The sequence below is a fragment of the Janthinobacterium sp. 75 genome, assembly GCF_004365495.1.
In the GTDB taxonomy this organism is placed as follows: Bacteria; Pseudomonadota; Gammaproteobacteria; order Burkholderiales; family Burkholderiaceae_D; genus Janthinobacterium.
Genome location: NZ_SORD01000001.1, coordinates 2,453,341 through 2,568,683, shown reverse-complemented (window position 1 = coordinate 2,568,683; position 115,343 = coordinate 2,453,341). Strand labels below are relative to the sequence as shown.

General features: G+C 61.9%; 99 protein-coding genes and 1 tRNA gene (1 of these 100 running past the window's edge). 35 read left to right on the top strand and 65 right to left on the bottom strand.

Annotated features, from left to right (window positions below):
• The first annotated feature begins 527 nt into the window (after nucleotides 1-527).
• The 3 genes from C8C89_RS11635 (at nucleotide 528) to C8C89_RS11625 (ending at nucleotide 2,224) form a co-directional block, all read left to right on the top strand.
• Nucleotides 528-1,061: a tail fiber protein gene (locus C8C89_RS11635; RefSeq protein WP_133990004.1), complete on the top strand. Its 534-nt coding sequence runs from the start codon at nucleotides 528-530 to the stop codon at nucleotides 1,059-1,061.
• Between the two features lie 26 nt (nucleotides 1,062-1,087).
• The gene (locus C8C89_RS11630; protein ID WP_133990001.1) at nucleotides 1,088-1,621 is read left to right on the top strand and encodes a tail fiber protein; all 534 of its coding nucleotides are present in this window, start codon (nucleotides 1,088-1,090) and stop codon (nucleotides 1,619-1,621) included.
• A gap of 69 nt (nucleotides 1,622-1,690) precedes the next feature.
• Nucleotides 1,691-2,224 (top strand): tail fiber protein, encoded by a 534-nt coding sequence (locus C8C89_RS11625; RefSeq protein WP_133989999.1) that lies wholly within the window; start codon nucleotides 1,691-1,693, stop codon nucleotides 2,222-2,224.
• A 57-nt stretch (nucleotides 2,225-2,281) separates the two neighbouring features.
• On the opposite strand, the gene C8C89_RS11620 is transcribed toward C8C89_RS11625, so the two are convergent.
• From C8C89_RS11620 to C8C89_RS11610, 3 genes are all read right to left on the bottom strand, one after another.
• On the bottom strand, nucleotides 2,282-2,575 hold the full coding sequence (locus tag C8C89_RS11620) for a hypothetical protein (protein ID WP_243857979.1): 294 nt from the start codon (nucleotides 2,573-2,575) through the stop codon (nucleotides 2,282-2,284).
• 180 nt (nucleotides 2,576-2,755) lie between these two features.
• Entirely contained in the window at nucleotides 2,756-3,481 is a 726-nt protein-coding gene (locus C8C89_RS11615; protein WP_243857978.1) for a prolyl oligopeptidase family serine peptidase, read from the bottom strand.
• 393 nt (nucleotides 3,482-3,874) lie between these two features.
• Nucleotides 3,875-5,101, bottom strand: a complete 1,227-nt coding sequence (locus C8C89_RS11610) for an FAD-dependent monooxygenase (RefSeq protein ID WP_133989997.1) — start codon at nucleotides 5,099-5,101, stop codon at nucleotides 3,875-3,877.
• Nucleotides 5,102-5,238: 137 nt separating this feature from the next.
• On the opposite strand from C8C89_RS11610, the gene C8C89_RS11605 reads away from it, so the two are divergent.
• Nucleotides 5,239-6,180 carry a LysR family transcriptional regulator gene (locus tag C8C89_RS11605; RefSeq protein WP_099419983.1) on the top strand — a complete coding sequence of 314 codons (942 nt, stop codon included), beginning with the start codon at nucleotides 5,239-5,241 and terminating at the stop codon, nucleotides 6,178-6,180.
• Nucleotides 6,181-6,494: 314 nt separating this feature from the next.
• Nucleotides 6,495-7,082: a phospholipase D family protein gene (locus tag C8C89_RS11600; RefSeq protein WP_101482219.1), complete on the top strand. Its 588-nt coding sequence runs from the start codon at nucleotides 6,495-6,497 to the stop codon at nucleotides 7,080-7,082.
• 356 nt (nucleotides 7,083-7,438) lie between these two features.
• Here C8C89_RS11600 and C8C89_RS11595 read toward each other — a convergent pair.
• From C8C89_RS11595 to C8C89_RS11570, 6 genes are all read right to left on the bottom strand, one after another.
• A tRNA-Pro gene (locus tag C8C89_RS11595) sits at nucleotides 7,439-7,515 on the bottom strand.
• 102 nt (nucleotides 7,516-7,617) lie between these two features.
• Nucleotides 7,618-8,232: a TetR/AcrR family transcriptional regulator gene (locus tag C8C89_RS11590; RefSeq protein ID WP_101482220.1), complete on the bottom strand. Its 615-nt coding sequence runs from the start codon at nucleotides 8,230-8,232 to the stop codon at nucleotides 7,618-7,620.
• A gap of 62 nt (nucleotides 8,233-8,294) precedes the next feature.
• The gene (adeC, locus tag C8C89_RS11585; protein WP_101482221.1) at nucleotides 8,295-9,743 is read right to left on the bottom strand and encodes an AdeC/AdeK/OprM family multidrug efflux complex outer membrane factor; all 1,449 of its coding nucleotides are present in this window, start codon (nucleotides 9,741-9,743) and stop codon (nucleotides 8,295-8,297) included.
• A 1-nt stretch (nucleotide 9,744) separates the two neighbouring features.
• The gene (locus C8C89_RS11580; RefSeq protein ID WP_101482222.1) at nucleotides 9,745-12,909 is read right to left on the bottom strand and encodes an efflux RND transporter permease subunit; all 3,165 of its coding nucleotides are present in this window, start codon (nucleotides 12,907-12,909) and stop codon (nucleotides 9,745-9,747) included.
• A 15-nt stretch (nucleotides 12,910-12,924) separates the two neighbouring features.
• Complete coding sequence (locus tag C8C89_RS11575) at nucleotides 12,925-14,133, bottom strand: efflux RND transporter periplasmic adaptor subunit (RefSeq protein WP_133989995.1); 1,209 nt, start codon at nucleotides 14,131-14,133, stop codon at nucleotides 12,925-12,927.
• A gap of 731 nt (nucleotides 14,134-14,864) precedes the next feature.
• Nucleotides 14,865-16,751 (bottom strand): MFS transporter, encoded by a 1,887-nt coding sequence (locus tag C8C89_RS11570; RefSeq protein ID WP_101482224.1) that lies wholly within the window; start codon nucleotides 16,749-16,751, stop codon nucleotides 14,865-14,867.
• A gap of 252 nt (nucleotides 16,752-17,003) precedes the next feature.
• Between C8C89_RS11570 and C8C89_RS11565 the strand changes: the two genes are divergently transcribed.
• Together C8C89_RS11565 and C8C89_RS11560 are read left to right on the top strand one after the other, a co-directional pair.
• Nucleotides 17,004-20,192: a DUF2339 domain-containing protein gene (locus C8C89_RS11565; RefSeq protein WP_243857977.1), complete on the top strand. Its 3,189-nt coding sequence runs from the start codon at nucleotides 17,004-17,006 to the stop codon at nucleotides 20,190-20,192.
• Entirely contained in the window at nucleotides 20,189-21,634 is a 1,446-nt protein-coding gene (locus C8C89_RS11560) for a DUF3999 family protein (protein WP_133989991.1), read from the top strand. Before C8C89_RS11565 ends, C8C89_RS11560 begins: the two co-directional genes overlap by 4 nt.
• 4 nt (nucleotides 21,635-21,638) lie before the next feature.
• On the opposite strand, the gene C8C89_RS11555 is transcribed toward C8C89_RS11560, so the two are convergent.
• Nucleotides 21,639-22,382 (bottom strand): helix-turn-helix domain-containing protein, encoded by a 744-nt coding sequence (locus C8C89_RS11555; RefSeq protein ID WP_243857976.1) that lies wholly within the window; start codon nucleotides 22,380-22,382, stop codon nucleotides 21,639-21,641.
• Nucleotides 22,383-22,542: 160 nt separating this feature from the next.
• On the opposite strand from C8C89_RS11555, the gene C8C89_RS11550 reads away from it, so the two are divergent.
• From C8C89_RS11550 to C8C89_RS11540, 3 genes are read left to right on the top strand one after another with little or no spacing between them, the layout of a single operon-like run.
• Nucleotides 22,543-22,965 carry a hypothetical protein gene (locus C8C89_RS11550; RefSeq protein ID WP_133989989.1) on the top strand — a complete coding sequence of 141 codons (423 nt, stop codon included), beginning with the start codon at nucleotides 22,543-22,545 and terminating at the stop codon, nucleotides 22,963-22,965.
• A 28-nt stretch (nucleotides 22,966-22,993) separates the two neighbouring features.
• Nucleotides 22,994-23,404, top strand: a complete 411-nt coding sequence (locus C8C89_RS11545; protein WP_133989987.1) for a hypothetical protein — start codon at nucleotides 22,994-22,996, stop codon at nucleotides 23,402-23,404.
• A 4-nt stretch (nucleotides 23,405-23,408) separates the two neighbouring features.
• The gene (locus C8C89_RS11540; RefSeq protein ID WP_133989985.1) at nucleotides 23,409-24,194 is read left to right on the top strand and encodes a DUF2145 domain-containing protein; all 786 of its coding nucleotides are present in this window, start codon (nucleotides 23,409-23,411) and stop codon (nucleotides 24,192-24,194) included.
• On the opposite strand, the gene C8C89_RS11535 is transcribed toward C8C89_RS11540, so the two are convergent.
• The 6 genes from C8C89_RS11535 to C8C89_RS11510 form a co-directional block, all read right to left on the bottom strand.
• On the bottom strand, nucleotides 24,191-25,237 hold the full coding sequence (locus C8C89_RS11535; RefSeq protein WP_133989983.1) for an AbrB family transcriptional regulator: 1,047 nt from the start codon (nucleotides 25,235-25,237) through the stop codon (nucleotides 24,191-24,193). The two genes, C8C89_RS11540 and C8C89_RS11535, sit on opposite strands and share 4 nt — an antisense overlap.
• Before the next feature lie 2 nt (nucleotides 25,238-25,239).
• Nucleotides 25,240-26,313, bottom strand: a complete 1,074-nt coding sequence (locus C8C89_RS11530; RefSeq protein WP_133989981.1) for an ABC transporter ATP-binding protein — start codon at nucleotides 26,311-26,313, stop codon at nucleotides 25,240-25,242.
• 22 nt (nucleotides 26,314-26,335) lie between these two features.
• Nucleotides 26,336-28,126 carry an iron ABC transporter permease gene (locus tag C8C89_RS11525; RefSeq protein WP_101482233.1) on the bottom strand — a complete coding sequence of 597 codons (1,791 nt, stop codon included), beginning with the start codon at nucleotides 28,124-28,126 and terminating at the stop codon, nucleotides 26,336-26,338.
• An 81-nt stretch (nucleotides 28,127-28,207) separates the two neighbouring features.
• On the bottom strand, nucleotides 28,208-29,305 hold the full coding sequence (locus C8C89_RS11520) for an ABC transporter substrate-binding protein (protein WP_101482234.1): 1,098 nt from the start codon (nucleotides 29,303-29,305) through the stop codon (nucleotides 28,208-28,210).
• Between the two features lie 44 nt (nucleotides 29,306-29,349).
• Nucleotides 29,350-30,330, bottom strand: coding sequence for a tripartite tricarboxylate transporter substrate-binding protein (locus C8C89_RS11515; protein ID WP_180338511.1), 981 nt, complete (start codon nucleotides 30,328-30,330; stop codon nucleotides 29,350-29,352).
• 3 nt (nucleotides 30,331-30,333) lie between these two features.
• Complete coding sequence (locus C8C89_RS11510) at nucleotides 30,334-31,395, bottom strand: porin (protein WP_101482235.1); 1,062 nt, start codon at nucleotides 31,393-31,395, stop codon at nucleotides 30,334-30,336.
• A gap of 202 nt (nucleotides 31,396-31,597) precedes the next feature.
• Between C8C89_RS11510 and C8C89_RS11505 the strand changes: the two genes are divergently transcribed.
• From C8C89_RS11505 to C8C89_RS11495, 3 genes are read left to right on the top strand one after another with little or no spacing between them, the layout of a single operon-like run.
• On the top strand, nucleotides 31,598-32,320 hold the full coding sequence (locus tag C8C89_RS11505; protein WP_101484663.1) for a response regulator: 723 nt from the start codon (nucleotides 31,598-31,600) through the stop codon (nucleotides 32,318-32,320).
• Nucleotides 32,317-33,837 carry a sensor histidine kinase gene (locus C8C89_RS11500; protein ID WP_243857975.1) on the top strand — a complete coding sequence of 507 codons (1,521 nt, stop codon included), beginning with the start codon at nucleotides 32,317-32,319 and terminating at the stop codon, nucleotides 33,835-33,837. The genes C8C89_RS11505 and C8C89_RS11500 overlap by 4 nt, the downstream gene beginning before the upstream one ends.
• Nucleotides 33,838-33,860: 23 nt before the next feature.
• On the top strand, nucleotides 33,861-34,214 hold the full coding sequence (locus C8C89_RS11495; protein WP_101482236.1) for a ribonuclease E inhibitor RraB: 354 nt from the start codon (nucleotides 33,861-33,863) through the stop codon (nucleotides 34,212-34,214).
• 110 nt (nucleotides 34,215-34,324) lie between these two features.
• On the opposite strand, the gene C8C89_RS11490 is transcribed toward C8C89_RS11495, so the two are convergent.
• Complete coding sequence (locus C8C89_RS11490) at nucleotides 34,325-35,647, bottom strand: homoserine dehydrogenase (RefSeq protein ID WP_101482237.1); 1,323 nt, start codon at nucleotides 35,645-35,647, stop codon at nucleotides 34,325-34,327.
• An 87-nt stretch (nucleotides 35,648-35,734) separates the two neighbouring features.
• Nucleotides 35,735-36,964: a pyridoxal phosphate-dependent aminotransferase gene (locus C8C89_RS11485; RefSeq protein ID WP_071076139.1), complete on the bottom strand. Its 1,230-nt coding sequence runs from the start codon at nucleotides 36,962-36,964 to the stop codon at nucleotides 35,735-35,737.
• Between the two features lie 422 nt (nucleotides 36,965-37,386).
• Between C8C89_RS11485 and C8C89_RS11480 the strand changes: the two genes are divergently transcribed.
• From C8C89_RS11480 to C8C89_RS11435, 10 genes are all read left to right on the top strand, one after another.
• Complete coding sequence (locus C8C89_RS11480) at nucleotides 37,387-37,779, top strand: Mth938-like domain-containing protein (protein WP_101482238.1); 393 nt, start codon at nucleotides 37,387-37,389, stop codon at nucleotides 37,777-37,779.
• Nucleotides 37,776-39,449 (top strand): glycosyltransferase family 39 protein, encoded by a 1,674-nt coding sequence (locus C8C89_RS11475; RefSeq protein WP_133989979.1) that lies wholly within the window; start codon nucleotides 37,776-37,778, stop codon nucleotides 39,447-39,449. The genes C8C89_RS11480 and C8C89_RS11475 overlap by 4 nt, the downstream gene beginning before the upstream one ends.
• Before the next feature lie 203 nt (nucleotides 39,450-39,652).
• Entirely contained in the window at nucleotides 39,653-40,789 is a 1,137-nt protein-coding gene (locus C8C89_RS11470; protein ID WP_133989977.1) for a DegT/DnrJ/EryC1/StrS aminotransferase family protein, read from the top strand.
• An 11-nt stretch (nucleotides 40,790-40,800) separates the two neighbouring features.
• Nucleotides 40,801-41,796, top strand: coding sequence for a glycosyltransferase (locus C8C89_RS11465; RefSeq protein WP_101484665.1), 996 nt, complete (start codon nucleotides 40,801-40,803; stop codon nucleotides 41,794-41,796).
• Nucleotides 41,796-42,713: a formyltransferase gene (locus C8C89_RS11460; protein WP_133989975.1), complete on the top strand. Its 918-nt coding sequence runs from the start codon at nucleotides 41,796-41,798 to the stop codon at nucleotides 42,711-42,713. Before C8C89_RS11465 ends, C8C89_RS11460 begins: the two co-directional genes overlap by 1 nt.
• Nucleotides 42,714-42,734: 21 nt before the next feature.
• Nucleotides 42,735-43,787: a bifunctional UDP-4-keto-pentose/UDP-xylose synthase gene (locus C8C89_RS11455; protein ID WP_101482242.1), complete on the top strand. Its 1,053-nt coding sequence runs from the start codon at nucleotides 42,735-42,737 to the stop codon at nucleotides 43,785-43,787.
• Nucleotides 43,787-44,746, top strand: a complete 960-nt coding sequence (locus C8C89_RS11450) for a polysaccharide deacetylase family protein (protein ID WP_133989973.1) — start codon at nucleotides 43,787-43,789, stop codon at nucleotides 44,744-44,746. Before C8C89_RS11455 ends, C8C89_RS11450 begins: the two co-directional genes overlap by 1 nt.
• A 75-nt stretch (nucleotides 44,747-44,821) precedes the next feature.
• Nucleotides 44,822-45,292 (top strand): peroxiredoxin, encoded by a 471-nt coding sequence (locus C8C89_RS11445; protein ID WP_101482244.1) that lies wholly within the window; start codon nucleotides 44,822-44,824, stop codon nucleotides 45,290-45,292.
• Nucleotides 45,293-45,593: 301 nt separating this feature from the next.
• Nucleotides 45,594-47,405 (top strand): PhoH family protein, encoded by a 1,812-nt coding sequence (locus C8C89_RS11440; RefSeq protein WP_101482245.1) that lies wholly within the window; start codon nucleotides 45,594-45,596, stop codon nucleotides 47,403-47,405.
• A 139-nt stretch (nucleotides 47,406-47,544) separates the two neighbouring features.
• Complete coding sequence (locus C8C89_RS11435; protein WP_133989971.1) at nucleotides 47,545-48,219, top strand: site-2 protease family protein; 675 nt, start codon at nucleotides 47,545-47,547, stop codon at nucleotides 48,217-48,219.
• Nucleotides 48,220-48,286: 67 nt separating this feature from the next.
• Here C8C89_RS11435 and C8C89_RS11430 read toward each other — a convergent pair whose 3' ends face one another.
• Nucleotides 48,287-49,969, bottom strand: coding sequence for a serine hydrolase (locus C8C89_RS11430; RefSeq protein ID WP_133989969.1), 1,683 nt, complete (start codon nucleotides 49,967-49,969; stop codon nucleotides 48,287-48,289).
• A 758-nt stretch (nucleotides 49,970-50,727) separates the two neighbouring features.
• On the opposite strand from C8C89_RS11430, the gene C8C89_RS11425 reads away from it, so the two are divergent.
• Together C8C89_RS11425 and C8C89_RS11420 are read left to right on the top strand one after the other, a co-directional pair.
• Nucleotides 50,728-51,669: a bestrophin family protein gene (locus C8C89_RS11425; protein ID WP_133989967.1), complete on the top strand. Its 942-nt coding sequence runs from the start codon at nucleotides 50,728-50,730 to the stop codon at nucleotides 51,667-51,669.
• Nucleotides 51,670-51,752: 83 nt separating this feature from the next.
• Nucleotides 51,753-51,953, top strand: a complete 201-nt coding sequence (locus C8C89_RS11420) for a heavy-metal-associated domain-containing protein (protein WP_101482250.1) — start codon at nucleotides 51,753-51,755, stop codon at nucleotides 51,951-51,953.
• A gap of 48 nt (nucleotides 51,954-52,001) precedes the next feature.
• Here C8C89_RS11420 and C8C89_RS11415 read toward each other — a convergent pair whose 3' ends face one another.
• The 8 genes from C8C89_RS11415 to C8C89_RS11380 all read right to left on the bottom strand — a co-directional run bounded on the left by C8C89_RS11415 (nucleotide 52,002) and on the right by C8C89_RS11380 (nucleotide 68,311).
• On the bottom strand, nucleotides 52,002-52,730 hold the full coding sequence (locus C8C89_RS11415) for a glutathione S-transferase (protein ID WP_208327693.1): 729 nt from the start codon (nucleotides 52,728-52,730) through the stop codon (nucleotides 52,002-52,004).
• A gap of 21 nt (nucleotides 52,731-52,751) precedes the next feature.
• Nucleotides 52,752-53,171 carry a Cu(I)-responsive transcriptional regulator gene (cueR, locus tag C8C89_RS11410; RefSeq protein WP_101482252.1) on the bottom strand — a complete coding sequence of 140 codons (420 nt, stop codon included), beginning with the start codon at nucleotides 53,169-53,171 and terminating at the stop codon, nucleotides 52,752-52,754.
• A 2-nt stretch (nucleotides 53,172-53,173) separates the two neighbouring features.
• Entirely contained in the window at nucleotides 53,174-55,618 is a 2,445-nt protein-coding gene (locus C8C89_RS11405; protein WP_101482253.1) for a heavy metal translocating P-type ATPase, read from the bottom strand.
• Nucleotides 55,619-55,709: 91 nt separating this feature from the next.
• Nucleotides 55,710-56,465, bottom strand: a complete 756-nt coding sequence (locus C8C89_RS11400; protein WP_243857974.1) for a FecR family protein — start codon at nucleotides 56,463-56,465, stop codon at nucleotides 55,710-55,712.
• Nucleotides 56,434-62,580: a YDG domain-containing protein gene (locus C8C89_RS11395; RefSeq protein WP_166674713.1), complete on the bottom strand. Its 6,147-nt coding sequence runs from the start codon at nucleotides 62,578-62,580 to the stop codon at nucleotides 56,434-56,436. The genes C8C89_RS11400 and C8C89_RS11395 overlap by 32 nt, the downstream gene beginning before the upstream one ends.
• Before the next feature lie 16 nt (nucleotides 62,581-62,596).
• On the bottom strand, nucleotides 62,597-64,207 hold the full coding sequence (locus C8C89_RS11390) for a ShlB/FhaC/HecB family hemolysin secretion/activation protein (protein WP_133989963.1): 1,611 nt from the start codon (nucleotides 64,205-64,207) through the stop codon (nucleotides 62,597-62,599).
• Nucleotides 64,208-64,418: 211 nt separating this feature from the next.
• On the bottom strand, nucleotides 64,419-66,629 hold the full coding sequence (locus C8C89_RS11385; RefSeq protein WP_133993305.1) for an adenylate/guanylate cyclase domain-containing protein: 2,211 nt from the start codon (nucleotides 66,627-66,629) through the stop codon (nucleotides 64,419-64,421).
• 59 nt (nucleotides 66,630-66,688) lie between these two features.
• Nucleotides 66,689-68,311, bottom strand: a complete 1,623-nt coding sequence (locus C8C89_RS11380) for an HD family phosphohydrolase (protein WP_133989961.1) — start codon at nucleotides 68,309-68,311, stop codon at nucleotides 66,689-66,691.
• Between the two features lie 187 nt (nucleotides 68,312-68,498).
• Here C8C89_RS11380 and C8C89_RS11375 point away from each other — a divergent pair, with 187 nt between their 5' ends.
• Complete coding sequence (locus tag C8C89_RS11375) at nucleotides 68,499-69,395, top strand: MBL fold metallo-hydrolase (protein WP_133989959.1); 897 nt, start codon at nucleotides 68,499-68,501, stop codon at nucleotides 69,393-69,395.
• 46 nt (nucleotides 69,396-69,441) lie between these two features.
• Here the strand turns inward: C8C89_RS11375 and C8C89_RS11370 are convergent, their stop codons facing one another.
• From C8C89_RS11370 to rpsF, 7 genes are all read right to left on the bottom strand, one after another.
• Nucleotides 69,442-70,452, bottom strand: coding sequence for an inorganic phosphate transporter (locus C8C89_RS11370; protein ID WP_101482256.1), 1,011 nt, complete (start codon nucleotides 70,450-70,452; stop codon nucleotides 69,442-69,444).
• Nucleotides 70,453-70,494: 42 nt separating this feature from the next.
• On the bottom strand, nucleotides 70,495-71,121 hold the full coding sequence (locus tag C8C89_RS11365) for a DUF47 domain-containing protein (protein ID WP_010400015.1): 627 nt from the start codon (nucleotides 71,119-71,121) through the stop codon (nucleotides 70,495-70,497).
• A 94-nt stretch (nucleotides 71,122-71,215) separates the two neighbouring features.
• A complete protein-coding gene (locus C8C89_RS11360) occupies nucleotides 71,216-72,601 on the bottom strand; it encodes a replicative DNA helicase (protein WP_034750488.1) in 1,386 nt (461 codons plus the stop codon).
• Between the two features lie 135 nt (nucleotides 72,602-72,736).
• Entirely contained in the window at nucleotides 72,737-73,192 is a 456-nt protein-coding gene (rplI, locus tag C8C89_RS11355; RefSeq protein WP_034783456.1) for a 50S ribosomal protein L9, read from the bottom strand.
• 27 nt (nucleotides 73,193-73,219) lie between these two features.
• A complete protein-coding gene (gene rpsR, locus C8C89_RS11350; protein WP_010400024.1) occupies nucleotides 73,220-73,510 on the bottom strand; it encodes a 30S ribosomal protein S18 in 291 nt (96 codons plus the stop codon).
• 15 nt (nucleotides 73,511-73,525) lie between these two features.
• Nucleotides 73,526-73,834 (bottom strand): primosomal replication protein N, encoded by a 309-nt coding sequence (gene priB, locus C8C89_RS11345; RefSeq protein ID WP_071322552.1) that lies wholly within the window; start codon nucleotides 73,832-73,834, stop codon nucleotides 73,526-73,528.
• 20 nt (nucleotides 73,835-73,854) lie between these two features.
• Entirely contained in the window at nucleotides 73,855-74,244 is a 390-nt protein-coding gene (gene rpsF, locus C8C89_RS11340; protein WP_034750499.1) for a 30S ribosomal protein S6, read from the bottom strand.
• Between the two features lie 275 nt (nucleotides 74,245-74,519).
• On the opposite strand from rpsF, the gene lexA reads away from it, so the two are divergent.
• Nucleotides 74,520-75,167, top strand: coding sequence for a transcriptional repressor LexA (gene lexA / locus C8C89_RS11335; protein WP_101482257.1), 648 nt, complete (start codon nucleotides 74,520-74,522; stop codon nucleotides 75,165-75,167).
• A gap of 89 nt (nucleotides 75,168-75,256) precedes the next feature.
• Here the strand turns inward: lexA and C8C89_RS11330 are convergent, their stop codons facing one another.
• From C8C89_RS11330 to C8C89_RS11245, 18 genes are all read right to left on the bottom strand, one after another.
• A complete protein-coding gene (locus C8C89_RS11330; RefSeq protein WP_133989957.1) occupies nucleotides 75,257-76,498 on the bottom strand; it encodes a cystathionine gamma-synthase family protein in 1,242 nt (413 codons plus the stop codon).
• A 69-nt stretch (nucleotides 76,499-76,567) separates the two neighbouring features.
• Entirely contained in the window at nucleotides 76,568-78,091 is a 1,524-nt protein-coding gene (purF, locus tag C8C89_RS11325; protein ID WP_099762856.1) for an amidophosphoribosyltransferase, read from the bottom strand.
• A gap of 38 nt (nucleotides 78,092-78,129) precedes the next feature.
• On the bottom strand, nucleotides 78,130-78,618 hold the full coding sequence (locus C8C89_RS11320; protein ID WP_101482258.1) for a CvpA family protein: 489 nt from the start codon (nucleotides 78,616-78,618) through the stop codon (nucleotides 78,130-78,132).
• A 20-nt stretch (nucleotides 78,619-78,638) separates the two neighbouring features.
• Nucleotides 78,639-79,637: an SPOR domain-containing protein gene (locus C8C89_RS11315; protein ID WP_133989955.1), complete on the bottom strand. Its 999-nt coding sequence runs from the start codon at nucleotides 79,635-79,637 to the stop codon at nucleotides 78,639-78,641.
• Between the two features lie 24 nt (nucleotides 79,638-79,661).
• Nucleotides 79,662-80,960, bottom strand: coding sequence for a bifunctional tetrahydrofolate synthase/dihydrofolate synthase (folC, locus tag C8C89_RS11310; RefSeq protein ID WP_133989953.1), 1,299 nt, complete (start codon nucleotides 80,958-80,960; stop codon nucleotides 79,662-79,664).
• 103 nt (nucleotides 80,961-81,063) lie between these two features.
• On the bottom strand, nucleotides 81,064-81,936 hold the full coding sequence (gene accD / locus C8C89_RS11305) for an acetyl-CoA carboxylase, carboxyltransferase subunit beta (protein WP_010400390.1): 873 nt from the start codon (nucleotides 81,934-81,936) through the stop codon (nucleotides 81,064-81,066).
• Between the two features lie 198 nt (nucleotides 81,937-82,134).
• Complete coding sequence (gene trpA, locus C8C89_RS11300; protein WP_101482261.1) at nucleotides 82,135-82,932, bottom strand: tryptophan synthase subunit alpha; 798 nt, start codon at nucleotides 82,930-82,932, stop codon at nucleotides 82,135-82,137.
• 85 nt (nucleotides 82,933-83,017) lie between these two features.
• A complete protein-coding gene (trpB, locus tag C8C89_RS11295) occupies nucleotides 83,018-84,268 on the bottom strand; it encodes a tryptophan synthase subunit beta (protein ID WP_133989951.1) in 1,251 nt (416 codons plus the stop codon).
• Entirely contained in the window at nucleotides 84,261-84,962 is a 702-nt protein-coding gene (locus tag C8C89_RS11290; RefSeq protein WP_279587410.1) for a phosphoribosylanthranilate isomerase, read from the bottom strand. The genes trpB and C8C89_RS11290 overlap by 8 nt, the downstream gene beginning before the upstream one ends.
• Nucleotides 84,963-84,978: 16 nt before the next feature.
• Complete coding sequence (truA, locus tag C8C89_RS11285; protein ID WP_092606456.1) at nucleotides 84,979-85,782, bottom strand: tRNA pseudouridine(38-40) synthase TruA; 804 nt, start codon at nucleotides 85,780-85,782, stop codon at nucleotides 84,979-84,981.
• 279 nt (nucleotides 85,783-86,061) lie between these two features.
• Entirely contained in the window at nucleotides 86,062-88,620 is a 2,559-nt protein-coding gene (locus C8C89_RS11280; RefSeq protein WP_133989947.1) for a FimV/HubP family polar landmark protein, read from the bottom strand.
• A 172-nt stretch (nucleotides 88,621-88,792) separates the two neighbouring features.
• Nucleotides 88,793-89,920, bottom strand: a complete 1,128-nt coding sequence (gene asd / locus C8C89_RS11275; RefSeq protein ID WP_133989945.1) for an aspartate-semialdehyde dehydrogenase — start codon at nucleotides 89,918-89,920, stop codon at nucleotides 88,793-88,795.
• A 45-nt stretch (nucleotides 89,921-89,965) separates the two neighbouring features.
• A complete protein-coding gene (leuB, locus tag C8C89_RS11270; RefSeq protein ID WP_133989943.1) occupies nucleotides 89,966-91,036 on the bottom strand; it encodes a 3-isopropylmalate dehydrogenase in 1,071 nt (356 codons plus the stop codon).
• Nucleotides 91,037-91,046: 10 nt separating this feature from the next.
• Nucleotides 91,047-91,694, bottom strand: coding sequence for a 3-isopropylmalate dehydratase small subunit (gene leuD / locus C8C89_RS11265; protein WP_101482266.1), 648 nt, complete (start codon nucleotides 91,692-91,694; stop codon nucleotides 91,047-91,049).
• Between the two features lie 51 nt (nucleotides 91,695-91,745).
• Nucleotides 91,746-91,868, bottom strand: coding sequence for an entericidin A/B family lipoprotein (locus C8C89_RS11260; RefSeq protein WP_010400408.1), 123 nt, complete (start codon nucleotides 91,866-91,868; stop codon nucleotides 91,746-91,748).
• A 68-nt stretch (nucleotides 91,869-91,936) separates the two neighbouring features.
• Nucleotides 91,937-93,340 (bottom strand): 3-isopropylmalate dehydratase large subunit, encoded by a 1,404-nt coding sequence (leuC, locus tag C8C89_RS11255; RefSeq protein ID WP_101482267.1) that lies wholly within the window; start codon nucleotides 93,338-93,340, stop codon nucleotides 91,937-91,939.
• A gap of 277 nt (nucleotides 93,341-93,617) precedes the next feature.
• A complete protein-coding gene (locus tag C8C89_RS11250) occupies nucleotides 93,618-95,501 on the bottom strand; it encodes a chemotaxis protein CheA (RefSeq protein ID WP_133989941.1) in 1,884 nt (627 codons plus the stop codon).
• Entirely contained in the window at nucleotides 95,501-96,358 is an 858-nt protein-coding gene (locus tag C8C89_RS11245; protein ID WP_101482269.1) for a protein phosphatase CheZ, read from the bottom strand. Before C8C89_RS11245 ends, C8C89_RS11250 begins: the two co-directional genes overlap by 1 nt.
• A 467-nt stretch (nucleotides 96,359-96,825) precedes the next feature.
• On the opposite strand from C8C89_RS11245, the gene C8C89_RS11240 reads away from it, so the two are divergent.
• The 6 genes from C8C89_RS11240 (at nucleotide 96,826) to C8C89_RS11215 (ending at nucleotide 101,359) form a co-directional block, all read left to right on the top strand.
• Nucleotides 96,826-97,293, top strand: coding sequence for a universal stress protein (locus tag C8C89_RS11240; RefSeq protein WP_101482270.1), 468 nt, complete (start codon nucleotides 96,826-96,828; stop codon nucleotides 97,291-97,293).
• A 159-nt stretch (nucleotides 97,294-97,452) separates the two neighbouring features.
• The gene (locus C8C89_RS11235; RefSeq protein WP_034750556.1) at nucleotides 97,453-98,097 is read left to right on the top strand and encodes a response regulator transcription factor; all 645 of its coding nucleotides are present in this window, start codon (nucleotides 97,453-97,455) and stop codon (nucleotides 98,095-98,097) included.
• Nucleotides 98,098-98,427: 330 nt separating this feature from the next.
• On the top strand, nucleotides 98,428-99,234 hold the full coding sequence (locus C8C89_RS11230) for a helix-turn-helix domain-containing protein (protein ID WP_133993303.1): 807 nt from the start codon (nucleotides 98,428-98,430) through the stop codon (nucleotides 99,232-99,234).
• A gap of 250 nt (nucleotides 99,235-99,484) precedes the next feature.
• The gene (locus C8C89_RS11225; protein ID WP_133989939.1) at nucleotides 99,485-99,682 is read left to right on the top strand and encodes a hemin uptake protein HemP; all 198 of its coding nucleotides are present in this window, start codon (nucleotides 99,485-99,487) and stop codon (nucleotides 99,680-99,682) included.
• An 85-nt stretch (nucleotides 99,683-99,767) separates the two neighbouring features.
• Complete coding sequence (locus C8C89_RS11220; protein ID WP_133989937.1) at nucleotides 99,768-100,094, top strand: hypothetical protein; 327 nt, start codon at nucleotides 99,768-99,770, stop codon at nucleotides 100,092-100,094.
• Between the two features lie 38 nt (nucleotides 100,095-100,132).
• Nucleotides 100,133-101,359, top strand: coding sequence for a DUF2325 domain-containing protein (locus tag C8C89_RS11215; protein ID WP_133989935.1), 1,227 nt, complete (start codon nucleotides 100,133-100,135; stop codon nucleotides 101,357-101,359).
• A 32-nt stretch (nucleotides 101,360-101,391) separates the two neighbouring features.
• Here C8C89_RS11215 and C8C89_RS11210 read toward each other — a convergent pair whose 3' ends face one another.
• The 6 genes from C8C89_RS11210 to C8C89_RS11185 form a co-directional block, all read right to left on the bottom strand.
• Entirely contained in the window at nucleotides 101,392-101,943 is a 552-nt protein-coding gene (locus C8C89_RS11210) for a glutathione peroxidase (RefSeq protein WP_133989932.1), read from the bottom strand.
• A gap of 73 nt (nucleotides 101,944-102,016) precedes the next feature.
• Nucleotides 102,017-103,381, bottom strand: a complete 1,365-nt coding sequence (locus tag C8C89_RS11205) for a sulfite reductase subunit alpha (RefSeq protein ID WP_133989930.1) — start codon at nucleotides 103,379-103,381, stop codon at nucleotides 102,017-102,019.
• A gap of 12 nt (nucleotides 103,382-103,393) precedes the next feature.
• Nucleotides 103,394-104,434, bottom strand: coding sequence for an FAD:protein FMN transferase (locus tag C8C89_RS11200; RefSeq protein ID WP_133989929.1), 1,041 nt, complete (start codon nucleotides 104,432-104,434; stop codon nucleotides 103,394-103,396).
• Between the two features lie 29 nt (nucleotides 104,435-104,463).
• Nucleotides 104,464-105,288: a DUF4198 domain-containing protein gene (locus C8C89_RS11195; protein WP_101482278.1), complete on the bottom strand. Its 825-nt coding sequence runs from the start codon at nucleotides 105,286-105,288 to the stop codon at nucleotides 104,464-104,466.
• A 12-nt stretch (nucleotides 105,289-105,300) separates the two neighbouring features.
• Nucleotides 105,301-105,816, bottom strand: a complete 516-nt coding sequence (locus C8C89_RS11190; RefSeq protein ID WP_133989927.1) for a DUF2271 domain-containing protein — start codon at nucleotides 105,814-105,816, stop codon at nucleotides 105,301-105,303.
• Between the two features lie 31 nt (nucleotides 105,817-105,847).
• The gene (locus C8C89_RS11185; RefSeq protein ID WP_133989925.1) at nucleotides 105,848-106,501 is read right to left on the bottom strand and encodes a PepSY-associated TM helix domain-containing protein; all 654 of its coding nucleotides are present in this window, start codon (nucleotides 106,499-106,501) and stop codon (nucleotides 105,848-105,850) included.
• 263 nt (nucleotides 106,502-106,764) lie between these two features.
• Between C8C89_RS11185 and C8C89_RS11180 the strand changes: the two genes are divergently transcribed.
• Together C8C89_RS11180 and C8C89_RS11175 are read left to right on the top strand one after the other, a co-directional pair.
• Nucleotides 106,765-107,262 (top strand): pyridoxamine 5'-phosphate oxidase family protein, encoded by a 498-nt coding sequence (locus C8C89_RS11180; protein ID WP_133989923.1) that lies wholly within the window; start codon nucleotides 106,765-106,767, stop codon nucleotides 107,260-107,262.
• 87 nt (nucleotides 107,263-107,349) lie between these two features.
• Nucleotides 107,350-107,952: a DUF2239 family protein gene (locus C8C89_RS11175; protein ID WP_133989921.1), complete on the top strand. Its 603-nt coding sequence runs from the start codon at nucleotides 107,350-107,352 to the stop codon at nucleotides 107,950-107,952.
• 9 nt (nucleotides 107,953-107,961) lie between these two features.
• Here C8C89_RS11175 and C8C89_RS11170 read toward each other — a convergent pair whose 3' ends face one another.
• From C8C89_RS11170 to C8C89_RS11140, 7 genes are all read right to left on the bottom strand, one after another.
• Complete coding sequence (locus tag C8C89_RS11170; protein WP_133989919.1) at nucleotides 107,962-108,312, bottom strand: hypothetical protein; 351 nt, start codon at nucleotides 108,310-108,312, stop codon at nucleotides 107,962-107,964.
• 106 nt (nucleotides 108,313-108,418) lie between these two features.
• Complete coding sequence (locus tag C8C89_RS11165) at nucleotides 108,419-108,790, bottom strand: KGG domain-containing protein (protein WP_133989917.1); 372 nt, start codon at nucleotides 108,788-108,790, stop codon at nucleotides 108,419-108,421.
• A 194-nt stretch (nucleotides 108,791-108,984) separates the two neighbouring features.
• Nucleotides 108,985-109,659 (bottom strand): ligase-associated DNA damage response endonuclease PdeM, encoded by a 675-nt coding sequence (gene pdeM / locus C8C89_RS11160; RefSeq protein ID WP_133989915.1) that lies wholly within the window; start codon nucleotides 109,657-109,659, stop codon nucleotides 108,985-108,987.
• Complete coding sequence (locus C8C89_RS11155) at nucleotides 109,656-112,121, bottom strand: ligase-associated DNA damage response DEXH box helicase (RefSeq protein ID WP_133989913.1); 2,466 nt, start codon at nucleotides 112,119-112,121, stop codon at nucleotides 109,656-109,658. Before C8C89_RS11155 ends, pdeM begins: the two co-directional genes overlap by 4 nt.
• Before the next feature lie 7 nt (nucleotides 112,122-112,128).
• Nucleotides 112,129-113,760, bottom strand: coding sequence for an ATP-dependent DNA ligase (locus tag C8C89_RS11150; RefSeq protein WP_133989911.1), 1,632 nt, complete (start codon nucleotides 113,758-113,760; stop codon nucleotides 112,129-112,131).
• Nucleotides 113,753-114,793, bottom strand: a complete 1,041-nt coding sequence (locus C8C89_RS11145; protein ID WP_101482288.1) for a ligase-associated DNA damage response exonuclease — start codon at nucleotides 114,791-114,793, stop codon at nucleotides 113,753-113,755. The genes C8C89_RS11150 and C8C89_RS11145 overlap by 8 nt, the downstream gene beginning before the upstream one ends.
• 92 nt (nucleotides 114,794-114,885) lie before the next feature.
• A protein-coding gene (locus tag C8C89_RS11140) for an ATP-dependent DNA helicase RecQ (protein ID WP_243857973.1) crosses the window boundary here: on the bottom strand, nucleotides 114,886-115,343 show its final stretch. Its footprint extends 1,231 nt past the window's final position; 458 of the gene's 1,689 nt are visible here — the last part of the coding sequence; its start codon lies off the right edge, out of view; its stop codon occupies nucleotides 114,886-114,888.

The following is a 115,343-nucleotide window of genomic DNA, read 5'->3' as shown; positions in this document are numbered from 1 at the left end:
CATCCTGACAGGTCTATCGTGTGGACTGCGCCTGAAGCCACCGTGAAGCTTTGGTTGGGAGGGCACTCTATACTGGGCCCTGCCGCCTGCGCTGGGCTGTTGCTCAAGGCCAACATCAGCAGGCATAGCCAGGCTAACAGTTTTATCGAACTGGACTCTAATCTGGACATCAAGCTGGCGCCGCCTGCCCCAGTGCCAATTATTTGCTGTCGATGATCTGCGGGAAGAAAATGAGAAAAGAGGCGAAGCAAACGATGAAATATGCCGTTGCAAAGAAATAACATTATTTCTCCCGCGCAGAATTTTTTTGAACCAGAATTGGATAGGAATCTGAATCACAAATGATGCTAAAAAACACATTCCACCGGGACAACAAATATTTACACTTGTCTTATGTCAACGTATGCTACCTTGCGTAGCTAATAAAGCAACTGGAAAAAGGAGCAAACTAAAAAACAACAATAGTGCCAAATTTGAAATATAAGCAATCACACCGGAACCCCCCACTTGACACCTGGAGAACAAGAATGGCTGATGTTTATGTTGGACAAATAATGATGAGCGGATTCGCATTTGCACCGCGCGGTTTTGCGCTCTGTAACGGGCAAATTCTGCCTATTCAGCAAAATCAAGCCCTGTTTTCACTGCTGGGGACTACCTACGGCGGCAATGGCACAACGACATTTGGATTGCCTAATTTGCAAGGAACTGTACCCATCCATGCGGGTCCATCGGTCGATGCAACATGGCAACCCAGCAACTATCCGTTAGGTACTCGCGCCGGCGTAGAAACTGTCAACTTGACAGTGACTCAGATTCCCGCGCATTTACATACCGCCACTGCCTTGAGCACGGCAGCGACCTTGAAGAATCCCAGCAACGCGCTATTTGGCGATAGTGGCACGGCAGCCATTTATGGCAGTGCATCGGGCGCCAGGGTGACGCTGGCCAGCCAGACTCTGGGCACGACGGGCGGCAACCTGCCGCATCCGAACATGCAGCCATTCCGTGTCATCAATTTCTCCATCGCCTTGAACGGCATCTACCCTAGCCGCAATTAATCCAGCCACCATTCCCGGAGATAGCCATGAGCACACCTTATATAGGCGAGATCCGCCTGTTTGCCTTTCCCCGTATTCCCAATGGCTGGCTGGCCTGCGATGGCAGCTCGGTATCGATTGCCGACAATGAAACCTTGTTCACCTTGCTGGGGACCACCTTTGGCGGCGATGGCGTCAGCACTTTCGGCGTGCCTGACCTGCGCGGCCAGGTTCCTGTGCACCAGGGCACGGGACCACAATTGACGACACGGGTACTGGGCCAGAATGGCGGTACCGAGCAAGTGACTCTGCTGGCGACCCAATTGCCGCAGCATACGCATGAATTCAATGTGAGTAGTGCACTGGCCACTGCCTCTACACCGGCAAGTAGCCTGCTGCTGGCAGCTCCGGCCAATAACGACAAGATGTACACCAGCAGCCTGGCTGGCCTCACCTCGTATCCACTATCGCAGGCCGCAATCACTTATACGGGCGGCAATCAGCCGCACGACAATACGATGCCAACCCTGACCGCATCATTTTGTATCGCTGCGTTCGGCATTTATCCATCCCAGCAGTAACAGCTTCCGTGCAGACAAGGCACCACCACAGGTGCGCATTGCCAACCAAACTGACCAGGAGAACCTATCGTGACATCACCATTCCTCGGCGAGATACAAGTCTTTGGCTTCAATTATGCCCCGGCTGGCTGGGCCAGCTGTAATGGCGCCACCCTGCAGATACGTCAATACACCGCCCTGTTCTCATTGATCGGCACGCAATATGGTGGAGATGGAGTAACAACCTTCCAATTGCCCAACTTCACGGGACGCGCGCCCTGCGGCCAGGGTCAGGGGCCAGCCCTGACAGCACGCACCATAGGCGACACATTCGGCAGCGAAAGCGTGCAACTCGATGTGACGCAAATTCCCGGCCACACCCATCAGCTCACTGTTGCGCGTCAACCGAATACGAGCTTGCAACACAATGTTCCATTGACTAATGACGGTTTGATTACCATCGGTAGCGTGAATACTTTCTTGCCGGCGGCAGCCCCTTCCACCACGTTTGCTGCCGAGGCGATCTCTCCCGCGGGAGGCAACCAGGCACACGAAAATCGTCAGCCGCTGCTGGCATTGAACTTCTGTATCTCCTTGCAAGGTGAATTTCCTGCATTTGGCTAATTACATCTATACAGGGACAGGCAATGCCATCGCGGCAATGCCTGGCCTGCCCCTTCTTTAGTTGAACACCGCCTGATACAGGAAACCTTGACCATCACGCGCCACCGGCACCAGGAAGATGCCAACCTCGCCCAACGCATCATGCTGCAGCATAAAGATCTTTTGGTTGAAGAGGATGGGGGAACTATGATGGAACAACAAGCTGAACGGCGCGCGCAGCATGCCCTCGATCGTGGCGGACTGCAAGGGACACACCTCCTTCAAGATGAAAGCGGCATTCCCGTCGTTGGCAGAGATAAAGGTATCGTTGACGCGCGTGGCGAAGTGTTCCAGAGTCAATACATTCATCATTGCATGTATTCCATTCCATGAACGCTGTGATTGAAGCAACGATTTATTCTACTGGAAGCATTGCCGCTTTGGCACAACTTTTAACATGCAATTATCCCCATCTGCGCTCGGCAGCAATGCGGCCGCCCGGGCCATCAAGCCCGGCCGCCGGCACCGCAACTACCATGCAGCTTAGGCCACCTAGCGCATCGCTTCCAGCAAACCCGGCGCAAATTTGGCGCCGTGCCTGACCTGCGCGGTGGATGCCTTCACGGTGGCGCCGATCGGTTCCGCGCGGCCAGCCAGGCATAGGCCCAGGAAGTTTTCCGTCACCGCATTGAAAGCGATGTTGTTCACGGGCCGGGCAAAGCCGTGGCCTTCATAGGGGAACAGCACATACGCGACGGGGATATTCTTCGCCGCCATGGCTGCCACGATCTGCTCCGATTCGGCCACGTTGACGCGAGGGTCGTTCGCCCCCAGGCCGATCAGCAGCGGCCGCTGGATATTCTGCGCAAAGTTCAACGGCGAGCGCTCCTTCAGCAGCGCCTTGCCTTCTTCCGTGGTCGGGTGGCCTATGTGCTTGTAAAACTGCTGCTTGCCCGCTTCCCAGTAAGGCGGGATGGTTTGCAGCAGGGTAAACAGGTTCGACGGGCCGACGATGTCGACGCCGCAGGCATAGGTCGTCGGCGTGAATGCCATGCCGGCCAGGGTGGCGTAGCCGCCATGCGAGCCACCCATGATGGCAGCCTTGTCGGCCGAGGTCACGCCGCTCGTCGCGGTCCATTGCACCGCGTCAAGCAGGTCGTCATGCATCGTGCGGCCCCTCTGCAGGTCGCCGGCCGAGATGAATTGCGTGCCGAAGCCCGTCGCCCCCCGGTAATTCACCGGCAGCACAGCGTAGCCGCGCTGCTGGGCAGTTCGCAACTTTTAAAAGGCTCGATGCCACATGCCTGCGTGGAGTTCAAAGAAAATAAGCTGAGTAACTACGGCAAGGACACGCAAGTGATTGCGGATGTTTCCGAGATTCCGATGGCGTTACCCTGGTTTGAATAAAGCCCGACTTTTGCAAATAGCCGCCATCCTCTGTCAGCGCTGAATGGCTGCTTTCGCCCCATAGCCGCCGTTCGAGTTTCGATGGCCACGGTCTGCTATGTAACGCTTACCGGCTGATGCCCACATGCAAGCTGACCGGATGCGTGGGAAGAGGCGCTTGCATAAAACCTGAAAAATCGCATCCAGCTCCTGTCAAGCTCAGCCGGCCGCTCGGCTTTCGTCACTGGGGACATGACTTTCTATCCGCGTGGAATCCCGTACACATCATTCAATGCGGTACAGGCTGTCAAAGCCGCCTACCTCCACTGACGTGCTGTCTGCGCCACCAAGCAGCGGTAGACCCTGGCTCCATCCGGCTGCCAAGACCTGCACGTCACGCACAGGATCGGACGCCTTGGCCCTCTCGTTGCGGATGCGACAGGTTTCGGTATCTGTGGCGAACAACCCACGTGCGAAGACCCGGCCCTGTTCCGCCAGCCTTGCGGTTTTGGGAGCGCGAATTCTCGCAAACGCCTGGAAGATGTCTTCCAAGCCTCCACTTGCACCATCCAAACACCGGGCCAAATGCCACGCATCCTCAAGCGCCTGGCAGGCTCCTTGCCCCGACGTCGGCAACGGCGCGTGCGCCGCATCTCCCACGAGCAGCACATTTGCCCGGCTCCACGTGTGCAGCGGCTCCAAGTCGTGCACGGCAATCAGTCGGATGGCATCCGCCGGTGTCGCCTGGATGAGACGTGTGACAGGCTCAGGCCATTCCGCGAACAGGTCCTCAATTTCCTTACGCATATCCGCTGCAGGCGCCGCCATCGGCAATGGCCGTGCCTGCGCCGCCGCCCAGTAGACCAGATCCGGCCGGACCGGCACGCAACCGAAGCGCTTGCCCACCCCCCAGAAGTCTTGAATCGAAACATCGTTCACCAGCGCATGCGGCCCCTGCGCTACGCCAATCCAGTTCACAAAGCCTTGATAGATTGGTGTGTTGTCACCCGCGACAAACCTGCGCGCCACTGATTCCATGCGGCCGTCGGCCCCAATGAGCAGATCCGGGCGGACGCTCGCGCCATTTTCGAAATGGGCCACGGCTCTGCTATGAGTATCAAGCTCAATAGCCACCGCCCGGTGCCCGAACTCCACCGGAATCCCTGCCCGTGCCGCATGATCCAGCAACACCTCCTGCAGGTGCCTGCGCAGCACCGTGTAGGTCGGGTATCCCATCGTCCGGTCCAGCAAACCAATATCGAGGCCCCCCAGTGCATTTCCCGCAGCATCCTGGCGACGCATTGTCAGCGGTCTACCGCCAATGGCCTCAATGTCTTGCAGCAGTCCCAGTTCTTCCAGCACAAAGCTGGCATTGGGCCAGAGCGTCACGCCAGCCCCCATGGTTGCCGGCCCCGCCCGGCGCTCATATACGCGGGGACTGTACCCCCGCTTGCTCAAGGCAAGCGCCACGCTCAACCCTGCAATGCCGCCGCCAAGTATTCCGATTTCCATGCTAAAGCTCTCCTATTCAATCCGTCCCGACGTGCCGCCGACGGCGATTCATCGGACGAGATGGCATATTAAATTCCGCCACTGTGGAGTACTAGTATGTGAAAATGGATAGCTTTCATACCTTAATCGGGATAATAATGCGCAATGCCCTCGACCTGAATACAGTCCGTGTCTACGTGGCGGTCGTCGATGAACAAAGCTTTGCCGGCGCAGCACGCCTGCTGACCCTGCCATCTTCTAACGTTAGCCGCCACGTCGCCTCGCTGGAACGCATGCTGGGCGTCCGCCTGCTGGAACGCAGCACCCGCCACCTGCGCATGACGGAAGCTGGCAGGCTACTCTACGAACGCGCAAAACCCTTGCTCGACGCCTTGCTCTCCACCGAGGAAGAGCTTGGCGCAGTACAGCGTGAGCTGCGTGGCCCCCTAAGGATGTGCATGCCAGGCGAAGCGCCAAGGCTGCTAGCTCCTATCCTGGCCGAATTCTGTAGCCTCCATCCAGGCATCGAGCTTGAATGCGATACCCGGATGACCGGACTTGAGGTACTTCGTGAGGACGTCGATCTTTCAATCGTCTTCCACCGTGGCCATCAGGAGGACAGTACTTTCATCACCCGCGAACTCGCCACCCTGCCCAGCATCGTGGTTGCCGCCCCCACCTTGCTAGCCAAGACCGGCATGCCACACTATGTGCGCGAACTGAAGTCTCTACCGTGCATCACCACCCTCAGTGCGCTGAAAGGTCAGCCCTGGCAGTTTCAGAACGCTGCGGGAGAAATCGTCAAGGTGCCGGTCCGCAGCCGTTACCGCGTCAACAGCGGAGAACTGGCAGTGGCAGGCGCACGGCAAGGCATCGGCTTCGCGATTGTGGCGGCCTATCCCTGCCAGGAAGATCTTGCTACGGGCCGATTGCAGGAGGTACCACTGGACCTGTGTCCCGCGCCCCTGAAATTACTGGGGGCATACAGCCATCGCCATTCCGTGACCGCGCGTGTGCGGGCGCTGCTGGATTTGATACAAGTGCGGTTGGCTGGGTCGGTTAACCCTCCCGTGGACCCCATAACTTGTGGAACGGTCTAGGATCTAAGTAGTGCACTGGACTCAAAGTGGAGTTCTTCGGAGCAGAAGCAGTCGCTCGGTATGACTTTCTCAATGTCAGCTTCTGGCCGAACCCGGCCGTTCGGGCAGCATAGCAGGTTGTCAGGGTGAAAATCTAGCGGCTGCATCGTCAGGCTGGATTCGCCCCAAAACGGCCGGTCGTAACCAGCAGATAATGCTTACTTCAGGATCATACTGAGAAGGGTGATAGCCGCGATCCGAAGTCATTAGAGGTATCATTAATGCTCGGAAGCAACCCGTTTTTCCACCTGGTTATTTAACATTGATTGCAACTAATGAAGAAAATCGCGATTATGGCAATTATTGCCACTATGTTAGCCCCCATCGCTGAAGGCTCCTCTCTCACCATCGACGGAGTGGTGGTTGGGTCGCCGTCGGGTCAAACCAGAGCGACCACTGTAACATTTGAGAATGCTTTTTCCCCAGATGATGGGGCTGAGGCTTTAGTTCTTAAGGTCATCAATACATCCGTTTCGACAATCAGGCTTGCAGCGTACTCCTTCAATTCACTGAAGATAGTAGAAGCTTTGCTTAACGCGAAGAAACGAGGTGTCGATGTTAAAGTCATAGTTGATGACCGACGAAACCAACGAAAGAACAGCATTAAGGCACTCAATCTGTTAGTTAACGATGGTATCCAAACCAAGACTATTTCAGTTTATGCTATGCATCATGACAAATACATAGTTGCTGATGATTTAACTGTGCAGAATGGAAGCTTCAACTACAGTAAAGATGCCGCCACATCAAATAGTGAAAATGTGGTTGTAGTATGGAACAGTCCAGAATTAGCGAAATCGTTCATGCTCCACTGGCAAAACCGATGGTCTAAGGGTGTCGACTACCGATATTCACAAGAATAAATAGCCACAACTACACTGGACTCAGCTGAATCTCTTACAGCTCATTGCAGTTAATCCACTCCAATGGCTCATCAACGACCGCTCCTGGCCGCTGGACGAAATGTTTGAGCGGACACACCCACCTAATGAACTCACCCGATATATGTTAAAACGGCAAAGCCAGCGCAGAAGTGGCGTGGACGTGAGCCATCTACCTCCCGCTCAGCGGCTGCTTTTTGGCCGATAGCGGACATCGGCATGCTGTAACGAAAATCATACGTCATGTAAACGGAAAAACCCAGCACCGATATTATACAAACGTATAATATACGGTACTGGGTTTCTATACAGCTTGCGCTGTATCTCCTTGAATCTAATGGTCGGGGCGAGAAGATTCGAACTTCCGACCCCATGCACCCCATGCATGTACGCTACCAGGCTGCGCTACGCCCCGACGAGGTGGGAATTATAGCAGAGGCTTTTAGGTTTTTGCCATGCTTTGCGCATGATTCATATCGAACTGCGCAAAGTTTTTTCAGCCTGGCGGCAAAGCGTTCTACTCGCCCAGCAGCAATGCCGTCAGGACGATGCGAAAACCGGCGATCAAGGGTTCGACCTTCATATCCGGATTGTGCACCGCCCGCACGGGCAAGCCCTGGTACATGGCGATCATGGCATTCAGGCGCCCTTCCAGCATCTCTTCGTCGGCCGGCAGGCTGCGCTTGATGCGCGCATCGCGGATGATCGAAAGAAACAGCTTGCGCGAACGGATATCCGCACAGTGCAACATTTCCGCGATGGCGGGATTGCGCGAAGCCTCTGCAAAAATTTCCAGCGGCATCACCCAGGTTTTCGGGTCCAGACTTTCCAGCACATGCTCGCCAGCATTGTCGACCACGGCCTGCAGCGGGTCCTCGCGCTGCGCCAGGTCCTGCATCAGGTTGGTGACCCGCTCCATGTTCTTCATGACGAAGGCGGCGATGATCGCATCCTTGCTGTCAAAATAATTATAGATGTGGCCCGCGCTCATGCCGGCCGCCTTGGATATCTCGGCCATGCTGGCACCGTGGAAGCCGCGGCGGCTGAAACAGCTTTCGGCCGCATCGAGCACCTGCTTGCGCCGCGTGTTGGCGCGCTCGGGGTCTGGATGCTTCTTTTCAACTTGATTCATGATTTTCCAGTAGCGCGCCGGCCCTGCCCTTGCGGGCAAGGCCGGCGTCGGCGTCCCCGCGATTATTGGACGCTGCCAGCCGCCGCAACGGCTGTCTGCTCAGGCTGCCAACCGCCGCCCAGTACCTTGTACAAGGTCACCAGGTTGGTCGATTTGGCCAGGCGCGCCGTGATCAGGCTTTGCTGCGCCGTGTACAGCGCGCGCTGCGCCACCAGGGCGCTCAGGTAGGACTCGGCGCCCTGCTTGTAGCGCGCGTCATGGATAGTGTAGCTCTTCGTCGACGCCTCGACCAGCGAGACCTGCGACTGCAGGCGCTCGTCGATGGTGCCGCGCTGGGCCAGCGCATCGGACACTTCACGGAAGGCGACCTGGATCGCCTTTTCGTATTGCGCCACAGAAATTTCACGCTGCACCTTGGCGATATCGAGGTTGGCGCGGTTCACGCCGCCATCGAAGATCGGCAAGCTGATCTGCGGAATGAAACTCCACGTGCCGCTGCCCGCCTTGAACAGGCCCGACAGGTTGTCGCTCAGCGAACCGGCCGTGGCCGTCAGCGAAATGCGCGGGAAGAAGGCCGCGCGCGCCGCGCCGATGTTGGCGTTGGCAGCGCGCAAGGTGCGCTCGGCCGCCAGCACGTCGGGGCGGCGTTGCAGCACGTCCGACGGCAAGCCGGACGGAATGTCCGCCAGCGCCGTCACGTCGCCGAACTCGCCTTGCGGCAGCAGGTCGGCCGGCACGGGGCCGCCCACCAGCAAGACCAGCGCGTTCTGATCCAGCGCCACCTGGCTCGTGAACACAGCCACGTCGGAACGGGCCGACTCGACACTGGTCTGGGCATCGTACTTGTCCAGGCCCGAGGTGGCGCCGGCACTGAAGCGGCGCACGGCCAGGTCATACGACGACTGCTGGCTTGTCAACGTGTCCTGCGCCACGCGCAGGCGCTGCTGGTCGGCCACCAGGTTCAGATAGGTGCTGGCCACTTCGGCCACCAGGCTGATCTGCTGCGCACGGCGTGCTTCTTCCGTGCCCAGGTATTGCTCCAGCGCGCTGTCGGACAGGCTGCGCACGCGGCCAAAGAAGTCCAGCTCGTACGCCGATACGCCCAGGTTCGCCGTGTATTGGCGATTGATGGACGCTTCGCCGTTGGCACTGGCGTTCTTTGGCACGCGTGTGGCCGACTGGCCGCCGGAAGCCGACAGGGTCGGGATCAGGGCGGCGCGTTCGATGCCGTAGGTGGCACGCGCCTTCTCGATGTTCAGGATCGAGACGCGCAGGTCGCGGTTGTTGGCCAGCGCCAGTTCCAGTACCTGGCGCAGGCGCGCATCGGCAAAGAACTCGCGCCAGGCGACGTCCGCCACCGGCTTGGCGTCGGCGGCGGCCGTGTCGGCCTTGTAAGAAGGGCCCGTCGGCCACGCCGTGGGCGCCGGCGCTGCCGGACGCTCATACGTGGGAGCCAGGCTGCAACCGGCCAGCAAGGCCAGTGCCGCCATGGAGAGTAGCGTTTTTTTCATATTAATGCGCATCCTTAGAAAGCGTGACGGCTGGCGAGCCAGGCGTCGCCGGCGTGGTTGGCGCGTCCGGCTTCGAGAAGAAGCCGCGCACCAGCACGAAGAACACCGGCACGAAGAAGATACCGAGGAACGTGGCCGTCAACATACCGCCCAGCACGCCGATACCGATGGCGTTCTGGCTACCGGAACCGGCGCCGCTGGAGATGGCCAGTGGCAACACACCGAGGCCGAAGGCAATCGAGGTCATCAGAATAGGACGCAGACGCAGACGCACCGCATGCAAAGTCGCGTCGAGCAGCGACATGCCCGATTCCTGCATTTCCTTGGCAAATTCCACGATCAGAATCGCGTTCTTCGCCGACAGGCCCACCACCGTGAGCAAGCCCACCTGGAAGTATACGTCGTTCGACAGGCCGAACATCCACGTACCGAGCACGGCACCGATCACACCCAGCGGCACGACCAGCAGCACGGAGAACGGAATCGACCAGCTCTCATACAGCGCAGCCAGGCACAGGAAGACGATCAGCAGCGACAGCGCATACAGCTGCGGCGTCTGCGAACCGGATTCACGCTCTTCCAGCGACACGCCGGTCCAGCTGAAGCCTATGCCAGGCGGCAACTGCGCCACCATCGCTTCCATGGCGTTCATGGCGGCGCCCGTGCTCTGGCCCGGTGCCGGCGTACCCAGGATCTCTACTGACGGCAAGCCGTTGTAGCGTTCCAGGCGTGGCGATGCGTAAATCCACTTGCCGGTGGCAAAGGCGGAGAACGGCACCATCTGGCCAGCAGTATTGCGCACGAACCACTTGTTCAAGTCTTCCGGCAGCATGCGCGATTCGGCATTGCCTTGCATGAACACTTTCTTCACGCGGCCACGATCAAGGAAGTCGTTCACATACGAACTACCCCAGCCCACGCTCAGCACGCGGTTGATTTCCGAGATCTGCAAGCCCAGCGCGGTAGCTTTCTGCTGGTCAATGTCGATCTTGTACTGCGGCGTATCTTCCTGGCCGTTCGGGCGCACGCCCACCATGGCCGGGTTTTGCGACGCCATGCCCAGCAACTGGTTACGCGCTGCCATCAGGGCGTCATGGCCGACACCGCCGATATCCTGCAGTTGCATGTCGAAACCCGTGGCGTTACCCAGTTCCAGCACGGCAGGCGGTGCGAACGTAAACACCATCGCATCCTTGATCTGCAACAACTTGCCCATGGCGCGACCGGCCACGGCCGGCGCTTTCTGCGCCACGTCCTTGCGCAGAGACCAGTCTTTCAGGCGCACGAAGGCGATACCCGTATTCTGGCCGTTACCGCCGAAGCTGAAACCGGCGACGGCAAACACGGAAGCGACGTTGTCTTTCTCGCTGTTCATGAAGTGGTCTTCGACCTGCTCGATCACTTTCAGGGTGCGCTCTTGCGTGGCGCCCGTCGGCAATTGAATCTGCGTAAACAGGATGCCCTGGTCTTCTTCCGGCAGGAAGGAGGTCGGCAGGCGCATGAAGACGAATACCAGGCCGGCCAGCAAGATGACATACAACAGCATCGAACGGCCGCGGTGACGGATCATGCTGCCGACCAGGCCCTGGTACTTGTTGCTGCTGCTGTCGAAGCTGCGGTTGAACCAGCCAAAGAAACCCTTGTTGGTGGCGTGATGGCCCTTTTCGACCGGCTTGAGCAGGGTGGCGCACAAGGCTGGCGTGAATACCAGCGCGACGACCACGGAGAGCACCATCGACGACACGATCGTGATCGAGAACTGGCGGTAAATCACGCCCGTCGAACCGCCGAAGAAGGCCATCGGCACGAACACTGCCGACAGCACCATGGCGATACCGACCAGCGCGCCCGTGATCTGCGTCATGGACTTGCGCGTCGCTTCCAGCGGCGACAAGCCCTCTTCGCTCATCACGCGTTCGACGTTTTCCACCACCACGATGGCATCATCGACCAGCAGACCAATGGCCAGCACCATGGCGAACATGGTCAGCGTGTTGATCGAATAGCCAAACGCGTTCAGGATGCCGAACGTACCCAGCAGCACGACCGGCACGGCCATGGTCGGAATCAGGGTAGCGCGGAAGTTTTGCAGGAACAGATACATCACCAGGAACACCAGGATGACCGCTTCCACCAGCGTCTTGACCACTTCTTCGATCGACAGTTTCACGAACGGGGTGGTGTCGAACGCTACCTGGTAGCTCATGCCTTCAGGGAATTGCTTGCTCAGGTTGCCCAGCATGGCTTTCGCCGCATTGGCCGTATCGAGTGCATTCGCGCCGGTCGCCAGCTTGATCGCCACGCCGGTGGCCGCATGGCCGTTGTAGCGGGCCACGGTGTTGTAGTTCTCGCGGCCCAGCTCCATGCTGGCCACGTCCTTCAGGTACACCATGGCACCGTTGGTGGTCGTTTTCAGCAAGATGGCGCCGAACTGCTCCGCCGTTTGCAATCGGCTCTGCGCCGACACGGTGGCGTTCAGCTGCTGGCCCTTGACGGACGGCGTGCCGCCCAGTTCACCGGCCGACACTTCCGCATTCTGCGCCTGCACGGCCGTGATCACGTCCGCAGGGGTCAGGTTGAAGCTTTGCAGCTTGGCCGGATCGAGCCAGATACGCATGGCGTACTGCGAACCGAACAGTGTCACATCGCCCACGCCGGCAACACGGCTCAGCGGATCGACGACGTTGGCGGCCACATAGTCGCTCAAGTCGGTCTGGTCCATCTTGCCGTTTTCGGAAATGAAGCCGAACACCATCAGGAAGTTCTTCGTGGCTTTCGACACGACCAGGCCTTGCTGCGTGACAGCCGTCGGCAGCAGTGGCGTCGCCAGCTGCAGCTTGTTCTGTACTTGCACCTGGGCGATGTCGGGATTGGTGCCGCTGGTAAACGTCAGCGTGATGCTGATGCCGCCAGTCGCATCGCTCGACGAGGCCATATAGCGCAAGCCGTCGATACCCTTCATCTTTTGTTCGATGACCTGGGTGACAGCATCTTCCACGGTCTTGGCGGAAGCGCCAGGGTAGGAGCCGCTGATCGAAATCGACGGCGGAGCGATGCTCGGGTACTGCGCGATCGGCAGGCTGAGGATCGAAATCACGCCGGCAAGCATGATGACGATCGCGATCACCCACGCAAAAATCGGGCGATCAATGAAAAAACGGGCCATTGATATTCTCCTGAATTAGTGGGCGCTGGCAGCCGGTGCGGCGGCAGAAGCGGCAGCGGCAGGTGCGGCAGCGGCCTTGGCCGGTACGGCGACAGCTGGGGCACCTGGCTTGACTTTTTGCAAGCCTTCCACGATCACGCGGTCGCCAGCGGCCAGACCGGACGTCACCAGCCAGTCGTTGCCGACCGTGCCGCTGGTGGTCAGCACGCGCTGCTCGACCTTGTTTTCCTTGTTCAGGATCAAGGCGGTGGCCTGGCCCTTCTGGTTACGCGTCACGCCCACTTGCGGCACGGTAATGGCTTTTTCATCCACGCCCGTTTCCAGCTGCGCACGTACGTACATGCCTGGCAGCAATTCGCCTTTCGGGTTCGGGAACAGTGCGCGCAAGATCACGTTGCCGGTGGTCGGATCGACCGTCACGCCGGAGAACTGCAGCTTGCCCGCTTCGCTGTACTTGCTGCCGTCCGGCAGGATCAGGTCGACCTTGGCTTGGCCTTCGCCCACTTTCTTCAGCGAGCCGTCGGCCATCTGGCGTTTCAGGCGCAACAGGTCGGTGCTCGACTGGGTCACGTCGACATACATCGGGTCAAGTTGCTGCACGGTCGTCAGCGCTTCGGCCTGGCCCGCCGTGACCAGCGCGCCGGCCGTCACGGTCGAGCGGCTGGTGCGGCCGTTGATCGGCGCCGTCACGGTGCTGTATTTCAAGTTGATGTTCGCCGTTTCCAGCGCTGCGGTGGCCGACTCGACGTCAGCCTTGGCTTGCTCGAACGCGGCGACGGCATCATCGTATTCCTGGCGGCTCACGCCTTCGATGGCGACCAGTTCCTTGTAGCGGGACGCTTTCGGACCAGCCGTCAGCAGGTTGGCCTTGGCTTTCGACAGCGCGGCCTTGGCCGAGTTGTATGCCGCCTGGTAGGTGGCCGGATCGATCTGATACAGGGCCGTGCCCGCTTTCACATCGCTACCCTCGACAAACAGGCGCTTCTGGATCAAGCCACCGACTTGCGGACGCACATCGGCGACCTGGTAGGCATTCGTGCGGCCGGGCAATTCGGCGCTCATCGGCAACGCGGCCGGATTAACAGTAAACACGACCACCTGTGGCGCTTGCTGCGCGTGAGGTGCTTCCTGTTTTTTACTGCAGCCGGCCATGATTACAGTGGCGCACAGAACGGCAATAGCGCCGCTCGTACGCGGCGACGTCAAGGAAAAGGTTGGTTGCATCTTGGACTTTCTGAAAAAGAAGCTGGCTAGTGTCGTTAGAAATGACTAAATTTATTAACGCAGATCAAAGAATGAACGATCATTCTAAAATCGTCAAGCATCGTTACAATTGAAACATAGCAACTAACAAGCGAATTAAATTATCAATGAAGCAACAATGATAAAACAGCGACAGCGTCGTGACGTCAGCCAGGTCGAAGAGGAAGCTGGCGGGCGGCGGCAAAACGGCAATGCGGGAAAGTTGGATTGAATGAATACTGTAGCAGGGTAATGCGTTTTTTGCTGAAGCCGTGATCGCGCACGCAACACTGTCCAGGCCGCCCTCGCCCGGCCACCATGAATATTTACCAATGGTATCGAAAAGACATGCCGCGGCCGACGCGCTACTAACTTGGCCACAGCGTGGCAAAGCGGGCTGCAACGGTGACAGCACAGACGCAAGAAACGATGCAACACGATGGTCCCAACGGCCCGGACACGCTGGCGTTGCAACTCGGGCCGAGGGCGCGCGCAGCGCCAGTTACAGGTGCGCGCGCCGCAGTGGCGCAAGGCGCCCTGACGGGTTGGGTACGGCCCGCTCACGCAAGGAACAAGCTGGCTTCGCTCATCACCTGACGAAACCGGTGGATGTCGACGCCGTCGCCGCCCTGCTGGAACAGCACCAGGCGCAGTTGGCGTAGTTGGCGTAGTTGGCGGGGGCCGCTACGCGGGCAAAAGAACGTAAATAGCGTTCATTTCCACTTGCCGCGCAATTCCTGCACCTTTTGCTGCAGCAACTCCGGCGTGGCGGCCTCGGGCGCCACAGGCATGCCCACGGCCAGCGACAAACGCGAACGCAAGCCTGCCTTGAAGGCGCGCTCGAACAAATGGCCATTGCGGTGGCTCAACAGATGACCCCATAAGCCACGCAGCGCCAGCGGAATCACGGGCACCTTGCTGCGCTCGACGATCTTGGCGATGCCGCCCTTGAATTCGCTGATCTGGCCCGTGCGCGTCAGCTTGCCTTCAGGGAAAATGCACACCAGTTCCCCCTCGTGCAGCGCTTGCGCAATGTCGATGAAGGCCTTTTCCATGAGGAAGGGGTTTTCCTTGGCTGGCGCGATGGGGATGGCCTTGGCCGTGCGGAAAATCCAGCCCATCAGCGGCATCTTGAAGATGCGGTGGTCCATGACGAAACGGATGGGGCGGGGGCTGGCCGCCATGATGACGATGGCGTCCACATAGCTGACGTGGTTGCACACCAGCACGGCCGCGCCTTCCGTCGGGATGCGCTCGCCATCAACGACTTTCACACGGTGCACGGTCTGGATGAGTATCCACGCCAGGAAACGCATGAGGAATTCCGGCACCAGCGAGAAGATGTAGGCGGCCACCAGCGCATTCAGAATGGCCGTGACGAGGAACAGCTGGGGTATGGTAAAACCTCGTCCCAGCAGCACGATGGCCACGCCAGCGGCCGCCACCATGAACAGGGCGTTCAAGATATTCATGCCGGCGATCGTGCGCGAAATGTGTTTCGGGTCGCAGCGCGTCTGGATCAGGGCGAACAGGGGCACGATGAAAAAGCCGCCAAACACGCCGATCATGACGATGTCGAGCAAGATGCGCGGCACGCCCGCCTGGCTGACAAACGCCAGCGCGTCGACAACTTGTGTATTCATATACGCATTGCTGGCGAAATACAGGTCGATGCCGAACAGCGACAAGCCGATGGAGCCGAACGGCACCAGGCCGATCTCGATCTTGTGGCCGGACAGGCGTTCGCACAGCAGAGAACCGGTGCCGATGCCAACGGAAAACACCGTCAGCAGCAGCACGAAGACGCTGTGGTCGCCATGCAGGAAATCCTTCGAATACACGGGGAACTGCGCCAGGATCAGGGCGCCGTAAAACCAGAACCAGGAATTTCCCAGCATGGCCAGGAAGACGGGACGGTTCTTGCGCGAGAAATTCAGGTTGCGGAACGATTCGGCGACAAAGTTCAGGCTCACCTTCAAGTCCGGCTCGGGCGCGGGCGTGCGCGGCACGCGGTAGCTGGCGATCAGCCCGAAAATGGCCACGGCAATCGTTGCGCCGGCCACCAGTTCCACGCCCAGCGGCTTGTGCACGATCAGCACGGCGCCGAGGATTTCACCCAATAAAATGCCGACGAAGGTGCCCATCTCGATCAGGCCATTGCCGCCGACCAATTCCTCGGGCTTGAGCTGCTGCGGCAGATACGCATACTTGACGGGGCCAAACAGGGTCGAATGCACGCCCATGCCCACCACGGCGGCCACCAGCAGCCAGAGGGTATGCGTCATCCAGCCAGCGGCGGCCACGGCCATGATGGCCAATTCCATCCATTTCACGAAACGCGCCAGGCCCGCCTTTTCGAATTTGTCGGCCAGCTGGCCCGCCGTGGCCGAGAACACGACGTAGGGCAAGATGAACAGGCCGGGAATCAGGTTGGTGATGGTGGACGGGTCTAGCGTGGTCCAGCTCAGCGCGTCATAGGCGAGAATCACCATCAGGGCCGTCTTGAACAGATTGTCGTTGAAGGCGCCGAAGAACTGGGTCCAGAAGAAGGGCCCGAAACGGCGCTGCGACAATAGGGAAAACTGGCTGCTTTGACTCATGGCATGGGGTACTGGCAATTAAGGAATTGCTAAAATACAGCACTATCCTGCGCACGACAATCTGAATGTCGTCATCTTGCTCGGCATCAATAAGAAAAGCCTGCCGCAGGTCCAAACTTGTCTTGCAGCAGTACAAGGCGCGGCACTTGCCGTGATACAACAGAAATCGCTTGTTTCTTGATAATAAGGTAATGTGCGCATAGCGCTGGCGCCCCTGCCCGCCCCTCCCGGAAAGCTGCCACCATGTTTGGAATGACATCATTGACCATCCTGGCCTTGCTGGTCACCGCCTTCGTGCTGGTGCTGCAGCACCGCCGAAAGGTGGCGGATCTGGAGTTGCTGACAGCGCGCCTCCGCAAGGAAGTCGACGGCATCCAGCAGCGCCTGCGCGCACTGGAAGGACTAGCCGAATCGCCAGCGGCCACGCCCGTCGTGCCAATCGTGCCCGATAGCGTGGCGCCTATGGCAGTGCCGACACCCTTGCCGCCGCCCACCCCCGTGCCGCAAGCGGCCGCGATCAAGGTGGCCGAGGTGGCAACGGTGGCGCCGGCAGCAGCCCCCGCAACAGCCGCGCCCTTGCCGCCGAAACCAGCTGCGCAGGCTCCCTCCAGGCCCGCCCCTGCCGCCCCCAATACTCCCTCCTGGATCGCGCGCCCGGACGGCCTCGTTGCCAAGGCGAAGAACTGGTTATTTACCGGCAACCTGGTTGCCAAGCTGGGCTTGCTGATCCTCTTCCTCGGCGTCAGCTTCCTGCTCAGCTATGTGTCGGCCCAGGTCACGGTGCCCATCGAGTTGCGCCTGGCCGGCATCGCACTGGCCGATATTGCCCTACTGGCATGGGCCTGGCGCATCCGGCTCAAACGTCCCGGCATCAGCTTGCCGCTGCAGGGCACGGCGCTGGCGATATTGATGCTGGTGACGTTCGGCGCCTTCCGCCTGTACGAACTGATTCCGGCGGGCCTGGCGTTTGCCGTGCTGTTCGTGCTGACGGCGTTCACATGTTTGCTGGCCGTGCTGCAAAACGCCGTCTGGCTGGCCGTCTTCGGCATCGTCGGCGGCTTTGCCGTGCCACTGCTCGTGTCGACAGGCAGCGGCAACCATATCGGCCTGTTCAGTTATTACGCGCTGCTCAACGCGGGCGTCTTCGCCATCGCCCTGAAGCGCGCCTGGCGCGTCCTGAATGTGCTGAGCTTTGGCTTTACCTTTGTCGTCGCCACCACCTGGGGCCTGCTGCGCTACACGCCCGAGCACTACCTGTCGACACAGCTGTTCTTGATCCTGTTCGTGCTGTTCTATATCGGCATCGCGATTGCCTACTGCGCGCGCCAGGCGCCGCGCCTGAAACACTATGTGGATGGCACCCTCGTCTTCGGCACGCCACTGGCGGCCATGGGCCTGCAATACGGCCTGGTCCAGCACTTTGAATTTGGCCTGGCGTTTTCGGCGCTGCTTGCCGGCCTGTGCTACACGGGACTGGCCGTGGCGCTCTGGCGCCGCATTGGCTTCCGCCTGCTGGCCGAAGCCTTCCTGGCGCTGGGCATCGTGTTTGGCACGCTGGCCATCCCGTTCGCCCTCGACGGCCGCTGGACGTCTGCTGCCTGGGCGCTGGAAGGCGCGGGCATCGTCTGGGTCGGCTTGCGCCAGCGCCAGACCCTGGCCTGGGCCTTCGGCCTGCTGGTGCAGGCGGCCGCCTGGATTTCCTTCCTCCTTGCCATGCAGGAACTCGATACAGCAACTGCCCTGCACGCCAACATCTGGCTCGGCTGCACGCTGCTGGCCGCCGCCGCCCTGGTGATGGCCTACAATTTCCGCCGCCACGCCAGCCACCTGTACCCGGAATTCATGAGCAGCCTGTCCGTGCTGTTCCTGACGGCCGCCACGGCCTGGCTGCTGGGCGGCCTGTGGAGGGAAATCCTGCTGCGCACGGATGCAGCGACGCAACTGAACCTGCTGACCGTCAGCGCCCTGGGCGTGGCCGCCTTGCTGGCGGTGCTGGCGCGGCGCGAACAATGGCATGCGCCGCGCGCCCTGCTGCTGGCCGTGCAGGTGCTGGCCGGCATGGTCATGCTCAGCCGCGCCAGCTGGGCCTGGGACCAGCACCCGGCCAGCCTGTTCGACGGCTCCTTCCTCAGTGCCCTGCTGCTGGGCGCCGCCGCCTTTGCCAGCGCCCGTTTCCTGGCGCTGCGTGCGCGTGGCGGCGACGCGCTGCTGGCCCTGGTCGCGCGGCCCCTGCTGGTCTGGAGCGGCTTGCTGTGGTTTGCCGCCATCCTCGTGCCGCTCGTCAGCTGGCTGCTGCGCCTGATCGACGGCGACCTGACGATGCAGCCGCATGCGGGCGAACACTGGCTGGCGCTGTACCTGATCGCCGTGTGCGTCACGACGCCCGCGTTCGCCATCCTGGCGCGGCGCCTCGACTGGCCGCAGCTGCGCTGGTTCAGCGTGGCTACCTGGCTCGGTTTGGGCCTGTGGAGCGCCAACCTGCTGCTGGCGCTGTATCTGCGCGACTACCTGCCGACCGGCTTGAGCTGGCTGGCCCTGGCCAGCGCGCTGGTGGCCGGCGAGTACCTGCTGCTGGCCTGGCCGCAAGCGGGCTGGCAACTCGACGTGCGGGCGCTGCGTTTCTTGCATACGCAGCGCACGGCCGCGCCGTGGCTGATGCTGTGGCCCGTGGGAGCCATGCATGTCAACGCCTGGCTGGCGCGCCACGAAGGCGGCGTCAGCCCTGCCTGGGCCCGCTATTTGCCGGCCTGGGCCATGATGCTGGCCCTGGCCTGGCTGATCCGCCGCTGCAGAACAGGGGCCTGGCCGGTGGCGCCGATTGCCGCGTGGTACCAGCGCACCCTGATACCGCTGGGCGCGCTGTGGTCGCTGCTGCTGATCGCCGCATGGAATATTGTCGACGATGGCGCCATGGCGCCCCTGCCCTATTTGCCGTTGCTCAATCCGCTGGACTTGAGCACGGGCTTCGCCGTCTTGCTGGCCATTGCCAGCTACCGTTTGCTGCCAGCGAAACAAGTGCCGTTGCCCGCCCTGTGGCAAGCGCGTTTACCGGCCGTGGCCGCCTGCTGCGTGTATGTCTGGTTCAACCTGATGCTGCTGCGCACGGTGTCGCACTACCTGGGCGTGCCGTACACCTTTGACGCCATGCTGGCCTCGCAATTCGTGCAAGCCATGCTGTCGCTGGTGTGGAGCATCACGGCCCTGCTGCTGATGCGCCATGCGGCCCGCCACCAGCGGCGCCAGCAGTGGGGCATGGGCGCCATGCTGCTGGGGCTGGTCGTGCTGAAATTGTTCCTGATCGACCTGTCGAACGTGGGTGGCATCGAACGCATCGTATCCTTCGTGGGCGTGGGCTTGCTGATGGTCTTGATCGGCTACCTGGCGCCCTTCCCCAAGGCTGCCGCGCCAGCGCCAGCCGAACCGCAAACGGGAGCAACATGAAAACCAGACTCATGTTCGGCATCGTGTTGATGGCAGGCGCCGCGCTCGCTGCGCCTGGCCAGGACCGGCCACAGGACTACGGCTGGAGCATGCCGATCCAATCGCCGGCAGGCGCGGGCATCGTCCAGCTATCGTTGCCCAGGGAAGTCTACCTGCACGCCCGCTCTGCCAGCCTGGCCGACCTGCGCCTGTTCGATGCCGACGGCAAGCGCCTGCCCTACGCCATCGGAGCTCCGCCAGCGCAATCAGCCACGCAGAGGACAGCCATTCCAGCCCGCATTTTCCCCGTCACGGGCGCGCCAGCAACTGGCGACGGCTTGCAAGGCATCGATATCCGCACGGCCGACGATGGCCGCTTGCTGTCGGTCAGCACGCGCGCCGGCACGACAGCGGCCACAGCGGCGCTGCAAGCGCTGATCCTCGACCTGGGCAAGCAGACGCAAGACAAGCGCATCGCCGCCTTGCGCTTCACGCCACCGGCCAGCACGGACAATTACAGTGCTCAAGTGTTGCTGGAAGTGAGCGATGACCTGAAGCAATGGGACGCCATTGGCACCACCACCTTGAATTGGCTCAGCAACAGCGACACGCAAACCTTGGCCAACGACAGCATCGCCTTTGCGCCACGCGCTTTCCGCTACGCGCGCCTGAGCTGGCAGGAAGGCCAGCCGCTGGTGTTTGCATCGATTGCCGCGCAAGCCGTCAGCGAAACGGAGGCGCCGCCGCCACGCGCGAGCATCGTGCTGAGAGGTGCTCCAGGCAAACTTGCTGGCGATTGGGCGTATGCCACGCCGATCGCGATTCCCGCCGACAGCATCGCGCTGCAATTCAAGGAGAGCAACGTGGTGTTGCCCGTCACACTGGGCGTGTATCGCCAGAGTCATTATGTACCGCAGCGCCGGCTGTCCCTGCACCGGCAAACGCGACCGGCCAATGGCGCGTATTTTGACCCGCTGCTGACCACCAGCTTTTACCGCATCAGCGAGGCTGGCAAGGAACGCGTCTCCGGCGACCTGGCCATGCCGGTGGTGCAGACCACGCAATGGGTGCTGCGGCCCGAGTCGCAAAGTGCGGCGATGCCGGCCAGCGCGCCATTGTTACGCCTGGGCTGGACGCCGGAAACGCTGGTGTTCCTGGCCGGCGGCAAGGCGCCATATCACCTGGCGTTCGGAAAAGCCGACGCGCAGCCGGTGGCGCAGCCGCTGTCTCAGGTGGCGCCCGGCTATCGCGACGGCGAATTGCAGGCGCTGCCGATTGCCACAGTGGGCACGTTGGCGGCGCGCGCTGGCGCAAGCGACGCCGCACCGGCACCGGCTGACAGCAGTGCGCCATGGCGCCTGGCTGCACTGTGGGCGGTCCTGCTGCTGGGCGTGAGCGTGCTGGGCTTTTTTGCCTGGCGTTTGCTGTCGCAGATCAAGGACGAGCAGCCGCCCGCGCAGTAAGCCACTACTGCCGCAGCAAGGCCTTGAAGGTTTGCGGCATCCACGGCCGCGCGGCCAGCATGAAGCTGATGGCCAGGCGCTCCTCACCAGGCAGGCGCGCGTCTTCCTGGTGCTGCTGCGAAAACTCCACCGCCACTTGCTTCAAGCGCTCCAGCAAGGCTGCCGTGGATTTTTTCGACAGCATCACGTTCACCAGGCGCAGCAACTCTGTCTCGCCATCGAACTGCGAGTTCAAATAGTCGCCATAAGCTTCCTTTTTGAAATAGGTGTGAATCGGGCCATTCGGTATCCACGCAAACGTGCGCGCCACCAGCAGTTTGACCCGGTTATTCGGCAGCAGTTCCAGGAAACCGATCTTGTCGAGGCGCAGCAAATATTTGACGGCTTGCGCCTCGCTGATGTCATAGATGGCGACAATCTGCTCCAGCGGCAGCAAGTTCAGCGCGGACACGGCCACCACGAACAGCCGGGTGTCCTCGATGATTTCCTTTTCCTGGGCATACGTCAGCCCGGTGATCAGGGTGGGCGTAGCCTGGGCTGACTGCACGGCCAGCGCCAGTTGCTGGAAATCACTGCCGATGGCCACCAGGATCTGGTCCAGGCGCTGCAGCGTAAATTGCTTCTGCGAAAACATCCGCTTGACGCTGGCTTCGGACACGCCGATGCGCTGGGCCAGCTCGGCATACGTGACGGCGCGCGCTTTCAACAGGCGTTTCAAGGCTTCGATCAAGGCGTGGGTTTGCGGCATGCACTTCCTTTATAAAAATAGCATCGGTTCTGGCGGCAAAAAAGTAGCGCAATACGCTACCTGCGGTATGCCTGCCCGCTACGAGTAGCGTTTCCATTGACCAATTGCCCACAGTCTACAATGATGGCGTTGCCACTTGGCACACTTGAAGGAGAAACACATGAAACGCTTGCTGCCCCTCTGCCTGTCCCTGTCGCTGTTGACGCTCTCCGTGGCCGCTCCCGGCCTGGTCCACGCCGCGGCCTCAGAGAACCTGTCGAAAGGCTCGCAAAACCTCAGCGAAGGTTCCGCCGTGGTCGTCGCCGGTTCCATGTCGATGCTGGTCGCTTCCGGCCAGGTAGTCGTTGCCAGCGTGGAAACGGTGGGCGAAGGCATCGTCATCGTACTGAAAGGCGCGTCAGAAGCGGGCGGCGCTTCCATCCAGATGAGCACGCAAGCAGCCAAGGGCCTGTCGCTGGCGGCAGGCACAGTGGTCAATGTGGTGGCACTGTCCACCGGCCATATGCTGGTTCTTTCCGGCAAGGCCATCGCCTTCATCCCGAACGAACTGGGCAAGGCACTGCTGCACCACTCCAAAGTGTAATGCCCTCATCAAGAAGAACAGGATCTCCATGAAACACGTACTCGCCATTACCCTGCTGTGCGCCGCCAGCCTGACGGCCCAGGCTGCCAACTCCGACACCACCAACGCCTCCGACAACGCCAGCAGGGCGTCGGCCATCGTGCTGGTCGGATCCATGTCGGTGCTGGCCGCCGCCGGTGAAATCGTCATCGACAAGGTGGAAGACGTGGCTGACGGCAGCATCCTCGTGCTCAAAAGCGCAGCCACGAGCGCGTCCGCCGCCACCACGGCCTCCGTCAAGCTGAGCCAGAAGGCCATGCAAGGCCTGTCGCTGGCGGCCGGCACCGTCGTCAAAGTGGTGGCCGTATCGACGGGCCACATGCTGGTGCTGTCGGGCAAGGCCATCGCCTATGTGCCGAACGCGGCCGGCAATGCCATCCTCCACCATTCGAAAGCGTGAACCCATGAAACGCCTGACCGCCATTTTCATCAGCCTGGCCCTGACCGGCGCCGCCCATGCGGGGCGCTCGTGCGAGGAAAAGCAAACGGATGCCACCACGCTCGTCAAATCGATGGACCTGGCGCAAAAGACCCTGAAGGCGCTCGATGGCTCGGGCGCGCAAGTGGCACTGGTGGCGCGCGCCGGCCAGGACCTGTCGAAGTACAATTTGCGCTATTCGCACATGGCGCTGGCCTGGCGCGACCACCCCAAGGGTCGCTGGCTGGTGGTACATGAACTCAATGAGTGCGGCACGGCGCAATCGTCGCTGTACAACGAAGGCTTGGGCAATTTCTTCATGGATGATGTATTCATGTATGAAACCCTGATCTTGATTCCCGGCCAGGATACGCAGCAGCAACTGGTGCGCCTGCTGACATCGAACACCCCCAAGCGCCTGCATGAAGCGAACTACAATATGCTGGCCTACCCGTTTTCCACCAAGTACCAGAACTCGAACCAGTGGGTGCTGGAAACCCTGGCCGCTGCCAGCAACGAGCCTGGCAAGATCGAAACGCGCGCCGAAGCGCAAGGCTGGTTGCGCAGCGCCAGCTACGCGCCGCAAACGCTCAGCATACCGGCCGCCACGCGCCTGGGCGCGCGCATGTTCCGTGCCAATATCGCTTTTGACGATCACCCGTTCGAGCGCCGCATGACGCGCCAGATCGACGTCGTCACCGTCGACTCCATCGTGCGCTTCATGCGCCAGCGCGAGCCAAAGGTGCAGGAAATCGTGGTGCGGGGAAATTAAGGACGTTGCAGCAGGCGAAATAGCGGACCGATCAGCAAGACCAGCACCACCATGCGCGCCACGTGAAAGGCTGTGACGATGGGCACGCCCAGATGCAAGGTCTTGGCCGTCAGCGACATTTCCGCGATACCGCCGGGCGAGGCGGCCAGGATGGCCGTGCCGGGGTGGATGCCCATCCAGTGCGACAAGCCCAGACCGAAGGCGGCCGCCAGCAACAGCATGAGCATGGTGCACACGGCCACGCCCGCCAGGTAGCGGGGCGCCGCATGCAGGAAGGCTGGGCTGAAGCGCGTGCCCAGGGCGATACCGATGAACAGCTGGCCCGCGCGTATTATCCATTCGGGCAGGCGCGACAGATGGATGCCGCACGCCGTCAGCAGCAGCGCGGCCAGCAGCGGGCCGATGACCCAGGCGTTGGGCAGCCTGCCCCGTTTGAATGCGAGGGCCGCCAGCACCGTGATGCCGACCAGCAGTGCCAACCCGCCATAGTCGACCAGCGCGGCGCCGGGCACGAAGCTTTCATGCCCCGCCTCCAGGCCATGGCTGCCCCAGTAGCGCACGCCGAACGGGATCGTCGCCACTACCAGCATCATGCGCAGGCTGTGCGCCGCGGCGACCTTGCCCACATCGGCCCCATGGCGCTCGCTCTGTACCGCCATCTCGGACGCGCCGCCCACCGCCATGGCAAAGAAGGCGGTGGCATGGTCGACACCGGAGAGGCGCCGCAGCAGCATGGCGCCAGAAGCCCCCAGCGCCAGCGCGAACAACACGGTGCCGGCGATCCACGGCGTGTAGACAGTGAGCACGGCCAGCACGGGCGCCGTAAAATACAGGCCCAGGGCCGTGCCGATGGCCCACTGCCCCGCTTCGCGCACGCGCACGGGGCAGGCCAGTTCGCGCCCCGCCAGGCGCAGCCCGGCCGTGGCGAACAGGGGGCCTATCATCCACGGCAGCGGCGTGTGCAGCCACAGGCAGATGGCGGCGCCAGCCAGCCCGGCGGCCAGGGCAGCACCGACGGCGCGCCAGCGTGGCCACCACGGCACCGTTAAAACACCCAGAGTTTATCGGCCGGCATATGCAGCCAGTACTTGCCCGCTTCAAGCTTGTGGCGCGAATAGGCCCGCAGGCTGATATTCTCGGCGCCACCGCGCTCGAACAGGCACTCCCAGCGATCCCCCAGGTACATGCAGGTCAGCAGAGGCAGCTCGATGGCGTTGTCCACCTGCGTGGCGCTGATCTTCACTTCCTCGACGCGGATCATGGTGGTGACTTCCGTGCCCACGTTGGCGCCGCGCGCCACGCCCTGCATGGAGGCGCCATCGACCAGCAGCCGGACGGCGCTGCCATCGCGCTGCACCACCTTGCCGGGCAGGCGGTTGTTACTGCCCATGAATTCGGCCGTAAACAGGGTGTCTGGCGTTTCATACATGCTTTGCGGTGTGCCCTGCTGCTCGATCTTGCCGTTATTGAGCAGCAAAATGCGGTCGGAAATGGCCATCGCCTCGCCCTGGTCATGCGTCACCATCAGTGCCGACAGGCCCAGGCGCACGATCAGTTCGCGCAGGAAGGCGCGCGCTTCCTCGCGCAGCTTGGCGTCCAGGTTCGACAGCGGTTCGTCGAGCAGGATCACGGGCGGGTTATACACCAGTGCGCGGGCGATCGCCACGCGCTGCTGCTGGCCGCCGGACAGCTGATGCGGATACCGTTCGCCCAGGTGCCCCAGACCCAGCTGCGTCAGCACTTCCTTGATGCGCGCGGCGATCTCCGTGCTGCCCATCTTGCGCAATTTGAGGCCGTAGGCGACGTTGTCGAACACGGTCTTGTGCGGCCACAGCGCGTACGACTGGAATACCAGGCCCAGGTTGCGATGCTCGGCCGGCATCTCGAAGTGCTTCGCGCCGTCGAAGACATTGCGCTCGCCGATCTCGATGGTGCCCGCCTTCGGGCTTTCCAGCCCGGCGACGGCGCGCAGCAAGGTAGTCTTGCCGCTGCCCGAAGGCCCCAACAGGGCGACCACTTCGCCTTTTTTCAGGTGCATCGAGACACCCTTCAGGATCTGGTTGGCGGCAGCGCCGGTGCCGTAGTCCAGGTACAGCTCATTGACGGTCAATTCATTCATGATGTGGTCTCAGTCTTTGTATTTAGTTATGCAGCTTGACGCCGAAGCGCAGCGCGATGCCCAGGCCGATGGCCACCAGGGTGATATTGATGAAGGACAGCGCCGCCACCAGGTCGGTCGAGCCGCCTGCCCACAGCGACACCAGCATGGCGCCGATCACTTCCGTGCCCGGCGAAAGCAGGTACACACCCGTCGAGTATTCGCGCTCGAAGATCAGGAACACCATCAGCCAGGCGCCCAGCAAGCCGTATTTGATCAGCGGCAGCGTGACGTCGCGCGTCACCTGGCCACGGCTGGCACCAACGGCGCGCGCCGCCTCTTCCAGCTCCGGCCCCACCTGCAGCAGCGCGGTGGAAATGAGCCGCATGCCGTAAGCCATCCACACCACCGAATACGCCAGCCACAGGGCGAAAATCGTCGAGCGCACTTCGCGCAGCACGGGGATGACATGACCGCTCAGCCACAGGGCCACGCCGTTGTCCATGCCCTTGAGCATGCCGTCAAGCCAGGCCGGCACGAACAGGAACACCCACAGGAACGACAGGCCGGCCAGCAGGCCCGGCACGGCGCGCGGCACCAGCACGCTGTAGTCGAGCAGGCGCGTGATGCCGTCCTGCTTGCGGTGCATGGCCAGCGCTATGAAGCTGTAGCAGCCCACGGCCAGGGCGCCGCCGACGACGCCGATCAGTATGGTGTTGACGATACCGCGCACCAGCGATGGCTGGTCGAAAATATCGCGGAAATGCTGCAGTGTCAGCACGTCGGCCAGATGCACGCCTTCGCCCCAGTACTGCACGAATGAGCGCAGCACGATGCCCGTCAATGGCAGGATGATGGTGAAGATCAGCCAGCCGGCCAGCAAGGCAAACGCCAGCCATTTCCAGCGGCCCAGCGGCATGGCCTTGCTGCGCGCGCCCTTGCCCTTGATCGATACATACTTGTTGGCGGACTTGAGCAGCCAGCGCTGTATCATCACCAGCGGCATGGTCACCATCACCAGGCAGACGGCGACGGCGGCCATCAGGTGGTAAGACGGCGTGCCCAGTTTATTCGTCAGCTTGTACAGATAGGTTGGCAGCACCAAATGGCCTTCCGGATCACCGAGCACCAGCACCAGGCCGAACACTTCGAAGCCGAGGAAGAACACCAGCACGCCAGCATACGCCAGCGCAGGCATGATCATCGGCAGTGACACATTAAGCATCACCTGGATCGGCGAGGCGCCCGCCACGCGGGCCGCTTCCTCCACGTCCGAACCCAGGCTTTTCAGCGCCGAAGAAGCATACAGGTAGACGTGCGGCACGTGCGTCAGGCCGGCAATGATGACGATGCTGGTGAAGGAATAAATATTCCAGGGCACGAAGCCGAGCAGCTCCTTGGCCCAGATCGAGTAAAAGCCCACGGGCCCCATCGAGACGACGTAGCCAAAGCCCATCACCATCGGCGAGACAAAGATGGGCACCAGCAGCATGGGCGCCACCCAGCCGCGGCCGGGCAAGTCGGTGCGCACCATCAAGAAGGCCAGCATGCCGCCCAGCGGCACGGCGATGACGGTCAGGCCGAAGGCCAGCATCAGGCCATTCTTGAAGGCCATGGCGAAATCGGGATCATCGAAGATGAAACGGTAGGAGTCAAAGCCGAATTCGCGCACGGGCATGAAAAACGGCGCGTTCAAAAAGCTCTGATAAAAAATCAGGAACAGCGGCAAGAAGATGGCGATCAGCGTGATCGTCACGACCACGCCGCGCGACCAGTTCAGGCGCGACAAGGGAGAGCGCGACCGTGCAGGCAGCGGCAAGATGGCAGTTTGCATGATGAATCCAATGAATGAAGGGTGCGGCATCCGTCCGCAGGTATGCGCCTGCGGACGGCTAAGACGGCCTAGGAACGATTCCTACTTCTTGCCGGCTGTTTCTTTCCACTGTTTCAGGAAGGCCATGCGCTTGGCCGGTCCCAGAAATTGCAGGATGATCGGGTGCACGGGAATCGGCTTGACGTTGGCCGCACCGATTTGCTTGATCAGGTCAGCCGACGTGGTTTCGCCCGTGACGTCAGCGCGGATGGCGAACAGCTTGGCGCCGTTGGCGATGATGGTCTGGCCGCGATGCGACAAGATGTAATCGAGCCACAGTTTGCTGGCATTGACGTTCTTCGCGTTCTTGTTGATGAACTGCACGCGCGACAGGATCAGGGTGTAATCCTTGGGCAGCACCACGCCGATCGACGGATCGGTCTTGGCGCGCACCAGGGCATACGAGCCCAGCACGTTGTAGCCGATCAGGTTTTCACCCGACGAGATGCGCTCCATCATGGTGCCCGTCGACGACTGCACGCGCACCTTGGCCGTGCCAAAGGCGTTTTGCAGCGCCAGGAATTGCGGATATTCTTTCGCATCCTGCGCCATGAACATGAAGCCCACGCCCGATTTTTCGATGTCGTAGGTGGTGACCTTGTCCTTGAATTTCGGCGTGGCGATCAGCTTGACGAAGTCGTCGTGATTCTTCGGCACTTCCTTGGGATCGAGCAGGCGCTTGTTGTAGACAATGGCGGCCGGCTCGAACGTGGTGCCGTAAGCCTGATCATCCCACATGGCCCAGCCGGGGATCTTCGCCGCTTCGACCGATTTGTACTTGAGCGCATAGCCATCGGAGGCCAGGCGCATCTGCAAGTCCATCGCCGACGACCACATCACGTCGGCAGTGTTGCCGCCGGCGGCCACTTCGGAAATGAAGCGGTTATACACTTCGGTGGAATTCATGTCGTTGTATTCGACCGAAATGCCCGGATACAGGGCGCTGAAATCCTTGATCAGCGGAGCGGCAGCCTTGCTGTCGGTGGCGCTGTAAATCACCACCTTGCCTTCCTTCTTGGCCGCGTCGATGATCTTCTGGTAGTCGGCCGGATAGCCGGCCGGCACTTGCGCGAAAGCGGCGCCGGCCAGGCTGGCAAACGCGGTGGCAAAGGCGGCTTGAAGCAGGGTCTTGGTTTGCATGGGTTGTCTCCGTCTATGAATAGGTTTTTTTAATAGGATGTCGTTCAGCGCATCAGGCCAAGCTCATTCGCTTGCCTGGCATACTCATCGACCGCCTTCTTGACATATGCTGTCAGCTTCGGCCCCGTCAGGGCGAATGGGTACAAGCCGGCCTGCGCGCGCCACTCGGCGAACTGCGGCGTGGCCATGACACGGTCAAAGGTGGCCACCCAGCGCTGGTAGTCCGCCTCGGGCACCTGGGGTCCCATCCACACGCCACGGATGATGGGCCAGACCACGTCGAAGCCCTGCTCGCGCGCCGTCGGCACGCCGGCCAGCACGCCGGGCAGGCGCTTTTCCGACAGTACCGCGAGCACGCGCGCATGGTTGGCGCTGGCGTTCAGTGTGGCCTCCGACGTGTCGCCCGAGACCACCTGCACATAATCGGCCTGCATCGCCGTAAACACTTCGCCGCCGCCTTCGAGCGCAACAAAACGCAGCACTTTCGGATCGATGCCGGCATGACGCGCCAGCAGTGCCATCTTCAGCCAGTCCTGGCTGCCGATGGTGCCGGAGACGCCGATCAGCACCTTGTCAGGATGCTGGCGCAGCGCAGCGATCAGGTCGGCCAGGCTCTTGTAGGGCGAATCGCTGCGCACGGCGATCATGCCGTAGTCGGCGCCCAGCGCCGCCACCCAGCGCACGTCGCCCGCCTTCGCATTGCCAAACTTGCCCTGCGCCAGGTTGAGCAGCGAACCGCCTGAAAACGCCACCAGCGTGTTCGCTTCCGCGCGGCGTCGTTGCGATGCCATCGAGTGCCAGGCCACGGCGCCAATGCCACCGGGCAGATAACTGATGCGCATTGGGCCCGCCACGCCTGCCGCGCCCTCCTGCGCCAGGCCTTTTTTCGCCAGCTTGCACGTCAAATCCATGGCGCCGCCCGGCTTGGACGGCACCACGCACTCGGCCGGCGCGGACGCCTGTGCCCCGGCCACGGCGGGCAGCAGGCACAGCAACGACAGGAATAGGGAGCGCAGCATCGTCATGGCTTAGAAGCGGTGCTGGATGCCGGCGATCAGGCCGCGCTGCGTGTCGCCGAAACCGGCATCGTCACGCGACAGGCTGACCAGCTGGTTGTGCTTGGCCTTGGCATACGCGCCGGCCACATACAGGTCGGTGCGCTTGGACAGGGCATAGCGCACGCGCGCCACGTACATGATCGGATCTGCGTCGAGGTTGGCGGCCACGTTTTTCACGTCCTGGTAGTAGATCACGCCCGTCAGGGTGATGACCGGCGTGGTCTTGTAGCTGACGCCGCCCCAGTACAGGGTGCCGCGCACGTCGGCCTTGCCGGAGGCAGCCGGATCGAGCTTGTAGTCGCGCGCCGCCGCCTGCACTTTCCACGGGCCGTCGTCATACATGGCGCCCAGGTGGTACGCGGTGGTCTTGTCGCGCGCGCCGCCGGCGATGGCATTGCCGTTCACCTGTTCATACGTGGCCAGCAGGCTGACAGGGCCGGTCTTGTAGGTGACGGCCGTGGCCAGCTTGGCGCTGTCCGAGTTGCCCGTCGACTGTTCGCCGAAACCGTACGATGCGCCGTAGCTGAAGTCGCCCGTCTTGCCCGAATACTTGACCATGTTGTCGAAGGCCGTCGTCATGCCGTATTTGCTCGGGCCCGTCGCGTTGGCCGAAGTGGCCCACGAGTAGAACGGTGCATAGGCCATCGGATCGAACGGCAGCACGAAGTCATACACGGTGGTGAAGGAGCGGCCCAGCACGACGCGGCCAAACGCGCCTTCCAGGCCCACATTGGCCTGGCGCTTGAACAGCGCGCCATCGGCCGCGCCCGTGTCGACCAGAATGCCGCCTTCCAGATTGAAGACGGCCTTCAGGCCGCCGCCCAGGTCTTCGCTGCCCAGGATGCCCCAGCGCGAGGTGTTCATGCCGCCGGAGCTCACCTGCGTCATCGAGCTTTTGTTCGGACCGGCGTTGCTGGTGTTGCTGATGCCGGCGTCCAGGCGGCCGTACAGGGTGACGTTCGACTGGGCCTGGGCGCTGCCGGCAGCGGCGAGTACCGCCATGGCGGCCAGCGAGAATGCAGTTTTCTTCATGTAAAGTGTCTCCCTTAGATATAGTTATTGGTGATATACCTGATCAATTTCATGAATCAGGATCACACTATATGAGCGCCATCCTTTCAATTGGCTTTCAGCATGACAGGTGTCGCCGGCCAGCCACAATGGACATCAACATATTCATCGCCTGCCCTGCCGCCAGGCTTACACTGCATCATTTCAACGAATGGCGGAGACCATGCGCATATTATTAGTGGAAGACCATCTGGAGCTGTCGCACTGGCTGGCAAAGGCCCTGCGCGACGCGCACCTGACGGTGGAGACCGCCCACAACGGCGCAGATGCCGACGCCCTGCTGCATACGCAGGAATACTCGCTGGTGCTGCTCGACCTGACACTGCCGAAGATGGATGGGCTGGACGTGCTGCGCCGCCTGCGGGCGCGCGGCGGCACGCGCGGCAAGACGCCCGTCATGATACTTACGGCGCGTGGCGGCCTGGATGAGAAAGTGCAGGGCCTGAACCTGGGCGCAGACGACTACATGGCCAAGCCGTTCGAGCTGGCCGAACTGGAAGCGCGCGTGAAAGCCCTGCTGCGCCGCAGCCAGGGCAACGAAGCGCTCGTGCACACCTGCGGCGCGCTCAGTTTCGACACCGTCACGCGCATGTTCAGCTATGCAGGCGCCGCCTTCCCCCTGACGCCGCGCGAACACGCGGTGCTCGAGGCGCTGATCACGCGCTCCGGGCGCGCCGTATCGAAGGAAAAGCTGTTCGATGAAGTGTTCGCGCTGGCCGACGACGTCAACCTGGACGCCATCGAACTGTATATCCACCGCGTGCGCAAGAAACTCGAAAGCGGTGTGGAAAGCGGCTCACCCGACGGCGCCGTCATCACCACCCTGCGCGGCATCGGCTACCTGCTGCAACCGCGCAGCGCCATGGTGCCGGCCACGCCACGATGAGCGTGCGCGCCCCACACCTGCCCGTATTCGAGCGCCTGCGTCGGCGCTGGGGGCAGGGCCGCCCGCTGGGCAGCCTGCGCAGCCAGCTGCTGCGCTGGCTGCTCATCCCGCTGGTGATGCTGGTGCTGCTGGACGCCGTCTTTGTCTACCGCAACGCGCTCGACGCGGCCGACATGGCCTACGACCGCTCCCTGCTGGCATCGACGCGGGCGCTGGCCGAGCGCGTCTCCATCGTTGGCGGCAAGGTGGTGGCCGAAGTGCCTTACGTGGCGCTCGACAGCTTCGAGACCGATACCCTGGGCCGCATCTACTACAAGGTCACGGGCATCAACGGCGAACTGGTCTCGGGCTATGGCGACTTGCCGCCCGTGCCGAAAAACGTGCCTCGCTCGCAGAACTACCCCGCCCTGGTGCGCTTCTACCACGCCGATTACCACGGCAAGCCGATCCGCATCGCCGCCCTGCTGCAACCCGTGTATGACGACTCGATGCGCGGCATCGCCCTGATACAGGTGGCTGAAACGCTGGACGCGCGGCGCGGCCTGTCGAACCAGATCCTGTTCGATACCCTGAGCTGGCAGGCGGCGATGATACTGGTGATGGGCGCCCTCGTCTGGTTTGCCGTGCGCCTGGTGCTGCGGCCGCTAATGCGTTTGAAAACGGAAGTCGAGACACGCACCTTGTCTGACCTGTCCGACGTCGATCCCAAGCTGGTGCACAAGGAAATGCGCCCGCTGGTGAGCGCCATGAACGGTTCCATGTCGCGCCTGCAGCAGCTGATCGCCAGCCAGCGCCGCTTCATCGCCGACGCCTCGCACCAGCTGCGCACGCCGTTGACGGTGCTGAAGACCCAGGCCGAACTGGCCATGCGCGAATGTGACCGCCAGGCCGGCACGCCGCCGGACATGGCCGCCCTGCGCGACATTGTGCGCTCGATCGCCGCCACCACGGATTCGACCGTGCTGCTGGCCAACCGCCTGCTGACCCTGGCCCGCATCGAGCATGGCGGCGACAGCCTGGCCATGGATACCGTCTCGCTGCGCGACATGGCGCAGCAGGTGGGGCTGGAAATGGCCATGGCTGCCGTCGGCAAAAATATCGATTTATCGCTGGAAGCGCCCGATGACGCGCCCGTGCATGGCCAGGCCTTGCTGCTGCACGAACTGCTGGCCAACCTGGTCGACAATGCCCTGCGCTACACACCGCAGGGCGGCAGCGTGATCCTTCGCGTGCGCGCGGCGCAGGCAAGGAACGGGCACGGCGCCGTGCTGGAGGTGGAGGATAGCGGTGCCGGCATCCTGCCTGCGGAACGTGAACGGGTATTTACGCCGTTCTACCGGGTTGGCGCGGCACTCGAGAGCAACCCTGGCGGCGCCGGCCTGGGACTGGCCATCGTGCGCGACATCGCTGCCCTGCATGACGCGCGCCTGGAACTGGCCACGGCGGCGAATGGACATGGACTGAAAGTCGGCGTGTATTTCGCCGCAACGCCAGTCGATGCTAAGATCGCGCCCTGAGATTTTAATGAAGGCCCACTGCCATGATGACCAAAGAAGACGTAACCGAACTGTTTGCCAATATCGCAGAAAACGCGCCGTGGGATTTGTCCCAGCCGCTGCTGTGGGGCTATTACTTCACCAACCCCACGTCCGAACCACTGGAACAGGCCGCCACCCTGCTGGCGCTGCAGGGCTACCGCCCCGTGGAACTGTACCAGCCCGAACTGGACGACGCGGCCGCCGCCCCAGTGTGGGTGCTGCACGTGGAAAAAGCCGAAGTGCATGGCGTCGATAGTCTGCACGCGCGCAATGGCGAACTGATGGCGTTTGCCCAGGAAAACCAGCTGGCCAGCTATGACGGCATGGATGTGGGTCCCGTCGGTACCGCAGAGTAGGTCGGATTAGGTCCGCAGGACCGTAATCCGACAGCACCATCGGCCACGCCAACATCACGAATAAAAAACGGCGCCCTCGGCGCCGTTTTTGCGTGGATCGCTGAAAACGCTCAGCTCAGGTTTTCCAGGCGGATCTTGGTCACCGTGCCCACCACGCTGTTCAATGCTTCCATCTTTTCGATGGCGGCCGTGACGTTCTTCTCCTGCGTCTGGTGCGTCAGCATGATGATGTCCGTATGCGTCTCGCCCTCGGCCGGCTCTTTTTGCAGCATGGCGTCGATCGAGATGCTGCGTTCGGCCAGGATGCGCGTCAGGTCGGCCAGCACGCCCGGCTGGTCGGCCACGTGCATGCGCAGGTAGTAGCTGGTGGTGATTTCCGACATCGGCAAAATCGCGATATCGGTCATCGCGTTCGGCTGGAAGGCCAGGTGCGGCACGCGGTGTTCCGGGTCGGCCGTGGCCAGGCGCGTGATGTCGACCAGGTCGGCGATCACCGACGAGGCAGTCGGCTCGGCGCCCGCGCCACGGCCCGAGTACAGGCTGGCGCCGACGGCGTCGCCATGCACCAGCACCGCGTTCATGGCGCCTTCCACGTTGGCGATCAAGCGCTTGGCCGGGATCAGGGTCGGATGCACGCGCAGCTCGATGCCTTCCACGCCGTTGACGGTGGCGCGCTTGGTAATGCCCAGCAGCTTGATGCGGTAGCCCAGCTGCTCGGCATAGCGGATGTCGACGGCATTGAGGTTGCTGATGCCTTCCACGTAGGCCTTGTCGAACTGCACCGGGATACCGAAGGCGATGGCCGACATGATGGTGGCCTTGTGCGCGGCATCGACGCCCTCGATGTCGAAGGTGGGGTCGGCTTCCGCGTAGCCGAGTTCCTGCGCCTGTTTCAGCACGGTGGCGAAATCGAGGCCCTTGTCGCGCATCTCGGACAAAATGAAATTGGTGGTGCCGTTGATGATGCCGGCGATCCATTCGATGCGGTTGGCCGTCAAGCCTTCGCGCAGCGCCTTGATGATGGGGATGCCGCCGGCGACCGCCGCTTCGAAGGCCACCATGACGCCCTTGTCCTGGGCGGCGGCGAAGATTTCGTTGCCGTGCACGGCCAGCAGGGCCTTGTTGGCCGTGACCACGTGCTTGCCGTTGGCAATCGCCTGCATCACCAGGGTTTTCGACAGGTCGTAGCCGCCGATCAGTTCGACGACGATATCGATCTCGGGATCGTTGACGATCAGGTAGGGGTCACTAACGACCTTGCAGCCGCCGGCGACCAGCGCTTCGGCGCGCGCCACGTCGCGCACGGCGACGGCGACGACTTCAATGCCGCGGCCCGCGCGGCGCTTGATTTCTTCCTGGTTGCGTTTCAGGACGCTGAACGTGCCGTAACCGACATTGCCCAGGCCCAGCAGGCCGATCTTGATGGATTTCATAGTTGTGCTTGACTGCTCATAAGTGGCGCCCCCCTTTGGCGGCGCCAGGTTGATCGGTATGGTTGATCGAGATTGCTGCTGGCCGGTTCAGCCCCGGCCGTGACGTTTGCGGTAACCTTCGAGGAAGCGCGCAATGCGCCCCATGGCCTCGGTCAGGTCATCGGAGTTGGGCAGGAAGACGACGCGGAAATGGTCGGGCGCGATCCAGTTGAAGCCCGTGCCCTGCACGATCAGGACCTTGGCTTCGGCCAGTAATTCATAGGCAAACTGCTGGTCGTCGGCGATCGGATAGATCTCCGGGTCCAGGCGCGGGAACATGTACAGCGCGGCCTTCGGCTTGACACAGGTGACGCCCGGGATATCGGTCAGCAGCTTGTGCGCCAGGTCGCGCTGTTTCAACAGGCGCCCGCCGGGCCCCACCAGGTCTTGTATGCTCTGGTAGCCGCCAAGCGCCGTCTGGATGGCAAACTGCCCCGGCGCGTTGGCGCATAGCCGCATCGAGGCCAGCATGTTGAGACCCTCGATGTAATCTTTTGCGTGGCGCTTTTCGCCCGAGACCACCATCCAGCCGGAGCGGTAGCCGCAGGAGCGGTAATTCTTCGACAGGCCGTTCATGGTGATGAACAACACGTCGTCGGCCAGCGAGGCGATCGACACGTGCTCGGCTTCGTCGTACAGCACCTTGTCGTAGATCTCGTCGGCGAAAATGATCAATTGGTGCTGGCGCGCCAGGTCGACGATCTGCTGCAGCACGGAAACCGGGTACAAGGCGCCCGTGGGATTGTTCGGGTTGATGACGACGATGGCTTTGGTTTGCGGCGTGATCTTGCGGCGCATGTCCTCGATATCGGGATACCACTCGTTCTGCTCGTCGCACACATAATGCACGGGATTGCCGCCCGACAGGCTGACGGCGGCCGTCCACAGCGGATAGTCAGGCGCCGGCACCAGCACTTCGTCACCACTGTTGAGCAGGGCGTTCATCGACATGACGATCAGTTCCGAGGCGCCGTTGCCCAGGTAGATGTCATCGATGGTCACGCCGGCGATATTCTTGCCTTGCGTGTAATGCATGACGGCCTTGCGTGGCGCGAACATGCCTTTCGAATCCGTGTAGCCGGCCGCATTCTGCAGATTGAGCATCATGTCGCGCACGATTTCATCGGGCGGATCGAAGCCGAATACGGCCAGATTGCCGATATTGAGCTTGGTGATCTTGTGGCCTTCTTCTTCCATTTGCCTGGATTTTTCCAGGACCGGGCCGCGGATGTCATAGCAGACGTCCGCCAATTTATTCGATTTCTGAATCGGTCGCAAAATAAATCCCTGTCGTGATGCGGCGCGGCCGGCCTACGCTTGCAGCATGAAAGCCGCGCCAGAACTGTGAACTCGTGAGACTGCAATGCGAAAACAACCATTCTCGCCGAAAGCAGGCCATTTTATCAAATTAAACATGGCAAATTGCAGCATTTCGCGCCGTTTATGCCACGCCATCCGGCACGCGCGTGCTTTTTTCCACCGGAAGCTCTTCATCTTCTCTTAATCTTTGCCTACTACTATGGCAAGCGCCGCCTGCCATAGTTACTCCAAAGAATTACCCATAGATTGCAAATTGGAAAGGATGTTGCTTTTCAGTCGCTCTTTTCTGTCACTTATGGCATGCTTGCGCCCTTGGCGCGCAGCGCGCATCCGCACGGCGCGCACACCGATCAACCGACACGAACAGCCCCGACATCGCCATGAAACTGCATGCCAGCAGCACCCAACAATACCAAACCGTCACAGGCTACGATGAAAATGGCGTGGAGATCAATGCCCAGCCATACAACTACAGCCTGATTGTCATGCCGGAAATGCCACCACGGGCGTGGGATGTCGGCAGTTTCGAGCAGCTGAGCGAGGCACATTTCGCGCAAATCCTGGCCGATGCGCCCGACGTGGTCATCCTCGGTACGGGCGAGCGCCAGCGTTTCGTGCATCCGAAGCTGACGGCCGCGCTGACCATGCGCCGCATCGGCGTCGAGTGCATGGATAGCCAGGCAGCCTGCCGCACCTACAATATCCTGATGGGCGAAGGCCGCAAAGTCACCCTGGCCCTGATTCTGGCTCCCGGCGCAGGCAGCGCTGCATGAAAATCAATGTCAACGAACTGCACAGCTCGAGGCTGCTGATGTGGTCCCTGCTGGGCATCTTCATCGTCGTCACCCTGTATGCGTTGGGCGTGCGTACCCTGGTGCCGCCCGACGAGGGCCGCTATGCCGAGATGGCGCGCGAAATGTTCGTCACGGGCGACTGGATTACCACCCGCCTGAACGGCATCAAATACTTTGAAAAGCCGCCACTGCAAACGTGGATGAATGCGCTGACCTTCGCCGCCTTCGGCCTGGGCGAATGGCAGGCACGCCTGTGGACTGGCCTGTGCGGCATCATCGGCGTGTGCATGACGGCATTTGCGGGCAAGAAAGTGTTCGGTCCGCGCGTGGGCTTGTATGCTGGTCTGGTACTGGCGTCGAGCCTGTTCTGGCTGGCTTCCGGCCAGATCAATTCGCTCGACATGGGCCTGTCGGGCATGATGACCCTGACCCTGGCCAGCCTGCTGGTGGCCCAGCGCGACGACGCCACCGCGCGTGAGCGCCGCAACTGGATGCTGGTATGCTGGGCTGGCATGGCGCTGGCCGTGCTGGCCAAGGGCTTGATCGGCATCGTCTTGCCGGGCGCCGTGCTGGTGCTGTATTCGCTGTGCGCGCGCGACTGGCGCATCTGGACGCGTCTGCATCTGGTCAAGGGCTTGCTGGTGTTCTTTGCCATCGCCACACCGTGGTTCGTGCTGGTTGCCCTGCGCAATCCGGAGCAGCCGCATTTCTTCTTCATCCACGAGCATTTCCAGCGCTTCCTGATGAAGGGGCACAAGCGCGAAGGCGCCTGGTACTACTTCCTGGTCCTGCTCATTCCAGGCATCCTGCCATGGATAGGCGTGCTGCCGCAAAGCCTGGCCGCCGCCTTCAAGCGCCAGGAGGGTGCCTTCCAGCCCCGCTTGATGCTGCTGGTCTGGGCCGTCTTCATTTTCTTCTTCTTCAGCTATTCGACCTCGAAGCTGCCTGGCTATATCGTGCCCATCTTCCCGGCGCTGGCCCTGCTGGTGGCGCTGTACCTGGAATCGGCGTCGCGCCGCCAGCGCCTGTTCGCCGCCGGCCTGCTGTGCGTGCTGGGCGCGGCCATCCTTGTCGGCGGACCGATCGCCTTCGGCAAGGCCAGCGCGCGCGACGCGGAAGCCTTGATCGCGCTCAAGGGCTACCAGCCATGGCTGATGGCGGCCGGCTTCTTCGCCCTGGCCGGCGGCGCCCTGGCCTTGCTGCATGCGCGCCAGTTGCGCCGCGACATGACCGTGCTGACGATCGCTGGCGCCGGCTTCCTGGCCACGCACTGCATCCTGGCCGGCTCGGAACTGTATGGCCAGAACCGCGCAGGCACCGACATGCTGCCGCAGATCCAGGCCGAACTGACGGCCGATACCAAGCTCTATTCCGTCGGCATTTATGAACAGTCGCTCACGTATTACCTGCAGCGGCCAGTGATCCTCGTCGATTACTGGGATGAATTCACGTTTGGCCTGAAACAGCAGCCCGAACTGTCCATCCCGACCATCGAACCGTTCATCACGCAGTGGACGAACGATGCCAACGCCGGCGTGCACGACATGGCCATTATCAGCCTGGACCGTTACAAGAGCTTGCAACAACGTGGCGTGCCCATGCGTGTTATTGCCGAGGACGCGCGCCGCATGGTGATTGCCAACAAATAAATGTTTAAAGGAGTGCGAGCCAGTGCGGCTCGCACTCCCGGCCAGCTTGCCGCACCCCATACCAGCATGATTTTTCACCGCTGAACCGACTGTGCCGCCATACTGACGATATAAAATAGCTATGCCTGCCGGCGGACGTTGACCGCATTGGCAGCCTCGGCGACGACGCCCCTGACAAAATACAGAACCAAGAACCGCACCCCATGACCTCTACCCTGCCCTTTTTGCCTTTTTCCAAACCCACCATCGATGAAGCAACCATCGCCGCCGTCGGCGAGGTGCTGCGCTCGGGCTGGATTACCAGCGGCCCGAAAGTGCAAGCCTTCGAAGCCCAGCTGTCCGAGTATTTCGGCGGGCGCCCCGTGCGCACCTTCAATTCGGGTACCTGTACCATGGAAATCGCGCTGCGCATCGCCGGCATCGGCCCTGGCGACGAAGTCATCACGACGCCCGTGTCGTGGGTAGCGACGGCCAACGTCATCATCGAAGTGGGCGCCACGCCCGTGTTTGCCGATATCGACCCCGTCACCCGGAATATCGACCTCGACAAGCTGGAAGCGGCCATCACCCCGCGTACGAAAGCCATCATCCCCGTCTACCTGTCGGGCCTGCCTGTCGACATGGACCGCCTGTACGCGATTGCTGAAAAGTACAATTTAAGGGTCGTGGAAGATGCGGCGCAAGCGTTCGGCTCCACCTGGAAGGGCAAGCGCATCGGCGCGTTTGGCGACTTCGTCTCGTTCAGCTTCCAGGCGAACAAGAACATCACCACGGGCGAAGGCGGCTGCCTCGTCCTCAACAACCTGGAAGAAGCCAGGCTGGCCGAGAAATACCGGCTGCAAGGCGTCACGCGCAGCGGCGTCGACGGCATCGATGTCGATGTTCTGGGCGGCAAATACAATATGAGCGACATCATGGCTGCCATCGGGCTGGGCCAGTTTGCCAACATCGAGGCCATCACGGCCCACCGCCGCGCACTGGCACGCCACTACTTCGCGCAATTCGGCAGCGACTTCGAAGCGGCGAGCGGCGCCCAGCTGCCCGTGCAGGATTTCGACAACAGCAACTGGCATTTGTTCCAGATCATCCTGCCCGACAACGGCCCCGGTACGCGCGCCGCGTTCATGCAGCAAATGGCGCAGCAAAACGTGGGAACGGGCTATCATTACGCACCGATCCACTTGTTTACCATGTATCGCGAACGCGGCTTTACCGAGGGCATGTTCCCCGTCTCGGAAAAGATCGGCCGCCTGACCGTGACCTTGCCAATGTTCTACGCCATGACGACACAGGACGTGGAGCGGGCCGTCGCCACCGTCAAATCCATCCTCATCAAGTGAGCAGCGCGCCGATGAAACCTGAACTGTCCATTATCATTCCAATCTACAACGAGCAGGATGGCCTGGCCAGCCTGTTCGCCCGCCTGTATCCGGCCCTTGATGCCTTGCAGACGAGCTACGAAATCATTTTCGTCAACGATGGCAGCCGCGACAATTCGGTGGCCATCCTGGCGGAACAGTTCCGCCAGCGCCCCGACGTTACGCGCGTGATCTTGTTCAATGGCAATTATGGCCAGCACATGGCCATCCTGGCCGGTTTTGAAGCGTCGCGCGGGCAGATCATGATCACGCTCGACGCCGACCTGCAGAACCCGCCTGAAGAAATCGGCAACCTGGTGGCCAAGATGCGCGAAGGCTACGATTACGTGGGCTCGATCCGGCGCAAGCGGCAAGACTCCGCCTGGCGCACACTGGCGTCGAAAATGATGAACCGCCTGCGTGAAAAGATCACGAATATCAAAATTACCGATCAGGGCAACATGCTGCGCGCGTATGGCCGCAATGTGATCGACCTGGTCAACCAGTGTGCCGAAGTCAACACCTTCGTGCCCGCCCTGGCCTACACGTTTGCCCGCAAGCCTACGGAAATTACCGTCGAGCATGAAGAACGTGCTGCCGGCGAATCGAAATACTCGCTGTACAGCCTGATCCGCCTCAATTTCGACCTGGTCACGGGCTTTTCGCTGATACCCCTGCAAATCTTTTCCATGCTGGGCATGGCGATGTCGCTGGGCTCGGCATTGCTGGTGATCTTCCTGCTGGTCCGCCGCTTCCTGCTGGGCGCAGAGGCCGAAGGCGTGTTTACCCTGTTCGCCATCGCCTTCTTCTTCATGGGTGTGATCCTGTTCGGCATCGGCCTGGTGGGCGAATACGTGGGGCGCATCTTCCAGCAAGTGCGTGCCCGTCCCCGCTATGTGGTGCAAACCATCTTGCAGGACGGCATGACCCAGGCGGAAGCCGAGGCGCCATCGTATGTGCGCCTGGAAAAGCGCCAGGTGGGCCGCTGATGGGCGCCCCACGCGCCGTCGTCTTCGGCTACCACAATGTGGGCGTGCGCTGCATCAAGGTGCTGCTGGCCGGTGGCGTCGATATCGCCCTGGTCGTCACACATGAAGACAGCCCCACGGAAAACCTGTGGTTCGAATCGGTCGCCAGCCTGTGCCAAGCCGAAGGCATCCCCTGCATCACACCAGGCGATGCATGCGCGCCGGAACTGCTGGCGCAGGTGCAGGCCGCAAAACCGGACATGCTGTTCAGCTTTTACTACCGTCACATGTTGCCCGCCAGCATCTTGGAAGTCGCTCCCGCCTACAATATGCACGGCTCGCTGCTGCCGCAGTTCCGCGGCCGCGCCCCCGTCAACTGGGCCGTGCTGCATGGCGCCACGGAAACGGGCGCCACCCTGCATGAAATGACGGTCAAGCCGGACGCCGGCGCCATCGTGGCGCAAACGGCCGTGCCCATCCTGCCCGACGATACGGCGTTTGAAGTGTTTGGCAAGGTCACCGTGGCGGCGGAACAAACCCTGTGGGGCGTGCTGCCGGCCTTGCTGGACGGCACGGCGCCACGCCAGCTCAACGATTTGCGCCAGGGCGCTTATTTTGGCGGGCGCAAGCCGGAAGACGGCCGCATCGACTGGAAGTTACCCGCGCAACAGGTATACAACCTGCACCGGGCCGTCGCGCCGCCCTATCCCGGTGCATTTACCGAAGTCAACAATGTCATTTACACCATTGAACAAGCCCGTTTGAGCAAGCATTCGGCAGGAAGTTTGCCACCGGGCTTGGCGGTAGTGGATAATTGCATCTTTGGCGTCTGCGGAGACGGTCGCATGCTGGCCATTTCCGCGCTGAGGGCTGCCGGGGAGCCAATTTCGGCTCAGCAATTGCAAGCAAGTCTGACCGCCCGCGTCAGCACACACTGATATCACTCAAGAGAATCTCACATGAAAAAAGTCCTCATCTTAGGCGTCAACGGCTTCATCGGCCACCATCTGTCCAAGCGCATCCTCGAAACCACCGACTGGCATGTCTACGGCATGGACATGAACACGGACCGCATCACGGACTTGCTGGAAGATGACAACTACAAGTCGCGCATGCACTTCTTTGAAGGTGATATCACGATCAACAAGGAATGGGTCGAGTACCACGTCAAGAAATGCGATGTGATTCTGCCGCTGGTGGCCATCGCCACGCCGTCGACCTATGTCAAGCAACCACTGCGCGTCTTCGAACTGGACTTCGAAGCCAACCTGCCTATCGTGCGCTCGGCCGCCAAGTACGGCAAGCACCTGGTGTTCCCGTCGACCTCGGAAGTGTATGGCATGTGCCATGACGAGGAATTCGACCCTGAAAACTCGGAACTGATCTGCGGCCCGATCAACAAGCCGCGCTGGATCTACTCGAATGCCAAGCAGCTGATGGACCGCGTGATCTGGGGCTACGGCATGGAAGGCTTGAACTTCACCCTGTTCCGTCCATTCAACTGGATCGGCGCAGGCCTCGATTCGATCCACACGCCAAAAGAAGGTTCCTCGCGCGTGGTAACGCAATTCTTCGGCCACATCGTGCGCGGCGAGAACATCTCGCTGGTCGACGGCGGCGCGCAAAAACGCGCGTTCACCTACATCGACGACGGCATCGATGCACTGATCCGTATCATTGCCAACAAGAATGGCATCGCCAGCGGCAAGATTTACAACATTGGCAATCCGACCAATAACTATTCGATCCGCGACCTGGCCGGCATGATGCTGACCCTGGCCGCCGAGTACCCGGAATACGCCGAAGGCGCGAAACACGTGAAAATCGTGGAAACGACCTCGGGCGCCTACTACGGTGCCGGTTACCAGGACGTGCAAAACCGCGTGCCGAAAATCACGAACACCTGCGAAGAGCTGGGCTGGGCGCCGACCACCACCATGGCCGATTCCCTGCGCAATATTTTCGACGCCTACCGCAGCCAGGTAGCCCAAGCCAAAGCCTTGATGGATTAATGTTGAGCAAGCCGTTCCTGACCCTGAAAATCGACGTCGATACCTATCGCGGCACCCGTGAAGGCATGGGCAATCTGGTGCGCATGTTGGCCGCGCACCAGGCCAAGGCTACCTTTCTGTTTTCGCTGGGCCCCGACCATACGGGCTGGGCCCTGCGGCGCGCCTTGCGGCCTGGCTTTTTCAGCAAGGTGTCGCGCACTTCGGTGGTCGAGCACTACGGCTTGAAAACATTGATGTACGGCACCTTGCTGCCGGGACCCGATATCGGCAAGCTATGCGCGGCGCAATTGCGCGCCGTGCGCGATGCCGGCTTCGAGTGCGGCATTCACACCTGGGATCACACCCTGTGGCAAGACAACGTGGCCAAGCGCAATGCCGCATGGACCATCAACATGATGCGCAAGGCCGCCAACCGCTACGAACAGGTATTTGGCGTGGCGCCGCACACACACGGCGCGGCCGGCTGGCAAATGAATGTCAGCGCCTTTGTCGAGCACGACACGGCCGGCTACCGCTTTGCCTCCGATGGCCGCGCCATGCTCGACGCGCGCGGCGCCATGGTGCATCCGACGAACGGCCCGCATCGCGTGCGCAATGGCAACACCATCCTGCAATGCGTGCAATTGCCCACCACCCTGCCCACCCTGGACGAGTTGCTGGGCTGCGAAATCGACGGCAAGCTGATCACGACCGGCAATGTTGCCGCGCATATATTGTCGCTGACGCAGGAGAATCCCCGCGACCACGTGTATACCTTGCATGCGGAACTTGAAGGACAGAAACTCGCCCCCATTTTCGAACAACTGCTGACGGGCTGGAAAGCCCAGGGCTACCAGTTTGCAGCGATGGGCGATTATTATGAAAAGATACAAGATAGCGACTTGCCCGTTTGCCCCATCACCTGGGATGAGTTGCCCGGGCGTTCGGGACGCCTGATTGTGCAGGGCAAAGCGGCCTGAATGCTGTATTGTTGCACCTGGATGCGTTGCCAGATTAAAAAACAGCGCTGATGATCACCGTTCAGGAGAGAACCTGTGGCTGATAGCCAATCCCTCGTTAGCATACCCGACTTTAGCGCCGCCATGACCAGCGGCAAGACCTTTCAGTTGCTGGGCCGTCCAGCCAAGGCCACGGTGCTGTTTTTCTATCCGAAGGACAATACCCCCGGCTGTACCACTGAAAACATCGCCTTCCGTGACGCCTACCCGCAATTTGTCGCCGCCGGCGTGGAAATCTACGGCATCAGCCGCGATTCGCTGCGCTCGCACGAAAGCTTCAAAGCCAAGCTGGAACTGCCATTCGAGCTCATTTCCGACCCGGACGAAGCCGTTTGCCTGCTGTTTAACGTCATGAAGATGAAACAGATGTATGGCAAGACGGTCCGTGGCGTCGAACGCAGCACGTTTGTGATTGACGCTGAGGGCCGATTGGTGAAAGAATGGAGAGGCGTGAAGGTCGCAACTCACGTGGAAGAAGTGCTGGAATTCGTGGCGCGTCTGAAGTGATCATCTGTTCTGATCGAATGCGCGTTGTCGGCATCCAGCCAGCTTAGTTCGAAATTAGCTCAACCGCAGTTCAGTTCACGGTACCTATCGCCATTTTGAGTCAACGAAGCGCCTCCACCCACTCCGCCAGGCGGGCCTGTAGCCCGCCGATGGCGTCCATGACCGGCCATGTTGCCGGCCTTCCGGCAGTCTCTCGTCCTGTAGTATTGTTGTCCTCCCCGCATCCACCCCATGAGAAGTGCCGCCAGAAGCTGGCTGCCCATGGGCGATTCATTCCAGAAATTTTTTGATTGAGATCCTGATGCCACTGCCAAAATTACCGAGCAAGCCAGCCACCATCCTGGCCACACAAGATTACCCAACCGCAGGCGCAGCGCGCCCGGCCACCAAAACCCCGGCAGCCAAGAAAGTGGCTGCACCTGTTATTGAAGCGGCGATCGCCGAAGTTGCCAAGCCGGTCCGCAATGCGGCCACGAAGATCAAGCAAGTGGCGGCCCTGATGGTCGCCAAGCCGGCGCCAGCACCTGCGCCGGTTGCGGCCGCACCTGCAATCGTTGCCGCGCCTGCGGCAAAAGCCGCGCCGGCGGCGAAAGGCAAGGTCACGCCGATCAAGTCCGTCAAGCAGGCCGAGCAGCCGCATCCGGCCAAGCACAAGCCTGTCGAAGTACAGCTCAAGTCGTCCGCCAGCCGCGCCGCCGACCAGCGCGGCATCAGCAAGCTGTTCGTGCTCGACACCAACGTGCTGATGCACGACCCATCGTCGCTGTTCCGCTTCGAAGAACACGATGTGTACCTGCCGATGATGACCCTGGAAGAGCTGGACAACCACAAAAAGGGCATGACGGAAGTGGCGCGCAATGCCCGCCAGGTCTCGCGTACCCTCGATGCCCTGATCAGCAACACGGATGACGACGCCATCGAACACGGTATCCTGCTGTCCAAGCTGGGCAACAAGGATGCCAAGGGCCGCTTGTTCTTCCAGACGCGTTTGCAAAGCGCGGACTTGCCAGCTGGCTTGCCAGTGGGCAAGGCCGACAACCAGATCCTCGCCGTCGTGCGTTCGCTGGAATCGGAGCAGGAAGGCCGCCCCGTGGTGCTGGTGTCGAAAGACATTAACATGCGCATCAAGGCGCGCGCCCTGGGCTTGCCGGCCGAAGATTACTTCAACGACCATGTGCTGGAAGACACGGACTTGCTGTACTCGGGCATCGTGCAGCTGCCGGATGACTTCTGGAACAAGCATGGCAAGGACATGGAATCGTGGCAGGAAAGCAAGAACGGCTACAGCTCGACGTTCTACCGCGTGACGGGTCCCTTCATTCCATCGCTGCTGGTCAACCAGTTCATCTACCTGGAACCGAAAAACGGCGAAACGCCGTTCTACGGCCAGGTGAAACAGATCAACGGCAAGACGGCCGTGCTGCAAACCCTGCGCGACTTCAGCCACACGAAGAACAATGTGTGGGGCGTGACGGCACGCAACCGCGAGCAGAACTTTGCCCTGAACTTGCTGATGAATCCGGAATGCGACTTCGTCACCCTGCTGGGCCAGGCCGGTACCGGCAAGACCCTGCTGGCCCTGGCCGCCGGCCTGGCGCAAGTACTGGAAACCAAGCTCTACAACGAAATCATCGTCACCCGCGTGACGGTGCCCGTCGGCGAAGACATCGGTTTCCTGCCAGGCACGGAAGAAGAAAAGATGTCGCCATGGATGGGCGCCTTCGACGACAACCTGGAAGTGCTGAACAAGTCCGACTCGGATGGCGGCGAATGGGGCCGTGCGGCAACGCAAGACCTGATCCGCTCGCGCATCAAGATCAAGTCGCTCAACTTCATGCGCGGCCGCACTTTCGTCAACAAATTCCTGATCATCGATGAAGCACAGAACTTGACGCCGAAACAGGTCAAGACCCTGGTCACGCGCGCCGGTCCCGGCACGAAGATCCTGTGCCTGGGCAACATCGCCCAGATCGACACGCCGTACCTGACGGAAGGCTCCAGCGGCCTGACCTACGTGGTCGACCGCTTCAAGGGCTGGACCCACAGCGGCCACGTCACCCTGGCCCGCGGCGAGCGTTCGCGCCTGGCGGACCACGCCAGCGAAGTGCTGTAAGTTATAGCGGGCGGCGCAAGCTGCCCCAGTCATTCAAAGCCCCGGCTGCAGCGATGCAGGCGGGGCTTTTTTCATGTGCGCGACTTTTCCCTGCGACATGTTCTAATACCGCTCTCTTTCTTCCTGGACACCTAACCCGATGCATCCCGCCTTCCAACTGCTGCTTTGCCTTATCCTTTTCATGCTCATCCACATTTCCGTCATGGCCGTGTGCGCTCGCGCATGTGGCATCACCGTGCGCAGCATCAGCTACGGCGTGGGGCCCACCTTGCTGAGCTGGCGGAAAGTCCACATCAAGCTGCTGCCGCTGGCCGGCAATGTGGCCTTGAAGGATACGCGCGAGGAAACCTTGTATGACGACGACCCTTGTCTCGATGCCTACAACTTCCAGCCGCTGTGGAAGCAGGTGCTGCTGCCATTGAGCGGCGTGGGTGTGCTGCTGGCCGTGGCGTTCGGGATACTGGGCGCACCGGGCTGGGAGCATTTTGTCGCGGCCTTCGGGCAAATCTTCCACGGTGCGCTGGCGCCGTTGTCGACGGCGCAGGAATTGCTGGGTGAAGGGGAAACGTTTGCCCGTACGCACAGCTTTGCGCTGGTATTCGCTCTGTTCTCATTGAAACTGTGCGCCTTCAACCTGCTGCCGTTCGCCGGCTTGAACGGGGGACAGGCGCTGCTGGCCATCGCACGCGGCGGACGACCTTTTGTCGCATGGGAAGAAGCGCTGACAAAGTGGATGCTGTTGCCGGGGCTGGCGATCTTGCTGGCGTGGGTAGTGGCGTTCGGCTGGTATGGCTGGAAAGCAATGGGGGCATAACTGCCGCCGCTAAACCCATGCCTGCCGTCAGCATACGCTGGCCGGCAGGCTGGACAGAAAAATACGCTTAGTTCACCCGCTTGGCCGGCATGTCCTGCCCTTCCTGGCGCAGCACCAGTTGCTCGGTCTTGCCATTGGTATCCTTGCTGAAACGCACTTCCGCATCGACTTCATTTGAAAAGAAAGCCGTCTCGCTCATGGGCAGCATGGCAAGCTTGCGGAAACCTGTCACCTGGGCAAAGAACTTGTCGCCTTCACGCGTCACTTCCAGATACACCTCGGGCGCCAGCGCGTAGCGGCCAACGTAGCCATCGAATTGCGCGTGCGTCATGGCGACCACGGCGCGGGCCGGCTTGACGGCGCTAGCCCGTTCATGCACGGACTTCGACTCGCCGCCATCGTTGAGTATCAGCTGTGCTTCTCCTTTCGGCCCCCGCTCGAACTCGGCAGTGGTGAGGGTGTTCTCAATCAAAAAACCATTGGGCGAATAGGCCAGCAGGCGCTGCGCCGGGCGTCCAGTACGCTGCAGCAGCAGATTGCCCTCGAAGTTGCGGATCGTGTAGCCAGCCTTGTCATTGATGGCATACACGCCCGCATACGCATCGAGGATGGCGGGCTTGAGCGTGATGACCTTGATCTCCGGATACGGCCGGCCCACGGCGATGGCGGCCGCCTTGCGCGCTACCACATCGGGATCGACCAGGCCCGTGTCCGAGTTTTCCAGCACGGCAACATACACTTTTTCTTTCGGCAAGCGCATCGCATACGTGGAAAAACCATTGATGCCGCCGCTATGGTGGATGACGGGGGTATTTTGCCATGTGCCCACCTTCCATCCCAGGCCGGAGCGGGTCGCCTGGCCGTCGTTCAGCTTGGCCGGCGTGAATGCCTGCTGCCAGGTGGCAGCCTTGAGCAGCTTGCCGTCCGAAATGGCCGCATCCCAGCGGGCCAGGTCGTCCACGGTGGAGACGAGCGCGCCGGCCGAATACGGCTGCGTCATGCTCAGCGGCAAGTTCGGCACAAACGTCTCGCCCGAACGGATATGCCCGGCTGCGCGCTTGACGGGCTGGCGCTCGTGGCCTTCATAAGCCGTGTCCTTCATGCCCAGCGGCACGAAGATCTGCTGTTCCACAAACGTGGCATAGGGCTGGCCCGATGACTTTTCGATGATGGCGCCCAGCAGGAAATAGCCGGAGCTGCTGTAACTCCACCGCGTGCCCGGTTCAAAGTCGGGTGGATCGTTCTTGAAAAAATCGATCATCTGCGCCACGCTCAAGTCTTTCGTGCTGTTGGGCACAAATTCTGGCTTCCTCGTGTAGTCATGGATGCCGGACGTGTGCGCGAGCAGCTGCTCGATCGTGATTTTCTTGCCATGCGTCGGGTAATCGGGGAGGAATTTCGTGATGTCATCGGTGATAGCCAGCTTGCCCTGGTCGGCCAGCAGCAGAATGGCGACGGCCGTGAACTGCTTGGAAATGGAACCCAGGCGCAGCGACATGTCGGGCGTCAGCGGCTGGCCATCCCGCACGCTGGCCAGGCCATACGCCTTGCGCAGCAAGGGCTGGCCATCCTTGACGACGATGACGACGGCGCCCGGTTCGCCGGACTTGTAATACGGTGCGATGCTGGCATCGATATGCGCGGCCAATGCTTGCTGCCGCTGGCTCAGTGGAGCAGGCTGGTCGGCCCAGGTGTTCGGTGCTTGCAACAGGATCAGGGTGGCGAGGCAGATGCTGGAAACTTTAAACATGGAGACCGCTTTCAAAAGAAGGAGGAACAAGCATGGCCAGGCCCCTGGCGGCGGCTATCGGGCGGACGCGTTTGCCTTAGAAAATATTTCCAATTAGCTCACTTAGCCTAGCAGACACGTCAGGAGAGAATCTCTCCTTTTGTCACAATGGGAATTTCATGGCTGCTTGACACCATGACTTTCTGCACACCTGTCGTAAGCTCGAAGCAATGCAGAAAGGCAAGCGGCCAAGGAGCTTGCATTTTTTCATTCGACACCCGCGGCAAGCACTTGGCCATGTGGGCAATCCGTCGCTGCCAGCGTCACGCATAGCCCAGAAATGTGTTCGCCGTGCCTGGCACGTGCGCCCGGGACTGCTGCCACTGCGGCGGCGCCGAAGTGGACACTGTGCCGAACTGCAGTTGGCCGGGCCACAAGCAGCATACGCGCTGGTTGCGTAACAGCGATATAAACAGCGCGACATTGAAACAGCAACAGGCAATGACATAAGCCGAAGCGCTGAAATTCACACATACACTTATAGATGAAATATTCATTCATGAAATGAATAATGGCCATTATCATTTTGAATTGGCCGGGAGCGCAACGGCGGCCTATACTCAAGCCGTCTCCCCTACATTGTTTCCCATGCTCACCCTGCTCAGCCCGCATACATCGCGGGCTTTTTGTTCCCGGCATTTGCCACGCTGTCTTTCCTCCCTTATCGATCACCGGGCGCGCCTTTCCACGCAGGCCCAGCCACGAACAGGGAGCACGGCATGATCGTGCGCGAGCGTCCATCGGCGCTGCGCTTGTTTCTGGTGGTGCGCGGCTCTGTCCTGCCCCGCATCCGCACTACCCTCATCGTCAACACCCTGATTGCCACCATTGTCACCTGGTGCCACGGTACCCTGTTCGATCACAAGGTCATCCTCACCACCATCCCGTTTACCCTGATCGGCTTGCCGCTGGCCATCTTCCTTGGCTTTCGCAATACGGCCGCCTACGACCGTTACTGGGAAGCACGCAAGCTATGGGGCGAACTGGTATTGCGCAGCCGTAATTTCTCGCGCCAGTGCCAGACCATGATACGCAGCGATACGCCAGCCCACGCCAAACTGGGTCTCCAAGATGTGCGCGTGCGCATGATTTACCGCACCATCGCCTTTTGCCACGCCCTGCGCCACCAGCTGCGCGACACGCGTGGACCGGCCGACTTGCAGCCGCTGCTGCGTCCAGCAGAATGGGAGGCGGCCTGCAAGGCGGCGAACCCGTCCGACTACCTGATGTTGCAGATGGGCCACGACCTTGCCGACTGCATCCGGCAGGGGCGTATCGACACCATCCTCGCCACGCAGATCGATAACACGGTCTCGGCCATGGTAGCGGCGGGCGCCTCGTGCGAACGCATCCGCAGCACGCCGATTCCCTTCTCGTATTCGCTGCTGCTGCACCGCACGGCTTATCTGTACTGTTTCCTGCTGCCGTTCGGCCTGGTCGACTCGCTGGGCTTCATGACGCCCTTCGTCGTCGCCATCGTCGCCTATACCTTCTTTGGCCTCGATGCCCTGGGCGACGAGATCGAGGAACCGTTCGGCGAAGATGCCAACGACCTGCCCCTGTCGGCCATGTGCCGCGCCATCGAAATCAGCTTGCGCGAATCCGTGCAGGATGAGAATGTGCCGCCGCCCATGCAAGCTGTCGACTTCATGCTGAATTGATCCACACGCCAGCTTTCCCCTTGACCTTACCATCGGGGGAAGGCTTACAGTGGGTGCACTTAATCATTCAAGGAGTGCTTGCCATGTATCAGTTACAAGTTGAAAACATGAGCTGCGGCCATTGCGTCGGCTCGGTCACGAAAGCGGTGCAAGGCATCGATCCCGCCGCACAGGTGCAGATTGACCTGGCCAGCAAGCGCGTGACGGTGGAATCGCCTGCCGAACTGGGCGCCATCAGCGCCGCCATCGTGGAGGCGGGCTACCCCGTCACCAGCGCGCAGTAACAGCAGTGTCAGCAACAAGACAGCCGGCCTTCGCGCCGGCTGTCTTGTTTAACCGTCCAGTTCCGGGTAGTGACGGAAGATGCCTTCCTCATTGAATGCAATTCTGCGCTTCGACTTCAGGTAGCGGGCAATGTTCGGCCGCGCCGCCACGGCGTCGTGCAGCGCGAAGAGTGCGGCGTACCGGGGTGCCAGGCGCTCCATGGCTTGCGGAAACGCATAGTGCAGGCCAGCCAGCATCTGGAACAGCGACAGGTCGCCATAGCTGAGCCTTGCGCCCACCAGATAATGGCCACGGCTGCGATTGTTCAGCAAGACCTGGGTGAAATAATCGAGGAATTTGGGCAAACGCGTGGCGCGGAAATCGGTACTGCGCTGCAGGGCAGCCTGTTTCTGCTCGTCATAATACTGATTCATCGATAGCGGATGGTGCGTGTCGTGCACTTCTGTCAGCCAGTCGGCCATTGTCAGTTGCAACTGGTTCAGCCACAGGCGACCACTTTCCGCGCGCGGCGCCAGGCCCAGGCGCCGGCCCAGGTACAGCAGAATATTCGTGGTCTGGCCGATCAGCAAGTCGCCATCGCGCAGCACGGGCGGCGCGTAGGCGGCATGTGGCGTACTGTCGCCATCGAGGCAGGCCAGCATGGCCGGCATGCCCTGCCCCTTGCGCTCGGGCAAGCGGGCGATGTCGCGGTAGTCGGCACCCGCCTCTTCCAGGGCCAATCGGATAAATTCGCCGCGCCCCTGGATCGTCGGCCAGTAATACAGTTCATACGCCATACGCACCTCCGTTGATTTACATCAATGGCAACATGCTTTTGCTTCCGTTTCACCGACCAGCCCCAGGCTTTGCAGGATGGGGCAATCGGGCTTGTCATCGCCGTGGCACGATTGCGCCAGGTGGGCCAGGGTATCGCGCATTTCCGTCAGTTCGGCGATGCGCTTATTGAGCTCGGCGACATGGGCCAGGGCGATGCCTTTCACATCCGCGCTGGCACGCTGGTCGTTTTGCCACAGCGACAGCAGTTCGCGGATCTGTTCCAGCGAAAAACCCAAGCCCCGCCCCCTTTTAATAAACCGCAAGGCGTGCAAATCGTTCGGCGTGTAGATACGGTAGCCAGCGTCGCTGCGCGCACTGGGTTTCAATAAAGCAATGCTTTCATAGTAGCGTATCATTTTTGCCGATACACCCGTTTCGCTTGCCGCCTGGCCGATATTCATCCTTATTGCTCCTTGGTATGCGCGCTAGCTGAATGACTGCGGGCTTTCCAGCGGCGCAGCAACAGGGCATTGCTGATCACGCTGACCGAACTGAAGGCCATCGCCGCGCCCGCCACCATGGGGTTGAGCAAGCCAAAGGCGGCCAGCGGAATGCCGATCAGGTTATAAATGAATGCCCAGAACAGATTCTGCCGTATCTTGCTGTAAGTGCGGCGCGAGATATCGATGGCGTCCGCCACCAGGGCCGGATCGCCGCGCATCAGGGTAATGCCGGCCGCATGCATGGCCACATCCGTGCCCGTCGACATGGCGATGCCCACGTCGGCGGCCGCCAGCGCGGGCGCATCATTGATGCCGTCGCCTACCATGGCCACCTTGGCACCCTCGCCTTTCAGTGCCATGATTTTAGCGGTTTTATCGGCCGGCAGCATTTTCGCCGCCACCGTGTCGATGCCCAGCAGCTTGCCGACGGCGTCCGCGCTGCCTTGATTGTCCCCGGTCAACATCACCGTGCGGATGCCCAGGCTGTGCAGATGGGCAATGGCCGACTGCGCATTCGGCTTGACCTGGTCGCTGAAGGCGAACAGGCCCAGCAATTGTGTGCCCGAGGCCAGCCACGAGATCGTATTTCCCGTGTTTTCCAGGGACAAGGCCTGTGCCGCCAAAGGCGCCATGTTCACGTGCAATTCCTGCATCAGCCGGGTGCTGCCCAATTTCAATTCCAGGCCATCGACATGGGCCGCCAGGCCGCGGCCCGGCAAGGCCGACAGGGCCGTGGCAGTCAAGGGATCGATGTGGCGGGCGGCCGCGGCATCGAGCACGGCCGCAGCCAGGCTGTGTTCACTGCCGCGCTGGATGCTGGCCGCCAGTTGCAGCAGCCGTGCGTCCTCGATGCCATGCGCATGCAGGGCCGCCAGGGCTGGTTTGCCGATGGTCAAGGTGCCCGTCTTGTCGAACACGACGGTATTGACGGCGTGCGCCACTTCCAGCGCTTCCGCATCCTTGATGAGGATGCCGTAACGGGCAGCCACGCCCGTGCCGGCCATGATGGCCGTCGGCGTGGCCAGGCCCAGCGCGCATGGGCAGGCGATGACCAGCACGGCGACGGCATTGATGATGGCATTTTCCAGCTCGCCGGTCGCAAACCACCAGCCCAGCATGGTCAGCAGCGCCAGCAGCAGCACCACGGGCACAAAAATCGCGCTGACCTTGTCGACCAGATGCTGGATGGGCGCCTTGGCCGCCTGCGCGTCCTCCACCAGGCGGATGATGCGCGACAAGGTCGTCTCGCCACCCACGGCTTGTGTGCGTACCAGCAACAAACCATCGGCATTGATGGCGCCGCCCGTGACCTTGTCGCCCACGTGCTTGTCGACCGGCAAGCTTTCTCCCGTGATCAGCGACTCGTTGATCTGGCTGGCGCCTTCCACCACCACGCCATCGACGGCCACCCGTTCCCCAGGGCGGATGACGACCAGGTCGCCCACTTTCACCTGCTCCACGGGCAAGTCGATTTCGACACCGTCGCGACGCACGCGGGCCGATTCCGGACGCAAGACTTGCAAGGCGCGGATGGCCGAGGCCGTCTGGCGCTTGGCGCGGCTTTCCAGCCATTTGCCCAGCAACACCAGGGTGATGACGACGGCAGATGCTTCAAAGTACAGGTGCGGCATGATCTCGCCCGCCGTCAGCCACTGGTAGACGGACAAGCCATACGCGGCGCTCGTGCCCAGCGCCACCAGCAAATCCATATTGCCGCTGCCGGCGCGGGCCGCCTTCCAGCCCGCCTGGTAGAAGCGGGCACCGAAATAGAATTGTACGGGCGTGGCCAGGGCGAATTGCAGCCAGCCTGGCAGCATCAGATGGATGCCGGCCCATTCCAGCAGCATGGGCAGCATCAGGGGGAAAGCCAGCACGGCCGCAAACGCGACTTTCATGCCATCGCGCTTGGGCACGGCGGCAGGCGCGCTGGCCTGGTTGGCGGCGGGAACCGTGGCGGCATAGCCGGCCTTGTCGATGGCGGCGATCAGGATGCCTGCCTCCAAGCCGCCCGTCACCTTGATGCGCGCGCTTTCCGTAGCCAGGTTGACACTGGCGGCCAGCACGCCCGGCACTTTCAGCAAAGCTTTTTCCACCCTGCCCACGCATGAGGCGCAGGTCATGCCGGCGATGCCCAGGTCGATCTCGCGCTGCGCTACCGTATAGCCCGCTTTTTCCACGGCCGCTTGCAAGGTCGCCAGGGGAATCGGCGTGCTGGACGTGACCCTTGCCACTTCGGTGGCCAGATTGACGCTGGCTTCGGTCACGCCGGGCACGGCGACCAGGGCCTTTTCCACGCGGCCCACGCACGAGGCGCAACTCATGCCTTCGATGGCCAGCGCCTGTGCATGCGCGGCGGCGGGAGGGGAAGGACTGGAACTGGCGGGAGCGAGTGCGGTCTGATTCATGGCAGATCCTGTACGAAAAATTAACGAATAAGGACAGGATCTGCTATCCCATGATGGGAAGGTCAAGCTCTATTTTTGCCTGAAGAAAACCTTAGCGTACTACGCAGTCGATGGTGGCAGGTGTGCCGGGGCCAGCGGCATCACTTGCGCCGGACGATGTCGCCACGAACGCCGGTGGCAGCGTGAACGGCATGCCGGGATTGACGGGCAGCAACACGGGCGGCTGCCTGAAGTTGGGCGTAAAGCCAAACTGGCCGGGGGCAAAGCTTTGCGCGCCAGCAGGATTGCTCACCTGAATCAGGCCATCGATCACGTGCACATACAGGCCGGGAGCCAGCCCTTGCCCTGCCGATGGCGGCGCCGATGTCAGCGGCGGTACCGAGGGAGCAACATAGTTGGCAACAAACGTCGTGCCGCGGATGCCGATGGTAGCGGCCGGCGTCTTCATCTCGAAGCGCTCTTTGTTGCGCTTGCCAAGCAGCCCCGTGACGGAACGCAAACCGCCCTTGAGCAAACTGAAGATGGCGTGGTCGTCATCAGGCTGCTCGGCTGCGTAGCTGAATTGCTCGATCACGAAACTGGTATTCGGCTTCAAGGTGATTTCGCTATTGTCGATCAACTTGATCAATGCATAGGTCTCTTTTTCCGTCAGCAAGGTGTCGCCCTGCTCGACCTCGGACTTGACGGCCAGGATTTTTACCTTGCCATCCGCCTTCTTTGCCATCAACGGACCACTCAACTGCATCACCGTGCCCGCCACCTGTCCGGCCCAGGCGTGCGCGCCCAGGCACATCAGCGCCAGCCACAACAGGGCCTTAGTTGCAATAGGTTTTTTTAATAGAGTCATTGTCTTTGTATCCTGTTGATTTGCCTGTGCCGCCGGCAACACTCTTGTCGTCCGGCACCTTGTCATCAGGCTTGGCTGACTGCCTGGCGGGGAGCGGGTCGTTGCTACGGTCGGTCTGATTGATGATGCGCAAGGCGTCGCTGATGGCAGCGCTGATGACAGCGCTGATGACGGGGGGGGCGACGGGAGGGGTGACGGGCGGGGTAACGGGCGGGTCGATGGTCGTGCCGGGCAGGAAGATGACGTCCGGCATGGCCACCGCGCCCTTCGGCGCCTGCAAGCTGACGTTGGCGCGCTGGCGATTGATGCGCACGCCCTGCGTACCCGTGATGCTGCCCGTTTTCGCCAGCACGCTCATGCTGGCCGCTGCCGGCAAGGTGAAGGTGGCCGCGTCCGCAAAGCGCACAGAGCCTTCCGCGCTGGCGCTGAAATTGCCGCCGCCGAGAACACTGGCCTTGCCGCCAACACTGATGTCGCGGCCCGCCACCAGGCTGATGTCGCGCAGCGCTGCCAGTTGCGCGCCATCGCCCAGCACCACGTCCGTGCTGGCGTTGAGCGCAATGTCATTGCCCTGGATCTTGCCGTTGACGGTGACGGGGCTGTGCGCCGTCAAGGTGACGTTGCCGCCATTCGCATTGATATCGCCGGCCGCGATGCCGCCCGTGTTGTCGATGGCGATATTGCCGGCGCCCGTGGCAAGTTTGCCCAGCGCCAGGCTACCGGGCGCCGAAGTATTGTTCAGCATGATCCCGCCAACGGCACTATTATTTGCCGTAAAGCTGCCCACCCGGTTGCCCGCATTGCCCAGCACGATGCCATTCTGCGCCTGCGCTGTCACGCTGCTGGCGAGCAGCGCACCATCCTGGCCGATAGCGCCGTTCAAGGCGTTCAGACGCACATCGCTGGCCGCCAGGCTGGCGAAGCGCAAGTCGCCAGCCGCTTGCGTGATCGCCAGCTGGCCCGCCAGTGCGATAGCGCCGGCCGCCTGGCTGAAGCTGTTGGCGACAAGCAAGTTGCCATTACCGCTCAGCACACCGCCGCCTTGCGCATAACGCTCCGCCGACAGGCTGCCGTTCAGCAGCAAGCTACCACCGTTGATTTCCAGGCCGGCCAGACCGCTCAGCACGGAGCGATCGAGCGCGCTTTCACCGAGGGTCAGCTTACCGCCCGTCAGCAGCAAGCCCGTCGCGGAAGTCAGGTTTTTCAGGGTGGTGCTGCCGGCCGCCGCGCTATAGGTGACGATGCCCTTGCTGTTGGTAAAGTCGACAGCCAGCACGTTCGCGCCTTCCGGCACCACGCCGCCGTCCCAGTTGGCCGCATCGCTCCACAAGCCGTTGCCACTGCCGACCCAGGTGGACAATTGTTTTTGCGCAATTGTTGCCTGCGTCGTGGCACCCGTCGTCTCCAAGGTGTAGTTGCCCGCATCAGCGCCTGCCAGACGGAAACCGCTGGCCGTCACCAGTTTGCCGGTGCCCGCATTCTTGTCGGCAAAGCTGCCGCTGCCGCCCACCAGGCTGACCTCATCCCGGCCCAGCACGCCGTTCACCGAAGCGCTGACCGTCGTGGAAGTCGTACCGTCATACACCTTGTTGGCAGCGTTCAGGCTTGCCAGGCTCAGGGTGGCGGGCGTAATGCTGGCCAGCAAGCCTGTCGGCAAGACGATGAAGTAATTACCCGCATCGGCGCCTGACAGTATCGCGCCGCTCAGCTGCACGGCCTTGGCCGCGCCCACGTTCTTGTCCGCAAAGCTGCCCACGGCCGAGACTGTCAAGCTATCGCCAGCGAGACGGTCATCGCCCAGGCTCAGCTGCGCAAGCGACGTGCCATCGTAGACCTTGTTGCCCCCAACGCCGGACAGGTTCAGCGCGCGCGCGCCGATATCGGCCGTAGTACTGCCCGCAGTATTGCCCAGCACATAGTTGCCCGCATCACCACCGCTCACAGCCACGTTCGTCACCGTGATGGTTTTTCCAGACCCCGCGTTCTTGTTGCCGAACGCGGCATTGCCCGCCACCGTCAAGACGTCGCCATGAATGCGGTCGTCGCCAAAGCCGACTTGCGCATCTGTCGTACCGTCATACGTCTTGTTGATGCCATTGAAACGCACGTTCAGGGTGCGCGCCGTGATATCGGCCGTGGTACTGCCCACCGTTCCATCAAGCACATAGTTGCCCGCATCGGCGCCCGTCAGGAGACCCGTCGTCAGCTGGTAGTCGACGCTCTTGCCGCTGCCCACGTTCTTGTCACGGAAGCGGCCCTGCAAACCGGCCATGCTGACCCGGTCGCCCGTCACCATGCCTTCAAAATACCCAGTCAGGGCAGCCTGCAAGCTGCCATCGTAGACGCGGCTTTGCGCTCCCGTGACGCTATAGTGCAGCTGGCGCGCCCTGATGTCCGCTATGCCGTCGACCGTGCTCGAGGCCAGCTTGTAGTTACCCAGGTCATTGCCGTCCAGGACCAGGCCGCTGGCATGCACGGCCTTGCCGCTGCCCGCGTTCTTGTCGAGGAAGGCGGCGCTGCCGCTGACGCTGAGGTTATCGCCCGCCACAACGTTACCCAGTACAAAACTGGCGCCGTCGTAAGCCAGCGTGCCGTCATACACCTTGCCATTGCCGCCCAAGCTTACCGTCAGCGCGCGCGGCGTGATGGCCAAGGTGGTCATGCCGCCCATCGTGATGTCATACTTGGTCGACCACAGTCCCGTCGCTGCATAGTTGCCCACATTGCGCGCGTCGCTGCCGTAGCCGAGGCTGCCATTGACACCCGTATCACCGTCGAGCAGTCCCACATAGCTGATCGAACCGAGGAAGGCGGCCAGCTGCCCATCGTAGACCTTGCCAGCGGCGTTGCCCGAGATATTCACCTGCAGCTGCTTCAGGAGAGCCTTCAGCATTGGCGTCGTATAGCCTTCATAGATGCGCCACACGCTGCTGAAATTGTAGTCGTTGAAACTGCCTTGCTGCTTCATCTGCGCCGTGCTGAGGCCGCTGGAACCACCGCCATCGATTTGCACCAGTGAAGTGTCAGCATTGAAAAAACCATAGCCGAACGGGGAACCGGTAGCCACGCGGCCGGCTACCGCACCGACTGCCGCGTAGCCGCCGCCATTCACGGCACCACTGCTGAAGACATGGCTGACGCTGCCCGTACTTTCACCGACCAGCCCGCCCATGTTTTCCCAGGCCAGGATGGAATCGGCAGTGCCTGCCCGGCCCACGGCGCCGCTGGCATACGCATCATTGATGCTGCCGCCGTTCAGGCCTACCAGGCCGCCGATGCTGCGCGCGCCACTGACATCGCCGGTGGCATACGATTGGCTCAGCGCGCCCTGGTTGTTGCCCACCAGACCGCCGATCATTTCACGCGCGCCCGTCACAACACCGGTGGCGTATGAGGTCGCAATGCTGGCGCCGGACGCATTCCCCCCCACCAGGCCGCCAATCGCGCCGCCGCCATCGGCATTCACGCCGGCGACCATGCCGCTGCTGGCGGACAGTGTGATGGTGCCGCCGTTGCTGCCCACCAGGCCGCCGACATTGCGCTGGCCGCTGACGGCCATGCTGCTGTTGACGCTATCGATAGTACCGCTCACAACATTGCCCGCCAGCGCGCCCACGTTCGCCGTGCCGGCGACGCTGCCGCCGCTCAGGGTCAGGTTGCGCAAGGTAGCGCCCTGCACGGTGCCAAACAGGCCTGCCGCAGAACCGGGCGCCAGGTTGCGGTCGATTTTCAAATTGCGCAGCGTAAATCCGCCACCATCGAACATGCCGGAAAAGCCGCTGCCGCTGCTGCCAATCGGCACAAAACCCAGGCCATTGTTCCAGTTTGCGGTGCCGCTGGCATCCATATTGCCGGCCATACGATAGCTGTTGCCAAGGGCAAGGCTGGCGACACCTTGCAAACCATAGATATCGGCGAGCAGATACGGCGAAGAAACGCCGTCGCCGCCTGCCACGCGCAGGAAACTGGCGCCGCTGCCGATGGAAAAGTTTCTGGCGCTAAATCCTGGCAGGGCCGCCGCGTTTTGCACCCAGCTGCCGCCGTCCAGCACAAAGCTGCCACCCACCGTCACGGCGCCCGTGGCCATGATGGTGGAACCGGAGTTGATGTGCAGGTCGCCTGCGGTATTGAGCGCACCCGAGATGCGGATGCCGTCCGTATTGCTGCCATCGCCGATGGTCAGCGACGATGCCGAAATGCCGGCCACCTCAAGCGCGTTCAAACTCAGGGCCGTATCCGATTTGGTGCCCAGGTCGATGATGCGCGAACTGCTCAGGGGCTGGATGATCACCTTCGCGCCGCCGCCAGCGCCACCGAAATTGATGCCGCCTGCGAGACTCATATTGTCCGCCTGCAGGACCAGGCTTTGACCAGCGGCGCCGCTGCCGATCAACTGATTGCCACTGCCCGACAGCGTGATGCCGCCCGACGCGGCATTCGCGAGCAGGCTCAAATTGCCACTGCCTACATTGACTATGCCGCTGCCGGCCACGCTGGCGCCCGACAGCGACACGTTGCCGCCGTTACTGTTGATGGTGGCGGCCAGATTGACATTCGATCCCGGGCCGTAGGCGCCGCCGCTGCTGACAGCGTTGGCCGACAAGGTCACGTCGCCGCCTTGGGTCGTGATGGGGGCATACACGTTGATCGACTCGCCCGCCGTTGCAGTTAGTCCGACACCAGAATTGACCATGCTCACAATGCCGCTGAAGTTGATGCGGTGCTTGGCCTGCAACGTCACATTGCTGGTCGATCCGGCAATGACGCTGGCTCCGATGACCGTACTACCCGTTGACGCGCCTTGGTTAAAATCGTCAACATCGCTCAGGCTGCCCCCTGTTCCCTGTACGACTTCGATGTCGTAGGGATCGAGCATCCATACGCCCGTCTTGCCGCTACCCGCGCGCGCGCGCGTATCGACGCGGATGCCATCCACCGCCAAGTGATAGCCCGAGGTTTCCACGAAGCCGCCGTCGCCGCCCAGCGCGCCGCCGCGCGCGGAAAGGCTGCCGTGCACCTGCGCCGATGCATTGCCCCAGGCGATGACCTTGCCGCCGTTGCCGCTGTCGATGGCATCGGCATGCACGCTGGCGTCCTTGCCAACGAGCACCTGCCGCGCATTCTGCACGGCCGCGTTCTTGCCCTGGTAATCGCCGCCCAGCAAGACCGTACCGCCGCCCGTGGCGCCGCTGGCATCGATTGTCGCACTGCCCAGCAAGCCCACCTGTTCGCCCAGCACCTCGATGTCGCCGCCCTTGCCGGCCGCGCCCGTGGCGCTGGTGATGCTGCCCGCTTCGAGCAGCGTCTTGCCGCTGGCCTTGAGGACGATCTTGCCATGCTCACCGACGACGGCGCTGTTCGCATTGAGCACGCCGCGCTGGCTGACCAGCGCACCGGCCATGCCTATGCTGCCGCCCTGGGCAATGATCTGCCCCAGGTTCAGGGCCTGGTCGTTTGGCGCCGAGACCAACACGCGCAACTGCGGATTGCCGGGGTCGGCCAGCTGCACGCTGCGCCCGGCCGCCAGGATCACTTCGCCATTCGGCGCCGTGATGATGCCCGTGTTTTCCACGTTCGGCGCGATCAGCAGCACTTGCCCGCCCTTGCCAGCTTGGATGGTGCCCGCATTGCTGACGCCGCCGGCCACGCCGCCCGCCGTAAACTGGCGCCTGCCGGCCAGGAAATCCTCGTTCGACATGCCCAGGCTGGACGCTACCAGCCCGCTCACGTCCACTTTTGCTCCCTGGCCGAAGACGATGCCGTTCGGGTTGATCAGGAAGACCTTGCCGTTCGATTCGAGCGCGCCCAGGATCTTGCTGGGGTCTTGTCCCGTGATGCGGTTGAGCACGGCGCTATTGCCATTTTGCTGGATGAAGCGCGTGATTTCGCCCGCATGGATGGAAAAGCTCTGCCAGTTGATGATGGTGTTGGGCGTGTTCGTGATCGAGAAAATGTTTCCCTGTTGATTGAACGTCGCCTGTCCATGGACCACCTGCGGCAATGCGGGGTTGGCTTGCGCCGCGCCGAAGCAGCCGGCCAGCAACAGTGCCAGCGCCGTGCGGCGCAGGGGTGGCATCAGGATGAAAACGGAGGCGTGCTGGACATGGTTGTGCATGGTGTTCATCCTGATACTAGTAGGCCAAGGCGAGGCGGAAATGCAGGCGGTTGGCGCCCCGCTGCCCCGTGTCGCCGCCATTGACGACATGGGCGTAATCGAGTTGCAGATTGGCGTAGCGGCTCAACAGCAAACGCAGGCCGAGTCCGGCGCTGGCTATGCCTTGCGAAGCGCTTTCGCCAGGCAGCGCATGGTTGCGGCGCAGGCCGGCCGTGTCATAAAAGGCCAGTGCGCGGCACTGGAAACCGAGCGCCTGGCCGCACCAGTTCGGCGTGTACAGTTCCAGGTTCAGGTTGACGCCCATATCATTCGATACCTCGCGCTCCGCAAAACCCCGCACGGAGGCGGCGCCGCCGGCGCCGAACTGCTCGCCCGGCACCAGCGCGTCCGGCGTAACTTGCGCGTTGACGAGCGCGCGCCACTGCCAGTCGTCGGCCAGGACACGTCCTGTGCTTGCGCTCAGGCGCACGGTGCTGTAGGCCGCCTTGGCATGCGCGCGCACCCGGTCGAAATCGGCTTGCGCGCCATGCTTGCCACCGGGAATGTTGTGCGCGAAGGTGAGCGCCACGCTGGTCTCGCCTGCGGGCAGCGACCAGGCACCGATGTAGCTGACGCTGAGGGGATGCACGGTGACGTCGGCGCCCAGCTGCATGCCGAACAATTGCACACTGTTGCGGTAAGCCTTGTAATCGACGCCGTACACAAGCTTGGGTTCGAAATCGCCACGGCGGGCAAAGTTCTGGTTGTAACGGATGCCGGCCATGCTGCCCTGGCCGCTGACGGCAAGGTCAACAATACCGGCCGAAATGCTGCCCGAATCGACGTTCGAATAGCTGGCGAAAAAATCCATCGAGTCGCCCAGCGCATACAGCGGCAAGTGATAGCCGGCGCCATACACGCCCACCTTGTCCGGCTTTTCCAGGCTGCTCGTGTATTGCAGGCTGGCCACATGATCGCGCCCGAACAGGTTGGCATGCTGCAGCACCACGCCCACATGCGTCTTGCCCGTCTGCACACTGCCCGTATTGTCCACATTGAGCATGGCTTTCCAGGGCTTTTCATCGGCCACCGTGACAAAGGCGTCGATGGCGCCCGCCGGCTCGTCGGCCTGCAGGCGTACTTCGATCTTGCGCGCCGGGTTTTCATTGGCCAGCTTCAGGCTTTGCGACAGGGCCGGCAGGTTCGGCGTCTCGCCTTCGCGCAGGGACGGCAAGGCGCGCCGTACGTTGGCCTCGTCGACATGGGCATTGCCGCTGATGGCAAGCTTGCCCAGCGGCGTTTGCTGCACGCTCAGGCGCACTACGCCACGCTCCAGTTCCTGCTCGGGCAATTGCACCTGCACGGCGCTGTAACCACGTTCGCGGTAAGCCCCCTCGAGCGCCTCGACGGCACGGGCAATGTGGGAAAAATCGCGCTGAGCTCCCGTATAGGGCGCCAGCAAGGCTTGCACCTGCGCGGACGTGAGCAGGGTATTGCCCTGGACGTCGAAGCGGCGGATCTCGAAGCGCGGCACGCCGTCCTCCTGCGTCGCAGGAGCAGCTTCTTCCATGGAAACGGAGGCGCCGGCGGCGCCGACGGCGAACAGCAGCGCGGAACCCGCAAGCAGGTGCACCAAGCGATATGTCATGTGAAGGATTTCTTGTGTAACCGGACAAGCGCGCGGCCCGCAGGCGCCAGCGTGTCCCGCAATGGATTGAAGGCAAATTTTAGTCGGCTTTTAGTTTCCAGTCAGAAATTTCTAACATTTCTCCCAGATTTTTATCGCAACGCAGCAAAGAGTGTGCCCACGATGATGAAAAACGCCGCAATGGCTGGCATTTCAGGGCGCGATGGCGAGCCTATTTGCTGTGCAATTCGGTCACGCCATCCCAGTCCGCAGGCGGCGGCAGGTGACGATAGCGCTCCAGGCGTGCCGCGTACAGCCGATACAGGCCATCATCGGGAAAGTCAGCCTGCAGGCAGGCAAGCTGCGCGCCAGCCGCCGCCCAGTCGCGCGCGCGCAGCCGGGTCAGCACCGCATGCCAGCGCTCCAGCTGGGCCAGCTCGACGGCAGAGGCGCCGGCCAGCACGCAGCGCGGTTCGAAAATGGCCACCGCTTCCTGCTTGCCCAATACCCTGATCCGGTCGAGTTCGCGATACAGGAAATCCGGGGCGGCGGCGCGCGTGGCCTCGCCCACCACGATGCCCACGCCATACAGCTTGCTGGCGCCTTCCAGGCGCGCGGCCAGATTGACGCTGTCGCCCATCACGGTATAGGCGCGGCGGATGCGCGAGCCCATGTCGCCCACATGCATGGGCCCCGTATTGAGACCGATGCCGATGCGCAGCGCCGGCCAGCCGCGTGCGCAAAACTGCCGGTTCAGCCGCGCCGCGCTTTGCTGCATCAGCAAGGCGCTGGCCACGGCGCGGCTGGCGTGATCGGCAAAGGCGACAGGCGCTCCCCAGAACGCCATCACGGCATCGCCGATGTATTTGTCCAGGGTGCCGCCATGGCTGTCGCGGATATCTTCCGACATGGCTGTCAGGTATTCGTTGATGTATTCGCGCAGCGCGGCCGGCGCCATCTGCTCGGAAATGGCCGTGAAACCGCGCACGTCGGCAAACAGCACCGTCAGTTCGCGGTTCTCGCCCTCCATGGTGTAGCGGCGCGGATCGTCGGCCATCTCCGCCACCAGTTCGGGCGCCACATACTCGCCGAAGCGCGCTACCAGCGCGCGTCCCTTGCGCACCTCGAAAAAATAGCCCCACGCCAGGTTGGCGATGAATAGCGCGACGATCAGCAACAGCAGCACGGCGCCGCCCAGCACCAGGTCGTGCACGGCATACAGGAACAGGTTGATGGCGATGGCGGCCGCCAGCGCCCCCAGAGTAGCCAGCATCACGCCGGCCGGCGGCAGCACGGCCAGGGCGCCCGCCAGCAGCAGGCCAAACAGCATGATCTGCACCAGCTCGAACGCCAGCGCATAGTCGGGCCGCGCCTTGAAGCGCCCGTCGAGCATGGACTTGATCAGGTTGGCGTGCACCTCCACCCCCGGATACTCGGCATTCACGGGCGTGGCGCGGATATCGTTCAAGCCGGGTGCCGTGGTGCCCACCAGTACGATGGCGCCCTTCAGCAGCGCGGGCGGCACCGTGCCGGCCAGTACGTCGGACGCCGACACATAGCGGAAGGCGCCGCCATCGGGGCCGCCCGTCCCGCGGTACTGCACCGTGGTGGTCAAGGCTTCGCCCACGGGGATCGCCATTGCGCCGCGCGGCGTGAACAGCATGAGGTGGTCGAGTCCGCCGTTGGCCAGCTCGCGTGCCGACAGGGTATCGGCCGTGCCCGTAAAACGGGGGGCGATGGCGCGCGCCTGCAGGTAGACGGCCACAGTGGCCAGCGACAGCGAGGGATAATAACCGTCGCCGATGCGCTGCAACAGGGTCGAGGAACGCACGACGCCATCGGCATCGGTCAGCGCCGTAAAGATGCCGGCCCCTTGGGCGGCGGCCTGCAGGGGCGCGATATTGGCTTCGTAGCCGCGCGCCACGTAGGCCGTGACGGTGCGCCCGTTCAAATCGGCGACGGTAAAAGCGGGCTTGGGCAGCACACCCTTCCTTTGCTGGTCCGAGACGCTGTAACCGAGCACCACGGGCTTGCCGCGCATGGCCTCGGCAAACAGGCCGTCGTAGTCCATGGCCGGGCGCAATTTTTCCAGCTGAGCCGGCAAGCCTGCCACGCCCGCCAATTCGCCGCGCGACAGCCCTTGCAGCACGGCGTAGCCGGAACTGGTGTCCGCTTCGGGAAACGAGATATCGAAGCCCAGTACAGCTACGCCGTAGTGGCCGCTGAGCTGGTGCACCAGGCGCGCCTGGATATCGCGGCTCCAGGGAAAGCGGCCCACGCGGGCCAGGCTTTGCTCATCGATGTCGACGATGACGATGCGGCGGTCCAGCTGCGCCGTTTCGGCACGCATGCGCCAGTCGCCCAGCATGGCGTCAAGCCGCGCAATATTGTCGTTGCCGGCCAGGCACAGGATGGCGGCCGCCACGCTCAAGAACACACCCATGAAAAAACGCGCGCCATGCTTGCGCCATGCTGGTGCCAGCGCGCCGCGCCAGGCCCGCTTCACGGCGTGTAGCCCGGAATGGCCGCCTCGTCGACGGCATCGATCTGGTTCGGATGCAAGTGCTTTTCAGCGAAGGTCATATAGACTTTGCTGCGGATGAAAACGTCGAACAGTTCCGGGTCGATATGCCCGTTCAGGCTGAAATTGCCGAGGATGCGCAAGGATTCGGACAGCGACTTGCCCTTTTTATAGGGCCGGTCGCGTGCCGTCAGGGCCTCGAAAATGTCGGCGATGGCCATCAGCCGTGCCGGCACCGACATCTGCTCTTTCGTCAGCCCGCGCGGATAGCCCTTGCCATCCATGCGCTCGTGGTGGCCGCCCGCGTATTCGGGCACCTTCTGCAGGTGCTTGGGCCACGGCAGCGCTTCGAGCATGCGGATCGACACGCTGATATGGTTGTTGACGATGGCCCGCTCGGCTGCCGTCAGGGTGCCGGCGCGGATGGTCAGGTTTTCCGTCTCGTCGGCATCGAGAAAATCGCGCAGTTCGCCATCGGCCGCGCGCCAGCGGCGCCTGGCGATCTGCCGCACTCTTTCCTGGTCGGCCTGCGCCATGCTTTCACCGCCGATGTTCACTGTGCGGATGAAGTCGCGCTCTTCGCGCAGCGCCGCCAGCTCCAGTTCCAGCGCGCGACCGATGGCGTCCTTTTGCTGCGGCTGTGCCGCCTGCTGGCGCAGGGCCGCGATCTCGGCGTCGCGCAGCAGCACTTCGTAGCGCGTGTCGATCAGGGCGATGCGATCGAAGATTGTTTCCAGCTTGGTGGCCTTGTCGACCACGTGCACGGGCGTGGTGATCTTGCCGCAGTCGTGCAGCAGGCCGGCCAGCCACAACTGCTTGCGCTCATTGTCGCTGAGCCGGAAATCGGCCAGCGGCCCCGTTTGCGTGGCGTGCGCGGCGTCGGCCAGCAGCATCGTCAGCTCGGGCACGAACTGGCAATGACGGCCCGTGTAGGGCGACTTTTCGTCGATGCCGATATTGATCAGGGTAACGAGCGATTCCAGCAGCTCTTCCAGTTGCAAAATGAGCAGCTGATTGGTCAGCGCCACACCCGCCTGCGCGGCCAGCGCCTCGATGAAGCGCTGGTCGGTGGAGGAAAAGGCGCGCACCTGCCCCGTCTCCCCATCCTTGGCATTGACCAGTTGCAGCACGCCGATCAAATCGCCCTCGTGATCGCTCATGGGCACCGTCAGGATCGATTGCGTGTGGTAGCCGTGGTGACGGTCAAACTCGCGCATGCCGGAAAAATTGAAGCCCTCATCACGGTACACGTCGGTGATATTCACGCTGCGGCGCATGTTCGCAGCGTACGCAGCCACCGATGCCAGGTTAGGCTGGCCGGCGCCATCGAACAGGGGCACGCCCGGCAAGCCCATGTCGCCCCCCTGCGCGATGCCCAGGCTGTCGTTGACGGAGATGTCGAATGCCAGTTGGCGGCGATCGGCCATGGGCCGGTACAGGGTGGCGCCATCGGCGCCGCTCATGCTTTTTGCCAGCAGCACGATGCGCTGCAACAACGCGCCGATATCGTGTCCCTCGCCGCCCAGGCTATGGCCGAGCGCGACACTGAGTTCAGTCAATTGCTCCAGTCTGTGGGCGATTTTCTCAGGGTGCAACTGAGGCATGTTGATGGCAATCAGGTAAGGAAAGGGAAGTCTGCAAGCGCCAGTGTAACGGCCACCCTGCACACTGTACATTACTTAGTTACAACAAAATGAAATAACTTGCCGTATCGCAACACGCATAAATGTTGCCGCCAATCTCATTAATTAGAATAGAATCAACAATAATTACACCGTAACAAGGTACTGAATGAAATTCACGTTCAGGGGCGTGCGCGGCTCCATCCCCTCCCCCGGCCCGCGCACGGCGCGCTATGGCGGCAACACCACATGCATCGAAGTACGCACCGACAACGATAGCCTGATCATTCTCGATGCGGGCAGCGGCATCTTTTCGCTGGCGCAGCAACTGCCGCCCGGCGTGCCGGTCGACGCGCACGTCTTCATCACGCACAGCCACTGGGACCACATCCACGGCTTGCCCATGTTTAGCCCCCTGTTCGTGGCCGGCAACCGCATGCGCCTGCATGGCGCGCACGATGCCGTCGCCGGACGGGGCATCGAGCACGTGATGGCGGTACAGCTGCAAAACAGCTATTTCCCCGTCAGCGAAGCGGCCATGGCGGCTTGCATCGAGTACCGCACGCTGGCGCCCGGCGAAGCCGTCGAGGTGGGCGGCGCGAACGTGCGCGGCGCGGAAATGAACCACCCTGTCGTCAACCTCGGCTACCGTATCGACTGCGGCGGCGCCGCGCTGTTTTTCAGCGGCGACCACGAACCGTTCTACAACCTGCATCCGCCCGGCCATGCCGAGCATGCGCCCTGCGCGGCACGCAATGCGCAGCGCCAGGCCGGCATCGACGCCGTGGTCGCCGGCGTCGACGCGCTGATCATGGATTGCTCCTACACGCGCGAGGAGTATCCGGGCAAGCAGGGCTGGGGCCATGGCACCTTCGACGCCGCCCTCGACCTGGCCCTGCGCTGCGGCGTGCGGCGCCTGTACTGCACCCACCACGAACCGACCCGCAGCGACGAGCAGCTGGAAGCCGTCTTTGCCGACGTGATGGGCCGTTATGCGAGCCGCCTCAACGGCCTGCAGGTGTTCCTCGCCTACGAGGGGCTAACGGTGGAACTGGCCGGCGCATAAAAAAAGGGAGCCGCAAGGCTCCCTTTTTACTGGCGTTGGCTATCCATTACATAATATGGTGGCCAATCCACCATGCAACCGCCGCCACGAAAGCGGAGGCAGGAATCGTGAAGATCCATGCCCAGACGATGTTGCCTGCGACACCCCAGCGCACGGCCGACATCTTCTGCGCCGAGCCGACGCCGACGATGGCGCCCGTAATGGTGTGCGTGGTCGACACGGGAATGCCCAGCGCCGTCGAGACGAACAGCGTGATCGCACCACCCGTTTCGGCGCAGAAGCCGCCTACGGGTTTGAGCTTGGTGATCTTCTGGCCCATGGTCTTGACGATACGCCAGCCGCCGAACAGCGTGCCGAAGCTGATGGCCGTGTAGCACGAGATGATGACCCACAGCGGCGGCATGGCGTCGGCCGCATTCGAGTAGCCGGCGGCGATCAACAGCATCCAGATGATACCGATGGTCTTTTGTGCATCATTGCCGCCATGGCCCAGGCTGTAGGCTGCCGCCGATGCCAGTTGCAGACGGCGGAACCACTTGTCGACCTTGCGCGGCGTGGAACGCACGAAAATCCAGGACACGAGCAGCATCATGATGGAGCCGAACACAAAGCCCAGCACGGGTGCGATCACGATGAAGGCCACCGTTTTCCACAGGCCGGCCGCGACCAGCGCGCCCGTGCCCGACTTGGCGACGGCGGCGCCTACCAGGCCGCCGATCAGCGCGTGCGAAGACGACGATGGAATGCCGTAATACCAGGTAAACAAATTCCAGAAGATGGCGCCCATCAGCGCGCCGAAGATCACGTACTGGTCGATCACTGACGGGTCAATCGTGCCCTTGCCCACCGTGGCAGCCACGGTCAGCTGGTGGAACACGAAAATGGCGACGAAGTTGAACGTGGCGGCCATGGCAACCGCGGTCTGCGGCTTCAACACGCCCGTCGAGACCACCGTGGCGATCGCGTTGGCGGCATCGTGGAAGCCGTTCATGAAGTCAAACAGCAGCGCGAGGACGATCAACAGGCCTAGCACGTAGATGCTGATTTGTATGGTCATTGTAGTTTCTTTTCTGATTCTGGTTCAGGACATGCCCAACGCTTACGCGTTTTCGACGATGATGCCTTCGATAATATTGGACACATCTTCGCAACGGTCGGTCACGGTTTCCAGAATTTCGTAGATCGCTTTCAGCTTGATCAGGTTGCGCACGTCCGGTTCATCGCGGAACAGCTTGGACATGGCGGCGCGCATCACGTGATCGGCATCCGATTCCAGGCGGTCGATCTCTTCGCAGATGGCGACGATCTTGCGCGAGTTGTCCATGTTATGCAGCATGGCGACGGCGTCGCGCACCTTCTCGGTACAGGCCAGCACCAGTTCGGCCAGGCGCTTGGCTTCCGGTGTGACGGCTTTCAGGTCGTACAGCGAGACGGTCTGCGCCGCGTCTTCCAGCAGGTCGAGGATGTCGTCCTGGCGCGTGATCAGCTGATGGATGTCGTCACGGTCGATCGGCGTGATGAAGGTCTTGTGCAGCATTTCGACGGTGGCGTAAGTGACTTTGTCCGCCTGTTTCTCGATGCTTTCGATCGCATGCACGCGGTTTTCCAGGTCATCGAAATTGGTCATCAGGCCGAGCATTTCTTTGGCGCCCTTGACGCACAGTTCCGCGTGCTGGTTAAACAATTCAAAAAACTTGCCCTCAGTGGGCATCAAGCGTCCAAACATGTCATTCTCCGTTAAGCATTGAGTCGTGTTATTTACTACAGAAAGCCGCCCCGTTGTCGGGGGCGGCCAATGGAATTGCCAGTGCTGCTGAGTCTTAGTCGCCTTGGTAAAGCGCCAGGCCACCACTGTAATTGCCAAATTTGGTGTACTGCCCCATGAAGGTGAGGCGGATGCTGCCGATTGGACCGTTACGTTGTTTACCGATGATGATTTCGGCCGTTCCCTTGTCTGGCGAGTCGGGGTTATACACTTCGTCACGATAAATGAACAGGATCACGTCGGCATCCTGCTCAATAGCGCCCGATTCGCGCAAGTCCGACATGACGGGACGCTTGTTCGGGCGTTGTTCCAGCGAGCGGTTCAGCTGGGACAGCGCGATCACGGGGCAACCGAGTTCTTTCGCCAGGCCTTTCAAGCCCCGTGAAATCTCGGAAATCTCCGTGGCGCGGTTGTCGCCCGGCGTATTGGCCGACATCAGCTGCAAGTAATCGACGATGATCAGGCCCAGCTTGCCGCATTGACGCGACAAACGGCGCGAGCGGGCGCGCAATTCGATGGAATTCAAGGCCGGCGTTTCATCGATGTACAACTGCGCGTCGTTCATCTTTTGAATCGCATTCGTCAGGCGCGGCCAGTCTTCGTCGTTCAAGCGGCCCGTGCGCAGACGGTGCTGGTCGAGCTGCCCGACGGAGCCGAGCATACGCATGGCCAGCTGGGCGCCGCCCATCTCCATCGAGAACACGGCCACGGGCAAGCCGCTGTCGATGGCCACATTTTCGCCGATGTTGACGGAAAACGCCGTCTTGCCCATCGAAGGACGACCCGCCACGATCACCAGGTCGCCCGGCTGCAGACCGGATGTCATGCGGTCGAGGTCGATGAAACCAGTGGGCACGCCCGTGATTTCACTCTGATTGTCGCGGCTGTACAGTTCGTCGATGCGCTCGACTACTTGCGTCAGCAGGGGCTGGATCGCGGTCCAGCCCTGGGCGCCGCGCGCGCCTTCTTCGGCGATGGCGAAAATCTTCGACTCGGCCTCGTCAAGCATCTGCTTGACTTCCTTGCCTTGCGGGCTGAAGGCCGTGCCGGAGATATCGTCGGCGACGGTGATGAGTTTGCGCAGCACGCCGCGGTCGCGCACGATCTCGGCATAGCGCCGGATGTTCGCGGCCGATGGCGTGTTTTGCGCCATGGCGTTCAGGTAAGCGAGTCCGCCCACGTCATCGGCCTTGCCGAGCTGGGTCAGGGTTTCAAAAACAGTAATGACATCGGCTGGCTTGGAAGCGTTAACCATCTTGACGATTTGCTCGAAGATGATGCGATGGTCATAGCGATAGAAATCCTCCGCATGCATGAAGTCGGCGATGCGGTCATATGCTGCATTGTCGCGCAGCAGACCACCGATAACGGATTGTTCTGCTTCGATCGAATGCGGCGGAATACGGAGGGAATCCAGTTGCGGATCAGAGGGGGCGTTCATGGCGCGAATTATACCCGCTTCGGCGTGCTGGCAAAAATAAAGGGCTGAAATTGAGCGAAAAAAAGGCCACAAAAAAGCCGGGCGAACCCGGCTTTTCATCGTGCGGCAACGCTTGCGGGCCAGGCCCGCAGACGATTACGCGTTCGCGTCTGGAACGACAGCGATAACAACTTCCACGACCACGTCGGTGTGCAGAGCAACCGAAACGTTGTGCTCGCCAACGATCTTCAGCGGGCCGGTAGGCATGCGGATTTGTGCTTTTTCAACAGCAAAACCTTGCTTGGTCAGCGCTTCAGCGATGTCGAAGTTGGTGACGGAACCGAACAGACGGCCATCAACACCAGCTTTTTGAGCAACTTGAACGGTCAGGCCGCTCAGTTTTTCGCCCTGGGCTTGCGATGCGGCCAGTTTGGCGGCAGCAGCTTTTTCCAGTTCGGCGCGCTTGACTTCGAATTCAGCCACAGCGGTTGCCGTGGCACGACGTGCCAGGCGTTGCGGGATCAGGAAGTTACGTGCGTAACCGTCTTTGACTTTGACGACTTCGCCGAGGTTACCGACGTTAACAACTTTTTCTAACAGAATGATTTGCATAGTTCTTCTCCAGGAATATCTGACCGATTAAGCGTGGTGCAGATCGGTGTATGGCAGCAGCGCGAGGAAGCGAGCGCGCTTGATTGCGGTGTCAACTTGGCGCTGGTAGTGCGCTTTGGTACCGGTCAGGCGTGCTGGCATGATCTTGCCGTTTTCTTGGACGAAGTCTTTCAGCGTGTCGACGTCTTTGTAGTCGACTTGCTCAACGTGAGCTGCGGTGAAGCGGCAGAACTTCTTGCGTTTGAACAACGGGTTTTGCTGTTTGCGTTTTTCTTTAAGCTTGAGCTTATTTTTGTCGAACTTTTTACCGAATGCCATGTCAGGCTCCTGTATCTAAAATGCGCTAGTCGGGGTGACTGCACTAAAATCAATGATGTGAAACACCAAACTCTTGCTGTTGCGGCTCTTCCTGGCCAGGAAACCCGTGAACTGATAGACCCCGCCCAAGCTTGCCTGGCTGAACCGGCCTGATATTTCACCAGCGGCTAGCGCGGCAACATCAAACTCGGTCAAACGGGCAATTCCTGCTTCCATCTGCTGCGAACTGTGCTGCAATACTGCATTCACAATCGGCAACCCTGCCGGGGTGTAGCGCAATATTTCGCGCTCGGCAATGATGGCGGTTACTTGTAGCTGGTTCAGCGCACGATCCTGGTCAAGAATTAAGCTGCTGCTGCGGCTGGAGCGGCTGCTGGTGCTTCGGTGCGGTGGCTTTTGGCCGCGTCTTCGCGTTGTACCGATTTCATCATCGGCGAAGGAGCTGTTTCAGCTTTCTTCATTTTAACGGTCAGGTGACGCAACACGGCATCATTGAATTTGAATGCTGTTTCCAACTCGACCAGGGTCTCGTTGTCGCATTCGATGTTCAGGCAGATGTAGTGTGCTTTAGGCAGCTTTTGGATCGAGTAAGCCATTTGACGGCGGCCCCAATCTTCCACGCGGTGAACCGAACCGCCGCGGGTGGTTACGCTGGCTTTGTAGCGTTCGATCATCGCGGGCACTTGCTCGCTTTGGTCCGGATGGACGATAAAGACTATTTCATAATGACGCATGCAAACTCCTTCAGGTCGGATTGATAATCGCCCACCCCGGCGTCAAGACGGGTGTGGGAAGGTCAGCCGAAGATTATAACCGCCTTTTGCAAACGTTTCAATCATTCCTTCCACAAGCGCCCGAAAAGCCCGTGCGCCACCGTGCTTTCCGCCTGTGGACAAGTATTTCTTGCCAAATTCGCCGAAAAGACGGAAATCCCCTTGCATAGTGGACGATACTGTACAAAAATACAGACTGTTCATATAGACAGCATTTTAGTATGCACCCACCGCTCATGATCAAGCTGACAGCACGACAAGAACAAATCCTGAACCTGATCAAGGATGCGATTGAAAACACGGGCTTTCCCCCAACCCGTGCCGAAATCGCCAATGAACTGGGTTTCAAATCGGCCAATGCGGCCGAAGAACATTTGCAGGCCCTGGCCCGCAAGGGCGCGATCGAGATTTCGCCCGGCACCTCGCGCGGCATCCGCCTGATCGGTGCGGCGGCGAGCGCGGCCGCCGATGCGCTGGCATCGAAAGTGCCGGCAGCCCTGCTGATGTCGCTGCCCCTGATCGGCCGAGTAGCCGCCGGTTCGCCCATCCTGGCGCAGGAAAACCTGGAAGCGAGCTACAACGTCGACCCCGCCCTGTTCTCGGCCAAGCCTGATTTCCTGCTGAAGGTGCGCGGCTGGTCCATGCGCGACGCCGGCATCATGGATGGCGATTTACTGGCCGTCAAAAAGGTCGACAGTGCCAAGAACGGCCAGATCGTCGTGGCCCGCATCGGCGACGAAGTCACCGTCAAGCGCTACAAGAAAACGGGCTCCGTCATCGAACTGCTGCCGGAAAACCCCGATTTCAAGGTGATTACCGTATCGCCGGAAGATGAGTTCGCCTTGGAAGGCCTGGCCGTAGGTCTGATGCGCAGCTGGCATTAAGTTGCGTGCCGGGGTCAGACCTGCCGGGTCTGACCCCAGTTTTCAGTTTGCCTCAAAACTGGCACATGGCCTAATCACCGACACCGCTCTCAGCCCTCCAGCGCACCACGGAAGTCTTCCAGCAGATCGGCCTCATCCTCGATCCCGACGGATACGCGGATCAGCGATTCGGCGATGCCCATGCTAGCGCGGCGCTCGGCTCCCATCTCATAGAAGATCGTGTGGGCGACGGGAATGACCAGGGTGCGCGTGTCACCCAGGTTGCTAGCCGGAATCGCCAGATTCAGGCGATTCAGGAAATCGAAGCAATCGATGCCATCTTTTAATTCAAAGCTGAACAGCGAACCATAGCTGCGGAACAAGTCCGTCGCCAGCGCGTGCTGCGGGTGCGAGGACAAGCCTGGGTAATGCACTGCCGCCACGCGCGGGTCCGCTTGCAACATGGTGGCCAGCGCCAGGGCGTTCGAGCAGGTACGGTCCATGCGCAAGGCCATGGTTTCCGCGCCGACGGCGATATGGTGCGCCGCCTCCGGACCCAGCGAGGCACCGAAATCGCGCAAGGCCTTGGCGCGGATTTGCGCGATGCCCCACTGCGCCGGCGCCGCCTTTTTATAATTATCGAAAATGTTCGGGTACTGCGTCCAGTCGAATACGCCCGTGTCCGTCAAGCTGCCGCCCAGGGCATTGCCGTGGCCGCCAATCGATTTCGTCAGCGCATTGACCACCAGGCCCGCGCCCACCGCTTTCGGGCGGAACAGGTAGGGCGTGGTCATCGTATTATCGACGATGTACAAGATGCCACGCTCCTTGCACAGCGCGCCGATCTTCGCCAGGTCGGCGATCTGCGTGCGCGGATTGGCGATGGTTTCCACGAAAACAATCCGCGTTTGCGGCGTGATGGCGGCGGCCACATTGGCCACGTCCGTGGCATCGACGAAGGACACGGCGATGCCCTGCCCCGTCACCGTTTGCCACAGGCTGTTGGTATTACCAAACAGAAAAGCCGACGACACCACATGGTCGCCCGCGCGCAGCAAGGATTGCACCACGGCGCCAATGGCGCCCATGCCGGTGGCGAAGCACAGCGTCGCCACGCCATCTTCCATCTTGTTGACCTTGTCTTCCAGCGCGGACACCGTCGGGTTACCCTGGCGGCCGTAGCGAAAGCCCGGCTCCTTGCCCTGGAACACGGACGCCAGCTGGCGTGCATCGGCGTAACCAAAGGCGACGGAGGTATGCACAGGCTTGTGCAGCGAGCCGTGCTCGATGCCCTTGCGGCGGTCGTTATGCAGGATGGTGGTGGTAAAGCCGTAGTTTTTGTTGTTGCTCATGATCAAGTGGCGCGCAAGGCTGCGAGAAATATCAGATAAAAAAAAGCCCGGCCATAGCCGGGCTCCACATCACCCTTCGGTGGTGGCGAGGTTCAGGTTCAACTGGGAACGTGGCGTATCTTCCGGCGCTGCCGCCTTCGGATGGTGGCGCGCATATTCCAGGCGGTCCAGGTATTCCTGCGACACGTCGCCCGTCACATACACGCCATCGAAGCACGACGCCTCGAAGTTCGTCAGTGCCGGGTTGACGTCGGCAATCGCCTGCTTCAACGCGCCGATATCCTGGTACACCAGGTAGTCGGCCGTGATTTCGCGGCACACTTCTTCCGTCGTGCGGCCATAGGCGATCAATTCGTCGCGCGTCGGCATGTCGATGCCATACACGTTCGGGTAGATCACCGGTGGCGCGGCCGAGGCGAAGATGACCTTCGTCGCGCCCGCTTCGCGCGCCATCTGCACGATTTCCCGGCTGGTGGTGCCACGCACGATGGAGTCGTCGACCAGCAACACCACTTTATCCTTGAATTCGGAAGGAATCGCGTTGAGCTTCTGGCGCACGGATTTCTTGCGCGCCGCCTGGCCCGGCATGATGAAGGTGCGGCCGATGTAGCGGTTCTTGATGAAGCCTTCGCGGTATTCCAGGTTCAGCGCCAGGGCCAGCTGGATGGCGGCCGGACGCGAGGAATCGGGAATCGGCATGACCACGTCGATATGCACGTCAGGCAATTCGGCACGGATCTTTTCAGCCAGGTATTCACCCATTTTCAGGCGCGTGGCGTACACCGAGGCGCCGTCGATGACGGAGTCGGGACGGGCCAGGTAGACGAATTCGAACACGCACGGATTCAGGCTGGCGTTGTCGGCGCACTGGGCGCTGTGCAATTTCTTGTCGGCATCGATGAAGACGGCTTCGCCGGGACCGATGTCGCGCACGAAGCGGAAGCCCATGCCTTCCAGGGCCACGGATTCGGAGGCGATCAGGTATTCGGGGCCTTGCTCCGTTTCATTAATGCCCAGGCACAAAGGACGGATGCCGTGCGGGTCGCGGAAGGCCAGCAAGCCCACGCCAGCAATTTGCGCCACTGCAGCATAGCCGCCCTTGACGCGGCGGTTCAGCACGGTGATAGCCTTGAAGATGGCTTCCGGGTCCAGGTTCAGGCCCGTTGTCGCTTCCTGGATTTCATGCGCCAGCACATTGAGCAGCACTTCCGAATCGGAATCGGTATTGATATGGCGGCGGTCGTTCTTGAACATTTCCTGTTTCAACTGTTCCCAGTTGGTCAGGTTGCCATTGTGCGCCAGGGTGATGCCGAACGGCGCATTCACATAAAACGGTTGTGCTTCCTCTTCGCTCGACGAACCGGCCGTCGGGTAACGGCAATGGCCGATGCCCGTCGTGCCTTGCAGCGAACGCATGTTGCGCGTACGGAAGACGTCACGCACGAGGCCATTGGCTTTGTGCATGGAAAACATACTGCTGTGATTGGTCGCAATCCCTGCCGCGTCCTGACCGCGATGTTGCAAGAGCAACAATGCATCATAGAGCAATTGATTGACAGGTTGATGGGAAACGACGCCGACGATGCCACACATGGTGTGCTCCTAAACTGTGCTACTGATTTTAAAAAAATTCAAAATTTCACATGCTGCGCGTATGCGGCAGGCAGATAAGGCTTGATGGCACGCGCGCCCTGTTCCGCGAGCGGGCTGAGCAGCGCATTTTTCCAGAATGACTGCTGTGGTATGGAAGTCATGCCACACAAGATGACGGTGGTCAGCACGATTACCAGGCCCCGCGCCACGCCGAACAGGCTGCCCAGGGTACGGTCGGCCAGGCTCAGGCCCGTCACCTTCACCAGTGCGTCGACCGTCATGGACAGCAAGCCCATCAAAATGCGCACGCCGATGAACAGCACCACGAAGGCCAGCAACAGGCGGACGGCTTCGCCGGGCACGGCTTCCGGCAGGAATTTCGCCAGGGTGGCGCCATAGGCGTTGGCGATGACAAAAGCCACGATCCAGCTGACCAATGACAGTATTTCCTTGACCAGGCCGCGCATCATGCTGATCAGCACGGACGTCACCAGCACGAACAGCACCAGGTAATCGAAGATCGTCACGACCGTTCAGCCTTGCAACATCACGCCGGTACCAGGCTGCCGCCCAGGCCCAGCTTTTGCAGCTTGGCGCGGGTCTTTTCGGCGTCATCGCGGCTGCCGAACGGCCCCACGCGCACGCGGATGCGCTCGCCCGCGGGGCTGGAGACTTTCTGCGTATAAGACTTGATACCCGCTTCGCGCAACTTGTCCTGCAATTCATCGACCTTGTCCTGCGTCGCCAGCGCCGCGACCTGCACCACGAACTTGCCGCTGCCGGCGTCGTGTGCCTTGTCTTGTGCTTTCTCTTGCGGCTTGTCCAGTGGCTTGCCTTCCAGAATCGCCATAGCGCGCGCCGCATCGTCGGCAGATTGCGCCGGCTTGGCAGGCTTAGCCTCAGGCTTGGCTTCCGCTTTTACCTCATGCTTGGGTTCAGGCTTGGGCTCATGCTTCGGCTCCGGCTTGGCTTCGTGTTTCGGCTCTGGTTTCGGCTCCACCTTGACCGGCTTGGGCTCAGGCTTGGGCTCGGGTTTCGGTTCCACATAGGCCGGCTTGGCAGGCGCAGGCTGGACGGCAGCCAGCACGGGCGCCGGTACCGCTGCCGGTGCCGGCGTAGGCCTGGCCGCAGGCGGCAGAGGAGAGTCGATGATTTCCTCGGACTGGTCCAGGCCATTGTGCGCAGCCGCCTGAGCGGGCACAGTCGGCACGGGCGCAGGTGCAGGCGCAGCGGCCTTTTCTTTCGAGGGAATGTCGATGGCGATATCGTTGAAAGGCGCCTTCGGCTCGGAATCGAGCAGCATCGGCAAGCCCACAGCCACGCCCAGGGCCAGGGCAATGGCCCCGACCAGGCGGCGGCGTGCGCGCTTTTTTTCAGGCAAGACCGGGTCCGGCGCTTCTTTGCCGCCACGGCGCGATCCACCGCCACCAGAGGTGTTGGCGGCGCGCTTGCGGGTCGGCGACTGTGCTTCGCCAGGGACATAAAAGCCGCTGTCTTCGCCAGAGGATTCTTGCTTGTTTTTAAACAGTTTCGAGAACAAGCCCATGCGTGATTTTCAGTCGAGTGCGTTTCAGTGAAGTGAGGATTTTCTGGCCTTCATCACGCCGGCGACGGTGAGGAAAGAACCAAAGACCACAATTCTATCATTCTCACCGGCCCGGCTCATCGCATTTGCAAAAGCTTGTGCCGGATCATCGAAAATAGACACAGTATGGTCGTTGCTGTCGGGCTTGTCTTCCAGCATGATCTGCACCTTGGCGGCCAGCTCGGATGCCGTCGCCGCGCGCGGCGACGGCAGGCTCGTCAGGCACCAGTGGTCGACGTGTTCGCTCATCGCGGCCAGCACGCCATCGATATCCTTGTCCTGCATGGAGCCGAACACGGCATAGGTGTACGGGTGGAAACCCATATTGCCCAGGTTCTGGTTCAGCGCCGAAGCTGCGTGCGGGTTATGCGCGACATCAAGGATGACGCTGGGGCGGCCAGGCAAGACCTGGAAGCGGCCCGGCAGTTCCACCGTCACCAGGCCCGTACGTACTTCCTGCGCGCCAACGGGCAGTTTCAGCTTCAGCACTTCCAGCGCGGCCAGCACGGCCGTCGCGTTCAGGATCTGGTTGGCGCCACGCAAGCTTGGATACGCGAGCGAATTGCGGCGCTGCTCGCGCCCGCCGTAGTTCCACTGCTGCTTGTCGCCCGAATAGTTGAAATCGCGGCCCATCAGCCACAGGTCCGCGCCGATGGCCTCGGCATGGTCGATCAGGGATTGCGGCGGCACGGGGTCGCTGCAGATGGCCGCCTTGCCCGGACGGAAAATACCGGCCTTTTCAAAGCCGATCGCTTCGCGCGTATCGCCCAGGTATTCCGTGTGGTCGATGTCGACGCTGGTGACGATGGCCACATCGGCGTCGATCACGTTGACGGCATCGAGGCGCCCGCCCAGGCCCACTTCCAGGATGGCCACGTCCAGCTTGGCCTGCGACAGCAAATGCAGGATGGCCAGGGTGGTGAATTCGAAATACGTCAGCGGCGTATCGCCGCGCACGGCCTCGACGGCATTGAAGCTGGCGACGATCTGTTCGTCGCTGGCCATCTCGCCCAGCACGCGCGCGCGCTCATTGAAGTCGAGGAAATGCGGCTTGATGTACAGACCCACTTTGTAGCCAGCACGCAACAGTACGGATTCCAGCATAGCGCAGGTGGAACCCTTGCCATTCGTGCCCGCCACCATGATCACGGGGCAAGTAAAAGCCAGTTGCATGCGCGCCTTGACGGCTTGTACGCGGTCCAGGCCCATGTTGATCTGGGTTTCCGAATGGCGGGTTTCCAGCATGGCGAGCCAGTCCGGCAATGTGGTGGGGAGCTTGAGCATGGGAGACTTCTTGATGAGGAGACAGTGCGCGAGGCGCGGAGATGGTGTGGCATGGCAACCAGGCGGGTCCGCAGGACACCGCCCGGCCTGTTACTCTGGCGGATTACGCCAAGACTTCGACGGCCTGGTTTTGCAGCAAGGCCAGCAAGCGGGCGATTTCTTCGCGCATCTTGCGGCGGTCGACGATCATGTCGACGGCGCCCTTGGTGACGAGGAACTCGGCGCGCTGGAAGCCTTCCGGCAATTTTTCGCGCACGGTGTTTTCAATCACGCGCGGGCCGGCAAAGCCGATCAGCGCTTTCGGTTCAGCAATCACCACGTCGCCCATGAAGGCGAACGAGGCGGACACGCCGCCCATGGTCGGGTCGGTCAGCACGCTGATGAATGGCAATTTCTTTTCCGACAGCTTGGTCAGCATGGCCGTGGTTTTCGCCATCTGCATGAGCGACAGCAAACCTTCCTGCATGCGCGCACCACCGGTGGCGGTGATGCAAATGAACGGCACCTTCTGTTCCAGCGCGATTTGTGCGCCGCGCACGAAGCGCTCGCCCACGACGGAACCCATGGAGCCGCCCATGAATTCGAATTCGAAGCACGCCACGACCACTGGCAGGCTCATGATGGCGCCGCCCATGACGACCATCGCATCCGTCTCGCCCGTCGCTTCCATGGCGGATTTCAGGCGGTCCGGGTATTTCTTGCTGTCCTTGAACTTCAGCGTATCGACAGGCAGGATTTCCTGGCCGATTTCATAGCGGCCGCCCGCGTCGAGCAGGCTGTCGAGGCGTTCACGCGCGCGGATGCGCATGTGGTGATCGCATTTCGGGCACACGTGCAAATTCGATTCCAGATCCGTACGGTACAGCACGGCTTCGCACGATGGGCACTTGACCCACAGGCCTTCCGGCATGGTCTTGCGCGCGGCAGCATCAGAACGCTGTATGCGCGGTGGCAGCAGTTTTTCCAACCAACTCATATTTTCTCCTTGGGCCCTTGTAGGGGTAGCGTCGGTGGACGCCCCCGGCAGACGGTAAACGGCGACACCCCCGTAGGGCGCCACCAAAAATTTTATCTATTGCACAATAACAGGAAAATCAGTGGCCGAAGTGTAGCCGTTTATCGCCGGGCTGTCGAACTTTGCCGTCAACGTATCTTGCGTAAACGGCAAGCTTGCTCAGGCGTCCAGTGCGGCGCGGATGCCTGCCGTAAAGCTGCGCACGGCATCGACGGCGCCACCTGGCGGGGCGTTTTCAATCTCCTGGATGATGCGGCTGCCGATCACGACGGCATCGGCCACCTTGGCAACGGCCTTGGCCGTGGCACCATCGCGGATGCCGAAGCCCACGCCGATGGGTAATTTTACATGCTGGCGGATGGCCGCAAGGCGTTCCGCCACCTGTTCCGTATCAATGTTGCCCGCTCCCGTAACGCCCTTGAGCGACACATAGTAGCTGAAGCCGCCGCCAACCTTGGCCACTTGCGCGATGCGCTCTTCGGTCGAGGTGGGCGCCAGCAGGAAAATCAGGTCGAGGCCCGCTGCGCGCATGGCGGCCGCGAATTGCTCGCACTCCTCAGGGGGATAGTCGACGACGATGGCGCCATCGGCGCCGGCCGCTTGCGCTGCATCAATAAACGCGGCGCTGCCGATGCGTTCGATGGGGTTGGCATAACCCATCAGTACCACGGGCGTCGTCTGGTTCGTTTCACGGAACTGGCGCACATAAGCGAACACATCGTGGATGCCGACATTGAATTTCAAGGCCCGCTCGCAGGCGCGCTGAATGACGGGACCTTCGGCCATGGGGTCGGAAAACGGCACGCCCAGTTCCAGTATGTCGGCGCCGCCCTCGACAAGCGCGTGCATCAGGGGCACGGTGGCGTCAGGGCCGGGGTCGCCGGCGGTGATGAAGGTGACCAGGCCGGTCTTGTTGTTCGATTTTAAGTTGGCAAAGGTGGTGGCGATACGGGACATGGGGAGCTTTCTTTATCAGTGGAGGATGTCGGATTACGCGCTGACGCGCTAATCCGACCTACGCAATACCGGAATTGTCAGTTGATTAACTGAAATTCAATCCCATGCGCTCCGCCACGGTATGCATGTCCTTGTCGCCACGGCCCGACAGGTTGGCCAGCACGATCTGGTCTTTCGGCAAGGTGGCCGCCAGCTTGGCCGCGTAGGCCAGCGCGTGCGACGATTCCAGCGCCGGGATGATGCCTTCGATATGGCAGCAGTCGTGGAAGGCCTGCAAGGCCTCGTCATCGGTGATCGACACGTATTGTGCGCGGCCCAAATCCTTCAACCACGCGTGTTCCGGGCCCACGCCGGGATAATCGAGGCCGGCCGAGACGGAATGCGTCTCGATGATCTGGCCGTTTTCATCCTGCAGCAGATAGGTGCGGTTGCCATGCAGCACGCCCGGGAAACCGGCCGCCAACGAGGCCGAGTGCTTGCCCGTATTCAATCCTTCACCGGCCGCTTCCACACCGATCAGTTTGACATCCTTCTGGTCGATATACGGGTAAAAGATGCCCATTGCATTCGAGCCGCCGCCGATGCAGGCCACCACGTAATCAGGTTGGCGACCCGTCATTTCCGGCATCTGCACCAGGCATTCCTCGCCGATCACGGACTGGAAATCGCGCACCATCATCGGGTAAGGATGGGGGCCGGCGACGGTGCCGATGATATAAAAGGTGTTTTCGATGTTGGTGACCCAGTCGCGCATGGCTTCGTTCAGCGCATCCTTGAGGGTCTTCGAGCCGGATTCGACGGGCACGACAGTGGCGCCCAGCAATTTCATGCGGTACACATTCTGTGCCTGGCGCTTGACGTCTTCGCTGCCCATGTAGACCACGCATTCGAGGCCGAAGCGGGCACAGATGGTGGCCGTGGCCACGCCGTGCTGTCCGGCGCCCGTCTCGGCGATGATGCGCGGCTTGCCCATGCGCTTGGCCAGCAGGGCCTGGCCGATCACGTTGTTGATCTTGTGCGCGCCCGTGTGGTTCAAGTCTTCGCGCTTGAAATAGATTTGCGCGCCACCGGCCATTTCGGACCAGCGCTTGGCGTGATAAATGGGCGATGGACGGCCGACGAAATGTTTCAGCTCGTAGCGAAATTCTTCGAGGAATTCCGGGTCGGCGCTATAGCGGGCGTAGGCGTCTTTCAGCTCGGCCAGCGCATGGGTGAGCGTTTCGGCAACAAATGCGCCGCCATAAGGGCCGAAATGGCCGCGCAGGTCGGGAAAAGGGTAATCGGTGGCATGGAACAATGCGGCGGCTGCGCCGGGCGCGGTGGTATGGTCATTCATGGTGGTTTCCTCTGGCAATGATGGCATCGGCATCCTGTACCGCGGCGATGAACGCGCGGACTCGGGATGCGTCCTTGATACCCTTGGACGCTTCGACACCACTGCTGATGTCGACGGCGTAAGGGCGTACGCGCACCACTGCGTCAGTCGCGTTTTGTACGCTCAAGCCACCACTTAAAACGACCCGAGGCGCGAGTTCTTCTGGAATGAGGGACCAATCAAATACCTTTCCTGCACCGCCATAGGCATCCACATAGGTATCGAGCAAGAGGCTCGAGAACAAGGGACTGGCGGCGCGATAGCGCTGCTCGTATTCTAGCAAATCTTTGCCGCGGGCGTCGGGTTTGACCCGGAACACTTGCGTAAACGGTGTCTGCACGGCGCCAGCGAGGGCGGCGCTGTGCTCCGGCGTCTCGTCGCCATGAAATTGCAGCAGGGACAAGGGCGCCACGGCCTTGGCCGCCCGCACTTCTTCCACGGTGGCATTGACGAACAAACCCACCGTTGTCACGTACGGCGGCATGGCGGCGATCAGGGCCGCCGCCTGCTGCGGCGTGACGTAGCGGGGGCTTTTCGGATAGAACACGAAGCCGATGGCGTCGGCGCCCGCCGCCACGACAGCCTGGATGTCTTCGGCGCGGGTCAGGCCGCAGATCTTGATGCGTGTGCGTGGCATGTTACTCCTTGATGTTATTGCTTGATGCGAAACGTCAGAACCAGGGCAAGGCGCTGCTGCTGTCTTGCGGTAACGCCCATTTCGGATCGTAATCGATCTGCGCCAGGTACAGGCCGTCCGGCATGAAGGTGGGCGCGGCCGCGTGGCGATCTTTACTTTCCAGCAAATGCCCCAGCCATTCCGGCTTTTCCCGTCCCGTGCCTATATAGACGAGCGAACCGACCAGGTTGCGCACCATGTGGTGCAGGAAGGCATTGGCCGTGATGGTGAAGATGACGCAATCGCCGCGCCGCTCGATGCGGATGTCGTGCATCAGCTTGACGGGCGACTTGGCCTGGCATTGCGCGGCGCGGAAGGCCGTAAAATCGTGCCAGCCCAGCAACGGCTGCACGGCCTGGCGCATCAGTTCCACGTCCAGCGGACGGAAAAAGAAGCCGGCACGCCCTTCCACCAGCGGCGAACGGGTGGCGTTGTTGTACAACACATAATGATAGGTGCGCGCGCGGGCGCTGAAGCGGGCATGGAAGAAATCGTTGACGGTGGGATCGCCTTCGAGTTCCTTGGCCCAGCGCACGGCGATGGATTTCGGCAGGAAGGCGTTGACACCGCGCACCCAGGAATGCACGTCGCGGTTCAATTCTGTATCGAAATGCACCACTTGCTCGAGCGCATGCACGCCCGTGTCCGTGCGGCCGGCGCAGGTGGTGGCCAGGCGCACGCGGGCAAACTGCTCCAGCGCGTTTTCCAGCTGGTCCTGCACCGTCTGCCCGTCTTCCTGTTTCTGGTATCCATGCCAGGCCGTGCCGTCGTACTGCAGGCCGAGGACGATACGCTTCAATGGCGTTGCTGTCGTAATATTTTGCATCGAAGCATTATACCGGCGCGCAGGCGGCCCTGCCCTCCGACCACACAAGCGCCTGAGACGGCGTTCAGGGCAAGGCGCACGGTCGAAGACAGTACGAATGTACGGCGAGGCCGTGCAACGCAGCCATGGACGTCGTATCTGATGCTTGCAAGCGAGCGAGACGGCGTTCAGGGCAAGGCGCACGGTCGAAGACAGTACGAATGTACGGCGAGGCCGTGCAACGCAGCCATGGACGTCGTATCGACGCTTAGGTTAGCCGAGCAGCGCGCGCATGGTATTAGCCTTGGCGATCTGCTCTTCGCTGCCCCCCTTGATGACCTCATCGATCAGCTCCCGCGCGCCTTCCTTGTCGCCGATTTCCTGGTAAGCGATCGCCAGGTCCAGCTTGGTATCCATTTCCATGTGGATGGCCGACAACGGGTCATCCACGCCCACGCTGGCCGTCTTGCCATCGTTCAGGTCCAGGTCGATGCCGGACAGGTCGAATTCTTGCGCGGCCGGTATGGCGTCCGGCAAGCTCGCTGGCGTTTGCGCATCGTCAAACCGGCTGTCGCTGGCAGCGTCGGCCGCCGCCACCGTCGCGGCAGCTGGCGCCACGGGCTCGTCGAGGTCGAAATGCGCCAGGTCGACATCCTTCAGAGGGTCAGGCAATGGCGTCACACCGGCGCCCACGCCATTCACGGGGCCGGCTGGCGGCTCCAGGTCGAGGCCGAAATCCATGCTGGCGTCATAGTGCGCATCATGCGCGCCCTGCGTGGCGGACAGCGGCTTGCTGCCCGGTCCCGGCATGGCGATCGGGTCGCTGGTGGAGACGGGCTCGAAATCGAGGCTGTCGAGGTCAAAATCGAGGGGGGCGCGCGCATCGCGGGCGCTCACCGAAGTAACCGGCTCGGCCGGCGCCAGGTCGGCCAGCGCTACGGGCGCAGCCAGATCGTCTGGCAAGTCCATGCTCTGGCCGTGCAAGTCGTCGCCGGCACCCTTGCTCAGACTGACAACGGCGTCGTCTTCCGTATCGCCATACAGGGGGTTGGAAGGATCGAGCGCCAGGCCCAGTGCAGCCGCTTGCGGCCACTCTTCGCCCTGTCCCCGGGTCAGGCTGTAGAGCTCACTAGCCTGGTCTTCAAACGCGCGTACATCGTTGCGCGCCGAATAGATTTCCAGCAATTTCAGGCGGGCCGCATGGCGCTCGGGGTGGATGCGCAAAGCTTCCTTGAGGATATCTTCCGCCTGGCCATCGCGGCCGTAAGCGATATACACATCCGCTTCGGCGACGGGGTCCGTTTCATTGCCTTCAAGCATGCTGGCACCCGCTGCCGCAGCCACGCCGGCAGCGGCGGCGGCCCCCGTACCGAACAGCTGGTTGCTCGCCTCGGATTGCTGGTCTTCCGGCGCCAGGCCGGCCGGCGGCGCCACGGGCGCTTCCGGCTCGAATACGGGGGCGGCATCTTCTGCGGGCGGCGGCGTTTCCTTGCGCCGGCGCGCGATCACCAGCGCTGCCACGGCCGCCAGCAAAGCGGCCAGGCTGATGCCGATGGCGCCCAGGTGATCACTGATCTTATCGGCAAGGGTGGGCTCCAGCGGCGACGGTTTCTTGATCAGCGGCACCGGTTTCGCTTTGGGCACGGGAGCTTGCGCTTCGGCCGGCGCGCTGGCAACGGCGCTGGCCAATGCGCTGGCAGCGGCCTCGGCCGGCTTGGCGGGCGCGGGAGCGCTCTTGTCGGCCATGGCCTTGCTCTTCACCGCCATCAATTTTTCCAGGTCGCTGACGTTCTTTTCCAGCTCCTTGACGCGCGCGGCCGCTTCATCGACCTGCTTGGCCTTGGCGATCTTGTCTTCTTCGCTGGCGACGGCACTCTTGCCGGCCGACTTGGCTGCCGGCTCCGCCTTCGACAGTTTCAGCTTGTCTTGCGACTCGCTCACGGCCGTCGGTTTTTCCTGCACCTTGGTCGCGCCGATCTTGCCAGCCGTGCTTTGCGTCGCCTGCGCGGCCTTGGCCGGCTTGCTTTGCGACACCTGGCCCGCCAGCTTGTTGCGGTAGGCTTCGAAATCGATGGCGTGCGCCGTCACGACGCCCTTCGCTTCGGCCGCGTCGGTGGCGCGCACGGCATCCGCGCCTGGCACGGCCAGGATGCGCCCGGCCTGCATGCGGTTCATGTTTTCGCCCCTGAAAGCATCGGGATTGGCGCGGTACAGGGCGACAAGCATCATGTCGAGCGAGACGCCCGATGGCTTCAGTTCGCTGGCGATGCGGCTCAGGGTGTCGCCCGCCTTGACCTTGTACTCGCCTGCCGCCTTTTTCGCCAGCGCAGTATCAGCAGTAGCTGCAGCCGGCTTGCTCTTGCCTGGCTGCACTGGCGCCGTCACTTGCGCGCCGCGCGTCTGCCGCGCTTCGGGTGTGTCGAGCACGAATGCATATTCGCGTACCTGGCGCCCGCTCTTGCTGCTCAACTCCAGCAGCAGGTCGACCATGGGTTCGGCCACCGGCTGCGCCGAGCTGATGCGGATGAAAGACTTGCCGTTGCGCATTTCCACGGCAAACGTCAGCGCGTTCAGGGCGGGATTGAATTCCACGTTCGCCTGGCGGTAGGCGTCCGGCGGCGCCAGCTTGGCCAGCAGGCTAGATGCCTCGCCTGGCTTGACGGCCGATAATTCGACCTCGGCGCGCAGCGGCTGGCCGGCGGCGGACAGCACCGTGATCTTGCCCAGCTCGGCCGCGGATACCGCCGGTGACAATAACACCGCGCAGGCAACAGCGCTGCTGAGTGTCTTGATGGCAAGGGAGGCGACCCGGGGACGAGTGTGTACAGGCATAATTGGCGGCATCTTAGTTGACGTGGGAAAACAGTTACTTTTCCAGAGGTATCAACATATCATCATGCCCAGAGCTATGCAAGCTCCGCATGGTTGCGCCTTGACGGGCTCAGGATAGAAAAAAAGCCGGGAAAACAGCCCCGGCTTGATCTTGATCAGCAATTTATTGCCGTTATGCGTCCAGCAGGATACGCAACATGCGGCGCAGCGGCTCGGCCGCGCCCCACAGCAATTGATCGCCCACCGTAAAGGCGGACAGGTATTCGCCGCCCATGCTCATCTTGCGCACGCGGCCGACAGGAATCGTCAGGCTACCCGTGACGGCTGCCGGCGACAGGTCGCGCACGGACGCTTCGCGCGTGTTCGGCACCAGCTTCACCCATTGATTGTTGCTGGCGATGATGTCGTTGATTTCATCGAGAGGCACGTCTTTTTTGAGCTTGATGGTCAGGGCTTGCGAATGGCAGCGCATGGCGCCGATACGCACGCACAGGCCATCGACAGGAATTTCCCTGGTGCCAAAATCGATGCCGCGGCCCAGGATCTTGTTCGTTTCAGCGCCCGCCTTCCACTCTTCCTTCGACTGGCCATTGCCCAGGTCCTTGTCGATCCACGGGATCAGGTTGCCGGCCAGCGGCGCGCCGAATTGCTTGATTTCATCCGGGGAATAGCCGTGCTGGGTGGCCAGCACCTGGCGGTCGATTTCCAGGATGGCGGAAGCGGGGTTTTCCAGCAGCGCCTTGACGGAGCTGTTGATGGTGCCAAATTGCGTCAGCAGCTCGCGCATGTGCTGCGCGCCGCCGCCCGATGCCGCCTGGTACGTCATCGACGTCATCCAGTCGATCAGGTCGTGCTGGAACAGGCCGCCCAGGCCCATCATCATGCACGATACGGTGCAATTGCCGCCGATGTAATTCTTGACGCCTTTGCCCAGCGCATCCTTGATGACGTGCAGGTTGACGGGATCGAGCACGATGACAGCGTCTTTTTCCATGCGCAAGGTCGATGCCGCATCGATCCAGTAACCATTCCAGCCCGCTGCGCGCAGCTGCGGGAAGACAGCGCTCGTGTAGTCGCCGCCCTGGCAGGAAATGATGATGTCGCACTTGGACAGTTCGGCGATGCTGTTGGCATCCTTGAGGATGGTTTCATTTTTCGCCATGGCCGGCGCCGCGCCGCCCATGTTCGAGGTGGTAAAAAACACCGGTTCGATGTGGGCGAAGTCGCCCTCTTCCTGCATGCGCTGCATCAGGACCGAACCGACCATACCGCGCCAACCTACCAAGCCAACTAATTTCATTACCATTCCTCAAGATGAGACGGCGACTGCCGTCATTAGACTATTTTATCCCAGTGCTTTTACAACTGCATCACCCATCGCCTCGGTACCGACCAAGGTCGTGCCCGCTTCGTGGATATCGGCCGTGCGCAGACCCTGCGCCAGCACTTTCTTCACGGCCGCTTCGACCCGGTCAGCCTGCTCTTCGCGGTTCAGCGAATAGCGCAGCATCATGGCCGCCGACAAGATCGTCGCCAGTGGATTGGCGATGCCCTTGCCCGCGATATCGGGCGCCGAACCGTGCGAGGGCTCGTACAGGCCCTTGTTGTTGGCGTCGAGCGAAGCGGACGGCAGCATGCCGATCGAGCCCGTCAGCATGGCGGCCGCGTCCGACAAGATATCGCCGAACATGTTACCCGTCACCATGACATCGAATTTCTTCGGCGCCCGCACCAGTTGCATGGCCGCGTTATCGACATACATATGGTCGAGCGCGACATCCGGGTATTCCTTGTGCACATCGATGACGATGTCTTTCCAGAACTGGAAGGTTTCCAGCACGTTCGCCTTGTCCACACTGGTCAGACGCTTGTCGCGCTTTTGCGCCGCCTGGAAGGCCACATGGGCGATGCGGCGGATTTCGCCTTCCGCATAGCGCATGGTGTCGTAGCCTTCGCGCTGGCCCTTGAACGGACCGTCCGGGCACTCGCGCACGCCGCGGGGCTGGCCGAAATAAATGTCACCCGTCAACTCGCGGATGATCAGGATATCCAGGCCGGACACCACTTCCGGCTTCAGGGTCGAGGCGCCCGCCAGCTCCGGGTACAAAATGGCCGGACGCAGGTTGGCGAACAGGCCCAGGTTCTTGCGCAAGCCCAGAATCGCCTGCTCGGGACGGAACTGGCGCTCCAGATTATCGTACTGATAATCGCCAACGGCGCCGAACAGCACGGCGTCGGCCGCTTTTGCCAGGGCCAGGGTGCCTTCCGGCAAGGGGTGGCCATGGGCCGCATAGCCGGCGCCGCCCACAGGTGCCGTTTCCAGCTCGAACGATTCGCCCAGCACATTCAAGACCTTGACGGCTTGCGCGACGATTTCAGGACCGATGCCGTCGCCGGGTAAGATTGCAATTTTCATGGAATGATCTTTAGATAACGTTGGCAAGCCAAGGCTGATTGGTCAAATGACGCTCTTCGAAGGCGCGGATATCGTCCGCATGGCGCAGGGTCAGGCCGATATCGTCAAGGCCATTCATCAGGCAATATTTGCGGAAGGCATCGATTTCGAACGGATACGAGACGCTACCATTGCTGGTTCTCACGCACTGCTGTTCCAGGTCCACCACCAGCTTGTAGCCGGGGAAAGCCTTGACTTCATTGAACAGGTGCTCGACCTGGCTTTCCGACAGCACGATGGGCAGCAAGCCGTTCTTGTAGCAGTTATTGAAGAAAATGTCGGCAAACGAGGGCGCGATGATGGCGCGGAAGCCATACTGGTCCAGCGCCCACGGCGCGTGTTCGCGCGAAGAGCCGCAGCCGAAATTCTTACGTGTGAGCAAGATAGAAGCCCCCTGGTAACGCGGCTCGTTGAGCACGAAATCAGGGTTCAGCGGACGGCGGCTGTTGTCCTGGCCCGGTTCGCCATGGTCGAGGTAGCGCCATTCGTCGAACAGATTGGGGCCGAAACCGCTGCGGTGGATCGATTTCAGGAATTGCTTCGGGATAATCGCGTCGGTGTCGACGTTGGCGCGGTCCAACGGCGCTACCAGGCCTTCGTAAATCGTAAATTTATCCATGCTATGTCTACTCGGTAGGACGCGCGGCGCTGTGCGCCGGCACGTCACGGTTTATTTTCCGCCGGCGCCAGTGACGACCTGGCCGACTTTCTGCACATCGCGGCCGATGCCGGAGACGGTGTTGCAGCCAGACAGGATCACGGTGGCGATGAGGAGGGCGAAGAGTTTTTTCATGATGATTTCTTGATAGTAAGTAAGGGACAGGGAACGCTAGTGTACGCCAGCGCCGCCCGTCCCTGCCGTCATCGCAAGCCCCGCACGTCGACAAAGTGGCCGGCGATGCCGGCCGCCGCCGCCATCGCGGGCGACACCAGGTGGGTGCGGCCGCCCTGCCCTTGCCGGCCCTCGAAGTTGCGGTTCGAGGTCGAGGCACAGCGCTCGCCCGGCTCCAGGCGATCCGCATTCATGGCCAGGCACATGGAACAGCCCGGCTCGCGCCATTCGAAACCGGCATCCTTGAAGATACGGTCCAGCCCTTCGCGCTCGGCCTGGTCCTTGACGAGGCCGGAACCGGGCACCACCAGCGCCAGGGTGACGTTCGAGGCGCGGTACTTGCCGCGCACCACGGCGGCGGCCGCGCGCAAATCCTCGATGCGCGAATTGGTGCAGGAACCGATGAAGACCTTGTCGATGCGGATGTCCTCGATGGCGGTGTTGGGTTTGAGGGCCATGTAGACCAGCGCCTTTTCCATCGCATCGCGCTTGACGCTGTCTTTTTCCTGGTCAGGGTCGGGCACGCGGCCATCGATGCCGATCACCATCTCGGGCGACGTGCCCCAGGTCACTTGCGGCACGATGTCAGCGGCGTTGAGGGTAACGACCAGGTCAAAGCGGGCGCCCGGGTCCGAATGCAGGGTGCGCCAGTAGGCCACGGCGCGTTCCCAGTGCGGTCCGGCCGGCGAAAACGGACGGCCCTTGACGTAATTGATGGTGGTGTCATCCACGCCGATGATGCCGGCGCGCGCGCCCGCCTCGATGGCCATGTTGCACACCGTCATGCGACCTTCCATCGACAGGGCGCGGATGGCCGAGCCGCCGAACTCGATACAGTAGCCCGTGCCGCCGGCCGTGCCGATCTTGCCGATGATGGCCAGTACGATATCTTTTGCCGTCACGCCGGCCGGCAGGGCGCCGTCGACTTGCACCAGCATGGATTTGGATTTCTTTTGCAGCAAAGTTTGCGTGGCCAGCACATGTTCCACTTCGGACGTGCCGATGCCATGCGCCAGCGCGCCGAAGGCGCCGTGCGTCGACGTGTGCGAGTCGCCGCACACGACCGTCATGCCGGGCAGGGTCGCGCCCTGTTCAGGGCCGATCACGTGCACGATACCCTGGCGCTTGTCGTTCATGTTGAAGTAAGTCAAGCCGTAGTGCCTGGCGTTCTTGTCCAGCGTTTCCACCTGCAGGCGCGAGACCGGATCGGCAATGCCGTCGATGCGGCTGGTGGTGGGCACGTTATGGTCGGCCACGGCCAGGTTGGCGGAAATGCGCCACGGCTGGCGGCCCGCCACGCTGAGGCCATCGAAGGCTTGCGGGCTGGTGACTTCGTGCAGCAGGTGCCGGTCGATGTACAAAATTGTCGTGCCATCATCTTCGGCCCGAACAACGTGGGATTCCCAGAGTTTGTCGTAAAGCGTCTTCATCATGATTTATGCAGCGTTGCCACAGCCTGTAGTAAGTGATCTGTCGTACTGATCGAAGGGATCGACAATGATTATGCCATATATTGTGCAATGCAGAACCAAAAGCCGCCCCATCGTGGGATGGGCGATACAAAATTCGGCATGCCTTGCGGATATGGTTAAAAAATTGCTGATACGAAAATCCGCCAAAATGCCGGCGGGGCGAATAAAAATCGAAAAAAGCCGAAAAAAAAGCCCGCTGCAGAGGTCTGCAGCGGGCTGGGTGAACTGGCCAATGTTTCTAGGCAGCCATGCGCACACTTCCCCTGCAACCATCCATCAGGAAAGATAGGCCCACGACTAGCACCAGCTCGCCTTCGGCCGAGCGAGCGGTACCGGTAATGCCTTCCACGGTGATGGCCGTCATCGGCTTGATCACCAGGTCAGCCGTGCCATCGACGGCTTCCACGGCGAGAATGTACGGCTGTGGCGCAGCGACAACAATGCCCACGCGCTCGCTGCACGATTCGTAGCCCAGGGCGCCGGCCAGCGAACGCACGGGCAATGGACGGCCCTGGTCTTTCAGCACGGGCGCGCCGCCCACTTCCATGAAGGTTTCCGGCAATTCGACGACGCGCTGCACCACCGCCATCGGCAGCGCCAGCGCGGCGCCCGACGTCGACACCAGCATGGTCGGCACGATGGACAGCTCGATTGGCAGGCGGATGGCAAACTTGGTGCCCTTGCCCAGCGAGGACTCGATGTGGATGGCGCCGCGGTTTTTCTCCACGGCCGTCTTGACCACATCCATGCCCACGCCGCGTCCGGAGACGCTGGAGGCCACTTCCTTGGTCGAGAAGCCAGGCAGGAACACCAGCTGGAAGCATTCGTCGTTGCTCAACTGCGCGTTTTCGCTGATCAAGCCCTTTTGCTGGGCCTTGCTGCGCAGGAAGGCCGGATCCATGCCCTTGCCATCATCCTGCAGCACGATCATGACACTGTTGGCTTCCTGCCAGGCCTTCAGCGAAATATACGATTTGGCGGGCTTACCGGCAGCCAGGCGCGCTTCCGGCGATTCGACGCCATGGTCGAGCGAATTGCGCAGCATGTGCACGAGCGGATCGTAGAGGCTGTCAACTACCACGCGGTCGACTTCCGTCTCCGCGCCCTCGATGGTCAGCTCGACATCCTTGCCCAGGTCTTTCGCCAGTTCGCGCACCAGGCGCGGGAATTTCTGGAACAATCGGCCCACGGGCTGCATGCGCGTGGCCAGGGTGGCACGCTGCAGTTCGGTCGAGTAGCGCGAAGCGCGTTCCAGGGTTTCCGCCAGGGTCGCCATCAAGGTGGCGGCCTGGCCTTCGAATTTGAATTGCAGCAAGCGCTCGAGCAGCACGGCAGCCTGATTGGCAGCCTGTACCGATTCGCCAGCCACTTCCAGCAGAGCGTCGAGCTTGACGGCGTCGACGCGGATGCTGTCTTCCTTGACGGGCGCGGCATGGCGCACTTCCGGGCGCTCTTCGCGGCGTTCCGCGCCATCCCAGGCTTTGGCGGCCGGCTTGGCGACAGCAGCGGCAGCAGCAGGCGCGGCGGCCACGACGGCAGGGGCAGCGGCCACGGCGGACACCGGCGCGGCAGCGACCTGGCTGCCCGCCGGCACGACGGCGTTATACATGCCTTCCCAGTCCAGGCCATCGGCACTGGCGGTGGAAACAGCGGCGGCTGGCGCCACCACGACCACTTCGGCAACGGGCGCGGCGGCTTCCGCCACCACGGCGGCGGCCGGCGCGGGTGCGTCCATGCCCTTGCCTTCGATGGCGTTCGTGAGGATGTGTTCCAGCTCTTCCGGCATGGCCGGCAAGCTTTCCGGCGCGGCGCCGTTGGCCAGTTCCGTCAGCTGGTCGGCCACGAAACCGGACGCCTGCAGCGCCGCCTCGATGGCGATCGGGGTCACCGGCGCGGCGCCCGTGCGCAAGGCGTCGAACAGGTTTTCCGTCAGATGGCAGGCCGCCACCAGTGCGGGCAGACCCATGAAGCCGGCCCCACCCTTGATGGTGTGGAAGGAACGAAACACGGCATTCAGTGTTTCCTTGTTGTCAGGATCACGCTCGAGGCGCAATAAGTGCTCTTCAACATTAACCGCAAGATCCATCGCCTCAACGACGAAATCCTTGAGCATATCGTCCATTAGAATCCCAAATCCGCAAGAAGGTCGTCTACATTATCCTGGTCCAGCGCCACCGACGGCACGGACGGGCCCTGCATCAGAGGCACCGGCTTCTGCGCCAGTTTTTCGCGCACTTCGGCCGGTGCGTTGTCGCGCAGCAGCTGGGCAAGCTCGTGCTCCACCGTCTTGGTGATGTTGACCACTTTTTTGATCAGCTGGCCCGTGATGTCCTGGAAGTCCTGCGCCATCATGATTTCCAGCAAGCGCGCTTTTTCTGCTTCCGTGGCCTCGGCAACGGCTTGCGCGAACTGGCGCGAATCGCCGGCCAGGGCCTTGAATTCTTCCAGGCTCAGCTTGCCGTCGAACAACGCCGTCCAGCGACTGTCCATGTCCTTGGCTTTCTTCGACAGCACATCTTGCGCCGGCATCCCTTCGTCGAGCGTATTCAGGACCTTGTTGGCGGCCTGTTCCGTCAGCGTGGCGACATATTCCAGGCGGTCCTGGGCGTCGACGATCTGCGACGACGCTTCCGTCAATGCCTTGTCGTAGCCCAGTTCGCGCAGCGAATCGTGCAGCAGGCGCACGATGCCACCCAGGCGTTCGAACATCGGCTTGTCGGACTGGTCGACCGGATCGGCCGCTTCGCCAGGCACGCCTGTAGCAGCCGCGGGGGGCGCTTCGGGTGCGGCGGCGACTGGCGCTTCCGCTGCGGCTGACGGCACGGCGGCGCTGGCCGACACCGAGTCGAACAGCGCGTCAAAATCGTCGTCCGCGATCACGGCTGCGGGCGCTGCGGCAGGCGCGGGCTTGGGAGCGGCCGCACTTTGCGCAGATACTTCATCGAATAATGCATCGAAATCATCAGCGGCGTTGGTCATATCCCTGCTTCTCCATAATTTGTCAAAATTCCGCCTGAACTGTGCGTTTTACAGACTGATACCCACAATTTCTCGATTAAGATGATTTGAGGCAATACCGCTGCGATGGTGCGAGTGTAGCAGGGCGCCGCCCTGTTGGTAAATCTCAAAACGCGCTTCCTGGTGCAAAGCAGGTCCACAAGAGCTTTTCCACCAGGAAATAAGTGTTCCTGCTGTTGTATTTTGAAATACTACCATTGGCGTGCGTGCAAGACCACGCGCCAGACAAGAAATCCTGCTCTCGGGTGCCTGCGCAACAGTACCCAATGGCTGTCGTTACGGCTCAAACACGATCTTTCTGCCAATGTTGTCTATACTGAAGGTGCAATAGTATTGATAATTATCAAGTCTTTACATGAATACCATGCTGCCGCCGCGTCTACAATAAGGGGCGTTGCGCGCGCTAAGTCACTGCCAAAGGACCTGCCATGTATAAGAAAATTCTGATCGCCACGGACGGCTCCGCCGTCTCCAACCTGACGGCCTGTGCTGGCGTTGCCTTTGCAGAGCAGATGCAAGCCGATATCCTTGCCGTGTACGTGGCGCCCGAATACCAGTACCCGGTGTACATCGAAATCATTCCACCAAGCTATCCCAGCGAGGAGGAATACCGCATCGCCATGCGCAAGGCGGGCGCCGACCACTGGCAGCCCATCCTCGACGCGGCCGCCAGGCGGGGCCTGGAAGCGACGGGCCTGACGGCCTTTTCCGACAGCCCGGCCCTGAAAATCGTGGAAGTGGCGCAATTGCAGAACTGCGACTTGATCTTCATGGGCTCACATGGCCGCAGCGGCTGGGGACAATTGCTGCTCGGCAGCGTGACCAACAAAGTGCTGTCGCACTCGAAATTGCCGGTGCTCGTGCATAGGCTGATCAAGGAACCACCCTCCAAATAAGTGGTCACATGGCCACGGGGGCCGCCGCTGCCGGCATAGTAAGTAAAAGGCAAACTTGCGGCCATTTCGGTTAAAATGACAATGTTTCTCGTTTATTAATACCCGGCCGGCCGCCACGAGGCGGCCCGGGCACATTTCACGCCTCCTGATTGCGCGCCTATGATACGTATTGTGATTGCCGACGACCACACCATCATGCGAGAAGGATTGAAGCGCATCCTCGACGGCGCGCCGGACATCGACATCGTGGGCGAAGCCATCGACGGCTTCGAGGTACTCAACCACGTACGCCAGGGCGGCTTCGACCTGTTGCTGCTCGACCTGTCGATGCCGGGCCGCAGCGGCGTCGACCTGATCCGGCAAATCCGCAGCGAAGCGCCCAAGCTGGCCATCCTCATCCTCACCATGCACGAGGAAGAGCAATATGCGGTGCGCGCCATCCGCGCCGGCGCGCAAGGCTATCTGACCAAGGAAAGCGCGGGCACCCAGCTGGTGGGTGCCATCCACAAGGTGGCGTCGGGACGTCCCTACATCAGCGCCGAGGTGGCGGAGCAGCTCGTGCTCAACATCATGATGCCGAATGAAAGCTTGCTGCACAAACAGCTGTCGGACCGCGAGTTCGAAGTCTTTTCCCTGCTGGTGGCAGGCAAGTCGATCACGGAAATCGCCAACAATCTGCATCTGAGCGTGAAAACGGTGAGTACGCACAAGACGCGCATCATGCAAAAGATGGGCATGAGTTCGCTGTCAGAGATGGTCCAGTATGCCGTGGCACACCGTCTGCTGTCTCCCTTCAAGACCTGAACCTGCCCACGCGCGCCAACCCGTAGGAACAATCCTACATCAACTGCCACAGCTCCTACTGCCATATTCAGCCACCGCTGATATTAATTGCAGACGGTTGTTGGCATACTGAAACCAGTCATCAAGTTGCTGGGAAGTTATTTCATCACACAGCAAGTCTTCAGCGAATCGAGATTCACACGCCTGGACGCGCGCCGCCCTTTCCCTGCCCGCCGTCCTGTGCACCTTGTCATTCAACTCTGAACTACCTGTCACCAGGAGATGAACATGCTGTCCACGCAAACGCCTGAAACCCGCGCTGCCGCTCCATCACTGCCCCCCTCCTCTTCAATGGAAGCGGGGCGCCAGCGCCAGGGTCGGCTATGGTCGAACCTGAAGGAGGTGTGCGACCTGCTGCATATCTCCAGCGCCTGCACCATCGCCGCCGATGAACTGCTGTTCCAGCATGTGCAATTCAAGACTGGCCAGCGCGTGCACACCATCGGCCAGCCCTTCGACACTCTGTACATCGTCAATTCGGGCTTCCTGAAAACCGTACTCATCGACGAATTTGGCAATGAGCAGGTCCTCAGCTTTCCCATGAAGGGCGACATGCTGGGCGTCGACGGCATCCACTCGCGCCAGTACTCCTCGGAAGCGGTGGCCCTGTCCGACTGCGACCTGATCCTGCTGCCGTTCAAGAAACTCACGGCGCTGGGCAGAGTCCACCTGGAACTGGAAAATGTCATGTATGGCGTGATGAGCCGCGAACTGGTGCGCGAACAGGCCATGATCGGCATGCTGGGCGCCCTCAGCGCCGAAGCCCGCGTGGCGCGCTTCCTCGTCTCGTTGGCCGAGCGCTTCGCGCAGATGGGCTACTCGAGCAAGCTGTTCAACCTGCGCATGACGCGCCATGAAATCGGCAGCTACCTGGGCCTGACCCTGGAAACGGTCAGCCGCACCTTGTCCGCCTTCAACGAAATCGGCCTGATCACGGTCGACCAGCGCACCATCGGCATCAAGGATCCGGACGCGCTGAAAACCCTGCGCCGCCTGCCGCCGTCGCGCTCGCGCGCCAAGCAACTGGCCGCCGCCAAACTCAAGGCCGATACCACCGCGGCCGCCAACGCCTCGGCGCAATTGCTGGCCACCATTTAGCGCCATCCCGATTTCTTCAAGCTTGGCACAGGCTTGGCCCGGCCAAGGCGCGCAACGCCTTGCCGGGTCTTTTTTGCTGCCGCTCCCTTGCGCGCCGCGCCAGCGGCCGACTTTGCGCAGCACGATCTTCCACGCTGCCATCCCAGCGTAAAAAAGCGCAGATTCCGCACAAATAAGCCTTGCTTTTCGGGCCACATTCAACAATAATGCAAATACGAATCATTCTCAACTGAGACAAAGAAAGCCCAACATGCAAAGCTCAAAACCAGCCTTGATCCAGGATGCCGCCAGCGCCCACGTCCGTCCTCCCGTCAGCATGACCCAGCCAGCGCGCCGCATCACCAGCGAAGCGCTGCTGCAGCAGGGCCGCGAAGTGGAGATTGAGCACAGCGGCAAGATCTATCGCCTGCGCGTCACCCAATTGAACAAGCTGATCCTGACTGCCTGAAGCAGCACGGCAGCCAGTCACCACACTCGCCAGCCGGTCGCGCTCCGTGCGCGCAGCCAGCCAAACCACCGCACAGGAGTGTTTGATGGCGAACGACCGACCTTCCCCGATGTTTCCTTCCCCGCAAGGCCAACAGCCTGAACTGCTGCTGTCGGCCGTGCTGCACCTGATGTCGCACTACCATGCGGGCAGTCCCTGCGAGAAACTGGCGGGTGTCATCGAACGCCATCTGCAAGCGTTGTCCAGTTCGCCGGGCCTGGGCCCCGTGCTGCAAGCGACCTGCCAGCAACTGTCGCAGCAATGGGCCGCCCTGGTGGCGCTGCACCGGCCCGCACCGCCCAGGACCACTTTGTTTGAGCGCCTGGCACGCATGCTGAGCGCCAAGCGCCCTGCCTCGCCCCTGCCGCAATAATTTCTCTTCAACACCCCACCGCCCAACAGGATATCGCCATGTGTGACAAAGACCAGTCCCTGCCCGTCATCAGCAATTGTTCCAGCGACGGGGCCGAAACGGCCGCGCTCGCTTCGCGCCGCCGCCGGCTGTGGGAACTGTCGCATACCTGCCATTGCCCGCTGGTCGGCGTGGGTTTGCCATTGGGATACCTGCGCAAGCTGGTGGGCAAGATGACGGGCGGGCGCGTGCTGGCCGACGACTATGAAGTGCACGTGGGCGCCGTGACGGAATGCGGCGCGCGCAACCGCCTGTCCGAAGCGCTGCAAAAGGAACTCGAACGCCGCTACGCCCCCGTGATCCTGCGCTTTCGCGGCGCCAAGACCACGGAACAGGTAGCGCAGCTGTGGCGCACGGCCGTCGCCAACGGCGACGTGTCGGGCGCCTTCTGGGCTGGCCTGACGCACCCGCGCTGCGACGCCGAGCTAGAAGAGCAGATGTGCCGCGACTTGCACATGATCCAGCACCAGGCCGGCGCCTGCGTGCGCGCCGACATGGGTAAATTTACGGCCCTGCAGGAAGAAAATGCGCGCCTGGCGCACGAACTGGCCAAACTGCAACAGCGCAGCCAGGCCGCACTGATGGAAAAAACGGGTGAGCTGGAACGCCAGGAAGCCGTGCTGCTGCGCACGCGGGCCGAGGCCATCGGCAAGGATAGCGTGATCGACGGCTTGCGCGCGGAGCTGGCGCAGCTGCAGGCTGCCATCCCGGCACTGGAATCGCGCACGCGCCTGGTCGAACGCCTGGCGCAAATGGATGAGCGCGAAAAGGAATTGCGCCATCAAATCGCGGAATTGAAACAGGCCCAGCCACGTCCGGCCGCGGCCGTGCCGCCACCGGCACCGAAGCTGGAAGTGCCGATCGGCGGCAAGCTGAAAATGCCGATCCGCCTCGTCGATCAAAGCGTCCTGTGCGTGGGCGGACGCAGCGGCAATGTCGCCACCTACCGCGCCCTGATCGAGCGGGTCGGCGCGCAGTTCGCCCACCACGACGGCGGCCTGGAAGACAATGCCAACCTGCTCGACTCGAGCCTGGCGGCGGCCGACCTGGTGATTTGCCAGACGGGCTGCATCAGCCACAGCGCCTACTGGCGCGTCAAGGATTATTGCAAGCGCACGGGCAAGCGCTGCGTCTTCATCGACAACCCCAGCATCTCCAGCCTGGCGCGCGGCTTGCAGGAAGTGAGCGGCGAAATGGAACCAGCCACGCTGAACACGGCCGAGTAACAAAGGCGGCGCGGCAAGCGCCGCCGACACGCTCAGGCCTGCAGCTCGCGCGCGATGGCCTCGCGCAAGATCGCATCGTCGACCGTGGTATCGGGCGCAAAACGTCCCACCACCCTGCCATCCTTGCTGATCAAAAACTTCTCGAAATTCCACAGCACGTCGCTGGGCTGCTCCTGCGTGATGCCGTAACCGGCCAGCTTGGCGCGGAAATCGCTGCCCGGCTTTTCCTGCGCCCGCGGCTGCTCCTGCACCAGGCGCTGGTACAGCGGATGCTGGCCCGGCCCCTTGACGACGATTTTTTCAAACAGGGGAAATTGCACGCCGTAGGTGCCACGGCAAAAGTCGGCGATTTCGGCATTGCTGCCTGGTTCCTGTGCGCCGAATTCATTCGCGGGGAAACCGGCCACCACCAGGCCCTCGGCCTGCTTGTCGGCGTAGAGTTTTTCCAGTCCTTCGTACTGCGGCGTCAAGCCGCAGGCGGAGGCAACGTTGACCACCAGCACTACCTTGCCGCGATACGCGTCCAGGCTGCCAGGTTCGCCATTGATCTGGCGCAAGGGAATGTCGTAAATACTGTCGCTCATGATGCCTCCCTGGATGAATCAGTGAAACAGCCATGATAGCCGCCCGCGCGCGAACGCGCTGGCGGCGCAGGAATCAATACACGTCGCGCCGGTAGCGCCCTGCTGCCGCCAGTGCGTCGAGCGCGGGGCGGCCCAGCATTTCTTGCAGCGCCTGGTCAACGCCACCTGCCATGCCGGCCAGGCTGCCACAGATGTAGATGGCCGCGCCCTGCTGCAACCACAGCCTGACTTCGTCGGCATTGCCGCGCAGGCGGTCCTGCACGTACATCCGCTCGGGCTGGTCGCGCGAAAACGCCAGGTCCAGGCGCGGCAGGTCGCCACTGGCGTGCCAACCTTCAATTTCTTCACGGTAATGGAAATCGCGGGCCGCATTGCGTTCGCCAAAGATCAGCCAATTGCGCCGCTGCCCTGCCAGCACGCGGCTTTTCAGGTGGCCGCGCAGGCCGGCGATGCCGCTGCCGTTGCCGATCAGAATCAAAGGCCGTTGGGCATTGTCTTCCAGGCGGAAACGTTTGTGCTGGCGCAAGCGCAGCTGCACCACGTCGCCGACAGCCGCCTGCGCCGTCAGCCAGCCAGAGGCCAGTCCCAGGCTGCCGTCGGGATGCGCATGCTGGCGCACCAGCAAGTGCACGCTGCCATCATGCGGAATCGATGCGATCGAATATTCGCGCGGTTGCGCGGGGTCGAGCGGCGCGGCCACCTGCACCAGGTCGCCCGACTGCCAGTCAGGCAAGGCACCCGCCACGGGCGCCAGTTCCACATGGTAGATGGCGCCGCCCGCGCTGCCAGGATTAAGCAAATGCCGGCCCGTCATGCGCCAATCGCCGAAGGCGGGCGCGCTCCAGTCCGGTGCGTCGCTGGTACCGGCCAAATGGCTCAGATGCTGGAACCATTGCTCGATGGCGGCGCTGGCGCTGCGGTCTACCTCGATGCGCTCGAACAGGCGCGCGGCGCCCTGCGCCGCAAGCCAGGCATCGAGCGCGCGGCCGAAGCCGCAAAATTGACTATAGCTGCGGTCGCCCAGGGCAAGCACGGCGTAATGCAATTGCGCCAGCGCCAGCTCGCCCGTCATCAGCCGGCCCATGAAGGCGGCCGCATTGTCGGGCGCATCACCCTCGCCATACGTGCTGACCAGGAACAGGGCCCGTTCCGCCTGTTGCAGATCAACGGCTGCGAGTTCGGCCAGCGCGCACAGGCGCACGGGGATACCGGCCAGCTGCAGGCTCTGCGCCGTTTGCGTGGCCAGTTCCTCGGCATTGCCCGTCTGGCTCGCATACGCCACCAGCCAGGCGGGGCTATTCTCCAGCGCTGCCTTGGCGGCGTCGGACGCGCGGCGCTTGGCGCGCGCGCGCAGCCAGGGCGCCAGACACACGCCCGCGTAGCTGAGGGACAGGGCGGCCAGCAAGGCCAGCCGAGTCGTATCGTGCGTAAAAATCATGGAATTAATGGTTCATTCGTCGAGCATGGCCAGCATCTGGCTGCTCAGCGTTTCGTGGTAGCCATGGCCGTCGCGTTGCAGGAAGCGCGCGGCCAGGCCCTGCTCTTCGGCCAGCGCCATGCCGGCATCCACGCCCAGTACGGTCAGGGCCGTCGACCAGGCGTCGGCTGCCATGCACTCGGCGTGCACGACGGTGACGGAAGCGAGTTGATTGGCGATTGGCATGCCGCTGCGCGGATCAATGGTGTGCGAGAAACGAACTGTGCCGTCTTCAAAGAAACGCCGGTAGTCGCCCGAAGTGGCCACGGACAAGCCGTGCAGCGCCAGCAGCATTTCTGCCGGATGCTGTGTATTATCGGCACTATCGGCGGCGCCATCGACCTGTTCCAGCACCACCCACCACGGCTGGCCGTCCGGCTTGCTGCCGGCGCCGCGCAGCTCGCCGCCCACTTCCACCAGGTAATGGTGGATACCCTGGCCGTCCAGGTAGCGGGCCAGGCGGTCCACGCCATAGCCCTTGGCCACGGCGGACAAATCCAGTTGCAAGCCGCCCGGCTGGCGCGCGCGGCGGGCCGGCAAGTCCAGCTCCAGGCGGCGGCGCTGGCGCTGCGACAGCAACAGGGCCACGGTATCGTCTTTCGGCGGCAGGAAGCCGGGCTCATCGTAGCGGTTGCGGGGACCGAAGCCCCACAGGTTGACGAGGGCGCCAGCGCAAGGGTCGTACGCGCCGCCGGATACCTGCGACACATCCATCGCAAACCCCAGCACCTCGCAAAAGGCGGCGGGCAGGCTGTGCCAGCTACCAGGCTCGGCCCGGTTGAAGCGGCCCAGGTCGGACTCGTCGCTCCAGTGGCTCATTTGCGCCACGACCAGGTCCAGCTGCTGCTGCAAGCCCTGCTGCAAGTCGGCGCTGCCCACGCGCCCCGGCATGGCGGCCTCCAGCAGGCGCACCGACCAGCTGGTACCCATGGACAGGCCGCGCAAGTCCCGGACCACGGCGCCCGGCGGCGCGGCCTGATCGGAAATATGCTGGGGCAGCAGGACCCGGCGCATTGGCACTCTCGTTGCTGAAAATGCGCCGCTTACTGCGGCAGCACTTCCACCGTGGCCGCGTAGGTCATGCGGCGTTCCGGCATCGCCGGCGGCTGGCCGGCCACGGCCGGTGCGGCCGCTGGCCAGGTGCTGCTCAGGTAATACATGCCTGCCGCCGGCACCGTAAACGTGATTTCGCCCTTGGCATCGGTGCTCTGGCGAATTTCCCCCAGCACGCCACGGTAGCGCACGCCACCGGGCACGAGGCTGAACGCCTGGTTGGCCGCCGGCTTGCCGTCGACCAGGAAGCGCCACGTGGCTTTCTCGCCCGCACGCAAGTCATTCGGATGGGTCACCGGCACGAATTCCAGGCCCACGCCCGTGGGTTTGAACACTTCCGTGCTGGTTTCGCCATTGCTGAAGAAGGTTTCCAGGCGGCTTGCCGTGCGTGTGACTTTCACGTCCTGCGCATCGGCCGGCATGTCTTTCTTGAAGGTTTCCTCATTGCCACGGAAACGTTTCTGTTCACCATTTTGCTTGTAGCTGGCCATCACGTTTTGCGACACGATGGCCGCTTTATACGTGCCCGGCTTTTCCATCTTCACGTCGAAGACACTGCGCAAGCGGCCCGTGACGGTGTTCGCCGGCGTCACTTTCGCGCCATCCGGACCGATGACTTGCAGCGCGTCCAGGCGCAGCGGCTGGTGGTCGATCTCGAACAGGCCATCGGAGACGGCCGCATCCACCGTCACCCAGGCATCCTTGCTTTCCACCATCGTGCTCGAAGGCACCATCCAGCCGCGGTGGGCGTGGGCGTTCATGGCCAGGCCGGCAAGGGCCAGGGCGATCAGCGGTTTATTGAGTTGCTTCAACATGGTAGAGGCGCCTTAAGGTTTGAGTTGGACGACGACATTGCCGAGTTCTTCCTTGCCTTTGGCAGGAACGGACTGGGCCGATTTCAGCGGCCACTGGAACGGCACGCGCACCAGTTCGCGTCCGCCCGCTTCGCGCGCCGCTTCCACCACCACCTGGTATTCGCCGGCCGGCAGCTTGTCGAGCAAGGCCTTGGCGCCCGGGAAGGTCAGGGTATGTTCGCCTGGCGCGCGCGTGGCGCCGCTGACGCCGTCTACGGGCATGGAAAGATCGCGGCCGCTCTTGCGCCACCATTGGCGCATATCCTTCAGCCATTTTTCTCCCGCCTTGTCCTTCTTTTTCACGTCATACAGCACAGTCAGGTTGCCGACGACCTTTTGATCGGCCGTTTCCAGCCACGCCGCCACGTACGGACGGTGATATTCCGCTACGTTCAATTGCGGGATTTCAAGCTTGAGGGCCAGGTCAGCCGCCATCGCCGAAGTGCCGATCAGGGGAAGGCCAAGCGCCAGGGAGTAGCGTAATTTCATGGTGTGCCTGTAAAAAGAAAAGTAAAAACGATCAGTGAATAAACAGCAAGGCGATCGCGCAAGGTATCAAGATACCGAGGCCAACCATCGGCCAGGTAAATGGGCGGTTGGCAGCGTGGAATTTCAAAATCAATAAACCCGTCAGGCAAAACACGATGCAGGCGCCGGCAAAAATATCGATGAACCAGTTCCAGGCCACGCCCGTGTTGCGGCCCTTGTGCACATCGTTGAGCCAGGATACCCAACCCCGGTCCGTCAACTCATATTCGGCAGCGCCGTCTTCCAGGCCGATGCGCACCCAGGCATCGCCGCCCGCCTTGGGCAACGGCAGGTAGACTTCATCGACGCTCCATTCGGCTGGACGGCCGCCCGCATTGAGCGACCATTGCTGCTTCAACCAGGTTTCGGCGGCGGCCGGCATGGGCGCGTTGGCACCATCATGCTGGGCAGCATACGCGGCCAGTTCGGTGACCAATGGCGCCGGCAGCTGCGCCTTCTGGCGCGTGATCGACGGCTTGGCTTCGATCTGGCTGGCGTGGTTCAGGGTGATGCCGGTGATAGAGAACAGAAACATGCCCAACAGGCAAAGTGCCGAGCTAATCCAGTGCCATTGATGCAAATTCTTCAGCCAGACGGCGCGGCCGGCATTGTTTCTGGCCTTGTCTGCGGTGCCCGCCTTACCCATCGAGGGCTCCCGGCAAGGAGCGAGCCAGGTGGCGCGACAAGTCAGTGTGCTTCATTCCCATCCTTCAATCAAAGTTCATGCTCATGGCTTCAAACAAATGATAATGATTATCATTTATTAAGTCAATACATGGGCGCACCGGCCGGGCCAGCGTTTTGTAACAGCTTTGAAACAAAGCACCCCTGCTACGTAAGCTGCCGCACAGAGCCATATGCAGCATCCACCTATGCTGTTGTTCAGCACAACCATCAAGGGAGCACCCCATGCAATCGTATTCCAGCGAACAACTGGCCAGCATCGCGGCCAGGATCAAGGACGTCAAATTCGGCATGCTGACCACCAGCGACGACATGCGCACCCTCACCAGCCGGCCTTTGACGCAGCAGCAGGTGGATAAAGACGGGCAGATCTGGTTTTTTGTCTCGGACGAGGCTGCTTACACGCGCGATTTACTGAACAATCCGCAAGTCAATGTCAGCTTTGTCGACACCGGCGACAGCGTGTACGTATCCGTCTGCGGCCATGCACAGCTGCTGAAGGACCGCGCCAAGGCGGAGGAATTGTGGAATCCGCTGATAAAAGCCTGGTTCCCGGGTGGGCTCGACGATCCGAAACTGTCGCTGATCAAGGTGACCATCCAGTCGGCCGAATATTGGGATAGCAGCGCCAGCAAAATGATGCAATTCTATGAAATGGCCAAGGCCGCCATCACGGGCGAGCCGCCGAAAGACCTGGGTGAACACGGCCGGGTCGACCTGTAGCACGCCCCAATATTTTACCCGGGTGATATTGACTTTTAGTTTAACCCGGGTAAAATTGCCTGCCTAATGACTCATTGGAGGCAAGACATGCACGCACCCACCCAGCTCACCGCCTTTGCGGGTCCACACAAAGTTGCCTCCGGCACATTGCATGCCATAGCGCATACATTGAAGGAACTGGTGACGCGCGATCCCGCTGCGCAAATCCTGATATTCGACGATACGAGCGGCAGTCAGGTGGACCTGAACCTGCACGGCAGCCTGACCGAGGTGCTGCAGCGCCTACCACGCGAACCCGCGCCGGCACCGAGAGAAGACGCACCACCACCCGCGCGCACGGCAGGCCGCCCGAAGCTCGGCGTGGTGGCGCGCGAAATCACCCTGCTGCCCCGTCACTGGGAATGGCTGGCGACCCAGCCGGGCGGCGCCTCCGTGGCCTTGCGCAAGCTGGTGGAACACGCGCAGCGGGGCAACAGGGCGCACGATGAACAACGCCAGGCGCGCGAAGCGGCCTATAAAGTCATGAGCGCGCTGGCCGGCGATGCGCCGGGATTCGAAGAAGCCAGCCGCGCCCTGTTCGCCGGCAAGCAGCCAGCATTTCTTGGCTGCATACAGGAATGGCCATCCGACGTGCGCGAACACGTCTTGCAGCTGGCCCAAGGTGTATGGTCAGGAAGTCAAGAACGATAGGCGACCCTATCAGACGCCCGTGCTGCCCGTGGTGTCAGGCGCATCGTCAGCGCTCTGCCGGTTCTGCCCTGCGGCGCCGGACTGACGATGGGGCAAGCGGTCAGCGCGCCGTACTTCGCCGATGGAAAACAGATCGTCGCCGATATCGAGGCCTTGCTCGCTATCGACCAGCACAAAGCTCTCGGCCGATTCGGCCGTGCTTTGCTTGCTGCCTGCCGTGGACGGCGTGCCACCCTGGCTATTGCCGGGCTGCGGCGTAGTGGAGTTGCCCATCATCTTCTCCCTGATCGTGAATGCGAGTTGGTCGCGGATTGACTGCACCTTGGCCGTGGCCGGCGCAGCTATTTCATCATAGTCCATGCCTGCTGCATTGCATCAAAATTTTGCTACTGCGGAGTAGCGCCGCGACTGGCCAGCGGGAATGCGCGATTCCCGCTGGCCAGACCTGCCTTGCTACCGCTGCCGCCTACTTGTTGCGCGAACCGGACGAGCCCGCCCCAGAACCTGGACCTGCGCTTTGCTTGTTGCCACTGTCGCGCTTGCTATCCTGCTTCATGCCGGGATTCTCACGCCCACCGCTGGAGCTGGCGGCACTTTGCCGGCTGGCATCGTTTTTGTGGCTCTGGCTGCCCGCGCGGCGCGCTTCTTCCGACGTGAATTCATGGGCCGTGCCCTTTTCATGCGCGGCACGTCCGCCTTCGCTGGCGATTTCGCGCTGCTGGGCGGGGTCCATGGAAGCGAAGCCACGTTTGCTGGTATCGCTTTGCTTGTTGCCAGCGCTGCTGCCGCTGCTACTGGTTTTATTACTCTGCTGTTTATTGTCACTCGATGTGGCCATGATGATCTCCTTGATCGATGGAATGAGAAAACAGTGCAAACTATGCAATTCTTCCCCTTCGCACGGCAAGGGAACCATCATCTTAGTGCGCACATGGGGCGTAAGAAATAGGAGGATGGCAGGAGCGCATGTAGGATGAGTCCCGCCCACGGTAGCGCAGTTACTTTCAGTTTTCCACCAAAAGTACCAGACACTCAGCAGTTAGCGGGTATTGGGAAAATCGCCGCGTCCGCCGTCACATACACGCGCTCGCCAGCGGCTGGCTGCACCGCATGGCCGCCCGTAAAGGCGCCAAACGATGGCAAAATGGCACGCTGCCGGCCCAGCAGGAAACATGGCAGGCGCAAGCCCTTCCTGTCCGCGCGCAAGTGAAACACGGGATGCACATGACCAGCCAGCACATAGCCAGGCGCGACGGTGTCCGGGTGATGACAGAAGGAAAGATTGCCCACGCTGTGTGGTTCGTCCACCAGGCTGATACCCAGTGCGCTGGCCGGATCGCCCGCATGCGCATCGTGGTTGCCACGCACCACCGTCAGGCGCACGTCCGGATGGCGCGTGCGCCAGGCCAGCATGGCCGCCACGGTGGCGTCCGCATGCGCGGCGCGCGCGTGCAGGAAGTCGCCGAGAAAGACGATTTCCTCGCAAACATGGCTGGCCAGCAAGGCGTCCAGCGCCAGCAGGTTTTGCGTGGTGGTGCCGCGCGGCACGGGCACGCCCAGCGCGCGAAACGCGGCCGCCTTGCCGAAATGGATGTCGGCGATAATCAGCATCTTGCGCGCCGGCCAATACACGGCCTTGTCCGCCAGCAGCCACACCAGCTCGCCAGCCAGTTCCACCACGCAATGCGCTGCGCGCTGGCCATTCATGCGGCCGCCTTTTCCAGCGCGCTCACCAGGCGCGCCACCCGGTCCGACAGTTTTTCCGTCGTCAGCTGTTCGCGGAAACGCTCGACCATGAGACCGAAGGCAAACGGCGAGGCGCGCTCCAAAGGCTGCAGGCTGATGCGCCGGCCGTGCAGCTCGCGCAAGGTGGCGCGCAAGCGCGTCAGTTCCAGTTCCTGCTCCAGCACTTCGCGCTGCGCCTGCGTGAGCAGCAAATTGGCCGCGTCGTGCTTGCGGAACACTTCAAAGAACAGCGAGGACGACGCTTGCAGCTGGCGCGCGCTTTTCGGCTGTCCCGGATAGCCCTGGAACACGAGGCCGGCGATGCGGGCAATTTCGCGGAAGCGCCGCTGCGACATTTCCGTCGCGTTCAGGCTGGCCAGCACGTCCTCGAGCAAGTTGTCCGTGCTGAACAGGGGCACATCGGCGCCGCTGGCGGCCGTCAACAGCGGCGCAAATGCGATATCGTCCCCGCCCAGCAATTCAAAGCCGTAATCGTTGACGGCAATCGACAAGGTTGCCGGCTGCACGCGCGCGATGCGGTAGGCCAGCAGGGAAGCGAGGCCCAGGTGCACCGAGCGGCCCGCAAACGGATACACGAACAGATGCTGGCCTTCGCGGCTGGACAAGGTTTCCAGCAACAGGCTGGCGCGCGTGGGCAGGCTGGACCATGTCTGCTGGATGGCCAGCAGCGGCGCCAGCGCGCGCATTTCCGGCCCGCTGGCACGGCCTTCCTGGACCAGCTGCAACTGGTCCAGCACGGCATGCGCCAGTTCCGACGACAGCGGCATCTTGCCGCCCTGCCAGCGCGGCACGGCGCCCCGACTGCCTGTTGCGCGCCGCACATATGCCGTCATCTCATGCACGCGCACGAATTCCAGGATGCGCCCGCCAAACAAAAAATGGTCGCCCTGCTTCAGGCGCGCAATGAACGATTCCTCGATGCTGCCGATGCGGGCGCCGCCCAGGAACTTGACCTGGATCGCCGCTTCCGACACGATGGTGCCGATGCTCATGCGGTGGCGCCGCGCCAGGGCTGCATCCGGCACGCGGTACACGCCGTCTTCATCGGGCAGCACTCTCCGGTATTCCGGATACACGGTCAGGCTTTGCCCGCCGCGGGCGACGAAATCGAGCGCCCATTGCCACTCGTCCGGCGTCAGGTGGCGATAGGACCAGGCGCCGCACACTTCGTCGTACAGGGCCGGCGACTCGAAGCCGCCGCCCAGGGCGATCGTCACCAGGTGCTGCACCAGCACGTCGAGCGGCTTGTCCGGCACGGGGCGTGCTTCCAGGTGGCCCTGCGCCAAGGCAGCGCGGGCAGCGGCCGCTTCCAGCAATTCCAGGCTGTTGGTGGGCACCAGGGTGACGCGCGAAATACGTCCCGGCGCGTGGCCGCTGCGCCCGGCCCGCTGCACCAGGCGCGCGATGCCCTTCGCGCTGCCCACCTGCAGCACCCGCTCGACGGGCAGGAAATCGACGCCCAGGTCCAGGCTGGACGTGCATACGACGGCTTTCAGTTCGCCCGTTTTCAAATGCTGCTCGACCCACTCGCGCACTTCGCGGTCCAGCGAACCGTGGTGCAGGGCGATCAATCCTGCCCAGTCCGGCCGCGCATCGAGCAGGTGCTGGTACCACAGCTCGGCCTGCGAACGCGTATTTGTAAACACCAGGGTGGTGGCGCTGCCCTCGATCTCGGCAATCAAAGGCTGCAGCATCTGGATGCCCAAATGCCCGCCCCAGGGAAAGCGCGTGGGGTTCACAGGAATCAGGCTGTCGACGAGGATGCGCTTCTTGACTTTACCTTCCACCAGCACGCCGGCGCTTTCCTCGCCCAGCAAGACATCCTGCGCCTGCTGCAGATTGCCCAGGGTGGCCGACAAGCCCCACGTCATCAGGTTTTCCTGCCAGCGGCGCAAGCGGGCCAGCGCCAGTTGCACCTGCACGCCGCGCTTGCTGCCCATCAATTCATGCCACTCGTCGACGATCACGGTTTCCAGCAGGCTGAAGCGTTCTTGGGCGTCCATCTGGCTCAGCATCAGGGACAGGCTTTCCGGCGTGGTGACGAGCACCTCGGGCCAGGCTTTCGCCTGGCGCGCCCGCTGGGCGGCGCTGGTATCTCCCGTGCGCGCCTCGATGCGCCAGCCGGGAGCAAGATCCGCGCCCGAGGCTTGCAATGCGCGCACGGTGTCGGCCGCCAGCGCCCTCATGGGCGTGATCCACAGCACGCGCAAACCCTGTTTTCGACTCTTGCGCTCCATCCGCCCCGCGCGTAGCAAGGCGCCGAACCAGACGGCATACGTCTTGCCGGACCCCGTGCTGGCATGCAGCAGGCCGGAGCGACCCTGTGCGGCGGTGCGCCAGACGGCGCGCTGGAAGGGAAAGATCGTCCAGCCGCGCCCGGCAAACCAGGCATCGATGCGCTGCGCCAGCGTGCTTTTGCTCATCGCTTGCTCATGCAGCGGTCGCCAGCATGGCCTTCAGGGTGGCCAGGGTATCCGCGTCGGCGATGGCCTTGTCTACACGCCGGCGCAGGATGCGGGGAAAGCGCACGGCGATGCCCGCCTTGTGGCGGCTGGAGGCGGCGATGCCTTCGAAACCGATCTCGAACACCATGGTTGGCTGCACGCTGCGCACGGGGCCGAATTTTTCTATGGTGGTCTTGCGGATGGCCGCGTCGACTTGGCCGATTTCCGCATCCGTCAGGCCCGAGTACGCCTTGGCGAAGGGCACCAGCTTGCGTTCCTCGCCATGCTCGCCATCCCACACGGCGAACGTGTAGTCCGTGTACAGCGACGCGCGCCGGCCGTGGCCCGCCTGGGCGTAGATCAACACGGCGTCGATGGCATACGGGGCTATCTTCCATTTCCACCAGGTGCCCACGTTTTTCGTGCGGCCCACGCCATATGCGGCCGAGACGGCCTTGAGCATCAAGCCTTCCACGCCGCGCGCCCGCGATTCGCTGCGGATGGCCGCCAGCGCGTCCCAGCTTGCCGCGGCGATGCGCGGCGACAGACGCAGCGTCGGCGCACCCACCTGCGCCACCAAGGTTTCCAGCAACGCACGCCGTTCCAACTGGGGCAGCTGGCGGACATCCACGCCATCCATTTCCAGCACATCGTAGGCGACGAGCACGGCCGGCAATTCGGCCAGCAGCTTGGCAGGCAGCGTCTTGCGGCCCATGCGTTGTTGCAAATCGGAAAATGGTGCCGGCACGTCGCCCGCCTGCCAGATGAGGATTTCGCCATCGAGCACCGTACCCTCCGGCAAGGCCAGCTGCGCCAATTCGGGAAACCGCTCCGTGATCAATTCTTCGCCGCGCGACCACAGCCAGTTGACGCCATCGCGGCGCAGCAGCTGCGCGCGCATGCCGTCGTATTTCCATTCGACCAGCCAGTCGGCAAGGTCGCCCAGTGTCTCCGGTGGCGCCTGCAAGGGGTGTGCCAGGAAGAAGGGGTAAGGCTGGCCGCCGCGCAACGCATGTTCGTCATCCGACTGCGCGCCGGTCAGCTTGAGGAAGCCCGCGCCCGTGGGGCTGACCTTGCCATCGGTCCAGCCCATCAGGCGCTGCGCGATCAGCTTGCTGTCCACGGCGGCGATGCTGGCGAGCGCGCGCGTCACCAGCAGTTTTGAGACTCCCACGCGAAAGCCGCCGCCGATCAGCTTGATCAATAGAAAACGTTCGCGCGTTTCCAGCTCGTCCCAGTACGCCAGCAGGGCCGCGCGGATGGTCTCGGGCGCCGCGCCGCGCAAGGGCGCGATGCGCTGCTCGACCCACTCGGCCAGGCCGATGTCGCTGCGCCTGGCGGGCGCGGGCAGGATCAGGGCGATGGTTTCGGCCAGGTCGCCCACGGCGTGGTAGGCCTCGTCGAACAGCCAGGCGTCGAGGCCCGCGCGTTCGGTCGCGTATTCGCGCAGCAACTTGGTGGGCACGGCCTGGCGCGGCTTGCCGCCGGCCAGGAAGTACACGGCCCAGGCCGCATTCTCGGGTGATGCGTCCCGAAAATAGGCTTGCAGCGCCGCCAGCTTGCGGCTGGTGGACGTGGTTTCATCGAGTTCCGCGTACAGCCGGGCAAATTCACGCATGGGTGACGTCCTCCGCCGCCGTGGAAGCACCAGGCGCACTGTCATCGGCTTCGTCATCGCCATACTCCGTCTCAAAGCCGCCCGCCTGCCAGCCATTCTGCTGCAGCCAGCGCACCATCACGGGTATCGAACCGTGCGTGACGATGATGCGTTCGGCCTGCGTGGCCTGGATGGCTTGCATCAGGCCTGGCCAGTCGGCATGGTCGGACAGCACGAAACCCCGGTCCACGCCGCGCCGCCGGCGCGCTCCGCGCAGCAGCATCCAGCCGCTGGCGAACGCATCGCTGTAGTCGCCGAAGCGCTTCATCCACGGCGAGCCGGCGGCCGACGGCGGCGCGATCACCATGGCCATCTTCAAGGCCGCCTTGTCGTTGGCATCGCCCACCATCACGGTGGCCGGCAAGGCCACACCGGACTCGCGATAGACCTGCGTCAATGCCTGCGCCGCGCCATGGCAGATAATGGGACCGATGGTGGCGTCCAGACCCGCCAGGATGCGCTGCGCCTTGCCAAAGGCATAGCAGAACAGCACGCTGGTGCGTCCTTCGGCCGCATTCCTGCGCCACCACTGGTTGATGTCGTCATGGATTTCCTGCGGCGCCTGCCAGCGGTAGATGGGCAGGCCGAAGGTTGATTCCGTGATAAACGTATCGCAGCGCACGGGCTCGAACGGTGCGCAGGTAGGATCGGGCTGCAGCTTGTAGTCGCCGGACGCCACCCAGACCTGGCCGCCGTGCTGCATGCGCACCTGGGCAGAACCGAGCACGTGGCCTGCCGGATGCAGCGAAACCTGCACGCCGTGGTGTTCGATGGTCTCGCCATACGCCAGACCCTGGATGGAAACGGCGCCCAGGCGCGCCTGCAACACCTTGACGCCGTCGCTGGCGCACAGGTAATGCCGGTGGCCCACGCGCGCATGGTCGGCATGCGCATGCGTGATGATGGCGCGCTCGACAGGGCGCCACGGGTCGATGTAGAACTGCCCCGGCACGCAATACAAGCCTTCCTTGCGCACCACTACCATGTCCGCCATGCCCAGCTCCCTACGTTAAAAAAAAACCGCGTTGGAATGGGCTGATTCTAGCGCTCTTTCGCTCGATCACTGTTCGACAGCGCACAATGGATTCAAGCCGGCGCGACAAACTCGGCCATGAAGGTGCGCGTGGTGTTTTCCGGAAACGCAATCGTGACCTGGTCGCCCGCCACCAACAGGACGGTGCCGACCTGGTAACGGGGCACGCGCACGCGGCTGCCCACGGCGAGCAGGGGCGACGTCGACTGCGCCTGAGCAGGCGCAGGCGGCAACTCGTCCAGGGTGATGGGTGCGGCCAGCGCGGGCGGCGACTGGCAATTATCGCAAGTGCAACAGCGCTTGAAATCATCCGCATCACCAAAATACTCGAGCAGCAATTTCCAGCGGCAAAAGCCGCTTTGTGCATACGCCACCATCTGCTCGAGCGCCTGCCTGTCGCGCTCCTGCTTGTCGACATAGATGTGCGCCAGTTGAGCGTATGACAGCGACTTGGCCGTGGGCGCTTTCAGGCTGTAGCCCAGCTTGCGGTCCTGGCGCAGCAACTTGCCGT

Coding starts and splice junctions, on each gene's coding strand:
- C8C89_RS11635 (WP_133990004.1), top strand. CDS start 528: ATGGCTGATGTTTATGTTGGACAAATAATGATGAGCGGATTCGCATTT.
- C8C89_RS11630 (WP_133990001.1), top strand. CDS start 1,088: ATGAGCACACCTTATATAGGCGAGATCCGCCTGTTTGCCTTTCCCCGT.
- C8C89_RS11620 (WP_243857979.1), bottom strand. CDS start 2,575: ATGATGAATGTATTGACTCTGGAACACTTCGCCACGCGCGTCAACGAT.
- C8C89_RS11610 (WP_133989997.1), bottom strand. CDS start 5,101: ATGGAAATCGGAATACTTGGCGGCGGCATTGCAGGGTTGAGCGTGGCG.
- C8C89_RS11605 (WP_099419983.1), top strand. CDS start 5,239: ATGCGCAATGCCCTCGACCTGAATACAGTCCGTGTCTACGTGGCGGTC.
- C8C89_RS11600 (WP_101482219.1), top strand. CDS start 6,495: ATGAAGAAAATCGCGATTATGGCAATTATTGCCACTATGTTAGCCCCC.
- C8C89_RS11590 (WP_101482220.1), bottom strand. CDS start 8,232: ATGAATCAAGTTGAAAAGAAGCATCCAGACCCCGAGCGCGCCAACACG.
- adeC (WP_101482221.1), bottom strand. CDS start 9,743: ATGAAAAAAACGCTACTCTCCATGGCGGCACTGGCCTTGCTGGCCGGT.
- C8C89_RS11580 (WP_101482222.1), bottom strand. CDS start 12,909: ATGGCCCGTTTTTTCATTGATCGCCCGATTTTTGCGTGGGTGATCGCG.
- C8C89_RS11575 (WP_133989995.1), bottom strand. CDS start 14,133: ATGCAACCAACCTTTTCCTTGACGTCGCCGCGTACGAGCGGCGCTATT.
- C8C89_RS11570 (WP_101482224.1), bottom strand. CDS start 16,751: ATGAGTCAAAGCAGCCAGTTTTCCCTATTGTCGCAGCGCCGTTTCGGG.
- C8C89_RS11565 (WP_243857977.1), top strand. CDS start 17,004: ATGACATCATTGACCATCCTGGCCTTGCTGGTCACCGCCTTCGTGCTG.
- C8C89_RS11560 (WP_133989991.1), top strand. CDS start 20,189: ATGAAAACCAGACTCATGTTCGGCATCGTGTTGATGGCAGGCGCCGCG.
- C8C89_RS11555 (WP_243857976.1), bottom strand. CDS start 22,382: ATGCCGCAAACCCACGCCTTGATCGAAGCCTTGAAACGCCTGTTGAAA.
- C8C89_RS11550 (WP_133989989.1), top strand. CDS start 22,543: ATGAAACGCTTGCTGCCCCTCTGCCTGTCCCTGTCGCTGTTGACGCTC.
- C8C89_RS11545 (WP_133989987.1), top strand. CDS start 22,994: ATGAAACACGTACTCGCCATTACCCTGCTGTGCGCCGCCAGCCTGACG.
- C8C89_RS11540 (WP_133989985.1), top strand. CDS start 23,409: ATGAAACGCCTGACCGCCATTTTCATCAGCCTGGCCCTGACCGGCGCC.
- C8C89_RS11530 (WP_133989981.1), bottom strand. CDS start 26,313: ATGAATGAATTGACCGTCAATGAGCTGTACCTGGACTACGGCACCGGC.
- C8C89_RS11525 (WP_101482233.1), bottom strand. CDS start 28,126: ATGCAAACTGCCATCTTGCCGCTGCCTGCACGGTCGCGCTCTCCCTTG.
- C8C89_RS11520 (WP_101482234.1), bottom strand. CDS start 29,305: ATGCAAACCAAGACCCTGCTTCAAGCCGCCTTTGCCACCGCGTTTGCC.
- C8C89_RS11515 (WP_180338511.1), bottom strand. CDS start 30,330: ATGACGATGCTGCGCTCCCTATTCCTGTCGTTGCTGTGCCTGCTGCCC.
- C8C89_RS11510 (WP_101482235.1), bottom strand. CDS start 31,395: ATGAAGAAAACTGCATTCTCGCTGGCCGCCATGGCGGTACTCGCCGCT.
- C8C89_RS11505 (WP_101484663.1), top strand. CDS start 31,598: ATGCGCATATTATTAGTGGAAGACCATCTGGAGCTGTCGCACTGGCTG.
- C8C89_RS11500 (WP_243857975.1), top strand. CDS start 32,317: ATGAGCGTGCGCGCCCCACACCTGCCCGTATTCGAGCGCCTGCGTCGG.
- C8C89_RS11495 (WP_101482236.1), top strand. CDS start 33,861: ATGATGACCAAAGAAGACGTAACCGAACTGTTTGCCAATATCGCAGAA.
- C8C89_RS11490 (WP_101482237.1), bottom strand. CDS start 35,647: ATGAAATCCATCAAGATCGGCCTGCTGGGCCTGGGCAATGTCGGTTAC.
- C8C89_RS11480 (WP_101482238.1), top strand. CDS start 37,387: ATGAAACTGCATGCCAGCAGCACCCAACAATACCAAACCGTCACAGGC.
- C8C89_RS11475 (WP_133989979.1), top strand. CDS start 37,776: ATGAAAATCAATGTCAACGAACTGCACAGCTCGAGGCTGCTGATGTGG.
- C8C89_RS11470 (WP_133989977.1), top strand. CDS start 39,653: ATGACCTCTACCCTGCCCTTTTTGCCTTTTTCCAAACCCACCATCGAT.
- C8C89_RS11465 (WP_101484665.1), top strand. CDS start 40,801: ATGAAACCTGAACTGTCCATTATCATTCCAATCTACAACGAGCAGGAT.
- C8C89_RS11460 (WP_133989975.1), top strand. CDS start 41,796: ATGGGCGCCCCACGCGCCGTCGTCTTCGGCTACCACAATGTGGGCGTG.
- C8C89_RS11455 (WP_101482242.1), top strand. CDS start 42,735: ATGAAAAAAGTCCTCATCTTAGGCGTCAACGGCTTCATCGGCCACCAT.
- C8C89_RS11450 (WP_133989973.1), top strand. CDS start 43,787: ATGTTGAGCAAGCCGTTCCTGACCCTGAAAATCGACGTCGATACCTAT.
- C8C89_RS11440 (WP_101482245.1), top strand. CDS start 45,594: ATGCCACTGCCAAAATTACCGAGCAAGCCAGCCACCATCCTGGCCACA.
- C8C89_RS11435 (WP_133989971.1), top strand. CDS start 47,545: ATGCATCCCGCCTTCCAACTGCTGCTTTGCCTTATCCTTTTCATGCTC.
- C8C89_RS11430 (WP_133989969.1), bottom strand. CDS start 49,969: ATGTTTAAAGTTTCCAGCATCTGCCTCGCCACCCTGATCCTGTTGCAA.
- C8C89_RS11425 (WP_133989967.1), top strand. CDS start 50,728: ATGATCGTGCGCGAGCGTCCATCGGCGCTGCGCTTGTTTCTGGTGGTG.
- C8C89_RS11420 (WP_101482250.1), top strand. CDS start 51,753: ATGTATCAGTTACAAGTTGAAAACATGAGCTGCGGCCATTGCGTCGGC.
- C8C89_RS11415 (WP_208327693.1), bottom strand. CDS start 52,730: ATGGCGTATGAACTGTATTACTGGCCGACGATCCAGGGGCGCGGCGAA.
- cueR (WP_101482252.1), bottom strand. CDS start 53,171: ATGAATATCGGCCAGGCGGCAAGCGAAACGGGTGTATCGGCAAAAATG.
- C8C89_RS11405 (WP_101482253.1), bottom strand. CDS start 55,618: ATGAATCAGACCGCACTCGCTCCCGCCAGTTCCAGTCCTTCCCCTCCC.
- C8C89_RS11400 (WP_243857974.1), bottom strand. CDS start 56,465: ATGACTCTATTAAAAAAACCTATTGCAACTAAGGCCCTGTTGTGGCTG.
- C8C89_RS11395 (WP_166674713.1), bottom strand. CDS start 62,580: ATGCACAACCATGTCCAGCACGCCTCCGTTTTCATCCTGATGCCACCC.
- C8C89_RS11390 (WP_133989963.1), bottom strand. CDS start 64,207: ATGACATATCGCTTGGTGCACCTGCTTGCGGGTTCCGCGCTGCTGTTC.
- C8C89_RS11385 (WP_133993305.1), bottom strand. CDS start 66,629: ATGGGTGTGTTCTTGAGCGTGGCGGCCGCCATCCTGTGCCTGGCCGGC.
- C8C89_RS11380 (WP_133989961.1), bottom strand. CDS start 68,311: ATGCCTCAGTTGCACCCTGAGAAAATCGCCCACAGACTGGAGCAATTG.
- C8C89_RS11375 (WP_133989959.1), top strand. CDS start 68,499: ATGAAATTCACGTTCAGGGGCGTGCGCGGCTCCATCCCCTCCCCCGGC.
- C8C89_RS11370 (WP_101482256.1), bottom strand. CDS start 70,452: ATGACCATACAAATCAGCATCTACGTGCTAGGCCTGTTGATCGTCCTC.
- C8C89_RS11365 (WP_010400015.1), bottom strand. CDS start 71,121: ATGTTTGGACGCTTGATGCCCACTGAGGGCAAGTTTTTTGAATTGTTT.
- C8C89_RS11360 (WP_034750488.1), bottom strand. CDS start 72,601: ATGAACGCCCCCTCTGATCCGCAACTGGATTCCCTCCGTATTCCGCCG.
- rplI (WP_034783456.1), bottom strand. CDS start 73,192: ATGCAAATCATTCTGTTAGAAAAAGTTGTTAACGTCGGTAACCTCGGC.
- rpsR (WP_010400024.1), bottom strand. CDS start 73,510: ATGGCATTCGGTAAAAAGTTCGACAAAAATAAGCTCAAGCTTAAAGAA.
- rpsF (WP_034750499.1), bottom strand. CDS start 74,244: ATGCGTCATTATGAAATAGTCTTTATCGTCCATCCGGACCAAAGCGAG.
- lexA (WP_101482257.1), top strand. CDS start 74,520: ATGATCAAGCTGACAGCACGACAAGAACAAATCCTGAACCTGATCAAG.
- C8C89_RS11330 (WP_133989957.1), bottom strand. CDS start 76,498: ATGAGCAACAACAAAAACTACGGCTTTACCACCACCATCCTGCATAAC.
- purF (WP_099762856.1), bottom strand. CDS start 78,091: ATGTGTGGCATCGTCGGCGTCGTTTCCCATCAACCTGTCAATCAATTG.
- C8C89_RS11315 (WP_133989955.1), bottom strand. CDS start 79,637: ATGGGCTTGTTCTCGAAACTGTTTAAAAACAAGCAAGAATCCTCTGGC.
- folC (WP_133989953.1), bottom strand. CDS start 80,960: ATGCTCAAGCTCCCCACCACATTGCCGGACTGGCTCGCCATGCTGGAA.
- accD (WP_010400390.1), bottom strand. CDS start 81,936: ATGAGTTGGTTGGAAAAACTGCTGCCACCGCGCATACAGCGTTCTGAT.
- trpA (WP_101482261.1), bottom strand. CDS start 82,932: ATGTCCCGTATCGCCACCACCTTTGCCAACTTAAAATCGAACAACAAG.
- trpB (WP_133989951.1), bottom strand. CDS start 84,268: ATGAATGACCATACCACCGCGCCCGGCGCAGCCGCCGCATTGTTCCAT.
- C8C89_RS11280 (WP_133989947.1), bottom strand. CDS start 88,620: ATGCCTGTACACACTCGTCCCCGGGTCGCCTCCCTTGCCATCAAGACA.
- asd (WP_133989945.1), bottom strand. CDS start 89,920: ATGAAATTAGTTGGCTTGGTAGGTTGGCGCGGTATGGTCGGTTCGGTC.
- leuB (WP_133989943.1), bottom strand. CDS start 91,036: ATGAAAATTGCAATCTTACCCGGCGACGGCATCGGTCCTGAAATCGTC.
- leuD (WP_101482266.1), bottom strand. CDS start 91,694: ATGGATAAATTTACGATTTACGAAGGCCTGGTAGCGCCGTTGGACCGC.
- C8C89_RS11260 (WP_010400408.1), bottom strand. CDS start 91,868: ATGAAAAAACTCTTCGCCCTCCTCATCGCCACCGTGATCCTGTCTGGC.
- leuC (WP_101482267.1), bottom strand. CDS start 93,340: ATGATGAAGACGCTTTACGACAAACTCTGGGAATCCCACGTTGTTCGG.
- C8C89_RS11250 (WP_133989941.1), bottom strand. CDS start 95,501: ATGGACGATATGCTCAAGGATTTCGTCGTTGAGGCGATGGATCTTGCG.
- C8C89_RS11245 (WP_101482269.1), bottom strand. CDS start 96,358: ATGACCAACGCCGCTGATGATTTCGATGCATTATTCGATGAAGTATCT.
- C8C89_RS11240 (WP_101482270.1), top strand. CDS start 96,826: ATGTATAAGAAAATTCTGATCGCCACGGACGGCTCCGCCGTCTCCAAC.
- C8C89_RS11235 (WP_034750556.1), top strand. CDS start 97,453: ATGATACGTATTGTGATTGCCGACGACCACACCATCATGCGAGAAGGA.
- C8C89_RS11230 (WP_133993303.1), top strand. CDS start 98,428: ATGGAAGCGGGGCGCCAGCGCCAGGGTCGGCTATGGTCGAACCTGAAG.
- C8C89_RS11225 (WP_133989939.1), top strand. CDS start 99,485: ATGCAAAGCTCAAAACCAGCCTTGATCCAGGATGCCGCCAGCGCCCAC.
- C8C89_RS11220 (WP_133989937.1), top strand. CDS start 99,768: ATGGCGAACGACCGACCTTCCCCGATGTTTCCTTCCCCGCAAGGCCAA.
- C8C89_RS11215 (WP_133989935.1), top strand. CDS start 100,133: ATGTGTGACAAAGACCAGTCCCTGCCCGTCATCAGCAATTGTTCCAGC.
- C8C89_RS11210 (WP_133989932.1), bottom strand. CDS start 101,943: ATGAGCGACAGTATTTACGACATTCCCTTGCGCCAGATCAATGGCGAA.
- C8C89_RS11205 (WP_133989930.1), bottom strand. CDS start 103,381: ATGATTTTTACGCACGATACGACTCGGCTGGCCTTGCTGGCCGCCCTG.
- C8C89_RS11200 (WP_133989929.1), bottom strand. CDS start 104,434: ATGCGCCGGGTCCTGCTGCCCCAGCATATTTCCGATCAGGCCGCGCCG.
- C8C89_RS11195 (WP_101482278.1), bottom strand. CDS start 105,288: ATGTTGAAGCAACTCAATAAACCGCTGATCGCCCTGGCCCTTGCCGGC.
- C8C89_RS11190 (WP_133989927.1), bottom strand. CDS start 105,816: ATGAAATTACGCTACTCCCTGGCGCTTGGCCTTCCCCTGATCGGCACT.
- C8C89_RS11185 (WP_133989925.1), bottom strand. CDS start 106,501: ATGGGTAAGGCGGGCACCGCAGACAAGGCCAGAAACAATGCCGGCCGC.
- C8C89_RS11180 (WP_133989923.1), top strand. CDS start 106,765: ATGCAATCGTATTCCAGCGAACAACTGGCCAGCATCGCGGCCAGGATC.
- C8C89_RS11175 (WP_133989921.1), top strand. CDS start 107,350: ATGCACGCACCCACCCAGCTCACCGCCTTTGCGGGTCCACACAAAGTT.
- C8C89_RS11170 (WP_133989919.1), bottom strand. CDS start 108,312: ATGGACTATGATGAAATAGCTGCGCCGGCCACGGCCAAGGTGCAGTCA.
- C8C89_RS11165 (WP_133989917.1), bottom strand. CDS start 108,790: ATGGCCACATCGAGTGACAATAAACAGCAGAGTAATAAAACCAGTAGC.
- pdeM (WP_133989915.1), bottom strand. CDS start 109,659: ATGAATGGCCAGCGCGCAGCGCATTGCGTGGTGGAACTGGCTGGCGAG.
- C8C89_RS11155 (WP_133989913.1), bottom strand. CDS start 112,121: ATGAGCAAAAGCACGCTGGCGCAGCGCATCGATGCCTGGTTTGCCGGG.
- C8C89_RS11150 (WP_133989911.1), bottom strand. CDS start 113,760: ATGCGTGAATTTGCCCGGCTGTACGCGGAACTCGATGAAACCACGTCC.
- C8C89_RS11145 (WP_101482288.1), bottom strand. CDS start 114,793: ATGGCGGACATGGTAGTGGTGCGCAAGGAAGGCTTGTATTGCGTGCCG.